This window comes from Psychrobacter sp. JCM 18901 (assembly GCF_000586435.1).
Lineage (GTDB): Bacteria > Pseudomonadota > Gammaproteobacteria > Pseudomonadales > Moraxellaceae > Psychrobacter.
Window position 1 is genome coordinate 1 of record NZ_BAWH01000008.1, and the last position, 115,343, is coordinate 115,343.

At 42.4% G+C, this 115,343-nt stretch carries 67 protein-coding genes, 2 tRNA genes, 46 pseudogenes and 1 riboswitch (1 of these 116 running past the window's edge); of the genes and pseudogenes, 67 read left to right on the plus strand and 48 right to left on the minus strand.

Going from position 1 to position 115,343, the window contains the following annotated elements; all coding sequences use genetic code 11:
* Window positions 1–48: 48 nt before the first annotated feature.
* From TT11_RS07475 to TT11_RS07490, 4 genes and pseudogenes are all read right to left on the minus strand, one after another.
* Window positions 49–425: pseudogene (locus tag TT11_RS07475) on the minus strand (DsrE family protein).
* Window positions 426–602: 177 nt separating this feature from the next.
* Entirely contained in the window at window positions 603–1,016 is a 414-nt protein-coding gene (locus TT11_RS07480; RefSeq protein ID WP_261869869.1) for an acyl-CoA thioesterase, read from the minus strand.
* Between the two features lie 197 nt (window positions 1,017–1,213).
* Window positions 1,214–2,312 (minus strand): annotated as a pseudogene (locus TT11_RS07485) (YheT family hydrolase).
* A 202-nt stretch (window positions 2,313–2,514) separates the two neighbouring features.
* Window positions 2,515–3,116, minus strand: a pseudogene (locus tag TT11_RS07490) (YigZ family protein).
* Window positions 3,117–3,312: 196 nt separating this feature from the next.
* Here TT11_RS07490 and TT11_RS07495 point away from each other — a divergent pair.
* Window positions 3,313–4,018: pseudogene (locus tag TT11_RS07495) on the plus strand (pseudouridine synthase).
* Between the two features lie 519 nt (window positions 4,019–4,537).
* On the plus strand, window positions 4,538–5,461 hold the full coding sequence (locus TT11_RS07500; protein WP_261869870.1) for a disulfide isomerase DsbC N-terminal domain-containing protein: 924 nt from the start codon (window positions 4,538–4,540) through the stop codon (window positions 5,459–5,461).
* A 155-nt stretch (window positions 5,462–5,616) separates the two neighbouring features.
* Here TT11_RS07500 and TT11_RS07505 read toward each other — a convergent pair whose 3' ends face one another.
* On the minus strand, window positions 5,617–6,432 hold the full coding sequence (locus TT11_RS07505) for a DUF2939 domain-containing protein (RefSeq protein WP_261869872.1): 816 nt from the start codon (window positions 6,430–6,432) through the stop codon (window positions 5,617–5,619).
* 257 nt (window positions 6,433–6,689) lie between these two features.
* On the opposite strand from TT11_RS07505, the pseudogene dnaJ reads away from it, so the two are divergent.
* The 3 genes and pseudogenes from dnaJ to TT11_RS07520 all read left to right on the plus strand — a co-directional run bounded on the left by dnaJ (window position 6,690) and on the right by TT11_RS07520 (window position 9,829).
* Window positions 6,690–7,826: pseudogene (gene dnaJ / locus TT11_RS07510) on the plus strand (molecular chaperone DnaJ).
* 172 nt (window positions 7,827–7,998) lie between these two features.
* Window positions 7,999–8,829 (plus strand): 4-hydroxy-tetrahydrodipicolinate reductase, encoded by an 831-nt coding sequence (dapB, locus tag TT11_RS07515; RefSeq protein WP_261869874.1) that lies wholly within the window; start codon window positions 7,999–8,001, stop codon window positions 8,827–8,829.
* Window positions 8,830–8,905: 76 nt separating this feature from the next.
* Window positions 8,906–9,829 carry a hypothetical protein gene (locus TT11_RS07520; protein WP_261869876.1) on the plus strand — a complete coding sequence of 308 codons (924 nt, stop codon included), beginning with the start codon at window positions 8,906–8,908 and terminating at the stop codon, window positions 9,827–9,829.
* Between the two features lie 80 nt (window positions 9,830–9,909).
* Here the strand turns inward: TT11_RS07520 and TT11_RS07525 are convergent, their stop codons facing one another.
* From TT11_RS07525 to erpA, 9 genes and pseudogenes are all read right to left on the minus strand, one after another.
* The gene (locus tag TT11_RS07525) at window positions 9,910–11,091 is read right to left on the minus strand and encodes a type III PLP-dependent enzyme (protein ID WP_261869878.1); all 1,182 of its coding nucleotides are present in this window, start codon (window positions 11,089–11,091) and stop codon (window positions 9,910–9,912) included.
* A gap of 141 nt (window positions 11,092–11,232) precedes the next feature.
* On the minus strand, window positions 11,233–11,787 hold the full coding sequence (gene def / locus TT11_RS07530) for a peptide deformylase (RefSeq protein ID WP_057757649.1): 555 nt from the start codon (window positions 11,785–11,787) through the stop codon (window positions 11,233–11,235).
* 206 nt (window positions 11,788–11,993) lie between these two features.
* Entirely contained in the window at window positions 11,994–12,248 is a 255-nt protein-coding gene (locus TT11_RS07535; protein ID WP_261869879.1) for a GlsB/YeaQ/YmgE family stress response membrane protein, read from the minus strand.
* Window positions 12,249–12,591: 343 nt separating this feature from the next.
* Window positions 12,592–14,073: a UDP-N-acetylmuramate:L-alanyl-gamma-D-glutamyl-meso-diaminopimelate ligase gene (gene mpl / locus TT11_RS07540; RefSeq protein ID WP_261869881.1), complete on the minus strand. Its 1,482-nt coding sequence runs from the start codon at window positions 14,071–14,073 to the stop codon at window positions 12,592–12,594.
* 262 nt (window positions 14,074–14,335) lie between these two features.
* On the minus strand, window positions 14,336–14,980 hold the full coding sequence (locus tag TT11_RS07545) for a copper resistance protein NlpE (RefSeq protein WP_261869883.1): 645 nt from the start codon (window positions 14,978–14,980) through the stop codon (window positions 14,336–14,338).
* A 449-nt stretch (window positions 14,981–15,429) separates the two neighbouring features.
* A pseudogene (locus TT11_RS07550) lies at window positions 15,430–15,941 on the minus strand (disulfide bond formation protein B).
* 105 nt (window positions 15,942–16,046) lie between these two features.
* A pseudogene (gshA, locus tag TT11_RS07555) lies at window positions 16,047–17,314 on the minus strand (glutamate--cysteine ligase).
* A complete protein-coding gene (locus tag TT11_RS17190) occupies window positions 17,314–17,619 on the minus strand; it encodes a hypothetical protein (RefSeq protein ID WP_370587819.1) in 306 nt (101 codons plus the stop codon). The pseudogene gshA and the gene TT11_RS17190 overlap by 1 nt, the downstream one beginning before the upstream one ends.
* A gap of 353 nt (window positions 17,620–17,972) precedes the next feature.
* Window positions 17,973–18,353 (minus strand): iron-sulfur cluster insertion protein ErpA, encoded by a 381-nt coding sequence (gene erpA / locus TT11_RS07560; protein ID WP_057757666.1) that lies wholly within the window; start codon window positions 18,351–18,353, stop codon window positions 17,973–17,975.
* 678 nt (window positions 18,354–19,031) lie between these two features.
* Between erpA and TT11_RS07565 the strand changes: the two are divergent.
* Window positions 19,032–21,056: pseudogene (locus tag TT11_RS07565) on the plus strand (ATP-binding cassette domain-containing protein).
* Between the two features lie 71 nt (window positions 21,057–21,127).
* Here the strand turns inward: TT11_RS07565 and TT11_RS07575 are convergent.
* Window positions 21,128–21,490 carry a septal ring lytic transglycosylase RlpA family protein gene (locus tag TT11_RS07575; protein WP_057757673.1) on the minus strand — a complete coding sequence of 121 codons (363 nt, stop codon included), beginning with the start codon at window positions 21,488–21,490 and terminating at the stop codon, window positions 21,128–21,130.
* A 540-nt stretch (window positions 21,491–22,030) separates the two neighbouring features.
* Here TT11_RS07575 and TT11_RS07580 point away from each other — a divergent pair.
* The 7 genes and pseudogenes from TT11_RS07580 to TT11_RS07610 all read left to right on the plus strand — a co-directional run bounded on the left by TT11_RS07580 (window position 22,031) and on the right by TT11_RS07610 (window position 26,263).
* Entirely contained in the window at window positions 22,031–22,489 is a 459-nt protein-coding gene (locus TT11_RS07580) for a DUF3015 family protein (protein ID WP_261869887.1), read from the plus strand.
* Window positions 22,490–22,619: 130 nt separating this feature from the next.
* Window positions 22,620–23,255 carry a hypothetical protein gene (locus tag TT11_RS07585; protein WP_261869889.1) on the plus strand — a complete coding sequence of 212 codons (636 nt, stop codon included), beginning with the start codon at window positions 22,620–22,622 and terminating at the stop codon, window positions 23,253–23,255.
* On the plus strand, window positions 23,248–23,787 hold the full coding sequence (locus TT11_RS07590) for a DUF4105 domain-containing protein (RefSeq protein WP_261869949.1): 540 nt from the start codon (window positions 23,248–23,250) through the stop codon (window positions 23,785–23,787). The genes TT11_RS07585 and TT11_RS07590 overlap by 8 nt, the downstream gene beginning before the upstream one ends.
* 146 nt (window positions 23,788–23,933) lie before the next feature.
* Window positions 23,934–24,443, plus strand: coding sequence for a hypothetical protein (locus TT11_RS07595; RefSeq protein ID WP_261869891.1), 510 nt, complete (start codon window positions 23,934–23,936; stop codon window positions 24,441–24,443).
* Entirely contained in the window at window positions 24,440–24,664 is a 225-nt protein-coding gene (locus TT11_RS07600; RefSeq protein WP_261869893.1) for a hypothetical protein, read from the plus strand. The genes TT11_RS07595 and TT11_RS07600 overlap by 4 nt, the downstream gene beginning before the upstream one ends.
* 151 nt (window positions 24,665–24,815) lie before the next feature.
* Window positions 24,816–25,839, plus strand: a pseudogene (locus TT11_RS07605) (DnaJ C-terminal domain-containing protein).
* A gap of 100 nt (window positions 25,840–25,939) precedes the next feature.
* Window positions 25,940–26,263 (plus strand): chaperone modulator CbpM, encoded by a 324-nt coding sequence (locus TT11_RS07610; RefSeq protein ID WP_102083164.1) that lies wholly within the window; start codon window positions 25,940–25,942, stop codon window positions 26,261–26,263.
* An 80-nt stretch (window positions 26,264–26,343) separates the two neighbouring features.
* On the opposite strand, the pseudogene sstT reads toward TT11_RS07610, so the two are convergent.
* The 5 genes and pseudogenes from sstT to TT11_RS07635 all read right to left on the minus strand — a co-directional run bounded on the left by sstT (window position 26,344) and on the right by TT11_RS07635 (window position 30,786).
* Window positions 26,344–27,547, minus strand: a pseudogene (sstT, locus tag TT11_RS07615) (serine/threonine transporter SstT).
* A 294-nt stretch (window positions 27,548–27,841) separates the two neighbouring features.
* Window positions 27,842–28,201: a DNA polymerase III subunit chi gene (locus TT11_RS07620; RefSeq protein ID WP_370587822.1), complete on the minus strand. Its 360-nt coding sequence runs from the start codon at window positions 28,199–28,201 to the stop codon at window positions 27,842–27,844.
* On the minus strand, window positions 28,146–28,346 hold the full coding sequence (locus TT11_RS07625) for a hypothetical protein (protein WP_261869894.1): 201 nt from the start codon (window positions 28,344–28,346) through the stop codon (window positions 28,146–28,148). The genes TT11_RS07620 and TT11_RS07625 overlap by 56 nt, the downstream gene beginning before the upstream one ends.
* A 7-nt stretch (window positions 28,347–28,353) precedes the next feature.
* A pseudogene (locus TT11_RS07630) lies at window positions 28,354–30,011 on the minus strand (leucyl aminopeptidase).
* Between the two features lie 235 nt (window positions 30,012–30,246).
* Window positions 30,247–30,786, minus strand: a complete 540-nt coding sequence (locus tag TT11_RS07635; protein WP_261869897.1) for a cysteine hydrolase family protein — start codon at window positions 30,784–30,786, stop codon at window positions 30,247–30,249.
* A 569-nt stretch (window positions 30,787–31,355) separates the two neighbouring features.
* Between TT11_RS07635 and lptF the strand changes: the two are divergent.
* Window positions 31,356–32,675, plus strand: a pseudogene (gene lptF, locus TT11_RS07640) (LPS export ABC transporter permease LptF).
* The gene (lptG, locus tag TT11_RS07645; protein WP_261869898.1) at window positions 32,675–33,883 is read left to right on the plus strand and encodes an LPS export ABC transporter permease LptG; all 1,209 of its coding nucleotides are present in this window, start codon (window positions 32,675–32,677) and stop codon (window positions 33,881–33,883) included. The pseudogene lptF and the gene lptG overlap by 1 nt, the downstream one beginning before the upstream one ends.
* Before the next feature lie 120 nt (window positions 33,884–34,003).
* Here the strand turns inward: lptG and TT11_RS07650 are convergent.
* Window positions 34,004–34,615 (minus strand): annotated as a pseudogene (locus TT11_RS07650) (class I SAM-dependent methyltransferase).
* Between the two features lie 497 nt (window positions 34,616–35,112).
* Between TT11_RS07650 and TT11_RS07655 the strand changes: the two are divergent.
* Window positions 35,113–35,304 carry a PH domain-containing protein gene (locus TT11_RS07655; protein ID WP_261869951.1) on the plus strand — a complete coding sequence of 64 codons (192 nt, stop codon included), beginning with the start codon at window positions 35,113–35,115 and terminating at the stop codon, window positions 35,302–35,304.
* A 63-nt stretch (window positions 35,305–35,367) separates the two neighbouring features.
* On the opposite strand, the gene TT11_RS07660 is transcribed toward TT11_RS07655, so the two are convergent.
* From TT11_RS07660 to recN, 7 genes and pseudogenes are all read right to left on the minus strand, one after another.
* Window positions 35,368–35,697, minus strand: coding sequence for a DUF3817 domain-containing protein (locus TT11_RS07660; protein WP_261869900.1), 330 nt, complete (start codon window positions 35,695–35,697; stop codon window positions 35,368–35,370).
* Between the two features lie 69 nt (window positions 35,698–35,766).
* Window positions 35,767–36,636, minus strand: coding sequence for a site-specific tyrosine recombinase XerD (xerD, locus tag TT11_RS07665; protein WP_261869952.1), 870 nt, complete (start codon window positions 36,634–36,636; stop codon window positions 35,767–35,769).
* A gap of 134 nt (window positions 36,637–36,770) precedes the next feature.
* Complete coding sequence (locus TT11_RS07670) at window positions 36,771–37,019, minus strand: sulfurtransferase TusA family protein (RefSeq protein ID WP_261869901.1); 249 nt, start codon at window positions 37,017–37,019, stop codon at window positions 36,771–36,773.
* 221 nt (window positions 37,020–37,240) lie between these two features.
* Window positions 37,241–37,675 carry a hypothetical protein gene (locus TT11_RS07675; protein ID WP_261869902.1) on the minus strand — a complete coding sequence of 145 codons (435 nt, stop codon included), beginning with the start codon at window positions 37,673–37,675 and terminating at the stop codon, window positions 37,241–37,243.
* A gap of 86 nt (window positions 37,676–37,761) precedes the next feature.
* Window positions 37,762–38,344 (minus strand): annotated as a pseudogene (gene ruvX / locus TT11_RS07680) (Holliday junction resolvase RuvX).
* 50 nt (window positions 38,345–38,394) lie between these two features.
* The gene (locus TT11_RS07685; RefSeq protein ID WP_101204671.1) at window positions 38,395–38,958 is read right to left on the minus strand and encodes a YqgE/AlgH family protein; all 564 of its coding nucleotides are present in this window, start codon (window positions 38,956–38,958) and stop codon (window positions 38,395–38,397) included.
* A gap of 165 nt (window positions 38,959–39,123) precedes the next feature.
* Window positions 39,124–40,803, minus strand: coding sequence for a DNA repair protein RecN (gene recN, locus TT11_RS07690; protein ID WP_261869903.1), 1,680 nt, complete (start codon window positions 40,801–40,803; stop codon window positions 39,124–39,126).
* A 765-nt stretch (window positions 40,804–41,568) separates the two neighbouring features.
* On the opposite strand from recN, the gene TT11_RS07695 reads away from it, so the two are divergent.
* Both TT11_RS07695 and rlmB read left to right on the plus strand, forming a co-directional pair.
* Window positions 41,569–41,904: a pyrimidine/purine nucleoside phosphorylase gene (locus TT11_RS07695; RefSeq protein WP_057757729.1), complete on the plus strand. Its 336-nt coding sequence runs from the start codon at window positions 41,569–41,571 to the stop codon at window positions 41,902–41,904.
* Between the two features lie 222 nt (window positions 41,905–42,126).
* Window positions 42,127–42,896: pseudogene (gene rlmB, locus TT11_RS07700) on the plus strand (23S rRNA (guanosine(2251)-2'-O)-methyltransferase RlmB).
* Here rlmB and coaE read toward each other — a convergent pair.
* The 4 pseudogenes from coaE to pilB form a co-directional block, all read right to left on the minus strand.
* Window positions 42,859–43,479 (minus strand): annotated as a pseudogene (coaE, locus tag TT11_RS07705) (dephospho-CoA kinase). The pseudogenes rlmB and coaE overlap by 38 nt on opposite strands.
* A 212-nt stretch (window positions 43,480–43,691) precedes the next feature.
* Window positions 43,692–44,593: pseudogene (locus TT11_RS07710) on the minus strand (A24 family peptidase).
* Between the two features lie 7 nt (window positions 44,594–44,600).
* Window positions 44,601–45,828, minus strand: a pseudogene (locus TT11_RS07715) (type II secretion system F family protein).
* Window positions 45,829–46,050: 222 nt separating this feature from the next.
* Window positions 46,051–47,766: pseudogene (pilB, locus tag TT11_RS07720) on the minus strand (type IV-A pilus assembly ATPase PilB).
* Between the two features lie 401 nt (window positions 47,767–48,167).
* Between pilB and tpiA the strand changes: the two are divergent.
* The 15 genes and pseudogenes from tpiA to pnp all read left to right on the plus strand — a co-directional run bounded on the left by tpiA (window position 48,168) and on the right by pnp (window position 61,987).
* Window positions 48,168–48,981 (plus strand): annotated as a pseudogene (gene tpiA, locus TT11_RS07730) (triose-phosphate isomerase).
* Window positions 48,982–49,195: 214 nt separating this feature from the next.
* Window positions 49,196–49,504: pseudogene (secG, locus tag TT11_RS07735) on the plus strand (preprotein translocase subunit SecG).
* Between the two features lie 141 nt (window positions 49,505–49,645).
* A tRNA-Leu gene (locus TT11_RS07740) sits at window positions 49,646–49,729 on the plus strand.
* Between the two features lie 123 nt (window positions 49,730–49,852).
* A tRNA-Met gene (locus tag TT11_RS07745) sits at window positions 49,853–49,929 on the plus strand.
* Between the two features lie 452 nt (window positions 49,930–50,381).
* The gene (rimP, locus tag TT11_RS07750; protein ID WP_057757748.1) at window positions 50,382–50,882 is read left to right on the plus strand and encodes a ribosome maturation factor RimP; all 501 of its coding nucleotides are present in this window, start codon (window positions 50,382–50,384) and stop codon (window positions 50,880–50,882) included.
* Window positions 50,883–51,017: 135 nt separating this feature from the next.
* A pseudogene (gene nusA / locus TT11_RS07755) lies at window positions 51,018–52,501 on the plus strand (transcription termination factor NusA).
* A 148-nt stretch (window positions 52,502–52,649) separates the two neighbouring features.
* Window positions 52,650–55,381: pseudogene (gene infB / locus TT11_RS07760) on the plus strand (translation initiation factor IF-2).
* Between the two features lie 201 nt (window positions 55,382–55,582).
* The gene (locus TT11_RS07765; protein WP_102078739.1) at window positions 55,583–55,972 is read left to right on the plus strand and encodes a ribosome-binding factor A; all 390 of its coding nucleotides are present in this window, start codon (window positions 55,583–55,585) and stop codon (window positions 55,970–55,972) included.
* 106 nt (window positions 55,973–56,078) lie between these two features.
* Window positions 56,079–57,079, plus strand: a pseudogene (truB, locus tag TT11_RS07770) (tRNA pseudouridine(55) synthase TruB).
* 389 nt (window positions 57,080–57,468) lie between these two features.
* On the plus strand, window positions 57,469–57,621 hold the full coding sequence (locus TT11_RS07775; RefSeq protein WP_261869905.1) for a hypothetical protein: 153 nt from the start codon (window positions 57,469–57,471) through the stop codon (window positions 57,619–57,621).
* Window positions 57,602–57,994, plus strand: a complete 393-nt coding sequence (locus tag TT11_RS07780; RefSeq protein WP_261869906.1) for a DJ-1/PfpI family protein — start codon at window positions 57,602–57,604, stop codon at window positions 57,992–57,994. Before TT11_RS07775 ends, TT11_RS07780 begins: the two co-directional genes overlap by 20 nt.
* A gap of 97 nt (window positions 57,995–58,091) precedes the next feature.
* Window positions 58,092–58,253, plus strand: coding sequence for a hypothetical protein (locus tag TT11_RS07785; protein ID WP_180952660.1), 162 nt, complete (start codon window positions 58,092–58,094; stop codon window positions 58,251–58,253).
* A 114-nt stretch (window positions 58,254–58,367) separates the two neighbouring features.
* On the plus strand, window positions 58,368–58,544 hold the full coding sequence (locus TT11_RS07790) for a hypothetical protein (protein ID WP_261869908.1): 177 nt from the start codon (window positions 58,368–58,370) through the stop codon (window positions 58,542–58,544).
* Between the two features lie 382 nt (window positions 58,545–58,926).
* Window positions 58,927–59,193, plus strand: a complete 267-nt coding sequence (gene rpsO / locus TT11_RS07795) for a 30S ribosomal protein S15 (RefSeq protein WP_045443035.1) — start codon at window positions 58,927–58,929, stop codon at window positions 59,191–59,193.
* 690 nt (window positions 59,194–59,883) lie between these two features.
* Window positions 59,884–61,987, plus strand: a pseudogene (gene pnp, locus TT11_RS07800) (polyribonucleotide nucleotidyltransferase).
* Window positions 61,988–62,103: 116 nt separating this feature from the next.
* Here pnp and TT11_RS07805 read toward each other — a convergent pair.
* The 4 genes and pseudogenes from TT11_RS07805 to TT11_RS07820 all read right to left on the minus strand — a co-directional run bounded on the left by TT11_RS07805 (window position 62,104) and on the right by TT11_RS07820 (window position 65,864).
* A complete protein-coding gene (locus tag TT11_RS07805) occupies window positions 62,104–62,670 on the minus strand; it encodes a hypothetical protein (RefSeq protein ID WP_261869909.1) in 567 nt (188 codons plus the stop codon).
* Between the two features lie 34 nt (window positions 62,671–62,704).
* A complete protein-coding gene (locus tag TT11_RS07810) occupies window positions 62,705–63,157 on the minus strand; it encodes a hypothetical protein (RefSeq protein ID WP_261869910.1) in 453 nt (150 codons plus the stop codon).
* Window positions 63,158–63,396: 239 nt separating this feature from the next.
* Window positions 63,397–63,653, minus strand: a pseudogene (locus TT11_RS07815) (YheV family putative metal-binding protein).
* Window positions 63,654–65,864: pseudogene (locus TT11_RS07820) on the minus strand (M3 family metallopeptidase). It lies immediately after the preceding pseudogene.
* Window positions 65,865–66,475: 611 nt separating this feature from the next.
* On the opposite strand from TT11_RS07820, the gene TT11_RS07825 reads away from it, so the two are divergent.
* The 5 genes and pseudogenes from TT11_RS07825 (at window position 66,476) to TT11_RS07845 (ending at window position 70,780) form a co-directional block, all read left to right on the plus strand.
* Window positions 66,476–67,447: a hypothetical protein gene (locus tag TT11_RS07825; RefSeq protein ID WP_261869911.1), complete on the plus strand. Its 972-nt coding sequence runs from the start codon at window positions 66,476–66,478 to the stop codon at window positions 67,445–67,447.
* Between the two features lie 227 nt (window positions 67,448–67,674).
* Entirely contained in the window at window positions 67,675–68,436 is a 762-nt protein-coding gene (locus tag TT11_RS07830; RefSeq protein ID WP_261869912.1) for an endonuclease/exonuclease/phosphatase family protein, read from the plus strand.
* 281 nt (window positions 68,437–68,717) lie between these two features.
* Window positions 68,718–69,491 (plus strand): annotated as a pseudogene (locus TT11_RS17195) (NADP-dependent oxidoreductase); the annotation flags it as partial.
* A gap of 97 nt (window positions 69,492–69,588) precedes the next feature.
* Window positions 69,589–69,648: pseudogene (locus TT11_RS07840) on the plus strand (hypothetical protein); the annotation flags it as partial.
* A gap of 235 nt (window positions 69,649–69,883) precedes the next feature.
* On the plus strand, window positions 69,884–70,780 hold the full coding sequence (locus TT11_RS07845) for an EcsC family protein (RefSeq protein WP_261869914.1): 897 nt from the start codon (window positions 69,884–69,886) through the stop codon (window positions 70,778–70,780).
* On the opposite strand, the pseudogene TT11_RS07850 reads toward TT11_RS07845, so the two are convergent.
* From TT11_RS07850 to TT11_RS07865, 4 genes and pseudogenes are all read right to left on the minus strand, one after another.
* Window positions 70,751–71,369: pseudogene (locus tag TT11_RS07850) on the minus strand (alpha-ketoglutarate-dependent dioxygenase AlkB). The gene TT11_RS07845 and the pseudogene TT11_RS07850 sit on opposite strands and share 30 nt — an antisense overlap.
* A 20-nt stretch (window positions 71,370–71,389) precedes the next feature.
* Window positions 71,390–71,599: an alpha/beta fold hydrolase gene (locus tag TT11_RS07855; RefSeq protein ID WP_261869957.1), complete on the minus strand. Its 210-nt coding sequence runs from the start codon at window positions 71,597–71,599 to the stop codon at window positions 71,390–71,392.
* Window positions 71,529–72,281: an alpha/beta fold hydrolase gene (locus TT11_RS07860; protein ID WP_261869915.1), complete on the minus strand. Its 753-nt coding sequence runs from the start codon at window positions 72,279–72,281 to the stop codon at window positions 71,529–71,531. The genes TT11_RS07855 and TT11_RS07860 overlap by 71 nt, the downstream gene beginning before the upstream one ends.
* 85 nt (window positions 72,282–72,366) lie before the next feature.
* Window positions 72,367–74,282, minus strand: a pseudogene (locus tag TT11_RS07865) (ABC transporter ATP-binding protein).
* Between the two features lie 369 nt (window positions 74,283–74,651).
* Between TT11_RS07865 and TT11_RS07870 the strand changes: the two are divergent.
* Window positions 74,652–75,500: an EamA/RhaT family transporter gene (locus TT11_RS07870; protein WP_261869917.1), complete on the plus strand. Its 849-nt coding sequence runs from the start codon at window positions 74,652–74,654 to the stop codon at window positions 75,498–75,500.
* A gap of 177 nt (window positions 75,501–75,677) precedes the next feature.
* Window positions 75,678–76,568, plus strand: a pseudogene (locus TT11_RS17200) (fructose bisphosphate aldolase).
* A gap of 123 nt (window positions 76,569–76,691) precedes the next feature.
* On the opposite strand, the pseudogene thiC reads toward TT11_RS17200, so the two are convergent.
* From thiC to TT11_RS17215, 3 genes and pseudogenes are all read right to left on the minus strand, one after another.
* Window positions 76,692–77,743: pseudogene (gene thiC, locus TT11_RS17205) on the minus strand (phosphomethylpyrimidine synthase).
* On the minus strand, window positions 77,740–77,931 hold the full coding sequence (locus tag TT11_RS17210; RefSeq protein ID WP_370587820.1) for a phosphomethylpyrimidine synthase ThiC: 192 nt from the start codon (window positions 77,929–77,931) through the stop codon (window positions 77,740–77,742). The pseudogene thiC and the gene TT11_RS17210 overlap by 4 nt, the downstream one beginning before the upstream one ends.
* Entirely contained in the window at window positions 77,928–78,803 is an 876-nt protein-coding gene (locus TT11_RS17215) for a phosphomethylpyrimidine synthase ThiC (RefSeq protein WP_370587821.1), read from the minus strand. Before TT11_RS17215 ends, TT11_RS17210 begins: the two co-directional genes overlap by 4 nt.
* 249 nt (window positions 78,804–79,052) lie before the next feature.
* Window positions 79,053–79,197: riboswitch (TPP riboswitch) on the minus strand.
* A 337-nt stretch (window positions 79,198–79,534) separates the two neighbouring features.
* On the opposite strand from TT11_RS17215, the pseudogene pstS reads away from it, so the two are divergent.
* From pstS to phoU, 5 genes and pseudogenes are all read left to right on the plus strand, one after another.
* Window positions 79,535–80,657, plus strand: a pseudogene (gene pstS / locus TT11_RS17220) (phosphate ABC transporter substrate-binding protein PstS).
* A 209-nt stretch (window positions 80,658–80,866) separates the two neighbouring features.
* A pseudogene (pstC, locus tag TT11_RS07900) lies at window positions 80,867–81,819 on the plus strand (phosphate ABC transporter permease subunit PstC).
* A 61-nt stretch (window positions 81,820–81,880) separates the two neighbouring features.
* Window positions 81,881–82,786 (plus strand): phosphate ABC transporter permease PstA, encoded by a 906-nt coding sequence (pstA, locus tag TT11_RS07905; protein WP_101204644.1) that lies wholly within the window; start codon window positions 81,881–81,883, stop codon window positions 82,784–82,786.
* Window positions 82,787–82,951: 165 nt separating this feature from the next.
* A pseudogene (gene pstB, locus TT11_RS07910) lies at window positions 82,952–83,790 on the plus strand (phosphate ABC transporter ATP-binding protein PstB).
* A gap of 119 nt (window positions 83,791–83,909) precedes the next feature.
* Complete coding sequence (gene phoU / locus TT11_RS07915; protein WP_102078266.1) at window positions 83,910–84,692, plus strand: phosphate signaling complex protein PhoU; 783 nt, start codon at window positions 83,910–83,912, stop codon at window positions 84,690–84,692.
* A gap of 98 nt (window positions 84,693–84,790) precedes the next feature.
* Here the strand turns inward: phoU and TT11_RS07920 are convergent, their stop codons facing one another.
* Both TT11_RS07920 and argH read right to left on the minus strand, forming a co-directional pair.
* A complete protein-coding gene (locus tag TT11_RS07920) occupies window positions 84,791–85,081 on the minus strand; it encodes an oxidative damage protection protein (RefSeq protein WP_057757820.1) in 291 nt (96 codons plus the stop codon).
* Between the two features lie 317 nt (window positions 85,082–85,398).
* The gene (gene argH, locus TT11_RS07925; protein ID WP_261869955.1) at window positions 85,399–86,772 is read right to left on the minus strand and encodes an argininosuccinate lyase; all 1,374 of its coding nucleotides are present in this window, start codon (window positions 86,770–86,772) and stop codon (window positions 85,399–85,401) included.
* A 330-nt stretch (window positions 86,773–87,102) separates the two neighbouring features.
* Between argH and TT11_RS07930 the strand changes: the two genes are divergently transcribed.
* The 8 genes and pseudogenes from TT11_RS07930 to TT11_RS07965 all read left to right on the plus strand — a co-directional run bounded on the left by TT11_RS07930 (window position 87,103) and on the right by TT11_RS07965 (window position 93,115).
* Window positions 87,103–87,396, plus strand: a complete 294-nt coding sequence (locus TT11_RS07930; RefSeq protein WP_261869928.1) for a hypothetical protein — start codon at window positions 87,103–87,105, stop codon at window positions 87,394–87,396.
* A 25-nt stretch (window positions 87,397–87,421) separates the two neighbouring features.
* Window positions 87,422–88,036, plus strand: a complete 615-nt coding sequence (locus tag TT11_RS07935) for a histidine kinase (RefSeq protein ID WP_261869929.1) — start codon at window positions 87,422–87,424, stop codon at window positions 88,034–88,036.
* A 330-nt stretch (window positions 88,037–88,366) separates the two neighbouring features.
* Window positions 88,367–89,102, plus strand: a pseudogene (locus tag TT11_RS07940) (LytR/AlgR family response regulator transcription factor).
* A gap of 227 nt (window positions 89,103–89,329) precedes the next feature.
* A complete protein-coding gene (hemC, locus tag TT11_RS07945) occupies window positions 89,330–90,409 on the plus strand; it encodes a hydroxymethylbilane synthase (RefSeq protein ID WP_261869931.1) in 1,080 nt (359 codons plus the stop codon).
* Window positions 90,410–90,545: 136 nt separating this feature from the next.
* Entirely contained in the window at window positions 90,546–91,307 is a 762-nt protein-coding gene (locus TT11_RS07950; RefSeq protein ID WP_261869932.1) for a uroporphyrinogen-III synthase, read from the plus strand.
* Window positions 91,308–91,311: 4 nt separating this feature from the next.
* Entirely contained in the window at window positions 91,312–91,476 is a 165-nt protein-coding gene (locus TT11_RS07955) for a hypothetical protein (protein ID WP_261869933.1), read from the plus strand.
* A 60-nt stretch (window positions 91,477–91,536) separates the two neighbouring features.
* Entirely contained in the window at window positions 91,537–92,571 is a 1,035-nt protein-coding gene (locus tag TT11_RS07960) for a hypothetical protein (RefSeq protein WP_261869934.1), read from the plus strand.
* A gap of 52 nt (window positions 92,572–92,623) precedes the next feature.
* Entirely contained in the window at window positions 92,624–93,115 is a 492-nt protein-coding gene (locus tag TT11_RS07965; RefSeq protein WP_261869935.1) for a thioesterase family protein, read from the plus strand.
* A gap of 142 nt (window positions 93,116–93,257) precedes the next feature.
* Here the strand turns inward: TT11_RS07965 and ribBA are convergent.
* Together ribBA and TT11_RS07975 are read right to left on the minus strand one after the other, a co-directional pair.
* A pseudogene (gene ribBA / locus TT11_RS07970) lies at window positions 93,258–94,372 on the minus strand (bifunctional 3,4-dihydroxy-2-butanone-4-phosphate synthase/GTP cyclohydrolase II).
* Window positions 94,373–94,744: 372 nt separating this feature from the next.
* Window positions 94,745–96,034, minus strand: a complete 1,290-nt coding sequence (locus tag TT11_RS07975; RefSeq protein ID WP_261869937.1) for a replication-associated recombination protein A — start codon at window positions 96,032–96,034, stop codon at window positions 94,745–94,747.
* A 450-nt stretch (window positions 96,035–96,484) separates the two neighbouring features.
* On the opposite strand from TT11_RS07975, the pseudogene TT11_RS07980 reads away from it, so the two are divergent.
* The 3 genes and pseudogenes from TT11_RS07980 (at window position 96,485) to TT11_RS07990 (ending at window position 98,167) form a co-directional block, all read left to right on the plus strand.
* A pseudogene (locus TT11_RS07980) lies at window positions 96,485–96,996 on the plus strand (type IV secretion protein Rhs).
* Between the two features lie 237 nt (window positions 96,997–97,233).
* Window positions 97,234–97,422 (plus strand): hypothetical protein, encoded by a 189-nt coding sequence (locus TT11_RS07985; protein ID WP_261869938.1) that lies wholly within the window; start codon window positions 97,234–97,236, stop codon window positions 97,420–97,422.
* Window positions 97,409–98,167, plus strand: coding sequence for a hypothetical protein (locus TT11_RS07990; protein WP_261869940.1), 759 nt, complete (start codon window positions 97,409–97,411; stop codon window positions 98,165–98,167). The genes TT11_RS07985 and TT11_RS07990 overlap by 14 nt, the downstream gene beginning before the upstream one ends.
* A 133-nt stretch (window positions 98,168–98,300) precedes the next feature.
* On the opposite strand, the pseudogene gltA reads toward TT11_RS07990, so the two are convergent.
* Window positions 98,301–99,580, minus strand: a pseudogene (gene gltA / locus TT11_RS07995) (citrate synthase).
* 1,019 nt (window positions 99,581–100,599) lie between these two features.
* On the opposite strand from gltA, the pseudogene sdhC reads away from it, so the two are divergent.
* The 11 genes and pseudogenes from sdhC to TT11_RS08050 form a co-directional block, all read left to right on the plus strand.
* Window positions 100,600–100,985: pseudogene (gene sdhC, locus TT11_RS08000) on the plus strand (succinate dehydrogenase, cytochrome b556 subunit).
* A gap of 2 nt (window positions 100,986–100,987) precedes the next feature.
* Window positions 100,988–101,368, plus strand: a complete 381-nt coding sequence (gene sdhD / locus TT11_RS08005) for a succinate dehydrogenase, hydrophobic membrane anchor protein (protein WP_261869956.1) — start codon at window positions 100,988–100,990, stop codon at window positions 101,366–101,368.
* Window positions 101,369–101,723: 355 nt separating this feature from the next.
* Window positions 101,724–103,575: pseudogene (sdhA, locus tag TT11_RS08010) on the plus strand (succinate dehydrogenase flavoprotein subunit).
* Window positions 103,576–103,798: 223 nt separating this feature from the next.
* A complete protein-coding gene (locus TT11_RS08015) occupies window positions 103,799–104,509 on the plus strand; it encodes a succinate dehydrogenase iron-sulfur subunit (protein ID WP_055123743.1) in 711 nt (236 codons plus the stop codon).
* Window positions 104,510–105,423: 914 nt separating this feature from the next.
* Window positions 105,424–108,299 (plus strand): annotated as a pseudogene (locus tag TT11_RS08020) (2-oxoglutarate dehydrogenase E1 component).
* 155 nt (window positions 108,300–108,454) lie between these two features.
* Window positions 108,455–109,702, plus strand: a complete 1,248-nt coding sequence (odhB, locus tag TT11_RS08025) for a 2-oxoglutarate dehydrogenase complex dihydrolipoyllysine-residue succinyltransferase (RefSeq protein ID WP_101204629.1) — start codon at window positions 108,455–108,457, stop codon at window positions 109,700–109,702.
* Window positions 109,703–109,963: 261 nt separating this feature from the next.
* Window positions 109,964–111,419, plus strand: a pseudogene (lpdA, locus tag TT11_RS08030) (dihydrolipoyl dehydrogenase).
* 159 nt (window positions 111,420–111,578) lie between these two features.
* Window positions 111,579–112,747: pseudogene (sucC, locus tag TT11_RS08035) on the plus strand (ADP-forming succinate--CoA ligase subunit beta).
* Window positions 112,748–112,896: 149 nt separating this feature from the next.
* Window positions 112,897–113,771, plus strand: a pseudogene (gene sucD / locus TT11_RS08040) (succinate--CoA ligase subunit alpha).
* Window positions 113,772–113,867: 96 nt separating this feature from the next.
* The gene (galE, locus tag TT11_RS08045; RefSeq protein WP_261869942.1) at window positions 113,868–114,923 is read left to right on the plus strand and encodes a UDP-glucose 4-epimerase GalE; all 1,056 of its coding nucleotides are present in this window, start codon (window positions 113,868–113,870) and stop codon (window positions 114,921–114,923) included.
* 253 nt (window positions 114,924–115,176) lie between these two features.
* Window positions 115,177–115,343 carry the beginning of a hypothetical protein gene (locus TT11_RS08050; RefSeq protein ID WP_261869944.1) on the plus strand. 391 nt of this gene lie beyond the right edge of the window, so 167 of the gene's 558 nt are visible here — the first part of the coding sequence; it begins with the start codon at window positions 115,177–115,179; the stop codon falls past the right edge of the window.

Consider the following 115,343-nt stretch of genomic DNA (forward strand, 5'->3'; position numbering starts at 1 on the left):
AGAAACTGACTCACTTCTATAGCTTGATTAACTGAATTTGCTTATGTCCTAATTCAACTGCAACGACCCTTTCGCATTCATCAACAGCTCAACCACATCATCACCGCTAATCACTTCAAAGCGCTTGTCGATATCTGACTCTTCTACACCGTTGTGTTTCATACAAGCGCCGCAGACCAATACTTGGCCACCTTTTTCGATAAAGCTTCTAGTAACTCACCAGCTGGCTCGAACGGATCGCCGATATCTACATTGTCTAGCGCGTTTGGTTTTGCCAGATGCACCGCATCCACCATTAATATCACAGTAGCAGAATGGCTTTTTTTCAGTGCCACGCCTGCCATGGTAAATGCTAAAGTAATTTTGCTTGGGTTTGATTCGCTATTATCAAATAACGTGCCGACAAAATCCGTCGTGTTAGCCATATTATTCTCCTTATAGGACTATATTTGTTTTGTCTGAGTATGTACTCTCCACTATCCTAACATTTATTATATTTATTTATATAATGAGTTGTTATGAAATAGTAGCTATAAGGTTTCTTGCTTGTACTATCTGTTAGATAAATCAAAAGTGATGGATTTCTAGCTTATAAAGTTAAGTTAGTCAGCTGTATCGACAGGCGGCCACGGACGATCAGCATCACTTTTGATCCACTCAGCCACGTAACCCGTTGGCGGTAGATCCCAGTCAGATTGGCCAAGTGCAGCCAGTACTTGTGCCGTGTCGATCACTCTGCCACCTTTGGTCACACCGGTACGCAGTAGTCCAGATGAGCAGGGCTGGCCCTTGACCCACATTGATTGTTCGATATAGAGCCAGCGCGCATCGATACCGACGATTTTAGTTTTGAGTGTGACTTTTTGAAAGGCGCGAATACGCTTACGGTATTGAATAGTGCTGCCAGCGATGACCAAACCCCAGCGTTGTTTTAACAACTGCTTGCCAAGACCAGTCCGTACTGCAAAGTCCATACGACCCAAATCATAAAGCGTAAATACGCGGCCGTTATTCATCTCCAAAAAAATTATCTATATCGGATAAGCGGCAGCGAAACTGAATCTCACTGGTATCTTTAAATGTCAGTGTGTCGCCCTTTTTGCTTTTAAGGCAGCATGAGCAATGGTGCTAGCATAACGGATAAATGGGTACATAAAACACTCTCAAAAGGTTATAAACATTGGCGTTATTATTTTTTCATTGATGACAGTAATTATTTATTGTTAGAGACTACATCTTGAGATGTTTCGCTAGTAGAAGCCACACCAATCCAATTAAAATAAGCGCTGACCGTCTCAGGTATCCAGTTAATATCGAATTTTGAAGTCTTCGACTCTTTATCATTGGTGACAGACGATTTGCTTTTGGACTGCCCATTGTCTGAGCGATAACGTAGATAACCGATGTGCCACCGTGCTCAGTATCTAAGATAGTGACACTCTCAGAGACATCATTTGGGGTAGCAGTGAAGCCAATAAAAGGATCGTCTTTTGCACTGATTAATAGCAGAGGGTGAGTAACGTTGCGCAAATACGGCATGGCGGACGCGGTATGGTAATAGTCGTTTTTTTGAGCGATATCCGTGACGCGGCGCAGTAAAGATATCATCGAAATCACTGATACGATTGGCAGCTTTGATAGAATTGATCTCATCTTGCGTGAGATCGTTTGCCAATGCTTTTTTGATAATTGGGTTAAGCAGATAAGGCGTATAGATACGATGACTCAAAAAGCTGTGCATAGTAATGGCAGCTGAAGACATATCGACTGGCGCGGAGATGACAACAGCACCTTTACATAGGACTTTGTCCTCATATTCGCCCATGTATTTGGCCAGTGCATTGCCACCTAATGAGACACCAACCGCATAGATATTGGCATACTGCGCACGTAAGTTCTGTAGCGCGTGATGCACCTCGGCAGTATCACCCGCATTATAAAAAAACTCGACCATTAGCTGGAATACCGCCACAACTACGAAAGTGTACCACCACAAAATGCCAGCCTTGCGCATGCATTTGATATGCGAGTGCGCGAGCATAATGGCTATCGCTACTGCCTTCCATACCATGAAATAGCACAATCAATGGGGTTTGCTCAAGCTCGCCATCTTTTGATGCTTCTACAGGATGCGCATCATAAAAGTCATAGGCAATATCGCTCTCGTCCAGTGAGTCTTTTTCGACCACACGGCGGTAGGTCGGTGCCTTTGGCGCAAAAAACTTGGGTAAGATGCTTTGTAGATGGGGATTGATCAGCCAAAATGGCGGCTTAAAAGGTGCTGGAGAAAAAGGTTTGGTTGAAGTTGACATATATTGGTCTTATTTAATAATCGTGGAAAAACAAATAGAGTAGTGTGATAAGGGTTTTTTATCATAACGTCAGTACCTGTGAAAACCAATAATTTTCAGTGAACGCATGATTACTGAAAACAGCTACTGAAAAATCTAACAAATAAATATATTGAAAAGAGAACTATCTGAAACGGCCGATAAGTAGTTAGTCAGAATTTTTTTAGTCTTCTGAATTGTTCAATACTCGACCATCCATCGCAAGTCGCTCTTTTAGGTTTTGGACATCTGCTTTAGCGAGTGTGGCGGTTAAGGTCACTTGTTTGCTATAGGAGACATCGTCGATATGACCGCCAAGGCTCTCTATCATATAGCGGCATTGGGCTTCGGTGGCAAACTCTGCCAGTATCTGAATCTGGGTCATCGGTACATAAGGTTTAGTATCATCTCGTCGACGGCCGCTTGAGCAGAGCCGCATAAGCACGGGTGAGACCGCCAGCACCCAATTTGATACCACCGAAGTAACGCACCACGATGACAATTACGTTGCCGATCGACTTATGCTGCAGTACATTCAATATCGGCCTGCCTGCCGTACCGCTTGGCTCACCATCATCATCGAAACCAGCACTAGTGGTATTATCTGGATCACCGATGATGTATGCCCAGCAGAAATGCCGTGCATCGGGATATTGCTCGCGTAGTTGTTCCACGTGAAACATTGCTTGCCCGCGAGAGGTCACCGGATAGGCATAAGCAATAAACTCAGATTTTTTTAATTTCGAGTCGCGTGGTAACGGCACGTTTTAACGTTTGATAGCTCATATTTCATCAGGCTTAGGTTGGATATGTTAAACTGGTCTGACTTTCACTGGCTTTGTATTGGGCACAGTGTTCATTTAATTTTTCATTATAGTACCATTTCTAACCATCGAAGATAATGAGCCGCTCACGGCTGAGTGCTGGCGTCGTTAATTTCTGATTTAGGGCTGGTATAATAAAACCGATGGTAGTAAATAGTATGCGTTTAGATAAATTCATTAGTAAAGCCACCGAGCTGTCGCGTAAAGAGTCAAAAAAAGATCATGCACGCCGGCGAAATCACCGTAAACGATCAAGTAGTCAAAGATCCTGGCCTACATGTCGATGTGGTCAATGATGATGTGATGTGGGCAGGCGAGCCGTTGTCGGTCGCTGCGGGTAATCGCTATATCTTATTGTATAAGCCTGAAGGCTTCGAGTGCACGCTAAAAGTTAAAGAATATCCAATCGTCACTGAACTGATTGCTGTACCAGAATTGGGCAGCTTGCGTATCGCTGGGCGTCTCGATGTCGATACCACTGGCGCATTGCTGATGAGTGATGATGGCGGCTGGCTGCACCGTGTCACTAGTCCTAAGCACGAGCATGCAAAGGTGTACGAGCTGACTTTGGCAGATGCAATGGATAGTGATGCACAAGAAAAAGCCGTTAAGAAAGTGGCTGAAGGCATCTTGCTTGAAGGGGATTACGAGCCAACCAAGCCTGCTGTTCTTGAGTTCATTGATGAAAAACATGCACGTCTGACATTAGAGCAGGGCAAATACCATCAGGTCAAACGTATGATGGGTTACTTCGGTAATCGAGTCACTGAGCTGCACCGCGCTAGTATCGGTCATATCAATCTAGAAGGCCTAGAAAAAGGCGATAGCCGTTTCTTAACGCCAGAAGAAGTTGCCAAGTTTTAAGAAGTAAGCACTGAAATTATTAAGCCTTTGCATTGATACTCGTATTAAAATTATCGTTTTAAACCCATTAGCAGCCGCTACCCAGTGTGCTGCTTTTTGCGGTCTGCTATATTGTATTTATGTCTACTATCTACTGTGTTGCCTATCTCTTAAAGCCAAGTAGCAGTTTTGCGATATTAGCCATTTTTTTACTTTGCAAAACTATCCCATATGCTACAGTCTTTTTTTATCTATATTTTTATGACAGACAACCCTTAAACCAATTCCAGAAATCTGACTAATCAGAAAATGGATTGCTACCTTTCAGTGAGTGGTAGCTTTGGAATTGGTCTTAATATCGAAAATCGTCATGATTAAAAACCAGATAGGAATCTCTCTGTGACATTACCTGTATTAAAGTCCGCTAGCCTAATCAGCGTCATACTATTAGCAACCACTGCTTGCGCTCAGCCAAGTTCAGCGGATGCTAATAGCAATAACGTAACGCAAAACACTACAAATTTTTAAGTAGCTCAAACAGTGAATGCGACTGTCGATAAGCGTTTGCGTCAAATATTGACCCAAGCAGGCATCAAAACACAGATTACTTCTATTTTGCCGTCCAAACTGCCCAATATGTATCAAGTCAATTTGGCTGGCCAGTTGCCGCTGCACATCACCGAAGATGGTCGCTACGTCATTCAGGGTGAGCTACAGAAGAATCCAAGTAAGCAAGTTGTCACCAAAACACCATTACGTAGCACGAGTGCGCAGGTAGGCGAACCTGTCATTGCCTCAGTCAAATCAAATATGCTAGAAAATATGGCTGCGCTTAAGAACATGAGTGCTAAAACCCCCTTCTTTTATACCGCAGTACCGGGTGTCATCTGGGGCGCAACGCTAGAAGGGGTGCCGTTTTTACTATCGGACGATGCGCAGTATATTACCGATGGCGAAATATCAGTCATCGAAAATGGTCAGTTTATCGGCCTTGATGAGAACTTTGAAAAACATAAAAACCAGTCTGTGTTTGCGTCATTGGACAAAAGCCAACTGATTACTTATCCAGCAACCACTACTGAAAGAGCCGTTATCTATGTGGCGGATGATGTGAATTGCCCTTACTGCCGCCGACTGCATCAGAAAGTGCCCTCGCTCAATGCAAAAGGCGTGACGGTCAATGTCATCGGCTATCCGATATATGAGGCGTCACCGAAGCAGATGCGTGGTATCTGGTGCCAAGCGGATGAAGACAGTCGTCGACAGGCATTTGATAAGGCGATGCTACAGGGTGAAATGACATCTGCATCAGCAAGTTGTACAGTTGACCATGTGATACCCAATCGTGAAAAAGCCGCTGGACTCGCGGTGATGGCGACACCTGCAATCTACCGTGAAGATGGCGTGCTATATCAGGCGAGTTTTGAGAGTCCAGAATTTCTAGAATTCTTGGGCGTTGAATAATCGACTGGTATGGTTAAATGTTTCAATAATTCAAAACTTTAAGGTATTGGACTGCTAAACAACGTAAAAAAAACCGCCTTATGAATCAGTTCATAAGGCGGTTTTTTATGGTTCTATTCAGACATTTTTGCATCTCAAAAGCTGTCTTAAATAATTTATGGTAAGACGATATCAACGATTTTCCAATTGATAAGCCCTTCACGCTGCATCTCGATAGTGAGAGGGTAGCCTTTTACCTGACCACTAATACTAAAGCAATTAATACCGCAGTAGCTAAGCGTTGGCTTTTCACTGTCATTGCCTTGGGCTACTTGCTGCTCAAGTTCTGCCGCTTGTTTTTTCATGACTTGCTGTATTTGGCTTTTGACCACGGCATCGACATCACCGCGCTGAATGATTAAGCTTTGAATTAGGTTTTTCAAGTCAACTTGATCGCTAGCGATGGCCCATGCTGCGGCTAGCTCTTTGGTTGCTGTATTGGCTTGACCTTGGGTATTAATCACTTTTTCGATATTTTGCGGCGTGATGGCCCCTTCAACTGCCTGCGCGATAAAACCATTCGCGGCTTGGGTCAACGGCTCACCACCCAATTCAGAAATTAGTGGGTACTTAGTCATTGTCGTCGCAAATTGGCTGGTTAGCTGATTTTGGACGCTTGGTCGCACTTGCTCATAATCAATAGCCGCTGCGATAGTGGCACCGTCTTTATCATCATAAGCGTTTTTGAGCTGATAAGCGCTGTAATAAGGCGAGCCTGCATACACTGCTACCGCAATGATGATTAATAGAATAACCAGCTTTTTCATAAGACTTGATACCTTGTCGCAATCGTCATCACTATGAGTATAAATGACCGTAGATGTGGCGGTAAATATTAGCACGACTGGGCACCGCTCAGGTACGAAAAGCTTTGCAGTAACCTTAATAAATCGTTTGGCTTTTGCCGCAGCAATGCCAACTGCTAATTTCATTATTTAAGAGCTTGATAAATCAGCAGACCATCTCCATAAATAGCGCAAACTTTTTATAATTGATTTGGCTAAGTAGCCTTCACCGTATTTGTTGGTTAAGTTTAAGCATCATGGTTCTATAGCATGTGAGTTGTAATGTTTCATGTGAAACGCTATACGTATCCGTTAGCTAAGAGTCATGAATAAGATTAAGACAATTATCAATTGAGCTGATGATTTGACGAACCGGTGTGGCTGTAAAGACGATAGGAGAGAGCATGAGTAAGCGCGATTTTTATGAAATATTAGGTGTCAGCAAGACCGCTGACAGCAAAGAAATTAAGCGAGCCTACCGTAAGCTTGCCATGAAATACCATCCAGATCGCAACTCTGATGATCCTGATTCGGAAGACAAATTCAAAGAAGCTTCAATGGCTTATGAAGTATTGAGCGATGAAGAGAAACGTTCGGCCTACGACCGTATGGGCCATGCAGCCTTTGAAAACGGCATGGGTGGCGGCGGCTTCGGCGGCGCAGGTGGCGGTAACTTCCAAGATATCTTCGGCGATATCTTTGGTAACTTCGGTGATATTTTCGGTCAGCAGCGTGGTGGCGGCGGTGGGCGTTCGCGTCGCGGCTCTGACTTGCGTTATGTGATTGAGCTGACATTAGAAGAAGCTGTACGTGGCTGCAAAAAAAGAAATCAGTTTCACGGCTCCTGCGCCTTGTGATACTTGTGATGGTAAAGGGGCAAAAAAATGCTTCTGATGTGGTCACCTGTCAGACTTGTCATGGTCAAGGCCAAGTACGTATGCAGCAAGGTTTCTTTGCGGTACAGCAAGCTTGTCCTCATTGCGGCGGTACTGGTAAACAGATCAAAAACCTTGTTCGGACTGTCATGGCAATGGCGTAAAAGACAAATCACGCACGTTAGAAGTCTCTATCCCTGCAGCGTCGATGATGGTGATCGCGTTCGTCTAGCAGGCGAGGGCGAAGCGGGCGGCGCTGGCGTACAAAACGGCGATCTATATGTCGAAGTACGCGTCAAACAGCACAATGTATTCACCCGTCAAGGTGCTGACCTATATATGGATGTACCGGTAAGTATCACTGATGCAGCATTGGGTAAAGAAGTCGAAATCCCAACCTTAGATGGCAAAGTGAAAATCAAAGTGGCAGAAGGTACGCAAAGCGGTAAATTACTGCGTGTACGCGGCAAAGGCGTAACGCCAGTCCGTACTACCATGAAAGGTGACTTGATTTGCCGTGTGGTTATCGAAACGCCAGTGAATCTGACTCGTGAGCAAAAAGACTTGCTACGCCAATTCCAAGACACTTTGGATGACGATAGCAAGCATCAACAGTCGCCACATAAAAAGTCATTCTTCAAGAAAATCGGCGACTTGTTCGATTAAGAAACAGTCTAACTAAGTAGCTAGTATTAAACTAAGCCCAAAGGTTTCACATGAAACCTTTGGGCTTTTTATTGATGGTATAAAAAGCCATTCATGTGATGATATTTGCTAAACTTACGATAAATATGGTCAAAAATAATTTCACCAAATATAAAACATCTAAGGTAAAAACATGAGCGAACAATCGAATAATAAATCTATCAACGTTGGGGTAATCGGTGCAGGCGGGCGTATGGGTCGTATGCTTATTGAGGCAGTACAGAATAACCCGCAAACTACATTAAAAGCAGCGATTGAGCGTCAAGGCTCTAGCCTAGTCGGTGCTGATGCCGGCGAAGTTGCTGCTATCGGCCATTTAAATGTGCAAATCGTTGATGACTTAGCCGCTGTGATTGATGATATTGATGTACTGATTGATTTTAGCTTGCCTGACGCCACTGAAAAAAACATGCAAGTTTGTGCTGAGCATAATGTAGCTATGGTCATCGGTACCACAGGATTCAATGAACAGCAAGAACAAGTACTGGCAAAAGCAAGTGAGAAAATAACTATCGTATATGCGGGCAACTATTCGACAGGCGTTAATTTATCATTGAAGCTACTCGGTATGGCTGCCAAAGCGTTTGGTAATGATGCTGATGTAGAAATCATTGAGGCACATCATAAGCATAAAATTGATGCGCCTTCTGGTACGGCGTATATGATGGCCGAAGCCGTCGCGGAAGCGCGCGGACAGAACCTAAAAGACGTCGCTATTTATGGCCGCGAAGGACAAACTGGCGAGCGCAAATCTGGAACAATTGGTATTCATGCAGTACGTGGTGGCGAAATCGTAGGCGACCATACTGTGATGTTCATCGCAGATGGTGAAGTGGTTGAGATTACCCATCGTGCACGTGCGCGCATGACATTTGCCGCTGGTGCAGTGCGTGCCGCAACTTGGGTCGTTGAGCAGGAAGTAGGTCAGTACAACATGCAAGATGTACTTGGATTAAGTGACTAACGACTATTTATAGTTAATGGTTGATGATTGACTATAGCGTGATGACTGATGACTTAATAGCAGCAAGGGAGCAGGTATGAATAGTATCAAACGTTATGTTAGGCATAAACTGATAAATACTTTTTGTACCACCAACCTTGCAAGCCTATCAGCCTTTGCACTGAGTCTAGCGGTTCTACCAGTAACCGTACAAGCCAGTACTTCTCAAACCTATGTTATCCATACTTATGGTGGGGCTAATCTGTTACCTGCAGTAAGGCAGCAATTAAATAGTAGCGCAGACGGTGGTACGGTGACTACCTATCAAGATAAACTGGTACTGCGGACGACCGCACGTAATTATCAGGTAGTACAGCAGTTATTGTCTCAGATTGACCGTCAGCCACAGGCATTGACGGTCGCCGTACGTGTTGGCAATAGTAGTAGCGAGCAAGGTAATATTCACCAAAGTCAGGTCATTATTACCAATCGCGGTATCCAAGGTGCAGGGGTTATTAGTCAGCGTAGCAGCCAGCAGCAGAGTAGTAATCTATATCAAGTACAAACACTATCTGGCAGTGCGGCGAGTATCAGCACAGGTACGCTCTACTCACTGACTCAAACCTATAATACTAATAATCATTCAACTTATCATCGTTCAGCTAGTCACGACTTCAAACCACAGATCGTGATTCAGCAGCAAATACTACTGCCAACGACACAAGGGATTGCCGTCACACCAAGACTGTTGCCTAGCGGGCAGGTGGAAATACAACTCTCCCAAGTAGAAGAAAGGTTAGTGCAGCTGAATTCACCTTATAATCAAATGAGTTCTACTAATAATACTAACAGTGCTAGCAATGCTATTCGAGGTCAAAGATTGAACAGTACGATGATCGTGCCACGTGGACAATGGGTAACGATTGGACAGATTTCACAAAACTCAAGCAGTAGTACCAGTAACGGTAGCCGAACTATTAATAACAACAATAGCGTGCCTATTTCCTTACGAGTTGACTAGTTATGAAATCGTTACGTACAAAAAAAAGCGCGATACGGGTATTAACCGTGCCGCGCTTTTTTGTGGAGTAGCATTAAGTACTAGTCAATATAAACCACTTCTAGCGGTGGGAAACCATTGAACTCTACCGATGAGTACGAATTGGTATAAGCACCAGTAGTGAGCCAGTAGATTTTATCACCAATCTCAAGCTCTTCTGGTAGCTGATAACCTGCTTCTTCATACATAATATCAGTTGAATCACAGGTTGGGCCTGCCAGTACTACTGTACCTTCGCTGGTAGACGTCTCCATCTTAGGCGTATAGACAGGGTACTTGATAGCTTCACCTAGCGTCTCGATTAAGCCTTGGAATAGACCAACGTCGGTATATACCCAACGAGTCAAATCGGTATCAGACTTACGAGAGATCAGTACCACATCACTGACCAAAACGCCTGAACCACCAACCAACGAACGACCCGGCTCTAAAATAATCTCCGGCATGTCGTCATCATTATAGTCGTCAGTCAGATAGCTGGTAATCTCTTCCGCATAGACTTTGATAGGGTTGACTTCGCTGATGTAATTAGTCGGGAAGCCGCCGCCCAAATTAATCATTTGTAGCTTGATGCCTTCTTCGTTCTTCATCCAGTCAAACATATATTTAACTTTGGATAATGCATCATCCCATGCAGCGACGTCTTTTTGCTGGCTACCGACGTGGAACGAGATACCATAAGGAACCAAGCCCAACTCACGTGCTTGAACCAGTAGGTCGATTGCCATATTAGGGTGGCAACCAAACTTACGTGATAATGGCCACTCTGCTGTCTCTGAGCCTTGAACCAAGATACGAACAAATATTTTAGAACCTGGAGCGTGTTTGGCAATGTTTTTTAGATCCGCTTCTGAGTCAGTCGCATATAGATCGATGCCTTTCTCAAAAGCATATTTGACATGCTCAGCTTTTTTTGATGGTGTTGCCATATGAGATACGAGATGCTCAACGCCGCAACCAAGCACGCGATCAAGCTCATAGATAGAGGCGCAGTCAAAGTTTGAACCAAGGTTTGCCAATAGGTCGATTACTTCCACCGCAGGGCTAGCTTTCATTGCATAATGCAGTTTTGCATTAGGAAACAGGCTTACCATTTCATGGTATTTGGTTTCGATACGACTAAGGTCAACTACTAAAAAAAGGCGTCTCGCGACCTTCAGCAGCTTGGTAAATTTCTGCCAGCTGGCAGGTTCAAAATATTGGTCAATTTTGATCATTGTCATAGTAGTAAACCTTTTGTGGAAACTGTATCGGTTAGAAAAATTATCGCCAAACAGTGAATGCTAAATATTAACACCCACTGTAGACGTAACTATGTGAACGATAAAGACGAAATAAAAAAGATAAGAATAAAGAGTAGGGCTTTAAGAATTGACGGCTTGTGTCTGTTTTTCTGCTGATTGAGCTTCTTGCTTTTCGCGTATTTTAAGAACTTTGCGAACTTTATCACGAGCACGAGTCTGTTTAAGACGAGACAAGTAGTCAACGAAGATTACGCCATTTAGGTGATCCATTTCATGCTGGATACAAACAGCAAGCAGTCCTTCAACGACTTCGTCGATGACCTCACCGTTACCGTCTAACGCTTCAATACGGACTTTATTAGGACGCTCGACCTTGTCATAGACATCAGGTACAGATAAGCAGCCTTCTTCATACGGTTGCTTTTCTTCTACCAGTGGCGTGACTTTTGGATTGATAAAAACTCTAGGAGAGCTTTTGTCTTCAGACAAATCCATAACGATAAGCTGAATATGATGATCCACTTGACTGGCTGCAAGCCCAATGCCTTGAGCATCATACATCGTCTCGATCATGTCTGCGATTAAGGTTTTGATTTCAGCAGTCACTTCCTTGACAGGCTTGGCGATAGTACGCAAGCGAGGATCTGGGTAACTTAAGATAGGGAGTAGTGCCATAACGCTCACCTCAATGATAGGGACAAAATAGGGTTGGTATTATAAGATAAATGGGGACAAAAGTAATGCTTATCAATACTTTCCTGTTCATATCAGGTTTTATAAGTCTGTAGAATAGAGAGGCTTATGTTTATTGATACAAAAAAAACTCGCTTAGTGCGAGGCTTCTTTGATTGTTTTGTGTGACTGCTAACTATATGCGGTCATTAGGCACGGCGTTTGCTTACAATCATTTCATATAAGAACAGTAGGATAATTGCACCAATTACTGAGAATATAAGACCAGTGAAACCGCCATCAGCGTTAATACCAATTAGGCCAGCTAGGAAACCACCTAGCATTGCACCAACGATACCCAATACGATAGTCATAATCCAACCCATAGGGTCGTTACCTGGTTTGATGGCACGTGCTAATAAACCTGCGACTAAACCTACAATAATCATCCAAATAAAGCTCATGTTATTCTCCTAATATTATTAATATTTATAATGTGTTACAAGTTTTGATAAGCCTATTGTAAACACTCCCCGGACGCAAAAGTAAACATAAAATGTTACTACTGTAGGGGCTATGTGAGGAAAAAGTCCGATTTGCTATTGAGTAAGAGCAATAAGTAAACGAAAGGTTACAAAGGTAGCAGTGGTGCTAACAGCGTTTATCAACGTGGTACTTGTAAGGCTGAATCCATATAATGAAGATATGTAAATATTAGAAATAAAAAAAACGCAGCCATCTATTAGATGAGCTGCGTTTGTATAGAGAAAAATAAGAAAAGCTATTTCTTGATTCTAGCTAAAAGCGTTAGCCATTATGCAATGCGGTTAATAAACGCTGATGAATCCCTTCAAAACCGCCATTTGACATAACCACAATCGCATCACCTGCTTTTGCATGACCGCTGATATGCTCAATGATAGCATCAATGCTTGATAGCACTTGTTGGTTGCCGATAGAGTCGCTAGTAGATTTAGCTTGTTCGATGACCTCTTTTAAGCCCCATTCCAGACCAGTAGGCTCGTACCATAACGTGTAGTCAGCAAGTGCCGCTGATTGAGCCAAGCTGTCTTGATGAATACCCATTTTCATGGTGTTACTACGCGGCTCAATGATAGCCCAAATGCGTCTATCAGACAGCTTCTTTTTGGTACCATCCAATGTGGTCGTAATAGCCGTTGGATGATGGGCAAAATCATCAAAGACTAAGATATCATTGACGTCGCCGATCAGCTCCATCCGACGCTTGATACCAGCGAAATCTGATAAAGCAGCACAAGCAGTCTCAACACTGACACCAACATCATAGGCCGCAGCCACAGCAACTAACGCGTTATTGACGTTATGGATGCCGCTCATTGACCAGTTTACGATAGCAGTTGCCTCTCCATTAGCGGCAAAATTAACTTTAAACTGGCTGCCGTCTTCTTGAATTAGCTCAGCTTGCCAATCGCTACTATCTTTCAGAGCACGCGCGTTTTCACTGGTATCAGCTAAAGTAGAGTCGATGACGGCAGTACGCCAGATAGGTGTCCAAACCCCTTTTGCTAGCGTATCTTCTAGACTAATGGTCGCGGCTGGCATGATGATTTTGCCAGTGCTTGGAATCATACGCACCATATGGTGGAACTGAGTTTGTATCGCATTAAGATCTGCGAAGATATCTGCATGATCAAACTCAAGGTTATTCAAAATAGCAGTGCGTGGACGATAGTGAACGAACTTCGAACGCTTATCAAAGAAGGCAGAATCGTACTCATCTGCTTCAATCACAAAGTAACCAGATTTATCATCAGCGCTTTTATCAGCACCCAAATAGCTGCTGTGGGCAAACACTTGCTGTAGCTGCTCGTCAGTCGTATCAACTAGTGGTACACCGCCAATTAAAAACCCTGCATCAATACCAGCATAATGTAATATCCACGCAAGCATAGTCGTGGTTGTGGTCTTACCATGCGTACCTGCAACGGCGATTACGTGACGTGACTGTAATACTTGCTCAGATAAAAACTGCGGACCTGAGGTATAGCGCAAGCCATTATCTAGCATGTACTCAATCACATCCATGCCACGCTTCATCGCGTTCCCAACGACGACTAAGTCTGGCGTTGGTTGCAAATGTTCTACCAGATAGCCTTCTTCGATAGTCACGCCAGCATTTTCGAGTTGAGTGGACATAGGAGGATAGACATTGGCATCTGAACCTGTGACCGTATGCCCAAGCGCACGTGCTAGCAATGCCAGTGAGCCCATAAAAGTACCACAAATACCAAGGATATGAATATGCATAGACGTTCCGTACGCGCTTGAATGAAAAGAATAGAGAGCTGATAAAATAAAGTATGAGGTGCCTAGCTGTTATCAGTAAAAATAACCACTTTGATTAACAACGACCAATATATCAGCTTGGCAAACAAGCAATCATTGTAAAGTAAAGCCTGTTCGATGACCAATAAAAAAACGCCTAACAAGTAGGCGCTATGTAGCTAATGTAATTTAGTCATTTTAGTATGCAGCGATACGCCAACTAACAGTCAGCATGATGACGCTTTTATTTTCGTGATAACGTATAGTCATCCTCTAAATTATCGTGCTCATCGATCCGTATCAAATGATTGTCTTGGATATGATAGGTCTCGATATTTTTCCCTTCATAGACAATGGTGATTTTATCATTGTCTTGTCGGTAGATGCCCGATTCGAGTAGAGGTGTTTTTGGTTTTTCAGGATTATGATAATAACTTGATTTTAGTACGGAACCATCAGCGAATAGGTTCAATGTAACGTCGATACTATCGCAATCTGTACAAGAGACCATGCCGCCATAATCGCCCATCAATGTCGCTTGCAGCATACTGCTTTTCGCTTCTGATCGCTCCATAGAGCTGTCTGCATAGGTATTTTTATTTGATTGAGCAGCAGCAATTAATGATTGCCCTTCCACCATTTCGCCTGTCTCATCATTATTCGCTAGCTCAGCACTCTCAATATTGTCATCTTGAAAAGATTGTGAAGCACCCTGTGGTTCAGAGTTAGTAGTAGCGAACGTAGATACCATGTCTTTTTCGGTGTTAGATGAGGCACTATCACAGCCTACGAGTAGCACGCATAGTGACGCTACAAGTAACGATGGACGCCACCGTTTTACGATAGCAAGCGTAGTAGAGCGAACGGGAGCAAAATATATCATGGTCATACCAAAAACAGTTTTTAACAAGTATTTTTCAAGCTCATCTATACTATCGACAACGTAAAGCCATTGTCAAAGATAAGGATAATAAGGCATGGGCGCGTAGTAATAATATAAATTAAGAACTTGACAGCATTATCTTATATTCAAAATACAGATAGCTTATGAGTAGAAAGCGACAAATATCTAATGCTTATCCGTTTATAAGGTAAGCTGACTAAAGATATCAAAGGCTTGAAAATATCTCTGTGGGCTTTTTGTTGTTGGCCTTATATCTAAAAGGCATAAGTCGACATTAGCGATACCTGTTGGTAACGCTAATATGGTTTATAAGGGCGGGTTTATAAGGGCGGGTTAATAGTAGACAAAAAACAGACATCGTATCGAAGATAGCAATGTCTGTTTTAAAAGCAGAACTAGGAAAGAAACCTAACGTCTTATTGAGTCATAAGATACTACTTGGAAGATTTTACGATACGCATTAATATCAAGACATGTACGATCAGCAGCACACTAAATAGAATCAACGACTGCTCAGGAATACTTAATCCCATAAGCATCCAATCAACAGAGGCGCATTCGCCAGATCCTGCAAATACTTCTTTGAATACTTGTAGGATAGGGAGGGTATCAAGCCAATAGTTCAGTCCTGGACCACAAGAAGGTACTTGGTCAGCAGGCAAGTGTTGCAGCCATACATGGCGTGCTGCTACTGCGGTTGCCCAGCCGATACCTAATAGCTACCAAGCCATAATAGTAGTCTTATCACTTTAGACTTAGGATTAAACAACGCTGATATCAGGGCAAAACCGCCCATGACGATCAAGCCAACACGCTGAAAAATACAGAGCGGGCAAGGTGAAAGCCCTAAATGACGCTGTAAATAAAACAGCGCAAAGCTCATGCCTATCACGGCCATTATCACCAAAAATACTTGCAGGTTACGGTAAGTGGTTAGCTGTCGCATTGTGCGGTTACTCTTATGGGTTTATCTATAATAGATGTGGGGTAGCAATCCAGATTAAACAGTCAAAATTGCACAGTCAGGACTTAGTAATTAATAACTAGCAACTTAGCGATACTGCTGTAAAAATTCCGCAAAGTCTTCTGTTTCAGACTGCTCAATCTCAGCTTGCTGCAAGATAGATTTTTCTGCCAATACCTCGTATTTCGCTTGAGTGTTTGGACTAAGTGTCTGCTGTAGTAAAGACTCGCGATGCTGCTGAGCCAACGTAAATCCAAGCTGCCATAAGCTGCCTAAGCGTTTGCTGTCGGAATTTACTTGTGCAGAGATAGTCGACTCAGAGTGTCCTGCTTTGCCCTGCATCAATGCTACGGCTGCGCGGTAATCGTTACCACCGTAATGAGCATCAAGCAGTGCAGCAAGCGGCTGCATACGCTTTAGATGCGCGAGCATCCAGCTTTCGAGTGACTGCTCTTGGCCATTATTGATAATGTGCAAATCATCACGGCGACCTTCATTGACCACACGTTCAAGATTAATAGCGAGCGTGTCTTCTTCTTCAGGTAGCAGGTCTGGTGAGTCACTAAACAGACAATACAGCGCCATTACTTCCAAGAAGCAAGCACTAGAGAGGCGAATACCTACGTCACTATATGGATCAAGATCGATAGCGCGGAACTCAACATAAGCGATACCGCGACGCTCAAGCGCTTCGGTTGGTGTTTCACGCTCATTGCGATTTGTTTAGGACGAATAGGGCTGTAGTACTCGTTTTCTATTTGTAGAATATGATTGTTAATTTGGATCGGGTTACCATCTTCGTCTTCTAAGCCAAGCTTAGCAAAGCTCTCGTGCGGCGTTTGAATGGCACGGCGTAGACCATCGACATACTCTGGCAGATAGTTGTAACGGATATCAAGCTGCTCTTGCACGCTATTTGTATAGCCAAGCTTGCCCATACGCAGGCTAGTCGCAGCAGGTTTGTAATAGGTCGAATCATTGAGCAATTCTAAATCGTGCTCACGCCCTGCCAAGAAACAAGGACATACGCTCGGACTGGCACCCAGTAAATATAAAACAAGGCTGGTTAGACGTTTAAAGTTACGAATCAACCCTAAGTATTTCTCGTTTTTGAACTCTGTCAATGTCTGGTTTTGGGCAGTCGATGTTTGGGCTTGCCATGTCTCAAACAACGTATCACCAAAAGACAAGTTGTAATGTAGACCAGCAATCGTCTGCATGCGGCGACCATAGCGGATACCAAGGCCACTACGATATAGGGTTTTTAGCTTACCCGTATTAGAGCTACCATAATCAGCTAGTGGAATATCTTCATCTTTAGAAGACAACATACAAGGCATCGATAATGGCCACATCAGCTCACCTTCAGGTATGCCTGATAGACCAATACGTGCAATTGGCGCAGCATATTGAGGGTCTCTTTTGGTGAGGATTTTGGTTCAGTGATGAGCTCAAGCAGACTTTCTGAGTAATCGGTAGTAATAAAAGGATGGGTAAGTTTTGATCCAAGTTTGGCTGGATGCGGGGTCTGTGCCAAGAAACCATCAGGCTTTACGCGCAGGCCCTCTTTTTCAATACCGCGGAGCATACCCGTTAAGTGTTGGCTATCAAACCAATTAGGGATCTCGAAATTAACAAAGCTACTCGCAAAATTACTCATAATAGTCATCTATTGTTATTTATTATGGCGGATCAAAACACGATAAGCGTTTGTCCATAAAATAGGTAAATGTTAGGTCAATAATTCCGTCAGTTTAGCTCAAAGCTGTCTTGAAAACCACGGACAATTACAAATACGATAAGCTTTAGGCAAAGCGATTTGTGAGGATTTTGACCCTGTTTTTAATACAAATTCATCTCGAATATAGCGTTATTCTAGCCAGACAGTTTGATAAAAAAAGCATCTACCTGAGAGATAGATGCTTTGTTCATTATGCCTACAAGCCATTTGACATAGTGTTCGCACACTATCGCATTATCTGAATAATCATAGCGCGACCGCGTCTATTTGGCTTATATAGAGAATGACGAACCGCAGCCGCACGTGGTCGTGGCATTTGGATTGGTCACCACAAAACGTGCCCCTTCCAGTCCTTCAGTATAGTCAACGGTCGAGCCTTGCAAGTATTGATAGCTTAGCGAATCGACGACTAACGTCACATCACCATTATCAAAATTGGCATCGTCTTCGTTTAGATCATTGGCAAAGTTAAACCCGTAAGAGAAACCAGAACAACCGCCACCTGTCACATAGACACGTAACATAAGATCGCTATCGCCTTCTTCTTCGCGTAGACGGCGTACTTTTTGCGCCGCACTATCAGTTAGGCTTAATACGGTTGGGTCTACTGGTTGGCTTGAGCTTGGACTAAATTGGTTGGCTGATTCGTTCATATCTACCTCAGTTGCTAGGATCAAATGCGGTCGTCGTCCTGTTTGGGTTTGCAATAGGGTACTTGCAAATAAAGATACGCACGGCGTTTGATTTAATTGGGTGCTGTCATTATGGCAAAGCTATTGGTGCATTATAAACTGTTTGTGCAATTTCAAAATAGTATTTGTGCCACTACAATATTTTATTGGCTCTATTGATGGTGGGTACTTATCTTTTAGCAGTATATCATAATGGGGGTGCTGATTCGTTTGTCAAGAGTGATGTAACTACTGAATTTTACTAATGAATAGCAGTGATCTAATTTTGATATTGTATTTTTTTCAAACAATTGCGTCAATGGGCTAAACCAATAACCAGACTAAAAAAATAATAGCGTGTGACTAAATAGCGTATGACTATATAAAACACTACTTAATAATATTAGACAGTCTTAAAGCTTATTAGTCATATTACGGTATTTTACGGCCATAACCTTTATAATAGTAACAACCATGTATGAGCTCAAGAGTCGCTTGTGCAACTTAAGGGATTTAGCGTAATAAATACTTAGTTTTGAAATAGTTATTTAATTGTTTGCCTATGGGGCGAGCGTTTGAAATAATAGCCGCCAGTTGGCATACCCTATGTGTGTTTCTTATTGCCCTATATCTATATTATTGTTGAGATGAAGAAATTATATGATCGAATTTAAAGACGTTGGTGTTCGCCGTGATGGTCGTGAATTGTTTGCAGGTGCAAGCTTTCAGCTCCATCCAGGTCACAAAGTTGGACTGACGGGCAACAACGGCACAGGCAAATCTACTTTATTTGCGCTATTACTGACGCAGATGGGTACAGGCGATACAGAGGTCACCCTTGATAAAGGTGAAGTCAGTATTCCTGATAGCTGGCATGTGGCGCACATGGCACAGGAAGTTGGTGCTACGACGCAGTCTGCAATCGATTATGTATTGAGCGGTGATGAGCAGTGGTATGAAATTAATGCTGCGCTAAATGATTTGAGCAGTGTCAGTGATGAGCAAATTGGTGTGCTACACCAGCAGTTCGATGAAATCGACGGATATCGTACGCCGACCAAAGCAGCACAAATTATGGCAGGTCTTGGTTTTAAGACTAGCCAGCATGAACTGCCAGTAGAAGGGTTTTCTGGTGGTTGGCGTATGCGCTTAAACCTCGCCAAAACCTTGATGAGCCGTGCTGATTTGATGTTACTCGATGAGCCAACCAACCATTTGGACTTGGACGCTATCTTGTGGCTTGAAACATGGATCAATGCCTATATGGGCCTGGTTATCGTCATCTCGCATGATCAGGCATTTCTAGATGCAACCGTCGGTCATATCCTGCATGTAGAGCAACAAAAAAATCACTCTATATACTGGTAACTATCAGCAGTTTATTCGTACCCGTCACGAGCGTATGGCGCAGCAGCAGCAAGCGTTTGAGAAGCAAGAAGCGACCAAGGCTCATTTGGATGACTTTATTCGTCGTTTCCGTGCTAAAGCCAGTAAAGCTAAGCAAGCACAGAGCCGTATTAAGCAGTTAGAGCGCATGGCAGAGCTGTCACCAATGATGGCTGACAATCCGTTCTCGTTCCAGTTTTACGAGCCAGCAAACATGAGCTCACCGCTAATTGAGCTAACCAACGCAGATATTGGCTATAGTGAGACACCGCTTCTACACAATGCCAATGTACAGGTAACCCCTGACACCCGTCTTGGCTTACTAGGTATGAACGGCGCTGGTAAATCAACGTTGATTAAAGCATTAGTCGGTGAACTTGGCGTACTAACAGGGAAATATCGTGTTTCGGATACCCTAAAGCTAGGCTATTTCAATCAGCATCAAATGGACATCTTAGATGCCAAAGCAACGCCTATAGAGATGTTACGTCGCCTAGCGGGCAAAACCTCTGATGCGATGCTACGCTCGTTTTTGGGTAGCTTTGACTTCCGCGGTGAGCGTATTGACACCCCAAGCGAGCTATTTTCAGGTGGTGAGCGTGCGCGTTTGACCTTGGCACTGATCGTTTGGCAACGTCCAAACGTCCTTGTACTCGATGAGCCAACCAACCATTTAGACTTACAAATGCGTCAAGCATTGACTATCGCCTTGCAAGGTTTCAAAGGTGCAGTGGTATTGGTCTCGCATGATCGAGAGTTGATTGCCAATGTCTGTGATGAGCTATATCTGGTACATGATGGTATCATCGAAGAGTTCGATGGTGACATTGGCGACTATGGTAAATGGCTAGCAGAGAAGCGCAAGCAAGAGAACGCATCAGATAAAAATACAGGTAAGAAAAAAAAGTAAAAAAAGAGAGTAAGAAGTTTGTTTCACGTGAAACAGATAATAGCCAATTAAATAATAAAGCATCTGATAACTCATCAAACAGTAAAGCTGCGACGCCTGCGCTTAGTAAAGAAGAGCAGCGTAAACTAGCCGCTGAACAGCGTAAAATGACAGCACCTATCCGCCGCGAGATAGAAGAAACAGAAAAGACACTGGCTAAGATTGATAAGCAGCTTGTAACGCTTGAAGAAAAACTGGCTGATACAGATCTGTATGAAGAGAGCCGTAAGTCTGACTTGCTTGTATTGCTCAATGAGCAAACAGCGCTACAGCAGCAGCATAGTGATAATGAGGAAAAGTTACTACTATCAATGACGACTTTAGAAGAGATGGAGGCTAAGTTCGCATAAAGCGTTCTAGATAGTTAGTTATATAAGCAGACATAAAAAGGGATGGCATCAGCCATCCCTTTTTTATTACATTATTCCTTACGATATTTGCCATCACCGTACGACAGTATTTCCATCGTGGTCGTACAAAGCTGACAGTTTATTTCACCAGCAGCGGCTTTTGATAAATCAAGGATACGACCTCTAATAAAAGGTCCTCTGTCCGTGATTTTTACAACGACGCTCTGCTTTGTCTTTTGATTGGTTACTTGTACCTTCGTGCCGAACGGTAACGTGCGATGTGCAGCGGTTAGAGAGTTCATGTTGAAGATGCTGCCACTCGCTGTGCGCTTGCCATGAAACTTACTACCGTAGTAACTGGTATTGGCAGCGAAAACTGTGGTGCTAAGTAGTAGCGATAAAGTGACAACCAAAGACTTGATTAAATAAGACATTTAATACCTTTAAGCAATTAATAAAATAGACAGATGCTCTTGCCTACGTTATCTATACTCCCTATGAGTATGAATAATAGGGGATTCTACAAGAGCTAGCTTGTCATATTATTACTGCTGTGTAAAAAAACTCATGAGGTCAAATAGCTGTTTTTTAAGGAAAAATAGCTATTTTTAGCAAAAATAATGATGACGTAGATACTAAAATTAGACTTATAAAGAGTGATTCTCATAAAGAAGCCGACAAAATACTGGAAAGCTATTAATACAATATAAATAGGTAATATATAAAGACCAAATCTATCGATATAGCATAATTATCGTTATGAAAGCTCAAGTAGAAATAGATAATATAATGTAAAAAAAACCTTGCTATATTCTTACTATTTTGTAGAATGGATAAGGTTAGACATTATTCTAGAGTATCTATCAAATATACTCATAATAAGTTTGATTTTTTATCAAATAATCTATTTTTTATCGTCTTTCGAGGAAGTTTTATGTTGAAAAAAAATTGCGATTGCTTCAGTTGTTGCTGCTATGATTCCATTTAGCGCAGCTAATGCCGATCTTGGTTCTAAATTTAAAACGGCAGAAACTGGTCGCACTATCGAGCAGATTTATAAGCAGTGTGGTATTGGTGGTGCTTTGTTTGGTAATTCTAGCCCTATCTTAGCTATTATCTCTAACGTGACTTGGGATTTAGGTACTACGGCTGCTACTTCTGACTCTATGTCTCCTGAAACTTGCCAAGGTGGTAACGTTAGAGCTGCGGTTTTGATTAAAGAAGCCTTCCCAAGTGTTGAAAAAGATCTAGCTTCAGGCCAAGGTGCTCATTTATCTGCCTACAAAGTGTTGCTAACTGTGATTCAGCCGCTAGCGTACGCGCACAGTATGGTCAATATACTCAGACTTCTGCCTATCGTACTGCTACGCAAGATCAAAATGCTGAGACGCTATTTAGCATCGTTAAGCAAAGCTGTGCTATCTAAATATTGAAAGTGCTAGGTATTAAGTTTTTAGTTTAATACTCAAACTTTTGATGATTTAATGATAAAAACACGTAAACCTAGTGCTTACGTGTTTTTTATTGCTCATGTATTTATGGTATCTAAATAAAATGCAAAAGATGTTTTTATGGGTGGCCTGTTTGGCTGCAACGACTATTTGCAATGCGGAAGTTGATGAAACGAATGCCTATGCTTCAGATCCAGTAATAGTAGATAACGAAAATAAGTTCTCTTCTAGTAATGATTCGGCTATCGCAGCAGACATGACTTTAAGTGATCGCGAGAACTTGTCAGATATTGAGCCAAGCGTACAACGACTCACTGAATCGCAGATACAAGAGCAAAACCGGAACTCTCAAAAAAATACCGCTATTGATCCCATAAAACTAAAATCATTGGCTAAGCACTCCCAATGGCAACATTTATTGTTTTATAAAAATGGCAAGGCTGAAGTCATCTCACCAGATTTTTATTTAACCAATCCTAAGCCTCGTTCGAAACGTAATTTTGATCCCTATGCAGAGCTTATAGCAACGATAGAGCAAATAAATAATGAGGGCGTAGCTTGTAAGTATCCAGCCAGATATTTATGGCTTAATCATCATCTACCAGAGCTGAACGTCGATCTCAAAAACTGCTCAAAATTACCCGATGCGAATCAAGAAATAAGCTTGATCCTAGTAAGCAGCTATCTAAAAAAACCCAGTTTCTTCATTTGGTCATGTACTGGTCAAAACCAACACGCCTATAGATAATGCCAATAATACGAACAGTGATGTCAGAGAGCTATCTAGCGAGGACTTACTTAATAATTCATACAACTTCGGCGCTCGTATTCCAGAAAATGAGAACGGTGCAATGTACGCGCTAAAAGGACTATTTGGGTTTTATGATGCTGGGTTTTCAGAGACGGAATTCTTCAAACAAGACGCGGTATATTCCAAGAACGAGCAACGTGATATGTGGGAGTACGTGCTCAATCTAGATACCTTTGAAACACAATTATTGAACTATCATTTGTACGAAGCAAAGTCTGCTCGATTTGACTACTATTTTATCAAACAAAATTGTGGTTATCGCTCAGGAGAGATACTTGAGCTGATAAGCGACATAAAAACGACTGAGCGAGTAGGTCCTTGGTATGCGCCAGACTATGTATTCGATCAGCTATTAGAACACGACAACGGCGCTGATTCCTTAGTTTCTTCAGTACGCTATTTGCCCTCTGAACAAACGCAGCTGCGCGAGAAGTTTGTACAATTATCTAGCCAATACAAGCCATCATAAACTCTGTCATTCGTACAGAAGACACTGCCCCACTTGCTACTTTAAACGCGGACGATAAGTCAGTTGCGCTTGATTTTCTGATCTTACATCGTACTTATAAAATCACGCAAGACGATACACCGAAGCAGAGAGCTCTCAAAAGCGAATTGCTCAGTCAGCGTTTTGCGCTACCAGCTAGCAATGGTTTGGCTCAGCTGCCTGTACCAAACAAACCCTCTCCAGCATTGAGTAACAAAACCACGCAGACTACCGTCGTTTTATCTGAGGAGAGGGCAGAAGTTGGTTTATCGTTATTTGTAAAAGACCCACTGAACGCTCATACAGATATTGATAAACGTTTTGAAGCCGTAAAAGCGTCACTGGGTTATAGCTTTGATATGCATCAATGGACATTGACGGATTTCGTATTTTTAGACATGCAGCAGATTGAAGATCTTAGACAACCGTTATTAGGCGAACCTAAACTGTCTTGGCAACTAAAAACAGGCGCTCGTACAGACATGTTTACTGGCAATCGGCATAGCCTTACGCACAAGCTGGCGTTGGCGCAGGCGCTAAGTTTGGTAAACATATACTTGGCTATGGTATGGTCAATGCGACGGTCCATGATCAAGATAGACACGCAGATATCGGTATTGAGCTTGGCTTACGTATGAAACGTAATAACCAAAGTGCTGAATTGTCTTACGTAACTTCAAAGCGAGAAGGGCGCGCTGCTATTGATGTTGCCAAATTAACATTACGCCAGCAGCTATCAAAGAATAACGATGCTAGGCTTATAATGACATATTCAGACACTGTGATGGCCGATAATAGCGTAGTGTTAGGTGATTCAGATAAGATCGATGCTGCAGTTGCTTGGCATCATTACTGGTAATATTTATATAACGGTGTTTGTGGTAATTATTGCTATTATGATAAGTAGGCTACAAAAATTGCTATAGCAGAATCTAATAGCTATCTATACTGTATCGTTTGAACTTGGCAGACTGATACCACTAATATGTTTTTATTTTAGGGAAAATCACATGGCAGAGAAAAACTACTATGACATTTTAGGGGTCAAAAAAGACGCCTCAGACGCTGATATCAAAAAAAATACCGCAAGCTTGTTCGTCAGTATCATCCCGATGTCAGTGATCATCCAGACGCTGATAATAAAATTGCAGAAATAAATAACGCTTACGAAACGATTAGAGATAAAGACAAGCGCGCCGAATATGACGCTATGCTCAATAATCCGTTTGCTGGTCAAAGTAGATCAAGTGGGTTTGGTGGCAATGGGCAAACTGGTGCGGGTCAAGGTGGGTTTCGCTGGGAAGATATCAAAGATCAGTTTGGTGACGGTGAGGCCTTTGGTGATGGTGGTTTTCGCTTCGATGACATTTTTTCAGCATTTGGTCGCGGCGCACGTGGGTCAACTGGTGGACAAACGGGCAGTCGCTCTCAAAGCAGCGGATTCGATCAATTTGGTGGTGGCTTTGGGACGCAAGACAGCAAAGGTCAAGATCAGCATGCCGAGATTACCGTTGATTTGTCTTCAGTATATAGTGGCGACGACTATAGTATTAAGCTAAACGTCCCTGTTCGTCAGCCGAATGGTAATGTCGACTACGATAATAAAACCCTTAAGATAAAAATTCCTAAAGGTATCACTGATGGTAAGCAAATTCGTTTAGCAGGGCAAGGTGCTGCTGGTAGCAGTAATGGCAAAAATGGCGATTTGTTTTTGAAGGTTAAAATTCGTCATGATGCAATATTCGTATAGAAGGCGCAGACATTTATCAAACTGTGAATATTACACCGTGGGAAGCGGCACTGGGTGAGAAAATCAACGTCAGTACGCCAGCGGGTACGCTTGGTGTGACCATTCCTAAGAACAGCAAGTCCGGTAGCAATTTACGTCTCAAAGGCAAAGGTATTCCTGCCAAGCAAGCAGGTGACTTGTATCTAACTCTAAATATTGTCAATCCTGATGTCAGTAACGATGCGTCGATACAGGCTTATGAGCAGCTAAAACAAGCCTTTGCTGATACCAATATTAGTCGTTAAACAAGATTATGAACAACCATTACTTATTACTGAAGTAACGAACAAATAGCAGAGATGAACACGATACCGATGAAATAAAGAGAAAACGAGGATAATAGCTATGAACCACTCGACTGAATTTACAGACATCATCATGAGCTTAGATGAACTGGTCTCTGCCTGTGGCCAAGAGCGCCAATGGGTCATCGAATTAATCGAAGAAAATATCATTGAGTATGATGTACCAGAGCATGAAAAATTTACTGGTTATCAGCTAACGACAGTGCGCCGTGCATCGCGACTGAGTCGTGATTTTGAAGCCAGCGTACCAGCAATTGGTTTGATACTTGAGCTGTTAGATGAGGTTGAGCAACTGCGCCAACTTAAACGTCAAATAGAGCAGCAAACACCAGTCATCGAAGTCGACATAGACAACCTAAAGTAATCAAACAATCAAAATACCGCATAAAAAGGGCCCTATAAAGGCCCTTTTTTTTATGTCTATATAAAATACTACAGCAGAAATTAACGCGAATACGTCGGATCCGCTGCTGCTGTAAATAATACATCAGTAGAAGAGTTCAAAGCAGTCTCAGCTGAGTCCTGAATCACACCGATGATAAAGCCAATCGCAACTACTTGCATCGCGATATCATTTGGAATGCTAAATAAGCTAGCAGCGAGTGGAATCAATAGCAATGAACCACCAGCAACACCAGAAGCACCGCAAGCACTAATCGTAGCAACCAGACTGAGTAGCAGCGCTGATGCAAACGTCACTTCGATACCCAACGTATGAGCAGCAGCAAGCGTTAAGACGTTAATCGTAATCGCAGCACCCGCCATGTTAATGGTGGCCCCTAGTGGGATGGTCACCGAATAAGTGTCTTCATGCAATCCAAGCTTACGGGCAAGGTTCATGTTGACTGGGATATTGGCCGCTGAACTACGTGTAAAGAAGGCAGTAATTCCTGATTCGCGCAGACATCTGAACACGAGTGGATAAGGGTTCTTGCCAGTTTTGATAAGGACGATAAGCGGATTGGCAACCAACGCAATGAACAACATACAGCTGATTAATACCATTAAGATACGTGCGTAGCCTGCCAAAGAAGCAAATCCTGTTTCAGCAACCGTGCTAGCGACTAGGCCTAAGATACCAAATGGGGCTAAAGCAATAATCCATTTAACCACTTGTGAGATGGCATCAGCGAAATCACCGACAACATTACGAGCAGTATCACTGGCTTGGCGCAATGCAAAACCAATAATAATTGCCCATGCTAAGATACCAATATAGTTGGCTTCAGCGATTGCATTGATCGGGTTAGCGACCAAGTTCATGAGCAAGTTCGTCAAGACTTCTTTTAGGTCAGCAGGTGGTACTTGTGCGATATCGGCGTTGATCAAGACCAGCTCAGTCGGGAATAAAAAGCTGGCACCGACTGCTGTTAGCGCTGCCAAAAAAAGTGCCGAACATGTACATAATAAGCACCGGCTTTACGTAGACTTCATTGCCACTGCGATGTTGACTAATTGCTGCCATAACCAGAATAAATACTAGGATGGGAGCGACTGCTTTTAGTGCGCCGACAAAGAGTGTACCAAGCAACCCTATGGCGGTGCCGATACTTGGCGCCAGCCAACCAATCAATACCCCTAAAACCAAGCCAATAATAATAAGCGACACCAGCCCTATACGCTGATACATCGCAATTAATGAACGCATCTGTACACCCTCAAGTCCGTTAAAAGTAAGTGAATTGTCACAACAGAAAATCTATCGAAGGATGGTAGCATTTTTTTGACATATTCGCATACCGCTCATAGCAGTAGCTGTTGCATGCAAATAGAGGAATAGTAGAGTTATACAACTAGTACAAAAAGAATGCAGCACTTATAGGCAAGGGCTAGCTACTCAGAATACCTCATTTATAGGAGAGTAAAAGCAGCGATATAGGCAGTGATATATAGGTAGGAAGACATGTCGCTGTAAGAGATGAAGGGAAAATAAACGGCAGAGCTACACCTTAAAGTGGGTCAGATCGTAACCTAATTGCTGGTAGGCTTTATATTTATTGCGACCTTCTTGGGTACTTGTAGCATCAGGTCGGATCAACTCAAGGACTCGGGAGGGTTTTGAATTATTAGTAGCGGCCATAAAATCGTTGACCGGACGTGTTGTCGTATTGAGCACGATACCATTAAAATCTGCTGGCATATGATTGCCTAGTAGTACAGGCGCTAATGATTTATGAGTAGCGATGTTGCTATCATCAGTACCTCTATCATCAGTACCTCTATCATCGGTACTTTTATTGTCATTATCAGAAAGACATTGATGCGGTATAAAACTCGTAGAATCTTGTGCAAAGTGCCGTATCTAGATTTGCTAGTAATGTCTCATCTTCAATTAAAATCAGCAAAGACTGAGCGCTTTTGTTAAGCGCCGTCTGAGTCAGCTGACAAATAAAGCCCAAGAAATCTTGGGCCTTACTCTCACTTAATACATAAAAACTAATTTTCATAAATGGATTAAGCCATCTCTGCGCTGTTTTTTAGATATTGCATAAACAATGGCACAGGACGACCAGTGGCTGCTTTGTCTTTACCTGAGTTCCATGCAGTACCAGCGATGTCTAAATGCGCCCATGCTTGACCTTCTTCAATGAAACGCGATAAGAAGCAGGCGGCAGTTACGGCACCAGCACCTTTACCACCAATGTTTTGCATATCGGCAATTGGTGAATCAAGCTGAGCTTGATACTCATCATCTAAAGGCATATGCCAAATTAGGTCACCTGATAAGTTGCTAGCATTTTCTAAATCAAACAGGACATCTTCATCATTACTAAATACGGCTGAACGCACATGGCCTAGTGCAACTACACAAGCGCCAGTCAAGGTGGCAACATCGATAATGGCTTTTGGCTGATAACGCTGCACGTAGCACAAGGTATCTGCTAGTACCAAGCGACCTTCAGCATCAGTGTTCAAGATTTCAACTGATTTACCATTCATTGCTTTAACGATATCGCCTGGACGCGTGGCATCACCTGATGGCATGTTTTCAGCACAGGCTAGCGCACCAACGACGTTGATTGGTAGACGTGCTTCACATAAGGCTTTGATTGTACCAAGTACTGACGCCGAACCACCCATGTCAAACTTCATCTCGTCCATCGCCGCACCTGGCTTGATTGAAATACCGCCTGAATCAAAGGTCACGCCTTTACCGACTAATACGATAGGTGCGTCGTCATTGGTCACTTGTGCATTATCATTGCTATTTTTGCTTGCATTTTTAGCTGACTTTTTGGTTGGTAGTTTATCGGCTAATGCCTTTAGACCACTTACTTTTGCGTTGCTAGTGGTTTGCTCGGTAGTGCATGCATCTGAACTAAATTCTGATTTGCCACGGTATTCCATGAGAACCAGCTTACCTTCTTTAGTAGAGCCTTGTGCAACGGCCAAGAAGCAATGCATACCTAGCGCTGACATCTCGTCTTCACCTAGTACTTTCACGGTTAATAGGTCAGGATACGTTTTCGCAAGCTCTTGAGCTTGTTCAGCCATATAAGCTGGGAAGCAGATGTTACCTGGTTCATTTGCTACATCGCGAGTCAGGCTCTGACCAGCAAATACTGACTGAGCAAATGCTAGCGCAGGCTGTAGTGACTCATCAGCTAACAGGTAAACATCAGTCAATACAGGACTCGCTTGCTCAGATTTATATTTATCAAAGCGGTAGCTCGCTGCCAACAGATTAAGCGCAAATTGACCAAAGTGATTTTCTTCCAGTGCATCACCCAAAGCAACAGTGATAGAAGATACACGCTTTTGTGTGCTGCTATAGATAGTATTGGCGATTTTTTGCAGCACTGTGTTATTGAACTTATCAGTGTTACCCACACCGACCAACAGCAGTTGTACAGGGTTTTGCTTAGTGGTTTTTTTATCACCTGCCAGCGCATAGTCAGCAACAGTCTCACAGGTAGTACCCTTGAAATGTGATACTTCAATCAACTGCTCAATACGAGTGGTATATTCGGTCAGTACAGATTCAGCGAGAATGTTTTTCTTGTCATCGACCAATACAACCAGACAAGCATCGTCTTTACTTTTGGCTTCTTTTTTTCAGGATTTTTTTGTGTATGGGTCTTTGGTAAATGCTGAGATAATTTGATATTCATATAGTTATCCTTATTAGAGTTATGAAAATTGCAGGATTTGTATGACTGCTTATACCTGTCAGATTATTAGATTATTTGGTCTGTTGAGCAATCACAGTAGTGTAGCATATTGCGATAATCGTGCGCAGTTAGCAAGCCTTAGGTAATACGTTTGAATTATTATGCTGTACTAACTTACGTTATGGTTTAGCGGTTACATTATCATTTTTCGATGATGCCAACAGATGCCAACATACTAGCCATTGACCAATTCATCGGTCGTTACCATCGCGGCAAATCTGTCTTGTAGTGCGGCCATGGCAGTATCATGCATGATTTCAGCGCTTATCGGATCTCTTGTAGCGCTAGGTAAGTCGCGAGTGGCACAGGCATCGTGACAGACAAAACTATCGAAACCTAAATCAAATGCGGCGCGGACGCTTGAGCTGACGCACATATGACTCATAAAACCTGCAAAAATAATCTGCTTTTTTTCTGTTGCTGAGATCAATGATTGTAATTGCGTATCATAAAAGGCATTCGGATGCTTTTTGGCAATTACTGTTTCGCCATCTTGCGGCTGCAACTGTTCGACTATCTCAACGTTAGCTGATAGAGGGTCAAAGACATTGCCATTCTCTGCACCATGATGGGTAATGTGGAAGATAGGTAGATCTTGCTGACGCGCTCTATCGAGTAGTAGGCGCGCATTGGCGATAGCTTTTGCCCCAGCATCCCCTAAGGCATAGCGCCATCGACATATTCGTTTTGATAGTCGATAAGAACAAGCGCGCAATTTGACCAGTCAAGCGCATTGAATGTGCCGCCAGCGAGTTCGAGTAGGGTGGAGGGTGTAGAGGTCGTTTTATTCATTAGTATTATTCTCCGTTTGACGATATAAGTATATTTTTCTATCAGTCAGTCTAGCAATTAATAACAGAGATAAATGTTCGATGATACGAATGACAAACAAACCTTTCCAAAATAAATAAAGCAAAAACTTAACGCCATAAATACTATCAATTCGATGCAATTTAAGGTTTTAGCAATTATTCATCCAATAATTGCTATATTTGTTACTTACTGTCAATAATGCGCTCTCAGCAAGGTGTAGGTAATGTTTTCAAACACATTTCACAGCAATTTTTGGGCAAAACATGCTAGCATTAGCGGTTATATCTGTCGCTTGTGTTTATTGAGTATGACTAACCAGTCGCTTAGTAACGTTTACCGTTATTTGAGTATTTAGATGACCCATATCATGCTGATGATATGACGTCTACGACCTAAACATTCAATAAGCTCATCATCAATCGCGCGCATACCAACCGTTTAAGAGTACCCATTGTGATATTACGCCGCTACATGACACAACAAGTTGCCTCGACACTGCCTTAGTGTTGGGGTTTTTGGTAGTGATGATGCTCGGCGGTCGTTTGATACGCTACTTTGGCATCGCTGCTGAAGGTCGTTTGGACGTCAGCCTACTGTTTACGATCATTGGGTATAACCTGCCGTATTTTTTTAGAGCTCATTTTACCGTTAGCATTCTTTATCGCTTTGATGCTGGTATTTGGTCGCTTATATGTCGATCAAGAAATGGCAGTGATTAATGCTAGTGGCGTGTCTCGAGGTAAGCTTGCTCGATTGATGACACCATTAATATTGGCATTGTTCGTCGGCGAGGCGGCACTATCTGTCGTTGGTAAACCTTGGGGTGTCCGCTCGTCTGAGGCTGTGTGGCAGCAGCAAGCATTGACCAGTGCGTTTGATTTGATCCGTCCGAACGAGTTTATCAGTAGCGGTAATTATCATTTATATGTGGGTAGTCTCAGCGATGATAAGAAAAAAATTGCAAGATGTGATATTAATCCAATCTGAACCTGCGAAAAAAAGGTAGTGCTGCTGAAAGTGTTAATGCTACTGCCACTGCTACTGATATGAATAATACGATTGACAGTGAAACAGCCGAACAGATTGGCATCTCAGATATCCCTAAAGATATTATAAATAGTGGTGCAAAGGACATCAGCAAAGACACGATCACGTTGGCTAAGCGTGCTGAGCAAGTAGATACTGGCAATAGCGGCGTGACTCAGTTGGATCTGTTTCAAGGACGTCGTTACGAAGTTGGCGCAGGCAGTCTGAAATATAATCAAGTCGCTTTTGATCGTTATCGCATCACCTTGACTGAATCTTCACAGGAAGTTATCACCGAAGACAATATTGAAACGCAAAAGATTGGACCATTGTGGCAAGCTGCCACGAGTAGCTCACCATCAGGTACGAATAGTGCAATGCGTGCTGCACAAGGTGAGCTTGGCTATCGTTTGGCGCTACCATGCTGATGATTATCGCGCCTATGTTGGCCGTACCACTGGCGCAAGTGCGTCCGCGTCAAGGACGTTGGCTACGCTTGTTTCCTTCTATCTTATTATTTGTCAGCTGTGTATTAGGTATCATCTCGCTAAAAAAAATGCAGTGAGCAAAGACAGCATCAGTGTATGGGCGTATGCATGGCTCATCTTAGGATTTATGGCATTGGCGCTTTATATGAATTGGGGTAGCCGTGTGCAACATCGATTGCGCTTTCGCAAACAAGAAAATAGACTAGCCGCTGCCGCAACTGGTTCAGTTAGCGACATAGACAATCAGAACAACAGCTCACAAGGAGGGCAGTTTTAATGCGCTCTTTATTTGCTAAGTCAGCCAAGTCTAATCAATTGGCTAAAAAACCTGCCAATCTAAAAGTCCTCAGTCGCTATGTCAAACTCAACGCTCTATTGGCTATTATCGCTGCCGTCATTGGTTTATGGGCCTTGCAGCTGATTTTCTCTTACTTATCAGAGCTTGACTCGTTAGATGATAATTACACCATGGGCGAGGCGCTCAAATATATCTTTTATCGTTCGCCATACTTTTTAGAGCAGTTTATCCCAACAGGTGCGCTACTGGGTGCTGTGATAGGGTTGGGCTTACTGGCCAACAAAAGCGAGCTGGTCGTTATGCGCGCGGCTGGGGTCAGTATCTATCGCATCGTCGGCTGGGTATTGCAGCCTGCTTTGATATTTGTGCTATTGGCCTTGGCTATCAATCAATTTGTTTTACCATCTTCTAATCAATTGGCAAAACAGATTAACGATGAAGAAAGCGCCTCGCTAGTTACCTCGGTACGCGGATACTGGACAATTCAGCCACGATTTGATAGTGAAGAAGATGGTAGCGCGTCACCTGATGGTAGCGATATTTTATATATTGATTATGCTGATGTCGCAGGTAATATTGGCGAAATTAAGCGCTGGCATTTGGATAACGATGGTAACTTGCAAACTGCTGTCCATGCGGAAGGTGGGAAGTATACTGGCCGTGAACCAATCGATGTGAACAGTGAAAAGCCAAGCGAGCAGTATCGTTACGAGTGGCAGCTAGACGATATGGTTAAGCTTTCTATCAATCAGGGCTTCGAGAGTAGCCAAGCCGTTTCACTATCAGATACGCTAAGTCTGCCCTTTGCCCCAGAGTCTGTGTATCTGCTAACGCGTAAGGCAGAGGATTTGTCATTGACGCAGCTGTATGAGCATCGTACGTTTATGCGTCAACAGGGCAGTCGTTCGTTAGATCATGAGGTTGCCTTTTGGCAAAAGCTACTATCACCATTATCGATATTGTCGTTAGTGATTGTCGCTTGCTCGTTTGTCTTTGGTTCGCTACGGACGCACAGCTTAGGCTTGCGTATCGTCGTGGCGTTGTTGTTTGGTCTACTATTTAGCTATATACAAGACTTAGTTGGTTTTGTATCGCTAGCCACAGGCTTTTCACCAATGCTCATGGTGCTATTACCGATTATTGGCAGCGCGCTATTAGGCGGATATCTAATAAAACGCCAGATGTAAAAAGACAATTGGCCATACAAAATAAAAAGCACGCTAAAATTAATTTAGCGTGCTTTTTTATGTCGATTTCAATTTAAGCTTCAGTTTAAATGGCCGAAACTCAATCATGGAAAGCTAAAACTAGTCTTTGGTCGCCATCGTAATCGTATAGGTTTTACCTTGTTTGATTTTATCGCTATTACCAAACACTTCGGTAAACGAGCGTTTCACAAATTGGCGCAGACCATTGATGGTGACGACATAAAAACGGCCACCTTTACGCATGCGTGCATAAGCATCGAGGAAGTATAAGTAATGCTGCTCTTTACCGACTTTGGCTGGCAAGTTTGACATCACAAGGCTAAAGTCTTTGTCTTTTGCCACATGATTAAAGCCATTTGATAAATGTACATCAACATTGTTTAGACCATTTTTTTCACAGTTACGGCGTGCATATTCTACTGCCATAAAGTCTTTATCAATCAGTGTATGCTGACCATTTGGACATTCACGTGCTGCCGTCATACCAAGTACACCATAACCACAGCCTAAATCGATCGAATCATCATCTTGCTCAAAATCCACATAATCAAGAAGCATCAAGCTACCGTCATCGAGCTTTTGCGGTGAAAAAAATACCCCACGTGGTCGCAAAATCAAACGGCTTACCCAGCACTTCTTGGCGAAAATTGATATCTTCGCGCCAGTGTTCGGCGTTTTTTTTAATAGGTCAGCAGGTGGTCTATGGTTCATGGGATTCTCGGATAATAGATAGGAAAAAGGTAGTGCGCAGCCCAGTTAGGCAGCGTGTATATCATGACGCACTTTAATAAGAGTATTGTAACGAGAAAAGGGTAGGTTTGCAGCTATCTATTTCTAGAACTGCATTTTGCTATATCGCAAAAAACTTTTAAGAAAAAAAATGTTAGAGACATTAGATAAGAGGTAACGCTTAATATAGAATCAAATTTAACCTGATAGTTGCTAAGTATTATTTATGCCAGACATTACATTCGTATCTAAAGTAGACTTCTGGCTCGCACTGTTACTTTGGAGTTTGAGTTTATTTACTGTGTCTGTTCCATTATGGCAGTGGAAGCGAGGTGCTCACAAATCCCTCATACAAACCATATTAATGACGGTTATTCTCATACCTTTTGCAGCACTAATGCTTATCCCTTTTTTTCGGTACTCAGTACATATTAACGAATGACCAGCTACAAGTAGATAGTGGGTTTTCTGTTCAAAAAATTGAGATTACAGATATCATCTATATTACGCCGACTCGAAGTATGAGTTCTGCGCCAGCACTATCACTGGATAGGATTAAAATAGTATATAAAAATGAAGAAATACTAATCTCACCAAAAGACAAGTTACGTTTTTATCGGGAGATACAGGCACGTAATCCAAGTATAGCGATAGATGAAGCAGGCGAATAGAATAGCATTATAGTTAGCCGCGTTGAGCCATATATCGTTCCTGATAGTGAATTTCTCTTGAAATTATTTCCTCAAACTCTTATTTAATAAGTGATCAAATATAAATGGTCCGAATGGCAAAAACGAGCCGAGCACACCAGCAGGTAGCGCCCAAAGCGGCATTTTTATTCTGCTCGCGGTGATGATTAATACCATGACATAAGCAACGAATAATACCCCATGCACTGGACCGACATAGCTTACCGCTTCTGGAATATCGAACATATATTTGAGTGGCATCGCGATACCAAGTAACAATAAAAAAGAAGTGCCTTCTAAATAACCCATGATAGTAAGATTTCGGAGTGCAGAGTTTTGACTCTTTGTTAAGGCAGACGGTTGAGCTTGCGACACAATATATTCCTTTTACAATCATCAATAAATATTAGATTTCAATGCTGCCCATATGACAATATGGCAAGGCTACCCACGTGGATGATGCTCCGCATGCAATTTCTGCAATCTCGCTGTTGCAACATGAGTATAGATTTGCGTGGTGGATAAATCGCTATGTCCTAGCAATAATTGCACACTACGCAAGTCTGCACCATGATTGAGCAAATGTGTGGCAAAGGCGTGACGTAGCGTATGCGGGGATAACTCTTTATCGATACTGGCAACTTTGGCGTACTTCTTAAGTAGATACCAAAAGTTCTGCCGCGTCATATAACCACCTTGCGCCGTCAAAAATACCGCTTGGCAATTGCCCGATTTTAAATGAGCAATCAAGTCGCCACGCCCATGAGACAGATAATCTTCCAATGCATCCGCTGCATATTCGCCGAGGGGCACCAGTCGCGTTTTATTCCCTTTCCCCGTGATTTGTAGCCAACCTGAGTTTAGATTCACTTGCTCTAATGAGAGGTTAATCAACTCACTCACCCGCAGACCGCAGGCGTATAAAACTTCTAGCATGGCTTTATCACGCAGTCCAAGTGCCGTGCTGGTATCAGGTGCGGCAAGTAGATTATCGACATCCGCCTCGGCTAAGTCTTTTGGTAACGGTCGTCCGAGTTTTGGGCTTTTGATACGTTCACAAGGATTGTCTTCACGCAGATTACTGGCAATCATCCATAGATAAAACTGGCGCAAGCTTGAGAGCATGCGTGCTTGTGTACGTGGGGTTTTGCCATCTTGAGCAAGGAGCGACAGACAATGCAGCACATCATTAGGCTGCCAGCGTGTCAGGGCGATAGGATTGGTCAGCTCACAAGAGCGCAGGTCACGGACGTACGCATTACGAGTACGCGTCGCTAGACCGCGCGCCAGCATGGCTTGACGAAATTCAGTCATATAAGCTGGCTCATCATCGACCGCCAATGCTTTAGGCTGTCGTTGTTGCACGGCACGATCACGCTCATAGGATGATACTCAGGTAGGGGTTAAGTTAGCAATAACAGACAGTTATTAAAATAATGCCAAACTTATCATGCCATTTTTTTCTTAACCAGATAGCGATATAGCGTTACGCTTGCAGGCGTATCCTCATCGCTATCGATGGTAATTTCATCAGGATCAGCGTCTAAGCTCACGTTCTCAGCCAGTGTTTCTTGGCCTACTAGTTCATGACCTAAATGACGACAGAAATTTGGAATATCGCGCGTGGTAGCCGGATCTGTCGCCAATATTTCAATCACTTCACCGCCATCTGCTTTGCGAATGACGCGGTGTAGCATCATGACGGGTTCAGGACAAATGAGCCTTGAGTATCTAAGTGATGGTGGATAAGCGTGTCTGGTATCGAAGTGGTCATAGTCATTATCGTAAAGCTAAATAAGTGAATTTGAGGGTAAGTAGTTTGCTTAAGTGCTTATCATGGCGTACTTTGTAGATCGTCTATGCTTTAGTACTTTCAGCCTCTTCGTCGGCATCAGGCGTATCAGCTACTTCTAAAAAGTTAAAAAAACCGCTTAAAACTTACTTTAAATAAAAATGCCACACCTAGCCAACAAGATAGTCCCAACCATGCAGTATCGGCAAAAATTAATCCACCAACCAATATAATAGTCGATACGCCAATACTCATGGCAATCATCGACGGTTGGTTTAAGCGATAACGATAAACGACCAATGCATCATAAATAGTAATGGGTATCGTGAGGGCTACCAGGGCGTAGGGCAAATTGTAAAATAACTGATAAAGCAGCTGGTTGTCATGGAAAGCTTTGATACTAGCAATCGTGCCAAAGACCACAAATGCAAAAATAGCCGCATAAATGAGATAAATCGCTATTTGGTTGGCACGTTGGGCGCCTTTAATACGGGCAATAGCAAGTGGAGCAAAACCATGCTGTGACTTATGTTGCGAGGGTTGGTCTGAGACAGTGGTCATAGTAATCAGTCATTTATCCGTTAAGAGGTACGATGTATCGAAGTGACATTATAGCCGCACACGTGTCTTTTACCTATTTGGCTGCTTTATTCTGCTTTGATTGCATCGATAGCGATACTGCTATTAGGATCAGCAAAATAGGTCGACATTAGGATACAAGCGGAGATATCATCGATTGGGTCGCGTTCGTTTTTGATCCAACCGTTATCCCATGCGATTTCTCTTGCTTCGATTGAAGTCAGACGCTCATCACACAGTGATACGGTCACTGGCAAATGTTGCTCCATTACTCTATGGGCCAGACGACGAGCGAATTTGTGCGCTCGTTTTGAAAGCATAGAGCTAGTGCCATCCATATTAAGCGGTAGACCAACCACGACTTGCGCCACGCCCCAGACTTTGATGATACCAATTAAGTTGTCCCAATCTGGCTGACCGTTATTCATTGCCAAAATGTCAAAGGCACGCGCCGTCTGCGTAATGGTATTACCGAGCGCCATACCCATTTTTTTTGACGCCGTAGTCTAGCGCCAAGATAAGATGCGGCTTTACTTCTGGCTCAATAGTTTCAGCAATGATATTGCTATCGTTATCGAGAGTATCAAGACCAATATCACTGTCATTATCTATAGCGTCTGTGCTATTAGCCGTAAAAGTGCTAGCTACCATAGTAACGGGTGTCCTTTATGTCTTTATCTAAATTCGCAGAGCGTATGATATTACGCATGACCTATGTCACTACTAAGATAGTCGAAATTGACTCCGATTTTGTCGGCTGCAATTTGCCAGCGTTCTTCAAACGGTGTATCAAATAATAAATTCAGATCGGCAGGGCAGACTAACCAATCACCATTACTCAGCTCTTGGTCTAGCTGTTTTTTGCCCCAACTGGCATGACCTAGGCATAGCTGATAATGACCGACGCCTTGCCCTGCGGCAATACGCTTCAGAATATCTTGGCTAGTTGTGATGCAAACGTTCTCTGAAATAGCAAAAGAAGACGCCCATTCCGGCTGACCAGTATGCAGCACAAAGCCGACCTCAGGATACATAGGGCCGCCCTCTAATGCCACATCTTCCATCACCTGCGGATTGGTCACTTCAATGTCTAAATCTTCTAGCAGCTTACCTACGCGAGATTGCTCAAGCGGACGATTGACCATCAGACCTAGGGCGCCGTGCTTGTCATGACGGCAAATATATATAAGTGCCTGCTCAAACCTTGGGTCTGACAGCTCTGGTGCTGCAATCAAAAAATGATGGGTCAAATTGGTTTTAGACATAGAAATAAATGCAACCTAATAATAAGGGTGAAAGACTACTATATGGTGATAATCAACAGAAAAGCAAGATTCGCACTAATTGCTACTGACCATCATACAGACTCAGATAACCATCCGTTTGATGAAACGAACGGTTATTTAACGTTAGATAGGTCAGGTAGAGCGTTATTTAACATCGGATAATAAGCTGCGGGCATGATCGCGCGTGACATCAGTGATAATGACACCACCAGACATACGCGCCAACTCGTCTACTTGCGCACTGTTGGTCAGTATGAGTAGCTCGCTTTCGGTCTGTTCTTGATGGTGCTTTTGTACCAAGATATGTTGATGCGCTTGCGCTGCGACTTGCGCTTGGTGTGTGATGGCCAGTAATTGCTGTGTTTGCCCAAGCGAGCGTAGCAGTTCGCCAACCACTTGCGCAGTACCGCCACTGATACCGACATCGACCTCATCAAATACCAGCATAGGCTTGGCAGCATTATTATCGGCATTGGTCGCTTGTAAGACTTGCATCACGAGCGCCATACGTGACAGTTCACCACCTGAGGCGATTTTGTGTAGAGGCTGCATTGGCATACCGACATTGGCGCTGAATAATAAATCAATATCGAAACAACCTTGGGCATTGTACTGACTAGGTTCGGCTTTCTTAGTAAAAACAAATTCACAGCGAGCATTAGGTAGCGCAAGTGGTTGTAGCTGTTTGATGAGTTGCTTACTAATTATCGGAGCAGCTTTTGTGCGCTCTTTATTCAACTGTGTCGCCAGAGCGAGATAGTCTTGCCAAGCCTGATCAATTTGCGCTGCCATTGCATCACTGCTTGGCTCGTTCTCTAGCTGCTCTAATTGCGCTTCCCAGCCTTTTGCTTCATCAATTAAATCACTCGCTGGCAAGCTATGCTTACGTGACAGACGATGTCCTAAGCTGATTAAATTGTCTAATGTCTGTAAGCGTTCAGGATCAGGTAGCTGCTGTTCGGCATAATCTGATAGCAGGGCAGTCACTTCAGTGATTTGCTGCTGTGCTAGATGGAGCTGTTCAGAAGCTTGTTCAAACGTTTGACTGACACTTACTTGATTGTCACAGAGTTTAATCGCTTGTCCGAGCAAGGTCATGACATCTGGCTCGTCAGTATCATTGTCGAGCAAATGCAGACCATGACTAGCCTCTTGCATTAAGGCTTCAATGTTGGAGAGCTCTTCGTGTTCAGATTCAACTTCGGCGTAGTCCACAGCCAATAATGGCGCAATATCTGCTAATTGGCTCTGCAACAACTGAATACGATCTTGACGCTGGGCTTCGCGGCTCGCGATGTCATCTGCGCGACGTTTTAGCTGCTGATAGGCTTGATAGCTACTGGCAGTTTGGATGGCTAGCGGTGTTATCTGGGCCATCTCATCAAGCCATTGCACCACAAATTGCGGCTTGAGCAATGCTTGCTGAGCATGTTGGCTATGTATATTGACCAATAAAGTGCCTAAACTCTTTAGCTCCGCTAAGCTAACCGGTGAACCATTTAGCCATGCTTTTGAGCGGCCAGTATTGCTTAATTGTCGACGAATAAGTACTTCAGGCTCTTCTAGCGGTCGATCATTTTTGGCAAACCAGTCAGCGACGACGCTGTTATTTTCTACATCAAATTGAGCGTAGATATCTGCATGCGCAGCGCCATGCCTGACCATTGCACTGTCTGCTCGCTCACCGACACATAGTGATAGTGCATCTAGCAATAACGACTTGCCAGCACCTGTTTCACCAGTGATGACATTAAAACCTTCAGCCACGCTCAGCTCATGCTGAGCAATCAACGCAAACTGATGTAAAGTTAACGATACTAGCATCAACGCCTCTCAGGACAGACAATGGACATCATATAAATCTTAGGAAGCCATCTATAAATAGGGTAAATAAGGAATTGAAAATATCTATTTAAACTTGCTAATTAGATAAATATTGTAGGCAAATAGTATGGTGTTAAATGTGCGTAAATACAAACTTTAAGACGAGGTATAACAGAATTTATTATTGGGAGATTACCATAAAACTATTAAAAACTGACAATAAATCATCGACATAATACCTATGACATTAATCATTAGGGTCATTGGATATCCAAAGATAAGCATAGTATGAGAAGAAGTATTTTGACTGATAATGATAAAAAGATACCTAAAATGATGGTCTAGCATCCGCCTAGAAAAATACCAAATGAATATTAAATGAGTGAGTGGATACTTTCCATCAAATAGCATTTTCCTAGCCGCTTTAACAAACTTTATAGATATAATGTGGTAGCATAATCTCACATAATGATAAACTCTTCTTATGAGTTTGATGCGCTATGCAACCTAATAACGAGTCATAATTTTGTAAAATTGTAGGCGTATAGTGGTGAAAAATATGCCACTCGATCATTATTCAAAAGCGTTTTCATAGAACCTGTGGCTACCTTTAGCGCGCAGATATCTACTATAGAGGGATAAGGTGCCTAAAGCAGGCGTGTTTGCTTACTGGTCGCGTATTTAAAGCCCAGTACAACTCTGTCAGTACTTTAACCCGTTACTTATTCTTTAGTTTTGCCATAATTATTTGATAAGGAAGCCACTATGACAGCGGCGCAATTTACTAACGTAACAGTTAATGCCCAAGCGACAGTATCTTATGATGGTCGCTGCTCAAGCCATACCATTATGTTTGAGGATGGTCGCCATAAAACGCTAGGCGTGATCTTACCTTGTGACAACTTGGTTGAGCATTATCACTTTAGCACTAATACCTCTGAGCGTATCGAAATCACCAGTGGTGAGTGTGAAGTGAAGATCAATGGTGATGATGAATTCAGCTACTACCGTGCAGGTCAATCATTTGTCGTTGAAGGCAATAGCGGTTTTAACCTACGTACTGAAGAAATTGTTCAATATGTCTGTCATCTAGAAGGCTGATACTATTAATAGGGCGCTTGAGCTTTCATTCTAGCGCCTGTTCTATCACACGTTAGTGTTTCGAGAAAATAAACAATATCGGATTGGTATTGTTTATTTCTTTTTTTGACGTTTGGTTTACTGTTCTCTCATCATCAATGAGCTATGACATTTAAAGCCGACGTTATCCTCTTTTATCCCGTCGCCTAGTGCGATATCCACTTTATATTTAGTAGGCCTATTATGGCAAAACCCATTTATTTTTACGGCATTCATGCCGTTGATGCGTTACTTGAACATCGTCCTCTTGATGGTCTTAGCTTGTTTGTGCAGCAAGGGCGTGAGAGTGACAGTCATGTACAAGCTATCATGGCCGAAGCGGAAGCAAACGGCATTAGCATTCAACCAACCCAAAAAGACAAGCTAACGCAATTATGTGGCAGTCCGCAGCATCAAGGCGTGGTACTTAATGCTCGTCCGTTAGGTTTTGCGGATGAAGGTTTGCTTGATACTATTATTGGTCGTGAACAGTGCTTATTATTGGTACTAGATCAAATTACTGATGCACATAACTTTGGCGCTTGCTACGTACCGCAGTAGCTATGGGTGTGGATGCAGTGGTTTGTCCAAAACACCATGCAGCGAGCCTAACGCCAACAGTCGCTAAAGTATCAGTTGGCGCAGCAGAGATGATGCCGATCGTCAGCGTGACGAACTTAGCTCGTACATTATCGCAAATCAAAAATGCAGGCGTTTTCGTATTTGGTACGGCACTTAGTGAAGAGGCTAAGCCAATACATGCCGCTGACCTAACTGGCAAGACCGCTATTATTATGGGTTCAGAAGGAGAGGGGATGCGCCGCCTGACAATGGAGAGCTGCGATGAGCTGGTTTATATTCCAATGTCAGGAAACGAGCATGGTAATCTACAGAGCCTAAACGTGAGTGTTGCTACTGGCATGGCATTGTACGAGGTTAATCGCCAGCGAACTTTAGCTGCTGGGCAAGCGTAAGATACTCTTGGTGCAAGGGTTCTAACTGTAGATATAGAGAGGCAAGGTCGCTTTCATTGAGTATGACATTGTCTGCATGACGATTACGCTCTTCACGACTCAGCTGATTGGTCATAATGGCCTTAATTTTTTTTGTATGCTTTGATCATCACGCTGACTGGCACGTGCAAGCTGCGTGTCTTCGGTCGCATCCATGACTAAAATACGTTGACATAAATTGGCCAGTCCTGCCTCTGCCGCCTCTATAAGTAGAGGCGCAGACAAGATTATATACGGTGAAGTACTAGCATCTAGCTGTGCTTTTGCTGTCTCACGTATTGCTGGATGAGTGATAGCCTCAAGCTCAATCAGCGCTTCAGGATTTGCGAATACGTGTGTACGTACAGCAGCCCTATCCATAACACCATCATCCGTCAGTATCCAATCACCAAATTTTTTTCTGGATTTTCTGCAGAGTGGCGCTACCTTTAGCGACAGTCTCATGGGCGATCACGTCTGCATCAATAATATCGATGCCTTGCTCAGCAAACCAAGCACTAGCGGCAGATTTACCGCTACCGATACCACCCGTCAAACCAACCACGAGCTTCTTATTTTTTTGGTTGCGTGGTTTGTGGTTGGTGTGAATAAGAGTGCGATATATTTTTTTGACATAATAATGGCTTATCTGAAAGATAGAACAATGGATGCAGCTTTAAACTCATAATTGGCCTTTTAAGGCTTTATTTATAAGTCACTACCGAAAATTTACTACAATGATATTTACTATAATAATCTAGTGTGCGCTGTCAGCTATTAGACATACATACCAAGATACCAGCTAACGATATCTGAGCCGTATAATAAGGCAACAATACCTGCTATAGCGATATAAGGCCCAAAAGCAAAAGGTCGACTTTCACCTTGTTTTTTCATCAAGATCAGCCCAACGATAGAGCCAAGTAAAGACGATAGTAGGATGATTAAGGGTAACATCATAGGTCCGAGCCAAGCACCTAATACTGCTAGTAGTTTAAAATCCCCTTGACCCATTCCATGTTTTTTTAGTTATTAAGTAAAACACCTTGACTACTATCCATAGCGATAAAAACCCAAGTAGTAATCCCCATATCGACTGTGTTGGTGTGACAAACCAACTTTGTGAATTCACCGCCAATCCTAAGCCTGCCAAAGGAAAAGTTAGACGATCAGGTAGTAGCTGTGTGTCAAAGTCGATACCTGTTAACGCCACTAGTGTCCATACTAAAACCAATGCGAACAAACCTGTAGTATTTACCCCAAACTTATATATTACTAACACAGACAGGAAGGCAGTGACTAGCTCAACGAGAGGATAACGCAGACCAATAGATGCTTTGCAGCTTGAACAGCGTCCACGTAGTAATAGCCAGCTTACTAAAGGAATATTTTCATACCACTTAATTTTATGTGCGCAATGAGGACAGCGCGATGCAGGTCGACTTAAAGTAATCGGTTGGTCAGTAGCGACAATATTTGCTATGGGTAGCGTATGCTCGCGTGGCATATCTGCCTGTTCAGACATAAACTGGCTACACTCCTGTCTCCAACCATACACCATCATCAGCGGTATGCGATGAATCACAACATTTAAAAAAACTACCAACGCAAAGACCTAATAGGCCAAACACGAATAAAGCTAGGGTGATGTTTTCTTGTAGTAACTGTATAAACTGCATCAAATCATTATCCTACTACTGAGCCCATTTGGAAAATTGGCAAGTACATTGCGATGACTAGGCCACCAACTAACACACCTAACACTGCCATAATTAACGGCTCCATCAAGCTGGTCAATCCATCAACCGCATTATCAACTTCGTTTTCGTAGTAGACAGCAACTTTATCTAGCATTTCTTCTAAGCTACCAGACTCTTCGCCAATGCCAACCATTTGAATGACTAGACTCGGAAACAAGTTGGTCGAGCGTATGGAAAACTGTAATTGCTGACCAGTGGATACATCATTCTTAATTTGCTGAGTGGCATTATAAAATACGACATTATTGGTCGCACCAGCAGTAGAGTCTAGGGCATCGATAAGTGGAACACCCGCCGCAAAAGTTGTAGATAGTGTACGAGAGAAACGTGCAATAATCGCTTGATAGGCGATGTTGCCAAATATGGGAGCTTTTAAGACAGCACGGTCTAAAAAGTCACGAAATTTTTTTAGATCGTTTTTTTAGCTTCTGAAAAACCGATAATTGCACCACCGATAGCAATAATTAAGATGAACCACCATGCTTGCATCCATTCAGACATGCTAACTACCATCTGTGTAAAGGCAGGCAGCTCTGCGCCAAATGATTCAAATAAGTCAGAGAACACAGGTACTACTTTTATCAATAGAATCATGGTGACAATGATAGCAACCACGATAACGGCAATAGGGTACTTCATTGCTTTTTTTAATTTTTGCTTTTAGTAGCTCACTTTTTTTCTTTATAAGTAGCGACTCGTTCAAGCATCGTCTCAAGTGCACCGGATTGTTCGCCCGATTCGACGAGAGAGCAGAATAAATCATCAAAGTAACGAGGATGTTTGCGCAAAGAAGAGGCAAAGGTGCCACCTGCTTCAATATCTGCTTTTATTTTCAATACTAAGTCTTTCATACTTGGATTATCGAGCGAGTCGGCGACAATCTCAAATGACTGGGTCAACGGTACACCTGCTTTCATCATTGTTGCCAACTGCCGAGCAAAAATAGCAATATCAATGGCTTTAATAGCTTTTTTGAAGGTATAAAGTGGTTTTGGCTTTTTCTTAATCCCTTTAACCGTAATACCTTGTTTGCGTAGGGTGGCTTTTGCCAGCTCTAAACTACGGCTAGTAGTTTCGCCCTTTACCTTCTGCCCGCGTCGGTTTACACCATCGTAAACAAAATCTAACAACATATCGGTCTTAGCTTTTGCCATATTACTACCCTCAAAATTGTCCAATATATATTGTAAATTTACAATAGAATACCAGACTTAAGATACCAGTCAGGCATACTTTATTTTAGCGTAAAAAAACCAGTGTTTATCTGTTTTATTTTTAAAAGTATCTGATAATGAAAGTTACAGATTTATAAGTTATTTAATGATTAGCAGTTAGAATAAAAAAATGCATCGTACATATTCTATAAATTTTACTTATCATTCAGAAGTTACTCGCATCATTTCCTGAATACTCGTGACACCTTGCAACACCTTTAAAATTCCAGAACGACGTAGGTCGCGGAAACCGTTTTTAATGGCAGCGTCTTTGATATCTATTGCATTTCCATCTTCCATGATAATGCGTGAAATATCAGGGCTGACTTTCATCACCTCATAGATACCTACACGGCCTTTATAACCTTCACGGCATTCATTACAGCGACTGGTTCATAAATGACATTATCAGTGTTATCTAAATCAGTATCGGTAAAACCAATCTCTAACAAGCTCTGACGCGGGATACTAATAGGTTTTTTTACAGTTCTTACAGAGACGTCGTGCCAAACGTTGGGCAATGACTAGGTTGACTGATGTGGCAATATTAAAAGAGGCGACGCCCATATTACGTAGGCGCGTTAGTGTTTCGGGTGCTGAATTGGTATGCAAAGTAGAAAGAACCATATGTCCAGTCTGTGCTGCCTTAATAGCAATCTCAGCAGTTTCAAGGTCACGAATCTCACCGACCATAACAATATCAGGATCTTGACGTAAAAAAGACTTGAGCGCATTGGCAAACGTTAGACCAACTTTGGCATTGACATTGACTTGGTTAATTCCTTCAAGGTTAATTTCGACTGGATCTTCAGCCGTTGAGATATTGGTTGCGCCAGTATTTAAGATATTGATACCAGTATAAAGGGAGACAGTCTTACCAGAACCAGTAGGACCAGTGATAAGCAACATGCCCTGCGGTTTGTGCAATGCTTCTAAAAACATTTCCTGCTGATCTGGTTCATACCCCAATGCATCAATACCTAGCATGGCTGATGATGGATCAAGGATACGCAAAACAAGCTTTTCACCGAATAACGTTGGTAATGAGTTTACCCGGAAATCAATCGCTTTATTTTTAGAAATTTTTAGTTTAATACGCCCATCTTGCGGTACCCGACGTTCTGAGATATCCATTTGCGACATGACTTTGAGACGTGCTGCAATTTTATTTGCAAGTTGAACTGGTGGATTAGCCATTTTCTGCATGACGCCATCGACACGAAATCGTACTCTGAAAGACTTTTCATATGGCTCGAAATGTAAATCAGAAGCACCCATACGGATAGCATCTACCAACATTTTATTGACGAACTTTACAACAGGTGCTTCATCGACGCCGTCATTCAGCTGAGTTTCGCCATCTTCTTTATCTTCATTACCATCTTCAAAGTCTACATTTAAATCACTATTAGAAAAGCTATCAAAGCTTTGCATTGTATCTGCGTATGCACTTTCAATACGCTTTTTGAGCTTATTTTCTTCGACAACAATGGTTTCTATCGACAGTCGAGAATTAAAGGCAATCGCATCAATAGCGTCAACGCGTGTGGGATCACTTAGTGCGACAAATAGACGTTGTCCTCGTTTAAAGAGTGGTAAAGCATTAAACTTGCGAACGATTTTTTCATCCACCAAGTCTTTTGGAATAACATCAACGTTTAATGCATCAAGATCAAATAGAGGGTCACCGAAAGCTTGGGATAGCATTTGGGCAAGTAAATAAGCATCGGCCAGTTTATTGTCTACCAGATAAGGTACCAGTCCTATTTGCTGCTGCTGCGACTCAATTTGTGCCGTCTTCATATTCGCTTCACTAACGACACCGTCGCTAATCAGTTGCTGCGCTAGACCGCCGTACTTACTAGTTGCGATAGACATTGTAACCTCTCCTTTGATACAAAATATTCTGTAGACTTGCTTGGTCTTGCCCGCTATATACTTGTCGTTGCTAGTCGATAACTCGCTATAACTGTCTTGCTTTGTTTATCTTATCTACCTGTATATCTATATATAGAACCAGCAACAATATTTGATTTTATAAACTCTATATTTCATCAACTCTGTAGTATAGAACTTTACTTTAGTTTGAAAAAAATTATATATACCATTAGACGACTAGCTCGTAAAAATAATGGTCTATTGATGCACTATATGTAGATAAGTTTGCAGAAGTGATTCTGTGCATGGTGGCACGCTACTATAGCACTTACGAATTATTTGTTATACTGACGCGCATATTAGCCGAATTGGCATGAATACATGAGACAAGGTAAATAAGTATGCAAGCTTGGGTAATTGGCAATTGGAAACAGAATCCTGCGACTAACAGTGCTGTCAATGCACTATTGGACGACTTATTGACTAAAGTTAATACTGAAGAACAAGCCAACTCGCAGGCATCAAAAAAACCGCTGTAAATTAATGGTAGCACCAAGTTGTGTTCATTTAAGTACAGTGAGTACGCGTCTAGCAGATAGCTCAATACTCTGTGCAGCACAGGACGTTAGTACTTATAGTGCAAGTACAGGAGCCTATACGGGTGACTGCTCAGCGCAGCAGGTAGCAGATGCAGGTGCCACTTGGACGCTACTTGGCCACTCTGAGCGTCGCCAATATCACAAAGAGTCTCATGATTGCCTGATAAGCAAATTGTCTCATGCGTTTTCTCAGAAATTAGGCGTGGTGTTTTGTATCGGCGAAACGCAAGAGCAGTATGACAATGATCAAACACTCGACGTTATCAATGAGCAACTTTCGGTTATTAAGGATTTACTGACTCAACAGCCAGAGTTAGCATCATCGTTATCTGAAAGGCTGCTCATCGCTTACGAACCTATATGGGCGATTGGTACAGGTAAAGTGCCTACTGTGGCAGAAGTGAGTGAGACTCATCAGTATATTAAGCAAACGGTTGCAAGCTTTGCTGATACAACAGATACGATTACCGTGCTGTATGGCGGTAGTGTTAATGCTGATAATGCCAATAGCTTTGCTTCCGACGCTATGATTGATGGTGCATTAGTGGGCGGTGCTTCATTAAAAGCAGAGAGCTTTCTAGCGATTGCCGATGCCTTCAACCAAACCAATGCTTAAATGAATAAATAACGCTCAGATATCAAGATCATAGCTTATAGAGAGTATGGTTTTATCGGTTAGTAAAAGTAGGTTTAACACTGCCCTTGCAATCGTGTACAATGCGCCTTATTTATATAGTCGATTTGGCATTTGATCATGCCGATTGTCATTCTATTAACCTTACGTTTTATTTTCCGTTATCAGTCGTCATTACACGGCAAAAGAGGCCACCATGTTTACGTTTATATTAGCCCTGCATATTATTGTGGCCATTGCCATGATCGGCTTGATTCTGATACAGCATGGTAAAGGGGCAGACGCTGGAGCTTCTTTTGGTGCCGGTTCATCAGGTACCGTGTTTGGCGCAGCAGGTACTGCTAACTTTTTGACGCGTGCTACGGCAGTACTAACGGTCATATTTTTTTATTACTAGTATGACGCTTGCTGTTCATGCGCGTAAGCAAGCAGAAGATCAGTTCGTCTAGATGCGCCAGTTTCAGCACCGCAAACGCCGCGTCCATTGACTCAAAATCCTGAGTAAGCCTCTTTTAAGTAGGCAGCGCTTGCTATTTTGGTAGGTTAGATTTACAATGCTTTCCTGTTTTCGCAACTCCTGTTCTATAGATGCCTACCTTAAGCATTATTGATTATAGACTGGATGATAGAAGCAGAGCAGTACAATGCGATTGTGGTGGAATGGTAGACACGCCATCTTGAGGGGGTGGTGGCGAAAGCTGTGGGGGTTCAAGTCCCCCCAATCGCACCAAGTTTTACAGACGTAGCATAGCGTCAGGTTGGATTTTTAGCAGATAATACTTATTTTATAATTAATTTAAAAAAAGTATTGACACTTCTACAGAACCTCCCTATAATATGCGTTCTAGATTGATGCGGGGTGGAGCAGTCTGGTAGCTCGTCGGGCTCATAACCCGAAGGTCGTTGGTTCAAATCCAGCCCCCGCTACCACTTTTTATACTGATGTTTTGTACACTAAATTTGTCAGTACCGATTAGCCCACCATTATGTTTGTGGGTTTTTTTGTATCTGAAGGTCAGTGTTATCGCGGTATCTATCCTACTTATGCTAAGCTCTAAGTCTATAGAGTACGATATTACTCGTCACTGGTCATCATCGGCCGCTACCGGCACGATGCTTCTTAAGCAACACTATCTTTTATTCCTCATACTTTTATCGATAGTAGTGCTTTATAAATAATAAAAGCATTGTTTGGCCGAGCTTGATATTTTTTACGCTCGTCCCTACATAAATGCACAATATGTATCATATATTTGTGATTTAAAATTATATACTGACCGTGATTCTGATCATTATAAGATTGCTATATATAGATAAGAGTTCATCTTTAATACGGTTTACTAAGTACGATAGATAAGTGAATAGGAAAATACAAAGAGATTATGAAGCTTTCGACTAAAGTTGCAGAACTGACTAATATTATTGCCCCTGCCGTGGCCGCTTGTGATGTGTCATTATGGGGCATCGAGTTTGCGCCACAAGGTCGTCGCTCTTTACTACGTATCTATATTGAGGCATTGCCAGAAGAGCAAGCCCAAGATAAACAAGTAACGATTGAAGACTGTGCGGCAGTAAACCATCAAGTAAGCGGTATCTTAGAAGTTCATGATCCTATCGCTGGTGAGTACATTTTAGAAGTATCTTCACCTGGTTTTGATCGTGCGTTTTTCTCAGATGAGCAGATGCATGCGTATGTTGGTCAAACTGTGAGCTTGCGTCTGATTCAAGCTATCGGTACAGGCGATCAAAAACGTCGTAAAGCCACAGGTACTTTAGATAGCATTGATGAAAACTCTTTAAAACTGACGTCAAGCGATGGCGAGCAGTTTGAGATTGCATTAAGTAATATTGATAAAGCCAATTTGATTTATGAAGATGCCTAGGTTTTTACTAGGGTAACTGTTTATAGATAGACAGTTTTATCTTCCAATAGCTTATGTGGCTTATAGCAACTATATAATAGCAGCACCCAAATTATAAAATTTAAGTCAATTAAAAAATGATAGGACAGGTATAGCATGAGTCGTGAAATCTTAACGGTAGTAGAAACTGTCAGTAATGAAAAGGGCTTAAATCCTGAAGATATCTTTGAAGCAATTGAAGACGCTTTAGTGGTATCGACTAAGAAAAAAGTATATACGAGCAGCCAGAAGTGGCTGTACGGGTAGCAATCGACCGTGCAACTGGCGATTACGATACTTATCGTTACTGGACAGTGGTTGCAGATGAAGACCATGAAATGCCAGCTTGTCAGCTTGCTATCACAGATCTTGATCAAGAAGAATGGTCAATTGGTGATATTAAAGAAGAGCAAATTGAATCAATCGAATTTGGTCGTATTGCTGCTACTCAAGCCAAACAAGTCATTATCCAAAAGATTCGTGAAGCTGAGCGTGCATTAGTTGCAGATGCTTTCGAGCCGCGTGTTGGTGAGATGATGTATGGCGAAGTCAAAAAACAGACTCGTGATGGCTATATCATAGATTTGGGTGACAATGCCGAAGGTTACTTGTCACGTGATCAGATGTTGCCACGCGAACAACTCCGTGCAAAATCGCGTATCAACGCTATCTTGTACCATGTGAACCGTGAAAACCGCGGTGCACAGTTACTGTTATCTCGCACACATCCTGAAATGCTATCAGCACTGATGCAAAAAGAAGTGCCTGAGATTGCAGAACAAATTATCGAAATTCGTAACGTCGCTCGTCTGCCAGGTACTCGTGCTAAAATAGCCGTGAAGACTAACGATCATCGTATTGATCCTGTTGGGGCTTGTATTGGTATGCGTGGTACACGTATCCAAGCAGTACAGCAAGAGCTAGATGGTGAGCGTATCGATGTTGTGGTTTGGTCAGATGATCCAGCTCAGTTCATCATCAGCTCTTTAGAACCAGCTGATGTCAGCAGCATCATCTTAGATGAAGACACGCAAACAGCAGATATTATCTTTAGCACCAATGATCAGTTGGCGCGCGCTATTGGCTCACAAGGTCAAAACGTACGTCTAGCGTCTGAACTGACGGGCTATAAGCTGAATATGATGCTCGAAGAAGAGTATCAACAACGTCAACAAAACGAATCAAAAGCGTTTATTGAATTATTCTATGAGCGCCTAGAAGTAGATAAAGATTTAGCACAGGCATTGGTTGATATTGGTTTTACCAGTATCGAAGAAGTGGCCTATGTACCAGTTGAGACTTTCTATGATATCGAAGGTCTAGACGATGAAGCGATTGATATGATTCAAGAGCGTGCTAAAGAAGTTGTCATCGCTGATGAACTGGTCAAACAACAGAACATGAAAGAGCCAAGTCAAGAGCTTCAAGAGCTTGAAGGTATGACAGTCAGTTGGGCTTATAAAATGGCGCAAAAAGACATCATTACTGTTGATGACTTGGCAGAACAAGCCGTCTTCGATCTAGAAGATATCGAAGGATTAGACTCTGAAACTGCAGGAAAACTCATCATGAAAGCTCGGGAATCTTGGTTCGATGAATAAGCGGTAACTGCATATCGCTGTCTTTTGGTGATATGCTATTGAGAATAAAGCGCTGATATTTATTTATAAGTATCAGCCTTAACCCAATCATTTGTAGCCAACAACTGAATTGAACATATAGCAAATAATAGACAGTAGGTGATAATAAATGGCAGATAAGACCGTCAAAGAACTGGCAGAAATGGTAGGCAAAACTACAGATGCTGTAAAGCAGCAATTAGTAGATGCTGGCCTGCCTGCTCGCGCAGAGGATGACCTAGTCACCGAGCTTGAGCAAGAAAAGCTGGTGACGTATTTAAAGCAAAGTCATGGTCAACAAGAAAAGCGTCGTATTAGTCTTAAATCTAAGACGACCAGTACTGCACGTGTGACCGGCTCTTCTGGTAAATCTAAGAGCGTTAACGTCGAAGTGCGTAAAAAGAAAGTATTCGAAAAGCCTGATCCAGAAAAGATGGCTGAAGAACTAGCTGCTCGTGAGCAGGCTCTGGTTGAGTCTCAAGAACGTGCAGCAAAAGAAGCTGAAGAACGCGCCGCTACTAAGAAAAAAAGCGGAAGAGCGTCAAGCAGCAACGCTAGCAGCAATGCGTGCAAGCTTAGGCTCTAGCAAAAAATCAGACGACAAAAACGATGATATTTCTACATCAGTTGTCGTCAAAAAAAGGCGGTAAAGCGACTGCTGAAGTTAAGCCTAAAGAACAGCCGAAGAAGAAAGTTGCTGCAACCAAGCCTAAAGTTGAAACCGCTGCTGAACGTAAAGCTCGCGAGACTCGTGAAAAAGAAGAAGCGCGTCTGCGTGAAATCGAACTAGAAACCCGCCGCACACAAGCTGAAGAAGCGCAAAAGCGTACACTTGAGCAGATGCGCAAAATGGCTGGTAAATATACAGATCGTGAGCCTGTTACTGAAGTACGTAAAGATGAGCCATTGGCTGAAGGTTTGGTCGGTGATGCACTAGAAGAGTCTTTCGAAAAAGAGCGTCGCGAAATCAAACGTGGTTCGAACAGTACTGGTACTCGTGGTCGTCGTCGTAAGAACCAAGATGAACGCGAAATCAAAAACCGCAAAAACGGTTTGCGTTCAACTCAAGCATCACAGCATAAGTTTGAAAAACCTGTCGAAAAAATCGTCTATGATGTCGAGATTAGTGAGCAAATTTCAGTTGCCGATCTTGCGCAGCGCATGGCGGTTAAAGCTCGCGAAGTAACTAAATTACTTATGAAAATGGGTGAAATGGCTCGTGAGTCAGATACGATTGATCAAGCAACCGCAAGCTTGCTTGTTGAAGAAATGGGCCACAACCCAGTACCAGTTAGTGATACTAAAGTTGAAGATGACTTACAATACGCAGTTGATGAGCGTAGTAGTAACGTTCAGACTCGTCCACCAGTAGTGACTATCATGGGTCACGTCGATCATGGTAAGACTTCACTACTAGATAAAATTCGTGAAACGAAAGTTGCGAATGGCGAAGCGGGCGGCATTACCCAGCATATCGGTGCTTATCATGTAAAAACTGATCGCGGTGTTATTACTTTCCTTGATACTCCAGGTCACGCAGCGTTTAGCGCAATGCGTTCACGTGGTGCTCAAGCGACTGATATCGTTGTATTGGTGGTTGCAGCTGATGATGGCATGATGCCACAAACAGCAGAAGCGATTGATCATGCACGTGCAGCTGGTACGCCGATTATTGTTGCTATCAACAAAATGGATAAGCCAGGCGCTGATCCTGACCGTGTTCTTAATGAATTAACGACGAAAGAAGTTATTTCAGAAGAATGGGGCGGCGATACACCAATGGCTCGTATCTCAGCCAAAACTGGTGAAGGTATTGAAGACCTACTAGAATTCATTAGCTTACAAGCTGAGCTAATGGAGCTAGAAGCGCCATTAGACGGTGCTGCTCAGGGTGTGGTTATTGAGTCAAGACTGGAAAAAGGTCGTGGTCCTGTCGTTAGTGTCCTAGTTAAAAAAAGGCACATTAAAGCAAGGCGACTTGGTTCTAGCTGGTGAGCACTATGGTAAAGTTCGTGCATTGACCGACGAGCATGGCCAACGTATTAAATCAGCTGGTCCTTCTATTCCTGTAGAGATTTTGGGTCTGCCTGAAACACCTGCTGCTGGTAGTGAGTTCCTAGTTGTAACGGATGAGAAAAAAAAGCTCGTGAAGTTGCGGACTTTAGAACCAACCGTGAGCGTGAGCGTCAACTTGAGCGTCAAAATGCCATGCGTTTAGAAAGCATGTTTGATCAGATGGGCCAAGGCGATGTGTCATTCTTGAATATCGTACTAAAAACAGACGTACGTGGTTCACTTGAAGCACTACTAGCTGCCCTAAACGAATTGTCTACTGACGAAGTAAAAGTCAGAGTGATCAGTTCAGGCGTTGGTCCTATCTCTGAGTCTGACGTAACCCTTGCAGAATCGAGTGAAGCGGTACTGTTAGGCTTTAACGTTCGTGCAGACGCTACTGCACGCCGTAAAGCAGATACTGCTAACATGGATATTCGCTACTATAGCGTAATCTATGGTTTGATCGATGATGTTAAATCAGCAATGAGCGGTATGCTTGCTCCTGAACATCGTGAGAAAATCCTTGGTGTTGCAGATGTTCGTGAAGTATTCCGTTCTAGTAAGTTCGGTGCTGCTGCTGGTTGTATGGTGGTCGAAGGTACAATCTATCGCAACAAACCTATCCGCGTATTGCGTGATGACCAAGTTATCTTTACTGGTCAATTGCAATCATTACGTCGCTATAAAGAAGACGTTAATGAAGTACGTACTGGTATGGAATGTGGTCTGGCCGTTCGCGGTTATGATGTTGAAGCTGGCGATAAGATCGAAGTCTTCGAAATCCAAGAGTTCGCACGTACTATCTAAAGCTGCTGTTCGATAGCAGAGTATGTATCAATGCAATATGCGTAATCCGCTGAGCTATTTAGATACTTTGCTAATATTCAGCTGTACTTAGGCCTAACAGGTACATCCTGCTAGGCCTTTTTTAGCACATATCAGTGCAACATCTATTAATCAGCAGACTTATACAGTAATAAAATAAGCCCATTAAAGTAAGGTAACAACATGAACCAACGTTTACAAAGATTGTCGGATCAGATTCAGCGTGAGCTTGCTGTTCTTATTCGCGATGAAGTCAATGACCCTCGTCTAACGGGTTTTGTCACGATCTCTAGTGTCAAAGTTAGCCCAGATTTAGGTTATGCGGACGTCTATGTCACTATCATGGAGCCTGAGCTCAATGATGCTATGAACAAGACCAACCATGAAGAAAGCATCAAAGTATTGAATAAAGCGGCAGGGTTCTTGCGTACAGAATTAAGCCATAGCTTAAAGACACGTACTACGCCGCGCCTACGTTTTCATTATGATGAAGTGACTGCTCGTGGTAACTACATGATGGACTTGATTAGTAAGGCCGTGACTAAAACTGAGCAAAACGAGAATGACGAGTAAATTATTATTATGTCTATAGCGTCTAAGCAAGTTGATAAACAAGCCAATAAAGTACCTGAAAAAAATAAAAGTTTCAGGTGTCATACTGGTGGATAAACCCAAAGGTATGACGTCGCAGCAAGTCGTGTCAAAAGTGAAGTATTTATTTAAATCACCGATACACGATAGTAAAAAGGCGGGGCATACAGGAACGCTTGATCCAATGGCAACTGGCTTACTGCCTATTTGCTTGGGTGAAGCTACCAAGTTTAGCCATTATCAACTGGATGCTGATAAATCTTATCAAGCGACTATCTTGCTAGGTAGCCAAACCGATACTGGTGATGCTGATGGCCAAATTGTAACGCAGGCTTCTATCCCAGTATTCGACGAAGCATCATTGGCAACTATTGCCCAGCAGTTTTTGGGTGCTCAGCAGCAGATACCACCGATGTATTCAGCGCTAAAAAAAGATGGTAAAAAAAACTGTATGAATATGCTCGCGCTGGTATTGAGGTTGATAGGCCGCCCAGAGATATTACAATTAAAGCAATCAATCTACAGATGATAGATGATACCCAGATTAATCTCACGGTTACTTGTACTAAAGGTACTTACGTACGTGTATTAGCGGAAGATATTGCAAAGCAGCTAGGTACACTAGGACATTTGACGGCATTACGTCGTACACAAGTAGGGAACTTCAGCATTGATGATGCTATCGCTTTATCTTCATTAGAAGAGCATGGTCTAGAGGAGCGTCAGTCTTGGCTACTGCCTATCGATGCTTGTATTGATATCAATGCTGAACTGATGCTGACAGATGAGCAATGCGCCCGCGTACATATGGGGCAGCGCCTAAACGTATTTGATGCGCTAACAGGTAAGCTCAAGGATTATGTTGCTAGAATGGTTTCTGACCAACTAGCTAATAATAACTCTGTCGATATTAATGATGACGCTAGTCCCAATGGTAAAGCTGATACTGGACTTGATGATGCGCCTCAGCTCCTAGAGCACGAAATACCTGTTGATATACGTTTACTCAATGAGCAGGGAGAATTTCTCGGTTTGGGGTCTGTGAGCTTAAACGGACGTCTACAACCTAAGAAATTGATTCAGCGTTAATAGTAACGTTTTCACCAATGTTACTTAAATAGAGAAATTACCACCTAACATTGACCTGATTTACTAATAGTTTACACTAATCACATACCGTCACATTTTATTGCAGGTTTCGCCTATGGTGAAACCTGTTTTTTTTGTACTCTAGATTCATCAGATAGGGAATGCTGAGTTAAAAAAAATAAAACGGACAAATATTATAAAAATAAAAAAATTGCCATAAGGTTAATAACTAAAACGATAAACAATTAAAAGTAAAAACCAATGCAGAAAGGACGCATTTGAACAAAAATAAAATAGTTCAAAGGAGAATGTACTGCCAAACAATAATAAAACTAACTTATAAAAATATACTGGCTCACAAAAACTAATAGATAAGAAGAAGGAAAGTTATGAAAACGATCGCTTTTTTACTACATAACCACTTTGAACAAGCAGAGTATGAAGACGTCAATAATCAGCTAAAAGACAAAGGCTATAAAACACTTCTCATAACAACAAATGATAAAAAAAGAAGTGCAAGCCATGCAGCAAGACGTAGATAAGAGTGATACTTTTACTGCTGATATCTTTGTAGAAGATGCTAACGTTTCTGACTATGATGCATTGGTGTTACCAGGTGGTACTGTCAACGCTGATACTATTCGTGGTAACGAAAAGGCTCATCAAATGATCAATGCTATAAATGAAGCAGGAAAGCCACTAGCTGTTATTTGTCATGCTCCTTGGGCTCTCATCAATACAGGTATTGCTAAAGGCAAAACACTCACCGCTTATCCTACTTTGCGACTAGATTTAGAAAATGCTGGAGCAAACTACGTAGATAAGACAGTACAAGTAGATGGCAATCTTATTACCTCGCGTAACCCAGACGATATTCCTAATTTTGTTGATGCCATAGATAAAGCATTATCTTAGAATTTTGACTTCTAATTAAACAAGTCTAATCAACTAAGTACTATTAAATTTCAACTCTGTACAACTAATATTCATAATCATAACTAAGGAAGATACTATGTCAAACTCTAACCCAAATGATACTAAACTTGAGCAACAACGTTCTGATTCAGCAGAAGCAGCACTTAAAGGTCAAACTGAAGACAATCACAATGAAAATAGCGAAGCAGCAGCAGAACGTATCGCAGCTAATTTAGAAAGCGCGAAAGAAGATAAGTAGGTTTTTAATATGCCACCTGTAGTAGGGTGGCATTAATACGTTTATAGTTTGCACGTCTTATGCTCGATGAGTGCAACTACCGTTAGTCCACAAAATAATAATTCAGGAGCTAATATGAGTAATTCACCGAACAATATGGACGAGCAGGAAAAAGAGATTGAAAAGCTTGCAGAAGAAATCAATCCAAGTGAGCATACCGTCCCAGATAGTCTAGCGGAAGTTACTACTGCTGCGCCTCTTGAAGATGATGAACTAGGCGGCAATGCAAAAGAATCTGATGTTAATAAGTAGTCTGCTTAGGTAGGATGTTAATAGCTAGTTATCTGTAGGATATTAGTTACTAGAAATTAAATGTCGCTTTACAAGTATTATGAAAAACTGCTGCTAGTTCAGCAGTTTTTTGTTATAATTACCCCCACATTTAAATTAGGTTTTGAATGATGTACTGTAACTAGCCCATTACTTTGATTAAGTAGTGCTATAGCTAAATGCAATGTACGATTCAAAATATATTAAATGGTTGTTAACTGAGCTTGTCGTACACTAGGTCAACTCTAGTAATGCAGGGTTGTCCTGAATGGCGTACAGGTTATTTTATTTATTATTCTATTGCTTTAATACTGACTCAAATTGCAGCCTGTATTTAAAGTTTTTAGCATTGCCGGAGATATTTATGCTAACTAATACCGATCGTGAACAAATCATCGCTCAATACCAACGTGGCGAAAATGACACTGGTTCTCCAGAAGTTCAAGTAGCTTTGTTGAGTGCTCGTATCAATGATTTGCAGAACCACTTTAAAGCACACAAAGCTGACCATCATAGCCGTCGCGGTCTTATCCGTATGGTTAACACGCGTCGTAAACTGCTTGATTACTTAAAAGGTAAAGACCTTGGTCGTTACACTACTCTAATCAGCCAGTTGGGTCTACGTCGTTAATCTAACGACAATAGTACGAGTGGATGCTGAATTTTTTTGCTAAGTCGCTTGGAAATTGTTTGTTATTATCGATAAAATAGATTTTTCTAAAAACGGTGTGGAATAGTTTCACGCCGTTTTTTTATGCTTATTCGTTTTAGATACCGTGCTCAAATAGTAAGAGCTATAACTCCTTCTATAGAATAGTTAAGAGGAATATAGGTATAAACTGTACTAACCAAGCCTCAAATACGGTATTTTCTGACGATAATTGCGCTACTGTGCAATTAATTGGTCAATGGCTATAAATCACTGTAAAATAATGCCTTGTGAGTTTGATAGCGCATCTGCTACAGATATGGTGATTATTGATAGAATACTTATTATTTGGCTTGGTAATCAGCGCAGATAGCTGATATTTGAAAGTTCAGAAAATAGCCTGTAGGGTTTTTAGCATCGAAGTCTTTTGACTTAATGTCTTTTTGATAGTATTTATAGTAAAGCCAAAATTGCACGACCGAATATACATAATAGTACGATGTCTAACTCAGATAAATATATGAGATAACCAAGTAACGTTATTGGCATTGGTTGCGATGCTTTCTGATAGAAAGCATCGCAACTGATAGCATATACACAGAATTTTAATGACAGATATCAGCTTTTTTTGACGCTGATATCAGTTTTGTCAGTCAACATTAGGAAGATTATATGACAATGTTCAACACCATTAAGCGTGAATTTCAGTATGGCAACCAGCAGGTTGTTATTGAGACAGGCCGTATTGCCCGTCAAGCAAACTCTATTTTAGTACACATGGGCGGTGTAACCGTATTAGTTGCAGCAGTCGTAAAATCAGAAGCTAAAGAAGGCCAAAACTTCTTTCCGCTAACGGTTAATTATCAAGAAAAAAATGTATGCAGCGGGTAAAATCCCAGGTGCTTACGGCAAACGTGAAGGCCGTGCGAGCGAATTTGAAACCTTAACTTCACGCTTGATTGACCGTCCGATTCGTCCGCTATTCCCAGAAGGCTACGTAAACGAAATCCAAATCACCGCTACAGTTGTATCATCAGATAAAACTCAGTCTGCAGATATCGCTGCACTAATCGGTGCTTCAGCAGCATTGGCTATTTCTGATGCACCATTTAATGGTCCTGTTGCTGCCGCTCGTGTTGGTTTCATTAACGGTGAATACGTTCTAAACCCAACATCTGAGCAGCTTGAAACTAGTGATCTAGATTTGGTTGTGGCTGGTACTAAGTCTGCAGTATTGATGGTTGAATCTGAAGCGGCAGAGCTGTCAGAAGACCAGATGTTAGGTGCAGTATTGTACGGCCATCAGCAACAACAAATCGTTATTGATAACATTGCTTCAATGGCTGAAGAGATCGGTACTGCTAAGCAGCAATATTCTGCTCCTGAGCGTGACCAAGCCCTTACCAGCAGCATGAAAGAGCAGTTCGGCGAGCAAGTTGCTGACGCTTATACCATTACTGATAAGCAAGCACGTTACACGAAGCTTGATGAAATTAAGCAGTCAATTATTGATGCACTTGCTGGTGATGCTGAGTCAGAAACTTATGCTGATACCGTATCTGAGCTTAAAGAAATCTATAACGACCTTAAATATCGTACTGTTCGTGACAACATCTTGTCAGGTAAGCCGCGTATCGATGGTCGTGACCCTGAGACAGTTCGTGCGCTTGACGTACAAGTTGGTGTATTGCCATATACGCATGGTTCAGCATTGTTCACACGTGGTGAGACGCAGGCATTGGTTACTACCACACTTGGTAACAGCCGTGACGTCAACATGATTGACTCACTAGGTGGCACGATTCGTGACCATTTCATGCTGCATTATAACTTCCCACATTTCTCAGTTGGTGAAACGGGCCGTGAAGGTATTCCAAAACGTCGTGAAATCGGTCATGGTCGTCTAGCACGCCGCGGTGTACAAGCGATGTTGCCAGATAGTGAGCGTTTCCCGTATGTGATTCGTGTGGTATCAGAAATCACTGAATCTAACGGTTCATCTTCTATGGCTTCTGTTTGTGGTGCAAGTCTGGCATTGATGGACGCAGGCGTACCATTAAAAGCACCAGTGGCTGGTATCGCGATGGGTTTGGTTAAAGAAGGCGATCGTTTTGCTGTATTGTCAGACATCTTGGGTGATGAAGATCATCTAGGTGATATGGACTTTAAAGTGGCTGGTTCTAAAAATGGTATCACTGCACTTCAGATGGATATCAAAATCGAAGGTATTACCCCTGACATCATGGAGCAAGCGCTTAAACAAGCTCATGCAGGTCGTATCCATATCCTAGAAGCAATGAACCAAGTATTGCCTGAGAGCCGTACTGAAATCAATGCTCATGCACCAAACTACGCGGTTATCGAAATCAACCCAGACAAGATTCGTGACGTTATCGGTAAAGGCGGCGCAACTATCCGTCAGCTAACGGAAGAAACTGGCGCGGTTATTGATATCGATGATGCAGGTACTATCCGTATCTTTGGTGAAAACAAAGCAGCGACCAAGGCAGCTATCGGCAAAATCGAAGCACTAACTGCTGAAGTTGAAGTTGGTAAAACTTATGAAGGTACCGTTGCTCGTATCGTCGACTTCGGCGCATTTGTAAATGTCTTGCCAAATACGGATGGCCTAGTACATATTTCACAAATCGCAGAAGAGCGCGTAGAGAATGTATCAGACTACCTAAAAGAAGGTCAGATCGTTAAAGTACTCGTCCAAGACGTTGATAACCGTGGTCGTATCAAACTGACTATGAAAGGTGTTGAGCAGAACTAATACTCAATATCTGATGTGGTTTAAGTAATAAAAAACCGCTTTGAAATGCTCGTTATGAGTATTCAAGGCGGTTTTTTTTATGTTCTCGAAAGGACGATGACTGGCTAGCTAAAAGGTCATTTATAACTCAATGCTTTTAGGCAGATGTATATCGATACGAAGTTTGGTAGGTCTTGTAAGTACTCAGTTAGTAATGGCAAAGTATCAGCATGCCAGTCTAAAGGCAGGGTATCTACTGTAGTGCTTTCACTGGATACGATATCACGTGGTCTGCCTGAGATAAGTGGCCGCGCAAGCAATGCAACTCTGCGTATGCCTTGGTAACGTATAAGCGGCATTATTTGCTGTTGCAAATCAATCAAGGCAGCAGTCAGCCAACGTGTGCGCGCTGGATGATAAGGATGGTTTGATATCACAAGGTTGGCAATATAGTTTGGCTGGTTACCGTTACTACTGATACCAAGTCCGACCTGCTCACGTGTACGCTTATTAATTAAGCAGCTACCAACATTCAGACTACCATCGCGGCACGCACGATGATAGCGACTATAATTATCAGGGAATAGAGTTTTTGCTCGTGTGAGTACAGGATCTAAAACGACACCAGCATTGTTGACAGGTAAAATAAGCAACTGTGCATTGCTATTTAAAATAGAGGCATGTGTGAATTGCAAAATCGCCATCGTAAGCCTCTCCATAACCAAATCAAGTATACGGTTATTGAACCGTCGCTTTATTAGAGTCGTTCGCTTCTAACTGAGCAATTTGTTGTTCAAGTAGTGCAATTTGTTCTGCCTTCATATCAGTCAACTGCTTATTCATAGCCACTTGTTCAGCGGCTAACTTTTCTTGTTCGGCCAGTCGCTGACGCTCATCTTCTAAACGATCAATCTCTTCTTTAGCCAAGCTGTCATTTTCTGGTAGAGGCGCATCTAATATAGCAGTAGGATTTGGTATCGCGTTATTGTCATTATTGGCTGCTTCAGAGTTTTCATCCATGAGCACACCATCGTTAATCACAGAGTCATCTATTAATTCCGAAGTGCTGTCTTTGGCTAATTCTGTCTGTGCTTGGTCAGTTACTGGTGCTGAAGTGGCGTTATCTACAGGGAGTGTGGATTGAGTGCCAGTCCTTCCTACGATAAGGTAGACAATGATAATAAGTAGCAATATGGAGATAAGTACTGCCAGAATTTTCTGACGTGTTTTAGTCTGTTTTTTTCTTGGAAGCGCGGGTTGATGAAGGCCGGATGTTGTCTGGTTTCATATTATGATCGATTCATGTCAAGAATATAAGTAGCCATACTATAGCAAACTCAAAATAAAAAGCCTATCTATTGATAGATAGGCTTAATAGACCATTAAATAATAAAGGATTTAATCTGTTTTTAGATATGAAAACTAAATAACTAAGGCTTAAATTTTACAGTGCCGCTGGTGCCAGTCGCCATCGCATCACGAGCCATTTGATCTTCTAAATGGTTCTTAGCACTAATGGCATCAGGGTCAGGACGGTGCTCTGTGTGTCCGCACTGAGTACATTCAATATACTCATCTGGGCAGGAGTCACGATATTAACTTGCACCACAGCGTCCATCTCCTGACATTTCGGACAACGTACCCCTGCTAAAAATCGGCGCTTAGGACTAGATGACTGATAACGCATTTAAATGACCTCGCGAGTCGTTTGAGTATTTGCCGCATCAATATTTTTAGCATCAGTGAAACCATTATGGCGTAGCAAGGCATCGATACTGGCGCTACGACCACGGAAGTTTTCGAAATTGGTCTTGGCCGGGAAACTGCCGCCAACAGATAAGATAGATTCACGGAACGCTTTGCCTGTCGCTGGGTTGAAAATACCGTCTTCTTCAAACTTGCTAAACGCATCAGCTGATAGCAGTTCCGCCCATTTATATGAGTAATAGCCTGCAGCATAACCACCCGCGAATATATGACTAAAACCATTAGCAAAGCGGTTATAGTCAGGTGTTTGCATAACGGAGATATCATGACGAACAGTATTGAGCGTCTCTAAAATACCATCATAACTAAGTGCTGGCGTATGAGCATGAATGAGTAGGTCAAATAGGGCAAACTCAATCTGACGCAGTGTTTGCATGCCGCTTTGGAAGTTTTTTTACTGCTAATAGTGCATCGAGCTTGTCTTTAGGTAATGGCTCACCAGTCTCAACGTGACTACTGATAAGGGCAATGCCTTCAGCGTCCCAAGCCCAATTTTCCATAAACTGACTAGGAAGCTCGACCGCATCCCACTCGACGCCATTGACACCAGCGACATCACCGACCGTCACTTGGGTTAATAAATGATGCAAGCCATGACCAAACTCGTGGAATAAGGTTAATACTTCATCATGGGTCAATAAACTAGGCTTGCCATCAAGTGCTGGCGTGAAATTACCAACCATAAAGCAAACGGGCAGCTGCTGATGGTTCTGTTCTTCATAGCTATAGCGAGATTGGAAACCACTCATCCATGCACCGCCACGCTTACCACTACGTGCAAATAAGTCAAAGTAGAAGCCACCGAGCAAGCGATCATCAGCGTCGAATAATTGATAAAAACTCACATCGTCATGCCAGCGAGAGACTGAGTCACTTTCTGCATCCTTATGACCTTGCTCTTGTACTTTGATACCGTATAGACGCTCAACGATAGTGAACAAGCCATTAATCACTTTGGGTAATGGGAAATATGGACGAATTTCCTCTTGCGATAAGCTGAACTCACTTTGTTTTACCTTTTCAGCGATGTAAGCGCTATCCCATGGTTGCAACTCGTCAATGCCATAATCACTAGCGTATTTTTGTAGCTGTGCCAAATCCGCTTTGGCAGCAGGGGTCGCTTGCGTTGCTAAGTCACGTAAGAATGTTTCAACTTCTAAGACGCTGTCTGCCATCTTGGTCGATAGCGATACTTCAGCATAATTTGCAAAACCAAGTAGCTTGGCTTTTTGCTCACGTAATGAGAGTATTTGACTCATATTGTCAGCATTATTTAATGAATTACCTTTTGCATTGGTATGCGTATCAAATTCAGAAGCACGCGTGACATAAGCATGATAAAGCGTCTCACGCAGGCTACGATCGTCCGCATGAGTCATGATCGCTAGATATACAGGAATATTTAAACTGGCCACATAGTAAGGAGTAGGAAGTGCATCTATATCGGCTTGGCTAAGAGCACCGCTAGCAAGCTCACGCGCTTTGTATTGCTCGCCTGCATCTGCCAATAGTGCCAGACCGCTCTCTGTTAGACCTTTAATTGGGAGTCTTCTAAAGGCAGAGCAAATGCTTGCGTCGCATCCAAGATATTGTCCGAAAAGGTTGCAGACAGGGTAGATAACTCGCTTTGGATAGCAGCAAATTTTTCTTGCTCAGCTTGAGGTAATGCAACGCCTGATAACTCAAAACTACGTAATGCCAGTTCGATTGCACGTGCACGAGCAGGCTCTAACGTAGCAAAGAAATCTGTGTCATTGACGATAGTTTGATAGCGATTAAACAAAGGCTGATGTTGTCCAACTCGTGTACCGTAGGCAGACAGCTTTGGTAGCAGTTCATGGTGAACATGTCGAATCTCATCGTTGCTCATCACACTATTGAGATGCGACAAAATACCCCAGCTACGATCTAATGCCAAATTTATATGATCAAAGCTCATCACATCTGCCAAAGCGTGTTCAGCGCTTATTTCTTCAGCACTTGTTTTTTCAGCACTATCGCTTTCTATCACGGTTAAGGTATCTAAAAAAGCATTGGCAGCATCAATAGCGTCAATCACTTGGTTTTGTAACGTATGTGGAGCAGTGTCGGCAAAATCGACAAGGCGTAAATCTAAAGGAGAAGGTGTCATATAGGTATCCGATATCAATGAATTATTATTAATCAAAATGAGATAAGTCTGGCTACTATTGAAATATACAGTGTGTTCTTATTTTATATATAGATTATATAAAAGATGGGTTCGTTTGGTAAAAATACAACCTAAGCACTTTTATACGATTCAAGTAATTAGGACAGTGCTAGCAATCTGAAAGTAAATGTTGAGATTCTGGTATTTAGATTCAACTTTTCAAGATAATTGTCCGAATATATAGTTATGCTCGTTAAGGCAGTCCTTTAACAATATAGAGTGCTCTACTTACAAAGCGCTATCATTTGCTTGCAAATTAATCCTACAGGGAGTGGGGTATAGCTGTTAGCATCAAGATAATGGAATTTAAATATTATGCGTCAATGAGATGCAAGAAAAACACGGATAGAAATTTCTACACTTATAAAAGTACATGAGTAAAGAAACATATAAAGTTAAAAATGAACGATAATAAAACAAGGAGCAATATATGAAAGCGACTCTTAAAAGTTTACGTGAAACTAAAGCTAACCCTGCAGTAAGTATCTTTGTTAAAACGCATCGTGAACATCCAGCTAATGAGCAAGATCCTATCGCTCTAAAAAAACCAATTGAAAGTTGCCGAAGATCGTCTGACAAAAGAGTACGATAAACGCACAGCGACTACCATTCTAGATAACATTCAAAATAAAATCAGTGAGCTCAATCATAATTATAATCTTGATACGTTGGCTATATTTGCTAGTACAGATGATGTGCAATTTATTCGTATGCCAATTGATACGACAGAACGTGTTGTAATTTCAGATAGATTTGCGACGCGTGACTTGGTCCGTGATATGGCAAGTGCAGTTCATTATTATACTGTGGTCTTAACCCGTGACAATGCTCGTTTGATCGAAGCCTCTAATGACCGCGTTGTGAGAGAGTTCGATAAAGATGATGATGCACAAAACAACATGGAGAACATTCAGTTCCCTGTTGAAAACAACGGACTATACACAACAGGTGACGGTGGCTCAGATCGTTCATCAAATAATGAAAGCAGTCACTTAAAAGAATTCTTTAACCAAGTTGATAAAAGCGTCCAAGAACTATGGGGCGAGCATAAAATGCCTCTTGTTATAGTTGGTGATGCAAAAAATATTGGCTACTATAAAGAAATCTGTGATCGTCCAGACAATATCATCGCTACAGTATCGAATGCGACCAATCTAGAAGATGGTAGTGCTCAGCATATCGTAGATAGTGTGCAAGAAGCTGTAGAAGAGTATCGCACATCGCTGCACAAAGCTGCCTTAGGTGAAATTGATAAAGCTCGCGGTGCGAATATGTTGCAGACGGATTTGCAGGAAGTATATCGCAGCGCCTTCCAAGGGGCTGGCGAGACGCTTTATGTACGCCGTGGCTATATACAATCCGCTAAAATTGACGAAAAAGCACAAACGTTAAGCCTGCCAATGATGCGACTACGGAAGGCATCACAGATGATGCAATCGGTGAAATCATCGAACACGTCATTCATAATGGTGGCGAAGCTGTATTTATGCCACAAGATATCATGGATGAAGATCAACCAATAGCGTTAGTAACTCGCTACTAATCTGACGATGACACCTATACGCGATGTTCATTTAGAATCAGCCATTTATGAATTAGCCATTAATAATACATAGGTGTAATATGAGAGCATTGGTTCAATACGAGCCAGTGCTCTTTTTATGTCTGTCATTACCATCACTATGGGTGTTATCGTAGCTGAGCTATTGATCTTTACTCCATAAATAATGAGCGTACAACTAACCAAACTATGACTACCACCTCTTTTGTTTTAACCAGCTACAACATTCACAAAGGCATGTCACCGCTGAATCGCCAAGTGAAAATGCAAGGTATTGCTCAGGCGCTAGAGTCTGTAGGTTCAGACGTCTTGTGTTTGCAAGAAGTGCAAGGCCAAAACCTCAAACGTAATATGCAATATAACGAGTATCCAGATCAGTCGCAACATGAATGGTTTGGCGAATTTTTAGATTTGCAAAACAGTTACGGTAAAAACTCAGAGTACGAAAACGGCCACCACGGCAATGCAGTATTGAGCCGCTTCCCGCTAGATCCTAAACACAATGTAAATATTACGGTTAATAAGCTTGAGCAGCGCGGTGTCTTGCACTGTGAGGTACAGCCTATCGGTTGGGAGATGCCAGTTGTCGTATTGTGTGCACATTTAAACTTATTTGAGCGTGATCGTATCAAGCAGTATCAAGCGATTAGTGACTATGTTCGTAATGAGATTGCGCCGAATCAACCGCTTATCTTGGCAGGCGATTTTAACGATTGGAAAAAGATGTCTTGTGACAAACTGGCATCAGATCTCGGTATGATAGAAGCGTTCAAACATTGTCATGGCAAGCTGTTGCCAACCTTTCCAGCAAAGCTACCAGTACTCAGCTTGGATCGTATCTACGTGCGCAATTTGCTTGTGAAGGATGCTTGGGTACATACTGGGAAACCTTGGTCCTCGCTATCAGATCACCTGCCCATTAGTGCAGAACTGATGTTGCCTAATACCTAACTATAATAATTCGTCTAAATGTATTATATTGGCAATCTATCGATATATGAACAATTGTCTTTATTGATCATATTATTAATTAACTATGTTCTCGATTGAAAGTGCTATTAACAGCACAACGTTTCAATAAAATGAATAACAAGTACAGCCTAATAAACAAAATATAAGGATATTCTACGATGGCAACAACGTCTACTACTGATAATAATCAACAAGCTAACCACAATATACCTAAGACACAGCACGCCGTACTCATACGCGAGTTCGGTGAGCCCGAAGTAATGAAATATCAAGATGGTGCTGATGTCCCTGAGCTACAGGACGACCAAGTGCTAGTAAAAATCGCCTATGCTGGAATTAACCCTGTCGATTATAAGACCCGCCAAGGTAAAGGCTGGGGTGCAGAGAACATTCGTAAAGACAAGTTTGAGAATGATCAGCCGGCTATTTTGGGATTCGATGTATCAGGCGAAGTAGTCAGTAGTAATAGCGACGAGTTTGCTGTCGGCGATAGAGTAGCGGCTTTGACCTTTAGCGGTGGTGGCTACGCGCAATATGTGGCAGTAGATGCCAAGTTACTTGCGAAAGTACCAGATAATGTCACTTTAGAGCAGGCAGGTGCTTTGCCTTGTATCGGACAAACGGCGCTACAGTTTGTAGATTTTGCTGATATAAAAACAGAAGAGCATGTGGTGATTAATGCACCAGCAGGCGGTGTCGGTCATTTGTTAATCCAATTGCTTATGAATATAGTGGCGCAAGATAACATCAAGGTGACGGTAATTTGCTCGCCAGAAAAGTACGCCAAGCTTGATGAGTTGATAGACGTATCTAAGCTGGCGGGTTGGATAGATTATACCAAAGATGAAGATTTCCCTGACCTACAAGCCGACGTGCTACTTGATTTAGTCGGCGATGAAGCAGGTGTCCGTGCGCTTAGCGTGCTCAAATCAGGCGCCCGCGTGAATGTGTTACCAACTATCTGGGTTGATAAGCTCAAAGAAGCCGGTCAGCAAAAAGACTTGGCAGTAGCAGGCTATAAAGCGCAGCGTAGTGGTCAAGATATGGCGCGTGTTTTACAGGAAGTGGCCGATGGCAAGCTGACTTTAAAAATTCAAAAAAACCTATCCGCTCTCAGAAGTTGTTGCAGCGCATCACGAGCTACAAAAAGGCGATGCTTTTGGCAAGATTGTCTTGGCCGCTGCTGAGTGACTGTCAAGATTGTCCAAGTATGAGGTAGTGTTTGGTAGGATTTATTAGTAAGGGGATGTCTTTTGAAACCCAGTAAACTTAACTGATGACTTAACAAATCATACAAAAGTTTTATTTTGAACAACAGAACGTCCCTGTAGTCTTTGCTTATTTATCATAGGATAGAAAGCGAACGATACTAATAAAGGAAATAATATGACTACCAACAACAAGACTATCAATAATAAGACCAGTAATGAAAAAAATAACTGACCACATTGCTTATGAATCTAAAGCCCGTGAAGAAATAGAAGCATGGAAGAACCCCGAGAAAGGGATTTTGGATAAGACGCTCGCAGTGCTTAATACCCCTGTGGTAGCCGCCGGTGATGCTTTGATGGAGGCTCCACAATTTGGCGATTCTCTAAAAAAAGCAACTGAGGAAACGATTACTGCTTTAAGTGATGCGGCCAACTGGACATTGGACACTCAAGACGTCATTGATAGCTATCAAGAGGCAGCAGATATTAACGACTTCTCTATCAAAACGCTGTCTGACATCAAAAGTCTACCCATTGCTGTTATAGATAAACAAGTTAAGCTTTTTAAGAGCAAATATGTAGCGCTAACCAGTGCGCAAGGGGTGACTACGGGGGTTGTAGGCTGGGCAGGTATCCCTGCTGATGTCGTTGGGCTTATTACAGCTAACCTACGAGCGATTGGAGAATATGCAACGTACTATGGCTTTGATATCAATGATGAAGGCGAACAGTTATTTGCGATGTCTTTGTTGGCTGTAGCAACTTCTGCCTCTGTTGAAGAGCGTAAAGCGGCGTTAGATGAAACTCATGCGATGATTAAAGATACAGAAACTCAAGCATTCAATCAGATTAATGAAGAAGTTATGTCTCGTGTACTGCGTCAGACAGCGACTAAAGTAGCCACTAACATCACTAAGACAAAAGCGGCGCAAATCATTCCAGCGGTGGGTGCAGTAGTCGCAGGTGGTGTTAATGCTAGCTACACTGCCAATGTTTGTGAAGCTGCTTATCAGTGTTACCGTGAGCGTTTTTTTGGACCGTCTCGTATAAACACTCAATGGCTCGTTAAGTCAGCGATAGTATCAAGATGTAAGCATATGCCGAAACGTTAGACTGATTCGCCCAGCATCGACCATCTTTGTCTTGGTGATCGTATGTTTCCAAAAGGTTTGTGTGTCACCATGCATCACAACGAGCTGACCAGACTCAAGATAAAGTTCAACTTTGTCTTGAGTTTTTTTTATGCTTAAAAACAAATTTGCGTGTGGCACCAAGCGATAAGGAGGCGATGACTGGTTGCTGACCGAGCTCTTTTTCGTCATCAGCATGGTAGCCCATACCATCAGCGCCAGAAGGATAGTAGTTAAGCAGGCAGGTGTTGAAACTAGCGATGACACCAACCTCTGCTAAAGCTTGTTCGATATTCTGTTTCACGTGAAACACTATGTCTGACCATGGAACGGTTTGCCGCACGTGTCCCGAGTATTGATAATTGACATCTTTGTCTCCCATCCAGACAATTTGACGAGTAGTTATATGGGTCTTACCAAATAACGTTACGATGTCTGGCTGCCAAGGTAGCTCATTTAGTAGAGTGTTATAAAGGGCAGTGGCATCGTCGATAATTACGCCTAAATCATTTACCTTACCCTCATAGGGTAGTAAGTTATCCGTGGGTGCAGGGGCAAAGAGGTCAGTCATAATTCAGTCGTTGTAAATCCTTATTTACTGCTTTGGTAGTGCTCGTTGATGATTTGAGCGCATAGTTCAGGTGCTTCCATTGGCAATAGATGCCCATAATCTGACAGCGAAATAAGACTGCTATCTGGGACAAACTTTTTCCATTGCTTGCGTACTTTGTCATTGATGAACAGGGTAGGCTTGCCTGTAATCAAGGTGTAGGGACAGCGTAGTTTTTTTGAGTGCGGCATCGATATGAGGTGCGCCAAAATAATTGGCCAGCTCTTGTTCTGGTGCAAACATAAGCGTATAGCTACCATCTGTGTTTTTGCTCAGACTTTGTTCAGCAAACACTTGCAAGTGCTCATCGCTGATACGCTTATACGCACGCTGCGCACGTAGGCTCTCGTAATAACTATGGATACTTGGCCAAGTAGGTTGCTTGGTTAACGTGCTTTTGAAAGGCTCGCGACTCAGTAGGACAGAGCGTGGCAACAGGTTATATAAGGTAGCTTGGTGTTTGGTAAATGTGACAGGCTCGATCAGGTACAACTGCGAAAACAACTCTGGACGTTTGGCAGCTGCCATCGCTGTAGCCGTAGCCCCTTGCGAATGACCAATACCTATGACAGGCTTATCTTGGGTCTTTTCCAAAAACTCAATCAGCATATCAGCATCTTGCTCACGCGTAAGACGACGGCTTTGCGGCTTATCATACCAGTAGCCACGCAGAGCAAGTGAGCTAATATCAAATTTAGTGGCTAGCTTGCTTAATAGTGGTGTATAAGTGCCAACGGTAAAACTATTACCACTATAAAAATGTGCTGGCGCACGGGGAGTAGAGCTTGAATCTAGCGGCTGATTAAACTGGCTAAGGTCATAGTAGCGTGCCTGTTTTCCGCCAAGGTCAATGCGGTTTGTGAATGCTTCCATAAAATAAACACTTCCTTGTGACTTATTTTGAGTGATTTGTTTTCTTGTAGTTTTGCTTTTTATGATTGAGCTGACTTAATGAATCCTAGTTGTCTTCACCTAAGAAGCCACCGCTTTGACGTTGCCACAGTCGAGCGTAGACACCGTTTAATGCTAATAGTTCATCATGACTACCTTGCTCAATGATGCGCCTTGATGCATAACGACCAGTCTATCCAATGCGGCAATAGTAGATAGGCGATGGGCAATAGCAATAACGGTCTTGCCGGTCATGATGTCATTTAAGCTCTCGGTAATAGCATATTCTATCTCAGAATCTAGCGCACTGGTTGCTTCATCTAAGAGTAAAATCGGCGCGTTTTTTAGCATAACACGTGAGATAGCGATACGCTGACGTTGACCGCCAGATAGTTTGACTCCGCGTTCACCCACTTGGGTATCAAGTCCTGTATTGCCTTTATCATCGTACAAATCTTTGATGAAGTCCCATGCCTGAGCTTGTTTGGCAGCGATCATAATCTCTTCGTCAGTAGCATCAGGACGACCATAGGCGATGTTTTCACGCACGGTACGATGTAGCAATGACGTATCTTGAGTCACCATACCAATCTGTTGACGCAACGATTCTTGCGTAACTGCATCAATAGCCTGACCATCAATCAGGATTTTACCGCTATCGACATCAAAAAAGCGCAGTAGCAAATTAACCAAGGTCGATTTACCAGCACCTGAACGCCCAACCAAACCAATCTTTTCACCTGGCTTAATATCTAAGTGGAAGTTGTCCAACAGTTTGATATATGAGTTAGGAGCGCGTTTAGCAATGCTGGTACTATCAACAGTCTCGCCAGTTTGTCCATTGTCTTCTTCGTCATTCTCATAACTGAAGTCAACATGGTCGAACACAATGCGACCGTCCGTAACGGCTAGCGCTGGTGCATCAGGTTTATCAATGATCGTTTGCGGTGCTGACAACGTACGCATACCGTCTTGAACTGTACCGATACTCTCAAACAAACTGGCCGTCTGCCACATAATCCAACGCGTCAAACCATTTAGACGTAATGCCATAGCAGTCGCAGCAGCAATGGCACCAACACCAACTGCGCCTTGTTGCCACAAGTACAATCCAATACCCGCGGTACTACTGACCAAGATCACACTGATAAGATGGGTCGATACTTCTAAATAGCTGACCCAGCGCATCTGCGCATGTACCGTACCTAAGAATTGTCCCATGGCATTTTTGGCATAGCCTAGCTCACGACGAGAATGGCTAAATAGCTTAACGGTCATGATATTGGCATAAGCATCAGTGATTCGTCCTGTCATCAAGGCACGGGCATCCGCTTGCACAATCGCTGTTTGTTTAAGCTTAGGGATAAAGTACCAAATGGTAATGGCAACCAAGACCAGCCAAATGACAAATGGAATGAGTAGTAAGCTGTCTAAATTAAACAAAATCACCCCTGAGGTGATAAAGTAGACAGAGACATACATAAACATATCGGTGACGGTCATTACGGTATCGCGTACTGCTAGGGCTGTCTGCATTACCTTAGCTGAGACACGACCCGAAAACTCATCCTGATAAAACTGCATGGATTGCCCAAGCATTCGCTGATGAAACCGCCAGCGCATCTGCATAGGAAACACGCCTTGCAAGGTCTGAAAGTGGATAAACGATGACAGGGCAATCCATAATGGGCTTACTATCATGACAGCGAGCATGATGAGTAGCATGTCGCCTTTTTCTACCCACAAGTTTTGCGGCGTATAAACGCCCAACCAATCAACGATATTACCTATCCAAGCAAACAGCATGGCCTCGTAGATACCGATACCAGCGGACAAAATCATAAAGATTAGTAGCCAGCCGCGTAGGCCATTGGTACATGCCCACAAAAACTTCAGCATACCATCGCCAGGTGATGGCAATGGCATAGGGGTGTCTGGAAAGGCGGGTAGGCGGTTTTCGAAAAAGCGAAATAAAGCATTCATAGGCAGTAATAAAACATCAATAGCAGTACGTCAAGATGAACGAGAGGACTCGTTATCTAGAATCTTTACTTTTGTGATTGGGATTAGATGCTATTTTAGCAAAATTACTAATCATAGCTGCATGCTAATTGTAATTTACTTAAGAATAGCTGTGTTTTGAAAGCTTCAGTTATAACCGTAATAAATAGATTGCTGTAGAAAAAATATTTTGTTACATTCTACATCCAAACTTATGCATGGTTTAAATATTGCTTTTATAAGTATGATTTCATTGCAAAAATCAGCTGATTAGCAGGTATTTTATTTAATGGTTTTTATAAATATACGAACAGTAATAACTCAACATTGAAGTTCAAAAGGTAGCAGCAAATGATGTATTTAATAATAGCGGTGCTATGTAGCGTCGCCGTCTCAGTACTTTTGAAAATATTGCGCCAGAAAAATATAGATATTCGTCAGACCATCGTGGCAGGCTACCCTGTGGCTTTTTTACTGACTTGGGTATTACTAAAACCTGATGTAGGTGCCATTCATGCGCTTGATAGCGCTTGGGGCATCATTATCGCGCTTGGGATACTATTGCCTGCCGTATTTATCATTTTGGGACGAGCCATTGAAGCGGTGGGGATGGTAGCAACCGACGCGTCTCAGCGTTTATCACTCATTATTCCTATCGTAGCGGCTTTTTTGCTATTCGGTGAGGTGCTGACTGGTACACGTATACTTGGACTGGCGTTAGGTTTTCTTGCATTAGGTGCGCTTGTCTATCGACCACAGCATAACGATATTACTCGGCGAGCAAAGCATACGCCACTGTGGTTATTCGGGGTATGGGCAGGCTACGGCATTATTGATATTTTGTTCAAACAAGTTGCCAAACAAGGGGCAGCTTTTCCATTGACTCTACTGGTTATCTTCGGGGTAGCAGGTGTATTACTTCTAATCTATTTGCTTGCCACACGGGTACGTTGGCAAAAACAAGCGCTTATGACAGGTCTACTGCTCGGCGCATTAAACATGGGCAATATTTATGCTTATGTGCGGGCACACCAAGTGCTGCATGATTCTCCCAGTATTGTTTTTACTGGTATGAATGTCGGTGTTATTGCCGTAGCGACATTGATCGGCGTAGGTGTGTTTAAAGAGCAGCTGAACCGTATCAATATAATAGGATTAGTATTGGCAGTCTGCTGTGTAGGGGTACTGTTTTTGGCATAATGCACTCTGTCCAAAAGTATTGGTTTCATAATTTTTTTAGCTATATTGTCACGTATCCTATATAGGCATACAAATCATCCTATGATAAGGTTATCTACAAATAACACGGCTTGTATGGAATAAAAAAGCTTAGTTTATGATATTTAACTTAACCAATAAAAATAGGATGCAGGCTCAATGGAATACGATAAGCAATTACAGCGTATAAAAAAATGGTTCAGGTTTTATTGCTGCTCTTGATCAAAGTGGCGGCAGCACACCGAAAGCGTTAGAGACTTATGGTGTCAACAGCGACGACTATGATAACGATGAAGCCATGTTTGATTTGGTTCATGAAATGCGTGCTCGTATCATGACGTGCGACTGTTTTGATAGCGAGCGTGTACTTGGTGCAATTTTATTTGAAGATACCATGGAGCGCGAAGTCAATGGTAAGTCGACAGCTAATTACCTATGGGAAGATAAAAATATCGTACCATTTTTAAAGGTAGACAAAGGTTTGGCTGAGCAAATGAGCGGCGTACAAGTTATGAAGCCAATCCCGAATCTAGATCTATTATTGGATAAAGCAAAAAACTATCCCGTATTCGGTACTAAAATGCGCTCAGTCATCTATGAGCCAAATGTCGATGGTATCGAGCTTGTGGTACAGCAGCAGTTCGATGTGGCTAAGCAGATTATTTCAAAAGGCCTGATGCTATCGTCGAGCCAGAGGTCAATATTGATAGCACTCAAAAGCATGAATGTGAGCTACTGTTAAAAGCAGATATTTTGCGCAATCTAGAACGCTTAAGTGACGAACATCAAGTGATGCTTAAGCTGACGTTACCTGAAGAGGCAGGGTTTTATCAGGAGCTGATTGATCATCCTAAAGTGCTCAAAGTAGTGGCGCTATCTGGTGGTTATAGTCGTAGCGATGCTTGTGCCAAGCTCAAACAAAACCCAGGTATGATTGCGAGCTTCTCGCGTGCCTTTACTGAAGGCTTGAGTAAGCAACAAAGCGATAGCGAGTTTGCTGAAACCATTAATGCCTCAATTGAAGAGATTTATGAAGCGTCGAAAATGTAAACTTAGTAAATAAAAACTCGTACATAAATCATGAGTAAATAAGCCAAAAAAATCCCTACTAGATAAGTATGCAAATACTTAAATAGTAGGGCTTTTCTTATTCACAAGTATAGATTATTAACCCTACACCTCTTTATATAACTGGCGTCCTTCATTGTTATATTTCTTAGTCATCTCCGCCATGCCTTGGCGAATTTCCTCAGCAGTGGCCTCACCAACTTGTCCGACGAGCTCTGTATCTACCTCTTTAATTAGGTGACCAGCATCGGTTAGGTCGCCTGTTTGCGGCGTTACTTTTTGGTTAGCGGCATCTTTATTCAGCCCTGCTGCATATTCACGCACGTTTTGAGTGATTTTCATTGAACAAAACTTAGGGCCACACATGGAGCAAAAGTGTGCCGATTTGTGTGCGTCTTTTGGCAACGTCTCGTCATGATATTCGCGTGCAGTATCAGGATCGAGCGCTAGATTGAACTGATCATCCCAGCGGAATTCGAAACGTGCTTTAGACAGTGCATTGTCACGTGCCTGTGCTCCTGGATGACCTTTAGCAAGGTCAGCAGCGTGTGCAGCGATTTTATAAGTAATAATGCCGTCTTTGACGTCTTTTTTATTTGGCAGACCCAAGTGTTCTTTTGGCGTGACATAGCATAGCATCGCTGTACCAAACCAACCAATCATCGCAGCTCCGATGGCGCTGGTGATGTGGTCATAGCCTGGAGCGATGTCTGTCGTTAATGGCCCTAAAGTATAGAAAGGCGCGTCAGCACATAGCTCAAGCTGCAAGTCCATGTTTTCTTTGATCCGGTTCATCGCGACGTGTCCAGGGCCTTCGATCATCACCTGTACATCATGCTCCCATGCGACTTTGGTCAATTCACCAAGCGTACGTAGCTCACCGAACTGCGCTTCATCATTGGCATCTTGCAAGCAGCCAGGACGTAGGCCATCACCTAGACTAAATGCCACATCGTACTGCTTCATAATCTCGCAGATGTCTTCGAAATGCGTGTATAAAAAGCTTTCTTTGTGATGGCTAGACACCACTGCGCCATGATAGAACCACCACGTGAGACGATACCTGTCAGACGTTTTGCGGTGAGCGGTACATAGCGTAATAGTACGCCGGCGTGAATAGTAAAGTAATCGACTCCTTGCTCTGCTTGCTCGATCAACGTATCACGGAATATCTCCCATGTAAGTCTTCAGCGACGCCATCGACTTTTTCTAGTGCTTGATAAATCGGTACCGTACCAATCGGTACAGGAGAGTTACGGATTAGCCATTCACGGGTTTCATGAATATGATTGCCCGTTGATAGATCCATAATAGTATCCGCACCCCAACGTGTTGCCCACGTCATTTTAGATACTTCTTCATCGATAGACGAGCCAGCGCTGAGTTACCGATATTGGCATTGATTTTCACCAAGAAATTGCGCCCGATGATCATCGGCTCAGACTCAGGGTGATTGATGTTGTTTGGAATAATTGCACGTCCAGCTGCCACTTCATCACGAACAAACTCAGGAGTGATGATTTGAGGAGTATTGGCACCGAAGCTCTCGCCATCGTGTTGACGCATATCAGTCAGTTCATGCTGCTTTTGCGTCTCACGAATAGCGATATATTCCATCTCAGGGGTGATGATGCCGCGACGCGCATAGTACATTTGCGTAACGTTCTGTCCTGCTTTGGCGCGACGCGGTTTATCGATATGAGCAAATCTAAGGTTAGCAGTGCTGATGTCGCGAGCACGCGCTTGTCCGTATGAGCTAGATAGGCCACTTAGTTGCTCTGTATCATTGCGTTCTGCGATCCAGTTCTCACGCAATTTTGGCAATCCACGTGTGAGGTCGATATCGACATTAGGGTCGGTATATACACCTGAGGTGTCATACACATAAAACGGTGGATTATGCTCACCGTCTTTATCTCCAGTGCCACCTACAGGCGTATCCGCCAAGCTGATTTCACGCATCGGTACTTGGATGTCAGGTCTTGAGCCTTCGAGATAGACTTTTCTTGAGGCGGGTAAAATACGGTGCAAGTCGCGCGCATCTTCTTCGAAACGGGCATCACTTGAGGCACGGTGAGCAGGGGTTTTTAGCGCATCTGCTTTCTTATCTGCTTTGACGTTATTCGTGTCAGCAGCATTAGAAGCAAGCGTTGAGTTGTCGGCTGGGTTATGCGTTTGGGCTTTCGGTGCAATTGAGGTGGTGTCTGCAGTAGTCATATGCTGTCCTAGCGTGTTGGTTTTTGAATAAAATCAACACCGCCAGTATCTGCGGGGGTAGGCATCCATCATCTAGACAAATTTATATCATGAACCCACAACTTCGAACAAAAAAATATCGTCGCGCATGGTGGTCATCAAATATTGGACGCAGCTTTATATCCTCTCTTCTTATCTGGCTATGCATCACGCATATTAAGACAGTAGTGACGATAAAAATGTATTTCTACGCGCCCTTTGTCATAAATAACAAAGTGCTTAAGACTTCCCTGCGTCGGTACTAACCGCATCAGGTTCGGCGGGTGATCTCTCAGCGAATGTATCAAGGCGACTACTTTAATAAAGCAAGTTTAATAAAGTGAGCCAAAAATACACCGCACCCCGAGTCTGTCAGTGTTGTAAATCAGCCTTCATACTAACAAAATTCTGTACCAACGGCTAATAGTATTTGGATACAAATATTCTGTGTCAAACACACGGTTCAATATTTTCGTGAATAATTTTTTTTGAGTGTTGATAGATGAGGGTACTTAGTATTACTAGGTTGTAGACAAATTGTTCAAATATTATGTAAAGCGAATGAAGGATTCTAGAAGTTGTCATTAAACTGTCATAAAGATTTGGCAAGATAACACGCATATCACAAGCAATGCTTTTTTTATACCGTTGTTAAACTTCAGGAGTCCTACATGCGTTATTCGTTATTAGCAGTGGCCGTCAGTTGTACATTAATGCTTACGGCGTGTAATAAGTCAACAGATACGGCGGAGCAGCTGCTGATACTAGCAGTAGCGCTGTGACAACAGCTGAAACAACCTCTCAGACAGCATCTTCTGCTACGTCAGATTTTAAATCTGCTGAAAATATCGCTATGAATATTACAGGTGCAGGTGCGTCATTCCCGCAGCCTATCTATGCGAAATGGTCATATGATTACAATGCTGCGACTGGTGGCCAAGTCAACTATCAGTCGATTGGCTCATCTGGTGGTATCAAACAAATTCAGTCAAAAACAGTAGACTTTGGTGCTTCTGATGCCCCGATGACACCTGAAGAGTTAGATGAAGCAGGTTTGATTCAGTTCCCAACAGTCATCGGTGGTGTTGTACCAATCGTCAACATTGATGGCGTTGAGCTGGTGCACTGAAGCTAGACGGTACGACTTTAGCTGATATCTATTTGGGTAAGATTAGCAACTGGAATGACCCTGCGATTAAGGCGATGAACCCAGATTTGACCTTACCAGATGCCCCAATCACAACAGTATTCCGCTCAGATGGTTCAGGTACGACGTTTAACTTTACTGACTATCTTGCCAAGGTTTCACCAGACTGGAAAGACACTGTTGGCGTTGATAAAACCGTCAAATGGCCGACTTCTGCTACTGGTGCAGGCGGTAAAGGTAACGAAGGCGTTTCAAGCTACGTAAACCGCATGAAAAACTCTATCGGTTATGTTGAGTATGCTTACGCTAAGCAAAATAAGATGTCACATACTGCGCTGAAAAACGCAGCTGGTAACATCGTACAGCCATCTGCTGAGACGTTTGCAGCAGCAGGTGATATCGATTGGTCACAACAAGAAGGCTTTTATAAAGTCATCACCAACTCTGAAACTGACCAAGCATGGCCTATCGCTGCTGCGACCTTTATCTTGGTACATAAGCAACCAGAAAATCCTCAGCAAGTCGCTGGCGTGTTGAACTTCTTTGACTGGGCTTATACCCAAGGTGATGACAGCGCCATGGAACTAGACTACGTACCATTCTCTGACACGGCAGTGGCCTTGTTCAAAGAGAAGTGGAACGAAGTAAAAGGTAGTGATGGACAGCCTGTCTACAAGCCAGCTCAGTAATTTGTTTCTGCTAAATACTATTTAGCATCCTACAAGTTATCCTCTCGAATAACTATTCTCCGGTAGTTGTTTGAGAGGTTTTAACACAGCAAATTTGATGAATACATCTCGATAGATATGTTTACTCATACCGTTTAAGTTTGTTGTGTTAAAACCTAAGATACATCTTTTTAATATTTCGATTCATCCCATTAAATGCTGAGACACTTATGACAGACTTAAGGTCCCAACTGGCTAAACAAAAACGTTACGACGCTTTGTTTGTTAACTCTACCAAAGCGTTTGCCATACTCGTCCTCCTATCTTTAGGGGGCATTTTGGTGTCTCTAATTGTTGGAGCATGGCCGAGTATTCAAGAGTTTGGTTTGGGATTTTATACCAGCAATAACTGGGATACAGTCGCCAATGAATACGGTGCATTAGCGCCTATTTACGGCACCTTAGTCACGTCATTTATCGCTATTGTTATCGCGGTTCCAGTCAGTTTCGGTATTGCGATATTTTTAACCGAAATGTGCCCTAAGTTCCTAAAAAAACCACTTGGTATCGCTATTGAGTTGTTGGCTGGTATCCCATCTATCATTTATGGCATGTGGGGACTGTTCGTATTTGCGCCATTCTTTGGTGATCACATTCAGCCATGGTTCATTGAGCACGTCGGCCCTTTGCCTATTATCGGTAAGCTGTTTGCAGGTGCGCCTATGGGACTGGGTATGTTTACCGCCTCCCTAGTGCTTGCCATTATGATCATACCGTTCATCGCCGCTACCATGCGCGATGTTTTCTCTGTCGTACCAGATTTACTGAAAGAGTCAGCCTATGGCATGGGCGCGACGACTTGGGAAGTCATGTTCAAGATTATCCTGCCTTATACCAAAGCTGGTGTCGTTGGTGGCGTAATTTTGGGTCTTGGTCGTGCATTGGGTGAGACGATGGCAGTTACTTTCTTAATTGGTAATGCGTTTAATATCAGTCCAAGCCTATTCACGTCTGGTGTGACGATTACCTCGGCCTTGGCCAATGAGTTTGCTGAAGCGTCAAGTGAGCTACATCTTGCGTCTCTACTACATCTAGCTTAATCTTATTTGTCATCACCTTCATTGTGCTGTCTTTAGCAAAACTGATGCTCATGCGCATGGATCACAAAGCAGGTAACCGATAAATCTGTTACCGATTTATTGAACCTTGATAGATATTGATAAAAGATATGGGAAATAAATATTATGCCTGCTAACAATGCGATCAATGCACCACTACCTACTAAGCCAAACGGCGCTACCCGCTACAATCAAAGCCTTTATAACAAGCGTCGTTTGACCAACAAGTTAGGTCTAGGCTTTGCTATGTCAGCGATGATTTTTGGCTTATTTTGGTTATCATGGATTTTGGTGACTTTGTTTGTTGAAGGCTTCCAAGGTATGGTGCAGTTGCCAATCTTTACCGCTGATACGCCGCCACCGATGAGTGCGGGCGGTTTACGCAATGCTATCGTTGGTTCGGTCATGTTGGCGTTTTCAGGCTTGTTTATCGGTGCACCTATTGGTCTTATGACAGGTATTTATTTATCTGAGTTTTCTAAAGGCAGTATGCTGGGCAAGGTCACTCGCTTCTTAAATGATATTCTATTGTCAGCGCCATCGATTGTCATCGGTCTATTTATCTATGCACTGATGGTAAAAGGTCAAAGTTTCTCTGGTTGGGCAGGCGCGTTGGCATTGGCATTGATTGTTATTCCAGTGGTCGTACGTACGACAGAAAACATGCTGAATCTGGTACCTAATAGTCTACGCGAAGCGGCCTATGCGTTAGGTACTCCTAAATGGAAGTTGGTCACTCAGGTTACGGTAAAAGCTGCACGAGCGGGACTGACCACAGGTGTGCTACTGGCCTTTGCTCGAATCACTGGTGAGACAGCGCCGTTACTATTTACCGCACTTAACAATCAATACTTCAGTACAGATATGGGTCAGCCTATTGCCAACTTACCCAATACCATCTACCAGTTTGCGATGAGTCCTTATGACAACTGGCATACACTGGCTTGGGCGGCAGCACTACTTATCACCGCATCTGTCCTAGTATTGAATATTTTGGCAAGATTTATCGGTGGTAGAGGTCAGCCCAAATAAGCTGAGAGAAGACGGTAGTACGCTGCACGCTAAGCATTTACTTAAACTTATATGAAATTAATTGAGCTAGGTTGAAATATTATGAATGATGTCCTAAGCAACGTCCGTACGAACACGACTGCTGACAACTTTAATACGGCAACAGGCAGCCTATTAAATAGACCCATGTCTACTAGCGCCCAAGCTCAGCAACCAAACACTGCTGATTTTAATAAGCAAACGATTCAAGATATTCCTAAGAATATGCCTGCTGCAAAAATGGAAGTTCGAGATTTAAATTTCTATTACGATGATTTTCAAGCATTAAAAAAACATCAATATCGATATCGCGGATAAAAAAAGTGACCGCTTTTATTGGTCCTTCAGGTTGTGGTAAATCTACGCTACTGCGTACCTTTAACCGCATGTACGATCTATATCCAGGTATGCGCGCAGAGGGCAATATCAATCTAGATGGCAAAAATATCTTGGGTAAAGACATCGATGTGAACTTATTGCGTGCACAAGTTGGTATGGTCTTTCAGAAGCCAACGCCGTTCCCGATGTCAATCTATGACAATGTCGCCTTTGGCGTACGACTGTATGAAAAATTAAGCAAAGATGAGCTGGATCATCGCGTAGAGTGGGCACTGAAAAAATCAGCGCTATGGCCAGAAGTAAAAGACAAGCTAAAAGCATCAGGACTGTCGTTATCAGGCGGTCAGCAGCAGCGTTTATGTATCGCACGTAGCGTCGCGACCAAACCTGAAGTGCTGCTACTCGATGAGCCGACATCAGCACTGGATCCTATCTCGACGGGTGCTATCGAAGATTTGATCGAAGATCTGAAAAACGACTATACCATCGCTATCGTCACTCACAATATGCAGCAAGCAGCACGCGTATCTGACTATACGGTCTATATGTATTTGGGCGACATGATTGAGATGGGTGAGACCGATCAGATATTTACCAAACCTACCCAAACCGCGACAGAAGACTATATTACAGGTCGTTATGGCTAACATTGATTGAGATTGAAATCGGTACAAGCAGACAACGCTGATTAGCATGTCATAAGCCGACTTTCTAACTTCATAGGCACACTGCGCTATTAAAATATAGATTCTAGGGAATACCTCTCATGCAAAGTGATAAGCATATCTCCAAAAGTTTTGACCAAGATCTTGATGAAGCCATCCGTTTATTTTTATACATGGGTGATAGCGCGGCCAACCAAGTGGCCAAAGCCATTCATGCTCTGATCGATAAAGACGAAACACTGGCGCAAGAAGTCATCGATATGGACTTCGATATCAATCGAATGGAAGTCGAGCTCGACGAGCACATTTTATTATTGGTCGCCAAGCGCCAGCCAGCAGCCAGTGATTTGCGCTTAGTCATGTCGATCAGTAAAGGTGTGGTTGATTTGGAACGTATCGGCGATGAAGCGGTAAAAATTGCGCGAATGGCCAGTAAAATAGCGGCAGAAGGCAAATCAGCATACGGCTATGCTGAAGTTCAGCATCTGAGCAATCAAGTCCGTCTGATGCTAAACAACTCGCTAGAAGCTTTTAGTCAATCGAATGCGGAACAAGCGTTTGAAGTGATGCGTAATGATAGCGTGGTCAATACCGAATATCAGTCAGCCATTCGTGCCTTGATGACCTATATTATGGAAGACTCACGTCATGTATCAAAAGTCATCAATATCATGTGGATACTACGATCGCTAGAGCGTATCGGTGACCATGCACAAAATGTCGCAGAGCTAGTGATTAACTATATCAGTGGGCAGGACGTGCGTCATTCAGACTATGCCATGGTCGAAAAAGCGGTGCAAGAAGCCAATGATCGCTTAGCTGCTCGTCAAGTTAGTACATTGTCAGCCAATGAGCTAGAAACGTCAGATAGTGATGAAGGCTGATAGGAAATACATTGATTTTTACCTTATAATAAAAAACGCGCTATAGTGAGCGCGTTTTTTATAACTACTAAATGTAGCTAGTAGAAAGCCAGTAAATACTAACTTTCTGGTGTCCAGCCTTGTGCGCGCTCATAGTCTTCATTGTCTAAGAACTTATCACGCTGCTCTGTTAAAAACTTTTTGGCAGCAGGATCCATCATGCTTAGATGGTTTTCGTTAATAAGCATCGTTTGATGCTCAAGCCACTCTTTCCACGCCTTTTCAGATACGGTCTCTTGCAGCTCTTGACCTTTTTTATTAGGGAAGGGTGGATGCGGCATTTTCGGTAAATCTTGCTTATATTTACGACAAAACACAGTATTTGCTTGAGGATTAAAAGTCTCAGTCATAAGGTATTCCTTATTCATTATATTAAGTGGTTAAATCAAATATCATATGAGTCTATGATAACGGTCTTGGTAGATTTAGCAAAGGGTACTAATGTATATCGTTAGACCTCTATCCATTTGTTATAAAGTCTTTGGTAGTTGGTGTATGACAAATACTATCTACGTTTAACCTTTTTATTTAGGTTTTCAAAGCTAGTGATATTTTGATAATGACATTGGCCAAACCAGTAGAGGTCATAGGACAAATAAAAACACCCGCATAAGTAGCGGGTGTTAAGTTTAAATTAGCAAGTTGGCTATTATTTGCAAATTAATGATTAAGCAAAGGCTTTTAAGCGAGCACGGCCATTGATCACCGCTTGCTTGACTTGGTTTGGTGCAGTGCCACCTAAATGGTCACGAGCTGCTAATGAGCCTTCTAGCGTTAGATAGTCGAAGACATCTTCACCGATAGCATCGCTAAATTGCTGTAGCTGTGCCAATGACAAATCACTTAGATCAACACCCTCTTTGATGCCTAAAGCAACAGCGTTACCAACGACTTCGTGAGCGTCACGGAATGCCACACCTTGACGTACTAGGTAATCTGCCAAGTCAGTCGCAGTCGCATAGCCTTTCATCGTAGCGGCACGCATGGCATCGACGTTTGGCGTGATATTTGGTAGCATATCAGCAAACGCTAATAGTGAACCTGTCAACGTATCAACGCAATCAAACAAAGGCTCTTTGTCTTCTTGATTGTCTTTGTTGTAGGCGAGTGGCTGGCTTTTCATTAGGCTAAGCAAAGTCATCAACTGACCAAAGACACGTGCCGCTTTACCACGTACCAACTCCGGTACGTCAGGGTTCTTCTTTTGCGGCATAATCGATGAGCCAGTACAGAAGCGGTCTGGTATCTGCACAAAATTAAACTGCGCTGACATCCAAAGAATAATCTCTTCGCTCATACGCGACATATGCATCATCAGGATAGATGCTGCTGAAGTAAACTCAATCGCAAAATCACGGTCTGAAACAGCATCGAGCGAATTTTGGCAAATACCTTCAAAACCTAGCAATTCAGCAGTAATGGTACGATCGATTGGGAAAGTTGTACCAGCAAGCGCTGCACTACCAAGTGGCATCTGGTTGATACGGCGGCGTGCATCGACAAGACGCTCAGTATCGCGATACAACATCTCAAACCATGCCATCACGTGATGCCCAAAGCTAACAGGCTGTGCTGTTTGCAAATGAGTAAAGCCTGGCATGATAGTATCAGTATGTTGCTCAGCCAAATCAAGTAAACCACTTTGTAAACGTACTAATAACTCAATAATATTATCAGTCTCTTCGCGCAACCATAGGCGAATGTCTGTGGCTACCTGATCGTTACGGCTACGACCAGTGTGTAGCTTTTTACCAACGGCACCTACAATGTCAGTCAGACGTGACTCGACGTTCATATGCACGTCTTCAAGGGCGATCGACCAGTTAAACTCACCTGCTTCAATCTCGCGCAATACTTGCTGAAGGCCATCGATAATGGTGGCAACTTCATCAGCAGTTAAAATGTTACATTCTTTTAGCATCGTTGCATGAGCAATCGAGCCTTGAATATCGTGACGAGCAAAGCGTTGGTCAAAGCCTACAGAGGCAGTAAAGGCGGCAACGAAGCTATCTGTCGCTTCACTAAAGCGCCCGCCCCACATTTGTTGGCCTTGGCTACTAGCAGGCGCAGTCTGCGTTGTGGTACTTGTTATCGGAGCATCTGTGCTAAAATCAGAGTCAGATGAACTTTTACTTGATTCAGGATTACTAGGTTTTGAAGAATTGGCGTTCATATCGGTACAAGACAAGTCAAGAGAATAAGAACCCGAGTATAGCAAATGATGAGGTTGCCTTACTAGCTACACGCTTAGAGTTTTTTATTCCTAAACTCATGGAGATCATGAGCTTGGCAGTGGCTGACATATATCTTTTTTTGGTCCTTGTTCCTAACGGTAATGGAGCGCCATAGCTTAGCCACTTGGTCAGATTTCATGATTCAGTTTGTACGTAGTTTCACCCAAAACGCTCTGACGATTATCCCCTCACTGTATTTAGTTGACTATCTACGCCCTGCATTTAAAAATGCTAGTATTCTTAGCGTAAGTATGCGGATTGTACTGTTACTGATGTTTGCTGCTGCAGTTTCGACGGCGTTAGTCACATTATCTATGATTAATTTCGGTTGGCTAACATATGATAGTCGCACGTTTGTATTGAATATCGTGCTCAATACAGTATTAGCGGGTGGTTTTACGACTGTATTTTTATTATATTTTTTTGCGTAGCTATCGTGAGCTTAATGCGCTTAAGTTGTCCTTTGAATATAAATTAACCGCACAAAATGATCTAATAAAAGCGCGTACGGCCCCGCACTTTTTCTTTAATACTATCAATACACTCGTATCACTGATTGAATCGAACCCGCCTAAAGCCGCTGACTTACTACAGCACGTTTCTGCATTATTCCGCGCTAGTTTTAGTGGCACACGTGAGATTAGCTTTGAAGAAGAGGTTGATCTTTGTGAGCATTATTTGGCAATCGAATCTAGTCGTTTAGCAGACAAGCTCGAAGTCAATTGGAAGTTACCTGAAGAAGATATCATGTATGACATGGTTATCACTGCACTAACGCTACAAAGCGTGCTAGAGAAAATACTGCTCAATGTGGTAGAGATGACCACAGAAACTATCTGTATTAATATTGAAGTCACGTGGGAACAACACCGAGTTAAAATCATGATTGATGTTGCGCTTCCCAAAAAGACATTAATCATCAATCATGACTTGCGTCAGCATATGAATTTCTATATTCAAGCTGATCGTTTGCGCGCCCATTTTGGACAAAGTGCTGATATCCAAAGCTCGGTAGCCAGTACTCAAATTATCACCATCATCGACTATCCTCTACAAGACGTCGGTTTATAACTTACTGTTCTTTATTAGCTTTCTCCATTTTTTTCAACTCTTAAAAGCCTATTTGGCATACTTATTGCATTGCCATGTATAGACGTCATAATTTATGTTTGATAAATAATGATTACGAATAAGTAATATCATAACTACCGTGAAACACAATTACACCATATAAAATCTACCTATAGCAGGAGTATATTGTCCGCTATAAAAACTGGTAGCTTTCGTCAGAATTTTATTAAATAATTTAGATTTTATATCCTAAGTGATTGATAATGAGTGTTAATATAGCCGTAATATTATTACATAAAATATTAAGTATGTCCTTGGATGGGAGTTTGCATGCGTATCGTAGTTTGTGATGATGAGCCTAGCGCGTGAGCGCTTGGTGAGAATTGTACAGGAGTCAGGTCATGAGGTAGTTGCTCAGGCCACAACAGGTGCAGAAGCCATCGTCGCTGTAAAAACTCAGCAGCCAGATATTATATTATTAGATATCCGAATGCCTGAAATGGACGGAGTGCGCTGTGCTCAAGAGCTTGCCAAACTTGAGCATCCACCAGCGATTATATTTGTGACGGCATACGACCATTATGCGATCGCAGCGTTAAAAGCCAATGCAATTGGCTATTTGTTGAAACCTGCAAATAAAGATGAGCTACTAGAGGCATTAAACAAAGCAAAGAACCTAAATGCTGCTCAACTAAATGAAATTCGCAAGCTTGAAGACCCGACAGCACGTCCGATACGTGAACATATCGCTGCTCGTACGCATCGCGGTGTTGAACTGATTAAGCTAAAAGACATCTACTATTTTGCAGCAGATCAAAAATACGTCAAAGTGCGTCACAAAGATGGCATGGTATTGATTGATGAAACGCTAAAAGAGTTAGAGCAAGAATTTGATGATCGTCTGTTCCGAGTACATCGCAATGCCATCATCAACCTTAGTTATTTGGACTTTTTAGAAACCCTAGACGCAGGCCAGTATCAGATACGTTTTAAAGGTATTGATGAGACGCTAGCGGTCAGTCGTCGTCACTTACCTGCCTTACGTGATAAAATCCAAAGCATGTAATAGGCTGTCCTGATAGCGCCCAATCATCCATATCATCAAACCCTTATTTATGCTTAAATAGGGGTATTTTTTTGCGTCAGCATCTACTATTAATCATTTGAGTCACCTATGCTTTGGCAAATTTGCCCTATCGAGTAATATCGATACTATTCAGTATAAATATGAATGGTACTGACATAGGGACTATAGCCACTATAGTATTAGTATCGAACTTATTGAGGCCCTTTATGAGCAATTCGCAGCAACCTGTTTTGACTACTCTAAATATCGCTACACGTCAAAGTCCTTTAGCCCTATGGCAGGCTGAGCATATTCGTGATCGTTTATTGGCGTTGTATCCTGATCTGACGATTAATTTACTAAAAATTGTCACTAAGGGTGACAAGATTTTGGATACACCTTTGGCCAAAATCGGTGGCAAAGGATTGTTTGTAAAAGAGCTTGAGCAAGCGCTGTATGACAAACAAGCAGATATAGCAGTGCACTCGCTAAAAGATGTACCGATGCAGCTTCCCGAAGGCCTCACATTAGGCGTCTACTGTAAACGCGCCTCACCAACAGATGCCTTTGTATCAAACACTTATAATAGTATTGATGAGCTACCACAAGGTGCAGTCGTTGGGACATCAAGTTTACGTCGTCAATGCCAAATCAAAGCCTATCGTCCTGACCTGCAAATCAAAACGTTGCGCGGCAATGTCGGCACTCGTTTGGGCAAGCTAGATGCTGGTGAATACGATGCCATTATTCTGGCAACGAGTGGCTTGCAACGTATTGAGCTAGACGAGAGAATACGCGGTGAGCTTGATATCGCAGCTTGCTTGCCTGCAGTTGGGCAAGGTGCCTTAGCAATCGAATGCCGTGAAGGCGATCAAGAAGTCCTTAAATTACTTGCACCACTCAATGATGACAAAGCCCGTATTCGACTTATCGCTGAGCGTGCTCTGAACCGTCATTTAGAGGGCGGCTGCCAAGTACCGATCGCCGCTTATGCAGTTCTGCAGACAGCTGAAGAAACCAGCGTTAATAATGATAACAATGGTGATAACGGCAATAACGACAGCGGGAATGTGCTATGGCTACGCGGTCGAGTGGGTCAGGCCGATGGTAGCGAATTGTTGAAGGCAGACAAACGAGCTACGTTGGTTGGGACACAAGCTGAGCAAGAATCCCAAGCCAACCAACTGGGTATCGATGTCGCAGAAATGCTACTTGCCGATGGTGCAGGCGCTATTTTGTCAGCGATCTATCAGCTGAGTAGTAAAAGTACAGTCGCTATAGGCTTGATTAATCGCAAGATAGGCTGATCTAAGCATCAGCCATTTTTGTATACTTAAGCCTTTTTCATTCTTTTTTTGTCATGGTATATCGATGTCATCAATACCAACTCAGTCTACATACACAACTTCTCATAAGAATTGTTCTAATGATAAGTCAAACGTCGTGCCGAAAATTGTCATCAATACTCGCCCAGTAGAGCGAGCAGCACCGTTGACTCAGCATTTACAAGCGGCAGGATTGACAGCGATTGATATACCGATGTTGACGCTACGACCACGTCCAACAACTGATATAGATATTGCATTAATGCATCAGTGGATGGCGGGGGAGTACAAAGCGCTTGTTATCGTCAGTCCAACTGCTGCCGCTTCAGGGCTAGTCGCTTGGCAATCACTTGAACATGAAAAGCGTAAATACAAAGCGAAAGACGGTAATGACAAGTATGTGCAGAGATTCTCAGAAGGCTTGTCATTACCTAGTCCTCTGGTTGCGGTTGGTGAAGCAACAGCGGCAGAGTTCAGTCAGGTGCGTATAGATACAACAAACTATCAAATACTTCAGCCTGAGACGGCCAATAACGAAGGCATGCTAGCAATGCCTGAAATCGATAGCTTACAAGCAGGCGATAAATTGCTGATATGGCGCGGGCTTGGTGGACGACGATTATTGGTTGATACATTGCAGGCGCGCGGTGTACATATCGATAGTATTGCTTGGTACGAGCGTACAATGCCTATCGATGCAATGGCTGAGTACCAGCAGTGGCAACAAGCATTTCTTACTCATAGTACTACGTCAGATATTGCCCTACCAAAGCAGCCAAAGCCAATTGTCGTCATCAGCAGTGCGACAGCTTTTGAGCATTGGTCAAATATCGTCAATGACGAGCAATCGAAGACGTTAAAAAAAAGAGCAAAATTCTGATGCAGTGGCTGATATAGAACAGCGGCTTTCGCTTACGCTAAAAGATTTTTCTTACGTTGTGTTGGGTGAGCGTCTGGCCAATATGGTTGACGCACAGCAGTTGAGCTACTGGCGAGTAGAGGATTTGTCGCCAGATACGATTCTCTCAGCCATTCATTCTAAAATATAATACCTTAAACTTCCCATTTGCTTTAAACATGTTTATCTATACCAATAACGGTACTGCCTTATGTCAATGAATTCTGAGTCCTTATCTAAGGATCCTTCTACTGTTCAGCAGCGCCGGCAAGCAAATATTTTGCTGCTACGGATGCAATGGCTGGTTATCTTGTTACTGATCGCTGCATTATTGTGGCTATATATTAGTCAGCAGCGCTTTCAGCATAGTGTCAACGACCGTTTGCAGAGTAATGAGCAAGTAATCAGTCGACTAAACGAAATGGACGATCGTCTATTTGCTATGAGTCAGCAGACGCTACCGGAACCTAGAGTTAAAACGAGTAGCCAAGCGCAGAATCAGTTGGACCTATTGCGTATCCAAATCAAAGCGGCTGATAGACTGTTGGCGGATAGTAATGACAGTGCGGCGATTGAGTTATTGCGAGGTTTACATTGGCAATTATCGCAAAGCAGTAATGAGATTGCGCCTGCGCTAACTATCGTTATCAAGCAAAGTTTGCTCAAAGATATTGAGCGTCTGCAGGCACAAAGCTCACAGCCAAGCCCGTGGCAAATACAAAATCTGGCGATTCAAAACATTCAGGAATTTTTGCACAGTCATGAGCGTCTTGGCAGCTATGAAGGTACGGATTTACAGCGTCGAGAGCTGGTAGATGCAGCTACTGAAAATAAACAGCAGCCTAAAGTAACCAATGCTACTGATACCTCAGCGACTAGTGGTACAAACTTAACGCGTCGTCAGCTCACTATCCATGAGGTCATCATGACGTTAAATTTAGCAAGCCAAGCCAGCAATATGCGTAAGCAAGATCAACTTGTCAGCTATTTGACGCAGGCACGCAAACAGTTAAAAACGTTGGTACCTAAAGCTTCAACTAGCGACAATAAAAAGTCAGCACAAGCTGGTGCGATTGGCATTGTACAAGCAGATAAAAAACGAATCGATGGTCAAAGTAATCTTGAGACAATGAAAGCACCAAGTGACATACCAGAAGTAATTGTATGGCTAAATCAGTTGATTGCTCATGCACCCAAACCAACGCCATTATTGACGACAGAAATCTTAGACAAGCCGCAACGCTAACGAAAGCTAGTCACAATAGTTAATACAGAAAATATAAAACGTAAGGTAAGCAATGACCCATCCTAATGAAAAGTCAGCATCTATGTCTGATACAGCAAACGAACACCGCCCTGAATTACTAGCTCATTATCCTGTTATTCATCATCAGCCGATACAGTGGGGAGAGATGGATGCCTTCAATCATCTGAACAATGTGGTTTACTATCGTTACGCTGAGTCAGCACGCATTAGTTATTTGCATGCGCTAGGTATGTTTGATGGCAGTATGGTCACTGTTTTAGCCCAGTCTAGCTGCCAGTATTTACGCCCAGTTACTTATCCTGATACGTTATTATTAGGAGTTCGTTGTAAGCGTTTAGGCAATACAAGTATGGCGATGGAATATAGTTACTATAGTATCGTGCAAGAGATCATCGTTGCTACGGCAGAGGCTGTGGTAGTACGTCTGGATAGTGATGGAAAAGGTAAGTTGCCATGGACAGCAGCAGAGCGTCAACAGCTGCTAGCATTGGAAGCCAAGTTTGGTCATACGCCTGAGCTTTAGGGCATGTTCTATATGAACCGATTGTTCATTTCTTCAAAAAAAACTATCCCAAATTAGAATCTAAAAACAAAAAAGGCACACTAACATAATGTCAGCGTGCCTTTTCTATAACTCATTCTTCAACTAATCTCTTAAACAGTTTTTAGTCTTGTTGCGGCGCATGAACAAAATCAACCACATTTAGATCAAAACCTGACAATGCAAAAAAAACTTCATTGGCGATGATAATAAGCGCATATCACGGACACCTAAATGACGTAATATCTGTGCACCAACACCGATGCTACGATATGGCTGTTGCGTGATGGTTGATTGCGACTCGTTGTCCGCGGCTTTATCCAACGCATCTCCCAAATCAACTGGCTGATTGCTACCAATCCATACCAGCACACCACGATCTGAAGCACTGATTTCTTCTAGTGCTGACTGTACGCTCCAGCCACTACGGCCAGTCATATCGTTTTTAGCTGCAAACAAATCGCGTAATGGGTGGAAACCGTGTACACGTACAGTGCTGACACCTTCGCTGACATCACCTTTTACCAAGGCTAAATGTGTTTCTTCAGCCCCAAACTCACGGAAGCGATGTAGCGTAAAAGTACCGTGTTCAGTTTCAAAAGGATGTGACTCAATTTCTTCTACCGTTTGCTCATTAGCGATACGGTAGTTGATAAGGTCAGCAATCGTGCCTATCTTGATGTCATGTTCTTTTGCAAATATTTCAAGGTCGTCACGGCGCGCCATCGTACCATCTGCATTGATAATCTCTACAATCACCGCTGCTGGCTCTAGACCTGCTAAACGTGCTAAATCACACCCTGCTTCTGTATGGCCTGCACGGTGAAGAACACCGCCGTTTTGTGCCATAATTGGAAAAATATGTCCAGGCTGAACGATGTCTTCAGGCTTTGCTGATGAAGATACCGCTGCCTGAATAGTACGTGCACGATCACCAGCAGAAATACCAGTGGTGACGCCTTCAGCTGCTTCAATCGAGACAGTAAAGTTGGTGCTGAATTTAGCTTCATTACGATCTGACATTAGTGGCAGTGCCAATTGCTGGCAACGTGCTTGTGATAAGGTCAAACAAACAAGACCACGCGCGTGAGTAATCATAAAGTTAATATCTTCAGGGCGCACATGCGTCGCTGCCATGATGATATCACCTTCATTTTCGCGGTCTTCATCATCCATCAAGATGACCATTTTTCCAGCACGAATGTCTTCGATAATCTCAGGGATTGCATTTAAACTCATAGTAAATCTCAATATTTTATTATTTATAAATAGGTGTCATTTAGAATATAAAGCTCTATCTGCTTATTGTAGCAGTAGATAATACAAAGCGCTGTTACGGTCAAGCAAAGCGCTACTACGGTCAAGTAAATCGCGCTATAAGCAATATCATTTGATATAAAAGTGACTCGCTTAATTGCCTGTATATATCATTATGAGGTTATTTTAACGCTTTTCAGCGTCACGTGCTGCGCCATCTTCCCACTATATCGTTCAGTATGTCAAAAATAGTCATAAATATTATCAATGAACATTAAAACTGGCTCATAAATCTAGGCGTTATATTTTTATTAATCTATTTAATCTATTTAATCTATTTAATCTATATCGCAGTTAATCATTGCTCGCTGCTTGGTTTTTTAACCAATCCATAAATTGCTTACTGTGCTGCTCACGCTGATTATCTGCAAACTCGTAAAAACTGGTACCAACCAAATTATCTGGTAAGTAGCTTTGAGGATAGTAATGGTTAGGATAATCATGCGGATAAGCATAACCTTGACCGTAGCCTTGACTACGCATCAATTTGGTTACGCCGTTGCGCAAATGTAGCGGTACAGGTGAGGCATCTTTTTCAGCCAACGCCATTGCAGCATTGATCGCTTTATAAGTGCTATTGCTTTTGGCACTGGTCGCTAGATACACCACAACTTGACTTAAAATAATACGCGCCTCTGGCATACCTATGGATTGCACACTACGCAATGCTGCATCAGCTAGGAGTAAGGCATTAGGATTGGCATTACCAATATCTTCACTGGCTAAAATTACCAAGCGGCGCGCAATAAAATCGGCAGGTTCGCCGCCTACGAGCATACGTGCCATCCAATACAATGCCGCATCCGGATCGGAGCCGCGGACTGACTTTATTATTGCTGAGATAATATCGTAATGCTGCTCGCCATCTTTGTCATATCTTACCAAAGCAGTTTGTGCCACTCGGCTGACCAATTCATCATCAATAATCACTGACGACTGTCTGGCATCAGCTGTTTGAATCGCTAACTCTAATAAATTTAGCGCTTTTCGAGCATCACCGTGGGCCAATTGACTAATGGTATATTTTGCTTGTAAATCGACGGTCAACTTTTTGAGTATATGGTCTTCCGAGAGTGCTCGTTGTAGCACGGCACTTATCTGCTCAGGTGTTAACGGCTCTAAACGATATACTTGGCAACGTGATAGTAGAGCGTTGTTGACACTAAATGACGGGTTCTCCGTAGTGGCACCAATCAGAGTAATATCACCAGACTCTACCGCACCCAATAGAGCATCTTGCTGTGCTTTATTAAAGCGATGAATTTCATCAATGAAGACCACAGGTGATTCAAATGCCAACGAATCTTTATTATCTAGGACTTCGCGTAACTGTTTGACTCCAGTATTTAACGCGGAGAGCGCGTGAAAAGGTCTATTCACGGCATCGGCTAACAACATCGCAATGGTTGTTTTGCCAATACCTGCTTCACCGTGCAGGATAATAGATGGCAGATGCCCTTGCTCTACCAAACGTCGTAACGGTGCACCAGTTGCCAGCAAATGCTCTTGACCAATAATATCGGTAAGAGAAGTAGGGCGCATACGCTGAGCAAGTGGGGTATCGGCATGGAAGTTAGGTGGCATAAGACTCTCTATCGAAAAATGAAAAAACTATTTACTAGCTGCAAAAGTAGTAACGGCAAGGTCTCTATAGTTAAATCCAAATAACAGCATACTAGTCTAACTTCATCATTCTTATTGGATGTTGGCACTCATATACGTTTGGCATGATTTTCGCATCAATTTTATAACAGTAATGAGTATTAGACATCAGCAGTAGAAGTAGGCTAGTTTATAAGGATGGTACTTGTTATATGTCATACGCGCTAGGTTAACGCAAAAATATGTTAATGAAAGCTAACTAAGCGTATAGCTTGTGTCCCGAGCACTTTAGTTTTCATCATTCATCTATATTAACGGCTCTACTATTAACAGCTTTACCGTATCGATGGGAAAATTGGCCAATTGCGACTGTTAACTATTAACTATTAAACACTAAAAATGGCTTATCAAATATAAGGTATTGCATTAACGATGTCTGAACCGACTCTTAAACGCTTATTCAATCGTTACTTGCGTAGTGATACAGGCAAGCAGCAATCACGTTATCTGACAGCTGGCGAGATAGCATTGGCACATTCGGTATTTGGTGACAGTATCAAACTCGATGCAGTGCAGTTAAAGACAGCATGGTGGGTACTAAAACATTATGCAGTCAGTCCTAATGGCAATATTTACTTTAATTCAGTCGATTGGATTACGGATTTTAGCGAAGCTCCATTGAGTAAACAAAGCTGGCTTATACATGAGCTAACGCACGTATGGCAGATACAGAAAGGCTTAAAGGTTGTACGCGGAGCGATTATCAACCGAAAATATGACTACGTGTTAGAAACAGGCAAATCATTTTTTAAGTATGGTATTGAGCAGCAGGCACGCATGTTCAAGACTATTTTGTACGTCGTCATCGTGGTCAGAACTGCCAAGAGTGGGAAGCTTGTATTCCATTTTTGACAGAGCAGCCTATTAAGGCAAAAAAATACTGATAATCCATCAATCATCTAATTTTTAAAAGTAACAGTAAGCTTAACTATGATAAGCATAACCGAACTATAGAACAATTAAACTATATAGCAATTGAGATACAGGTCAGTCGGATAAATATTGGATAAGTAAGTTGAACGATTTAACAGTCAACTGTGTCGCTAAAAATCAAAGAATAATGAACCGCAATTGTAACTTACCCTTTTATAATTTTGCTTTACCAAAGGATATATACTCTCATGTTTAAATTTTTGTCAGTAAAGCCTAATGTTGATACTCGATATCCATCGACCTTGCTTGTAGCCGCACTGTCAGGAGTATTGTTTTTGACAGGTTGTCAGCAGTCTGAAACATTGCCTGTAGCTGATGACAGTCAAACCAGTGAAAAAAACAAGCGTAGAAGACAGTCAGCCTATGCCAAAAAGTGACTCAGCTGCTGCGCGCATAAAACAATTTCAGCCGATATATGTCGCACAGGCGCAGAGTTTACAGAGACGATTGCAAGCGGAATATGAGTCATTGCAAGCGGCAGATGCGTCAGACAGTGAGGAGCTTTTATTACTGAATACTAATAATAATGAAAATACAGATAGTAATAACGAAGTAGCGACCGATGATACCGCTCCCATTGCGAATACTACTGCTACCAGTTCTGCAGAAGTGGCGTCATCGAATATCGATATTGACGCGATAGACAGTGATCCAAATGTAAATGCAGAGGTAGATGTCAATACTAGCACTGAAGTTGGTGAGCGTGATTTAAAAGTTTTGAAACGCATCAGTCTTGAGCCGCGTAAACCTGTTATGTTGACCGAGGATCAAATCATAGAGCGCTATCAGCAAACTATGGACGCCTTGTATCAACCGGTGACTACACCGCTGAGCGCAGAGGATTCTGATACATTAATCAATGTGGCGACCTTGGTTCCGCAGTTATTTGAGCATGCAGAGATTGCTGGTAGAGTAAGTGCAAAAAGTCCGGCACTTGCCCGTTTAATCATCCAACATCAGGTATGGGAACAAATAGAAGCCCAGCAAGTGGTTGATATGCAGCAAATTAAACAGAAGCAGCAACAAGAGTTTGAAGCTTTAATGGCTAAATTTAATGAAACTATCGAAGGATACGATGAACAGATTGCCAAATATGAGCAAACGTTGAAAGAGTTTCAGTAACTGACTATAGTTTTATGAACTGATTGAATTAATCATTTCTCATAAAACAATCAATATCAAATAACGAGAGTTAAGACAATAAAAATCCCGTACGATGGCGGGATTTTTTTTATTGGATAACGATTATTTTTGCTTACTTGCGATCTTCAACTTTTACAAAATCACGGCGCGTTTCACCAGTGTATAACTGACGTGGACGACCGATTTTGAACGGTGCACTGTGCATTTCTAACCAATGGCTGATCCAACCTGAAGTACGAGCCAATGCAAAGATTACGGTAAACATAGACGTTGGGATACCGATAGCTTTCAAAATGATACCAGAGTAGAAATCAACGTTTGGATATAGGTTACGCTCGATGAAGAACGGATCTTCTAACGCAATTTTCTCTAGTGCCATCGCCAATTCAAGTTTAGGATCGTTGATACCTAGTGCTTCTAGTACTTCATCACAAGTCTCTTTCATTACTTGAGCGCGTGGATCGAAGTTTTTGTAAACACGGTGACCAAAGCCCATTAGCTTCACTTCACGGCTCTTCACTTTTTCCATGAACTCAGGCACGTTTTCAACAGTACCGATTTCATCTAGCATCTCAAGAACAGCTTCGTTCGCGCCGCCATGTGATGGTCCCCATAGGGCTGCGATACCAGCAGCGATACACGCATAAGGGTTTGCGCCAGTAGAACCAGCTAAACGTACCGTTGACGTAGAAGCGTTTTGCTCATGGTCAGCGTGCAAAGTAAAGATTTTGTCCATTGCGCGAGTGATAACGTCGTTTTTCTCGTAGTCTACATCAGCAGGCGTTGCAAACATCATGTATAAGAAGTTTTCTGCGTAGTTAAAGTCATTACGCGGATACATGAACGGTTCGCCTTGTGAGTATTTATAACTCATCGCAGCAAGCGTAGGCATCTTAGCAATCAGACGAATAGCTGTGATTTCGCGATGTTCTTCATTGCTCACGTCTAGGTCTTCATGATAGAACGCTGATAAGGCACCAACAACACCAACCATAATAGCCATTGGATGCGCGTCGCGGCGGAAGCCTTCAAAGAATTTACGCAATTGATCATGAACAGCAGTATGCTCGCGGATTTTTCGAAAAAGTCTGCTTTTTGCTCAGCAGTAGGTAGGTCACCATGTAGAAGTGCATAAGCAACTTCTAGGTATTCAGCGTTGTTCGCTAGCTCGTCGATAGGGTAGCCGCGGTGTAATAACTCGCCTTTGCCACCATCAATATAAGTAATCTTTGATTCAACAGGAGCGGTTACTTTAAAACCAGGGTCATAAGACCAAAATCCTGATTCTTGTAAAGCAGCAATATCGATAACTGGGCGCCCTAAAGTACCTTTAATAATAGGAAGTTCGTATTCTTCACCATTCACGGTTAGTTTGGCATTAGTATCAGCCATAAATTGCTCTCCATTGGTTTGACTTGTTAGAATAAATTACTACAGACGCATACCCTCGCGTCATTGTCGGTTGAACGGTAAAAGTGCATTCAACTCATTTAGTACGCAGGGTATATTAGCAGCAATTCTTGATGATTTGAAAAAAACTTTTATGGACCATGTGTCCAATTGGCGCGGTGTGGCGGTAGTTATTCGCTGTAATTTTTGTATCAAAATATGTCTGTCAGGTTATTTTGCTTAAAATTCCTCTGTTTTTGAGCAAGTTTATAGCAGCATTATCGAGCCAATATTTTGGGTTTCTAAATATATTTAAGAGACAAAACTCATAAATAATGACACCAAAAACTGGCAGACTATGCCTAGTAAGCGGATTAAAGTTTGTCATAATAATCACTGTTAAAACCAGTATTATCCTTATCCATTCATTTATTGATTAAATATGTATATATTCTTACTGAATGGATAAATTTGTAATTATTGCTCAGGCATTTTATAATTGTAGGAATTAACTGGCATTAGCTTTGCGCGAATTAATAAATGACCATGTTATAGTGTCGTTCAGAGCGTCTTCTATTCATGCTTGTTTACGATTGTCTGATGTTACGATAGACCAAACCGCATTCTATGGTTTGAACTTTCTTCTTAACCAATCTTTTTTTATTTGCTTGGCATAGGATTTCAAGTGCCTAATATAAGGTCTGCTCTGATATAGAAGACATAGTAACGTTGTCTTACTATTCATACGACCTCTAAAATAGACTGGTTAGTCGATGTTACTCATGTTTATTCTCTTTGTTGTATAATAGATAGGTTGTTTGATAGGCCTGTCGATTCGACAAGCGACATTGAACAGTCTATCAATACCTTTATATACATGATCCTTTCTTCATATTTAGCGCAAACTAAACGAAGTCAGCTAGCTCTTCCTTACTTTATTCGTCTCGTGTGTTGCTCAATGCTCAATTGGCACTATTTATGTCAGGCGTTGATAGCAGATACAGGAGTATAACCGCAAAAGGATGCCCGCTGTGAAAAGCAACCGACCTATTGATCTGCCTTTAAGCCAAGTGATTAGCGTTAATCGCTCACCGATCGCGATCGCCTCTATCTTGCATCGTATCTCTGGCATTATTTTATTTTTACTGATTCCTGTCATGTTATGGATACTACAGAACTCATTGGCATCGCCTGAGAGTTTTGCGACCGTATTTGACAACGTACTTGTGCGCTTTTTGGCGTGGATATTTGTTGCCGCCATTGCATATCATTTTGTGATGGGTATCAAACATTTATTTGCTGATATGGGCATGAACGAAGAGCTAAAATCTGGCCGCACTGCTCTATGGTCAGTTTTGTGATTGCAGCGATTTTAGTTGTCGCGTCATTTGTATGGGTGATGTTCTAATGATAAAAAATGATTCAGGAATCAAAAGTGCTACTGGTCTGACAGGTTCAGGCTCACGTGATTGGATTATTCAGCGTATTAGTGCTGTTGTTTTAGCCGTTTATAGTGTGGTGTTGCTGGGCTTCTTTTTGACCCATGGTGATGTCACTTTCGTTGAATGGTCATCATTTATGACCAGCCTACCGATGCGTCTATTCAGCTTGGTTGCAGTACTTGCACTAGCTGGTCATGCTTGGGTTGGGATGTGGACAGTATTTACTGACTATATTACAACAGGCAAACTGGGCTCAAGCGCAGCAGGTTTACGTTTAGTACTACAGTCATTGATGATTATCGCTATTTTAGTATTTCTATTTTGGGGCATCATGATTTTTTTGGGGTAACGGTTTCGGTATCGCTGCCGTTTAACCATCTCATAAAAAGCTCTGATATCTATATATAACGACGGATGCATCCAACTAATACATTAGTTGGCAAAGTATTTTAGAGTCATCCGTTGATAGCCAAGAATAGTCATAGCATTGGACTGGCATTACTGATCAGCTAATCTGATTATAGTTGAGTAGGCTTAGTTCAGTATAACGATAGATATGCAAATTAAGTGGTTAACGATTATTGAGAGTCTTTATTTTATAAGCGTAGAAATGGCCAAATAGTAAGCCTTTATAGCTGTAATAGAGATGTCTCAAAAAGTCTTTGATTTACTTTTACGCATTAACAGGCATTAGGAAAACCGTAATGGCAACTAGACAAGACAATACCATTAGTAATATCAAGACCCTAAACTACGATGCAGTTATCGTTGGTGGCGGCGGCTCAGGTATGCGTGCTTCATTGCATTTAGCGGAAGCGGGCATGAAGGTTGCAGTCCTAACCAAAGTATTCCCAACGCGTTCGCACACGGTTGCCGCTCAGGGTGGTATCGGTGCAAGTTTGGGTAACATGAGCAATGATAACTGGCACTTCCACTTCTATGATACCGTTAAAGGATCAGATTGGTTGGGTGACCAAGACGCTATCGAATATATGTGTCGTGAGGCGCCAAAAGTAGTCTATGAGCTTGAGCACATGGGCATGCCGTTTGACCGTAACGAAGACGGTACGATTTATCAGCGTCCGTTCGGTGGTCACACGTCTAACTATGGCGAAAAAGCAGTACAACGTGCTTGTGCCGCTGCTGACCGTACAGGTCACGCACTATTACATACGCTATATCAGAAAAACCTAGAGCAGGGCACTGAGTTCTTTATCGAGTGGATTGCCCTTGATTTGATCAAAGACGAAGCTGGCAACATCAACGGTGTTGTCGCGCTTGAGCAAGAGACGGGTACGATTGCAGTATTCCAGTCACCAATTACTGTCCTAGCGACAGGTGGTGCTGGTCGTATCTTCGCAGCTTCTACCAATGCTTATATCAATACTGGTGACGGTATTGGCATGGCAGTACGTGCTGGTATTCCATTGCAAGACATGGAGTTCTGGCAGTTCCACCCAACTGGTGTTCATGGTGCAGGTGTACTATTGACTGAAGGTTGCCGTGGTGAAGGCGCTATCTTGCGTAACAAAGATGGCGAAGCGTTCATGGAGCGTTATGCACCAACCGTGAAAGACTTGGCACCACGTGATTTAGTATCGCGCTCAATGGACCAAGAAATCAAAGAAGGCCGTGGTTGTGGTCCTAATGCTGATCATATCGTAATGGATATGACGCATTTAGGTGTTGAAACCATCATGAAGCGTCTACCATCAGTATTTGAGATCGGTAAAAACTTCGCCAACGTTGATATCACTAAAGAGCCAATTCCAGTAATCCCAACCATTCACTACATGATGGGCGGTATTCCAACCACTATTCATGGTCAAGTGATTGTACCGGATCTAGAAGCAGGTACTGATGAGGACGGTTTATATGCTAAAGGCAATGTGGTTAAAGGTCTTTATGCAATCGGTGAGTGTGCTTGTGTAAGTGTACATGGTGCTAACCGTCTAGGTACGAACTCTCTACTAGATCTATTGGTATTTGGCCGTGCAGCTGGTAAGCATATCGTTGATGAGTTCCACCATGCAGATCACAACTACAAGCCGCTTGATCCACGTGTACTTGATTTTACAGTGAAGCGTTTAGACAAACTGCAACAGTCTACTGAAGGCTATAACGCGCAAGACGTGGCTGATGAGATTCGTGCTACGATGCAAAAGCACGCTAGTGTATTCCGTACGCAAGCGATGATGGACGAAGGCGTTGAGAAGATTTTAGCGCTAGGTGAAAAAAATCGACAAGATTCATCTTGGCGATAAATCACAAGTGTTCAATACAGCACGTATTGAGGCATTCGAAGTTGCTAACTTATATGAGGTAGCAAAAGCGACAATGATATCTGCAGCGAAGCGTCATGAAAGCCGCGGCGCACACAGTGTATCTGATTATGATCGTCCAGAAGATGATGATTACGCACCTAACGGCCGTAATGACCACGATTGGATGAAGCATACTTTATGGTACTCTGAAGGCAATCGCATCATTTATAAGCCAGTACGTAAAGTGCCATTAACCGTTGATTATATCGAACCAAAAGTCCGCGTCTACTAATTCTAGACTGCATGCTTTATATATAGTTGATAGATAACAGCAGTGTTAACGTTTTATCCCTTATTAATTTATTAAAAAGGTGACCGCCAGCTACATGCTCATGCCAGCGCTACTACGCTATTAATTGGTACCCGATACTGGTTATCAGTACTGATTAATAGCTAGCGCAAATATGTTGCAATCTTTGTATGCCCGCCATCACCTACGTGTGGAGTTTAGCATTATGAGCCGAGGTACTCGCACCATCGAAATCTATCGCTACGATCCTGATCTGGACGCAGCGCCACGCATGCAAACTTATACGATTGAGCTACTTGATTCAGATCGTATGTTGCTTGACGTACTATTACGCCTAAAGAAAGAAGATGAAACGCTTACTTTCCGTCGCTCTTGCCGTGAAGGTATTTGTGGCTCTGACGGCATGAACATCAATGGTAAGAACGGTTTGGCATGTCTAATCAACATGAACACGCTACCAGAAAAAGTAACGGTTCGTCCGCTACCTGGTTTGCCAGTGGTTCGTGATTTGGTTGTCGATATGAACCAGTTCTATGAGCAGTATGAAAAAGTACACCCGTACTTGATCAATGATCAGCCAGCACCGCCAACTGAGCGTCTACAGTCGCCTGAACAGCGTGAAAAGCTGAACGGCCTATACGAATGTATTCTATGTGCTTGTTGTTCAACCAGTTGCCCATCTTTCTGGTGGAATCCTGATAAGTTCCTAGGTCCATCAGCATTACTGCATGCTTATCGCTTCGTTGCTGATAGTCGTGACGGTGATACTCAAGCACGTTTAGCTCGCTTAGACGATCCGTTTAGCTTGTTCCGTTGCCGCGGTATCATGAACTGTGTATCAGTTTGTCCAAAAGGCTTGAATCCAACCAAAGCAATCGGTCATTTACGTAATATGTTGATTGACCAAGCTGGTTAAGCATAGGTAATTGATATTTATAGTTACTATACGAAAAACACCACCTATTCATTAGGTGGTGTTTTTGTTAGTTAAAAAGCTGATATATAGATTTACTACTTTTATAGCTGACCTGTCATTTAAAAGATATGATGAATTTAGCCTATTGAAAAATAGGTATTAAATGATTTATGAGTAAAACTGTATGGTCAATACGTTGGTCGTATGTAAGAAGAAATAATATATAGACAATCACCCTATATAATCGAATATAGACACAGTCGAATTTTGGTATAATTGTATTTGGTATTTAATGAGATGATCAAAGCGTCTTTTTTAGCGCTTAATATGTATCGTTTGAGCAGATTATGACATTATCAGGCTAAAATACTATGCGCACAATGATTATGCGTTTATAATTGATGATAGATATTCATTACATAAATACCTAGTATTGAACAAACAAACTATGTCGCAAAAAATGGGCATGATAATCTATACAGCAATGTATGTCTGTCTGAAAAGGCAGGATTCATCAGCAAATTTAGGGTAACTCAGCATCAATAACCAGTTTATAGGTTAGCTGAAAATATAATTATCTATTAATAGCTTATCATTAATGGATTGGTTATGACTCAAAGAAGTATATATAAATTAATGTTGTGAAACGAGCTAGATAAGAAAACTGAGCGTTCACAAATAGTTTTATTTTTAGACGGGTATTGCAATAAGACTTGTTACCACTATTTAGCATCACTTGCTCTTGTAGACAATGACAGCAATATTCTATGGTGATGGCAATACTTAGGGATAAAAGTGTTTTATCGAATAGTATTTAACAGGATATGACACATTGTCTAACTACCTGAGCATACAACGACTGACACAATAATAAGCACGATTCCATTCATTTATCTATCAAATAGACGATTATTATGAATAGTATAACCAAAGAAAAATCTGGCCAAGTACATACCGAACTGGCTGCCGATAACGCCAACTATATAGAAGCTCTCTACGAGCAATACCTAACAGACCCTGATAGTGTTGATACCGACTGGCAAACGTACTTTGAACAGTATAAGTCGCAGAACGATGCTCAGCACAATGCTATCAAAGATCAGTTCTTACTACTTGCTCGTAATCAAACGGCAAATAAGAGTAGCAGTACTGATACCGGCTCTAGCAGCTCTGCCAACTGTGATCCTAAGCAGATGGGCGTACAGCAACTAATCTCAGCATATCGTCGTCGCGGTCATCGCCGTGCCAAGCTTGATCCTTTAGATTTGCACCCACGTGCAGCAGTAGAAGATTTGACGCTTGCTTATCATAATTTGTCAGAAGCTGATCTCGATACCGTATTCCCAACCAATGATTTAGTTATTGGTAAAGATGAAGCGACATTGCGCGAAATCATTGAAATCATGGAACGTGTTTACTGTGGCCATATCGGTGTCGAGTACATGCATGTTACCACCAGTACCGAAAAACGCTGGATGGAAGAATACCTAGAGACCAATCTAGGCTATATCAAATTCGATAAAGAAAAACGTTTATCTATTCTTGAGCGCTTAACGGCTGCTGAAGGTCTAGAAAAATACCTTGCTCGTAAATACACGGGTGTTAAGCGTTTTGGTTTGGAAGGGGGCGAGAGCTTCATTCCTGCTATCAATGAAATCATTCAACGTGCTGGTGGTTATGGCACAAAAGAAATGGTCATTGGTATGGCTCACCGTGGCCGTCTAAACCTACTAGTCAACATCTTAGGTAAAAATCCTGCAGATTTGTTTGATGAGTTTGATGGTAAAGTACAGCCAGAAAAAGGCTCAGGTGACGTTAAATACCACAATGGTTTTTCATCTAATGTGATGACACCGGGCGGTGAAGCGCATTTGGCTTTAGCATTTAACCCATCGCATCTTGAAATTGTCGCGCCAGTACTACAAGGCTCAGTACGTGCCCGTCAAGTACGTCGTAACGATCAGCCACTACTAGATAATACTGGTGGTAATTCAGTATTACCTATCGTGATTCATGGTGATGCTGCTTTCGCTGGTCAAGGTGTGGTTCAAGAAACTTTCCAAATGTCACAGACCCGTGCTTATACCACTGGCGGTACTGTGCATATCGTGATTAATAACCAAGTTGGCTTTACTACTAGTCGTCAAGAAGATGTTCGTTCAACTGAATATTGTACTGACGTTGCAAGATGGTTCATGCTCCTATCCTACATGTAAACGGTGATGATCCTGAAGCAGTCGTATTTGCTGCTCAGTTAGCATTAGATTATCGTCATAAGTTTGACAAAGACATCATCATCGATTTGTTCTGCTATCGCCGTAATGGCCATAATGAAGCAGATGAGCCATCTGCAACTCAGCCATTGATGTATGCTGTTATTAAGAAGCTTCCGACTACTCGTACTCTTTATGCGCAGAAGCTTATCGCAGAAGGTATCTTGAATGCCGAAGAAGAGAAACAGTACGAAGATGACTATCGTGAGTCGTTAGACCGTGGTGATTATGTTGTTAGCTCATTGGTTCAAGAGCCTAACGAGCAGCTGTTCGTAGATTGGAAACCTTATCTAGGTCATGACTTGGTTGATGACTGGGATACCAGTGTTGATATCGAAAAGCTCAAAGGTTATGGACGCCGTATGGCCGAAATGCCAGAAGGCTACAAGTTACAACGTCAGGTTCAAAAAGTCGTTGAGCAGCGTCTAGCGATGCAAACTGGCGAAGAGCCTCTTAACTGGGGTGCAGCTGAGACATTGGCTTATGCATCATTGGTTGATAACGATGGCGTACTAGTACGTATTACTGGTGAAGATGTAGGCCGTGGTACTTTCTCACATCGTCACAGTGAAATATATAATGTCAATGATGGTAGCATGTATGTACCATTGTCACATTTGAGCGAAAATCAAGCGCGCTTTGCTACTTATAACTCATTGTTGTCAGAAGAAGCGGTACTAGCCTTTGAATATGGTTACGCGACCACTGTACCGAACGCATTGATCGTTTGGGAAGCACAGTTTGGTGATTTCGTTAACGGTGCTCAGGTTGTGATTGACCAATTCATCTCAAGCGGCGAGACTAAATGGCAGCGTGTTTGTGGTTTGACTATGTTGTTACCACATGGCTTTGAAGGTCAAGGCCCTGAGCATTCATCTGCACGTCTAGAGCGTTTCTTACAGCTATGTGCTGAAGACAATATGCAGGTCATTACGCCAACGACTCCTGCGCAAATTTATCATGCATTACGTCGTCAGGCTGTACGTCCTATTCGTAAGCCATTGATCGTTATGTCACCAAAGAGCTTATTACGTCATAAGCTAGCGACTTCTAACCTAGAAGAGCTTGCTAACGGTAAGTTTGAGACGGTATTGCCAGAGATGGACGATCACAACGCAGATAAAGTGACTCGTATGGTTCTGTGTGGTGGTAAGGTTTATTATGATTTGTTAGAGCAACGCCGCGCATTAGGTCTTGATCATGTGGCTATCGTTCGTATTGAGCAATTGTATCCATTACCAGAGACTCGCTTAATCGCTGAAATCGAAAAGTACAGCAACCTAGCTGAAATCGTATGGACGCAAGAAGAGCCATTGAACCAAGGCGCTTGGTACTATTTAGCACCGCATATGTTCCGTATTGTCGTACCGCATCCAACCAAAGCAAAAGTCATGGAGCCAGTAGCGCGTCCTCCTAGTGCAGCCCCTGCAACAGGATCACCGAAACTGCACGCTCAACAACAGCAAGCACTCATTGCTGGTGGCCTTGGCATAAGTGTTGATGAATTAGCTCAGTAACACCTTGTCTAATCAAAAGATTATAGAAGATAGATGAATCAGGCGATGACAGTCAGTGCTTTTTAATAAAATATAAGCAAAGTTATTAGAAAATTACTGACTGCCTATCACGACTTAATAATAAGTATGAATATCCAAATCTAAGGAGTATATCGATGGCTGACATCAAAGCCCCCGTTTTTCCAGAATCGGTTGCCGATGGCACAATCGTTGAGTGGCACGTCACTGAAGGTCAACAAGTTAATCGTGATGACCTATTGGCTGAAATTGAAACTGATAAAGTTGTATTAGAAGTTGTAGCACCTGATGATGGTGTATTGACCAAAATCGTAAAGCAAGTTGACGATACTGTATTGTCTGATGAGCTTATCGCTCAGTTTGAAGCCGGTGCAAGTGCTGGTGCTAGCGCAGAAGAAGCGCCAGCAGTAGATCCAGACCAACCAGCTGCGCCAGTTCAAGCAAAACAAGCTGCTGATGGTGGCGAGCCTGTTCAAGCAACAGATAAGAAAGGCGAAGCTGATCATAAAGATCAAAGCCCAGCAGTTCGTAAAGCAGCAAAAGAGTCAGGCGTAGATCCTAAAGAAGTTGAAGGTAGTGGCCGCGGTGGTCGTGTAACCAAAACTGATATGGCTAACCCGACATTGAAATCAGACAGCAGCATCAAGTCTGATAGCGGCCGTCCTGTTGCTGAGTCAATGGGTGAGCGTACTGAAAAACGTGTTCCAATGACTCGTCTTCGTAAGCGTGTTGCTGAGCGTCTACTATCAGCATCACAAGATACTGCGATGTTGACGACGTTTAACGAAGTGAACATGAAGCCATTGATGGACATGCGCGCTAAGTACAAAGAGAAGTTTGAAAAGCGTCATGGCGTACGTTTAGGCTTTATGTCGTTATTCGTAAAAGCAGCGACAGAAGCGCTAAAACGCTTCCCAGCAGTAAACGCTTCACTAGATGGCGATGACATTGTTTATCATGGTTTTTATGATATCGGTGTAGCAGTATCTTCAGATCGCGGCTTGGTTGTTCCAGTATTACGTGATACTGATCGCATGAGCATGGCTGACGTTGAAAGCACAATCCGTGAGTTTGGCGGTAAAGCACAGCAAGGTAAACTTGGCCTAGAAGATATGACTGGCGGTACTTTCACTATCTCTAACGGTGGTGTATTTGGTTCATTGATGTCAACACCTATCTTGAACCCACCACAAACTGCTATCCTAGGTATGCACGCTATCAATGACCGCCCAATGGCTGTCGATGGCAAAGTTGAAATCTTACCAATGATGTACTTAGCATTATCTTATGACCATCGTATGATCGATGGTAAAGAAGCCGTACAGTTCTTGGTAACTATCAAAGAGTTGGTCGAAGACCCTGCAATGCTACTACTAGACCTGTAAGCTTTTAAGCTTGTATTGGCAACCGCTGATACAAGCTTTTTAACTTTGGTATAGATAATGATTTTTATAAATCAGTGATCACTTGATGCGCTGATAACTGTATTTAAATAAATTTAATAATGGTGACTCGCTATCGATTATCGATGAGTGAGTCTATCTCATTGATATAGTGTATTAACTGTTCAGTGTAGATAACGCTGATCTATCAGCGAGATAACAACCAGTTTAAATGACACATACAATTAAAAATAGGAACGTACTATGAAAGACAATTATGATTTAGTCGTCATCGGCGGCGGTCCTGGTGGTTACGAAGCAGCTATTCGTGCAGGCCAGCTCGGTATGAGTGTTGCTTGTATCGAAAAGCGTGTTTATAAAGGCGAGCCAGCACTTGGCGGTACTTGCTTAAACGTTGGTTGTATCCCATCAAAAGCCCTACTTGACAGCTCACATCGTTACGAAGCTACTAAGCATGACCTTGACGAGCACGGTATCAGTACTGGTGACGTTGCTATCAATATCGAAAAAAATGATAGAGCGTAAAGAAGGCATTGTTAAGCAGTTGACTGGCGGTGTTGCAGCGTTGCTAAAAGGCAATGGTGTTGACTGGCTACAAGGCTGGGGTACTTTAGTTGATGGTACGGGCACTGACAAAAAAGTCAAATTTACTGCTCTAGAAGACGAAAGCGAAGCGACGATCATTGCTAAGAATGTTATTCTTGCGGCAGGTTCTGTGCCTATCGAGATTCCTGTTGCCAAAACTGACGGCGACCGTATTGTTGACTCAACTGGCGCACTTGATTTCACTGAAGTACCTAAGCGTCTAGGCGTTATTGGTGCTGGTGTTATCGGTCTTGAGCTTGGTTCAGTATGGCGTCGTCTAGGTGCAGAAGTAGTCGTATATGAAGCACTTCCTAGCTTCTTAGCTGCTGCTGACAAAGACATCTCAAAAGAAGCTGGCAAAATGCTGAAGAAGCAAGGTCTTGATATCCGTGTCGATACCAAAGTAACCAATGCTGAAGTACAAGGTGACCAAGTTGTCGTCACTAGTGAAAGCAAAGGCGAATCGAGCGAGGAGAGCTTTGATAAGCTAATCGTTTGTGTTGGTCGTCGCGCTTATTCTGAAAAACTGCTTGGCGAAGACAGCGGTATCACGTTGACTGAACGTGGCCTTATCGATGTTAATGACCAGTGCAAAACCAATCTTGATGGCGTTTATGCTATCGGTGATTTGGTCCGTGGTCCTATGCTTGCGCATAAAGCTATGGAAGAAGGCATGATGGCTGTTGAGCGTATTCATGGCGAAAAACCTCAAGTTAACTATGACACTATCATCAATGTCATTTATACTCATCCAGAAATCGCATGGGTAGGTTTGACTGAGCAAGAAGCTGAAGAAGCTGGCTATGAAGTTAAAACAGGTTCTTTCAACTTAGCTGCTAACGGTCGTGCATTAGCGCAAAGCGAAGCGCAAGGTTCTGTGAAAGTAGTTGCTGATGCGAAAACAGATCGTCTATTAGGTATGCATGCTATCGCTGCTGGTGCTGGTGATATCGTCCATCAAGGTATGATCGCGATGGAATTTGTTTCTAGCATTGAAGACTTGCAGTTGATGACGTTTGCTCATCCAACTATTTCAGAAGCAGTACATGAAGCTGCTCTATCTGCAGATGGTCGTGCTATTCACGCTATCCAGCGCAAAAAGCGTAAGAAATAAGTAGTTGCTCGTTTAGTTATTATCGATTTACAACCTGATTGGGGTATCGCTATCTTGGTGATACCACAATCATGAGTGCGTCAGACGTATGATTAATATGTGTATGTACGCACTTGATTTCACTTTTTATTAATTGTAAAAAAATAAAGGATACAATCAATGAATTTACATGAGTATCAAGCAAAAGAGCTATTAAAAAGCTACGGTTTGCCAATTCAAGAAGGCATTATCGCTCATAACGGCGAAGAAGCTGCTGCAGCTTTTGATAAAACCCCAACTGACATTGCGGTAATTAAAGCGCAAGTACATGCTGGTGGTCGCGGTAAAGCTGGTGGTGTAAAGCTAGTTAAAACTCGTGAAGAAGCTAAGCAAGTTGCTGAAGAGCTGATCGGTACTAACCTAGTAACGTTCCAGACTGATGCTGATGGCCAGCCAGTAAACTTCGTATTAGTTGCAGAAGATATGTATCCAGTACAAACTGAGCTATATCTTGGCGCAGTCGTTGATCGTGCAACTCGTCGTGTAACTTTCATGGCATCTACCGAAGGTGGTGTAGATATCGAAGAAGTAGCACACAGCACTCCAGAAAAAAATCTTCAAAGTAAATGTTGATCCTTTAGTTGGCTTGATGCCTTTCCAAGCGCGCGACGTTGCGTTCAAACTTGGTCTAGAAGGCAAGCAAATCAACCAGTTCGTTAAATTGATGACTGGCGCTTATAAAGCATTCGTTGAAAACGACTTTGCTTTAATGGAAATCAACCCATTAGCTGTTCGTGAAAATGGCGAAATCGTTTGTGTTGATGGCAAAATCGGTATCGATTCAAACGCACTATATCGTCTGCCAAAAATCGCAGCACTACAAGACAAGACTCAAGAAAATGAGCGTGAGCTTAAAGCTGCTGAATTTGACCTAAACTATGTTGCTCTAGAAGGCAACATCGGTTGTATGGTTAACGGTGCTGGTCTTGCAATGGCGACCATGGACATCATCAAATTGTATGGCGGCAAGCCTGCTAACTTCTTGGACGTTGGCGGTGGCGCAACTAAAGATCGCGTTGTTGAAGCGTTCAAAATTATCCTAGAAGACAGCAGTGTTGAAGGCGTTCTAATCAACATCTTCGGCGGTATCGTACGTTGTGACATGATTGCAGAAGCTATCATCGCTGCTATCAAAGAAGTTGACGTACAAGTACCAGTTGTTGTTCGTTTAGAAGGTAACAACGCTGAGCTAGGTGCACAAATCCTAGAAGAGTCTGGTCTGAAATTGATTTCAGCTCAAGGTTTATCTGACGCGGCTCAAAAAAATTGTCGATGCTGTTAAAGCGTAAGTCTTTAAACATAAGTGTTTAGAGATAAACGCTTAAGCATAGTAGTCAAATCGTAGTGGTGGTTTTATAGCAAAGATTGGTTATCAAAATCCGATAACAATAGCTATAAAGGCCACTGTTACAAGACAACCGAATACAAGGAAAATATAATGAGTGTATTAATCGATAAAGATACCAAAGTATTGGTACAAGGTTTTACTGGTAAAAATGGTACGTTCCATTCTGAACAAGCCATCGAATATGGTACAAAAGTAGTTGGTGGTGTGACGCCAGGTAAAGGCGGTCAAACGCACCTAGCCTACCAGTATTTAACACTATGGCGGAAGCCATGGAAGCGACTCAAGCTGACGCTTCTGTTATCTATGTACCAGCACCATTTGTACTAGACTCTATCGTTGAAGCAATCGATGCTGGTGTTAAGTTGATCGTTGTGATCACTGAAGGCGTACCGACTATCGATATGCTAAAAGCAAAACGCTATCTTGAAGAAGCTGGCGACGTGCGTCTAGTTGGTCCTAACTGCCCAGGCGTTATCACTCCAGGTCAGTGCAAAATCGGTATCATGCCAGGCCATATCCATCAGCCAGGTAAAGTGGGCATCATCTCACGTTCTGGTACATTGACTTACGAAGCTGTAGCTCAAACTACTAAGCTTGGTTTTGGTCAGTCAACTTGTATCGGTATCGGTGGTGATCCTATCCCTGGTATGAACCAGATTGACGCACTGAAGCTATTTGAAGCTGATCCACAAACTGAAGCTATCATCCTAATCGGTGAGATCGGTGGTACTGCTGAAGAAGAAGCTGCTGCTTATATCAAAGACCATGTAACTAAGCCAGTTGTTGGTTATATCGCTGGTGTTACTGCTCCAGAAGGCAAGCGTATGGGCCATGCTGGTGCTATCATCTCTGGTGGTCAAGGTACTGCTGAAGAGAAATTCAAAGCGTTTGAAGATGCTGGTATCGCGTATACACGTGACCCCTCTAAACTTGGCGACAAGCTAAAAGAAGTTACTGGTTGGTAAGATAGGCATTAGTCTACAGTTAAACTACTAAATCTATATTGAAATATGATAAAGACACCCCTACAATGGGGTGTCTTTTTTATATCTGAAACTCTTATGAAAAACAAGGTACTAATTACTGGTGGTGCAGGGTATATCGGCTCTCATACATGTATTGCTTTACATGAAGCAGACTATGATATTGTCGTGTATGACAACTTATCTAATAGTAGCCGTGAAGCGATCAATCGTATCTCTACTCTAATTGGTCAAAATATTGAGTTTGTCGAAGGTGATATTCGAGATACTGAGTTACTTAGAAAAATTTTTGCTTCGCATGAATTCTTTGGCGTTATTCATTTTGCGGGGTTAAAAGCAGTTGGAGAGTCAGTAGCAAAGCCATTACTGTATTATAATAATAATGTCAGTGGCACTATAAACTTGTTAGAAGTTATGACAGAGTATAACGTGAAGAATTTAGTCTTTTCATCATCAGCCACTGTCTATGGTGATCCTGAATCCTTACCCATCGATGAAAGCTCGAAGCGTTCCTGTACCAACCCTTATGGACAAAGCAAACTTATGGTCGAGCATATCTTAGAAGACCTAGCTATATCGGATACTGGTTGGAACATGATTGCTTTGAGATATTTTAATCCAGTAGGCGCTCATACTTCAGGGAAAATTGGTGAAGACCCTAAGGACATACCAAATAATTTAATGCCTTATATCTCGCAGGTGGCTATCGGCAAACTCGACAAACTTAATATTTTTGGTAATGATTATCCTACAGTAGATGGAACAGGCGTTCGTGACTTCATTCATGTCACTGATTTGGCTCAAGGTCATGTGGCTGCACTAAACTACCTAGATAAACAGATTAATCTAAACGAAAGTCGCACGATACAAAAAAACTTAGTAGGCTTTTTGCCCATCAACTTAGGAACTGGCAAAGGCACTTCTGTATTGGAATTAATATCTGCATTTTCTGATGTATCTGGAAAGACTATTCCCTATCAGTTTACTTCCCGCCGTAGTGGTGATATTTCTAGTTGCTATGCCAGTGCTGATAAAGCGAAATCGCTATTAGAATGGCAAGCAAAGCTATCTATTACTGACATGTGTAAAGACACATGGCATTGGCAAAGTATGAATCCGAATGGTTATGAATAGTTTTATATACTGTATCTAATTTCTTAATTTAACTGCTTATCAAGAGGATCTTATGAGTATTCTTATTCAAGCTGGGCATTACTCTTCCCATTCAAAAAAAACTAATGCAAAAAAATGTATGAAAGAGGATTAAGCAAACCTGAAAAAAAGTTATACTCATAAGCTAAGCCCTCAGCAAGTAACAGATACTATTTATAAGATATTGTCTCGTACAGATCTATCAGTAGCGAATATTAAATTAGCCGATAGCATTATGGTCGATTTTTTGTTATCTAATTTAGATGCTGAAAACTGGGGTTGGGCTCACGAAAAAAATCTTCCAGCATTAGATTATTGGCAACAGCTTGAACCTAACGTTAGATTTATATTAGTATTTGACCATCCGAACCAGTTATTATTTAAGTTAGATAACGCTAACCT

Excerpts from the sequence above, each read along its gene's own strand:
- TT11_RS07805 (WP_261869909.1), bottom strand. The coding sequence starts at position 62,670 with ATGGCGATTTTGCAATTCACACATGCCTCTATTTTAAATAGCAATGCA.
- TT11_RS07965 (WP_261869935.1), top strand. The coding sequence starts at position 92,624 with ATGACCCATCCTAATGAAAAGTCAGCATCTATGTCTGATACAGCAAAC.
- TT11_RS07600 (WP_261869893.1), top strand. The coding sequence starts at position 24,440 with ATGAAACGTAATAACCAAAGTGCTGAATTGTCTTACGTAACTTCAAAG.
- TT11_RS07985 (WP_261869938.1), top strand. The coding sequence starts at position 97,234 with ATGTTTAAATTTTTGTCAGTAAAGCCTAATGTTGATACTCGATATCCA.
- TT11_RS17190 (WP_370587819.1), bottom strand. The coding sequence starts at position 17,619 with ATGAGTAATTTTGCGAGTAGCTTTGTTAATTTCGAGATCCCTAATTGG.
- phoU (WP_102078266.1), top strand. The coding sequence starts at position 83,910 with ATGCAAAGTGATAAGCATATCTCCAAAAGTTTTGACCAAGATCTTGAT.
- TT11_RS07480 (WP_261869869.1), bottom strand. The coding sequence starts at position 1,016 with ATGAATAACGGCCGCGTATTTACGCTTTATGATTTGGGTCGTATGGAC.
- TT11_RS07920 (WP_057757820.1), bottom strand. The coding sequence starts at position 85,081 with ATGACTGAGACTTTTAATCCTCAAGCAAATACTGTGTTTTGTCGTAAA.
- TT11_RS07685 (WP_101204671.1), bottom strand. The coding sequence starts at position 38,958 with ATGTCTAAAACCAATTTGACCCATCATTTTTTGATTGCAGCACCAGAG.
- odhB (WP_101204629.1), top strand. The coding sequence starts at position 108,455 with ATGGCTGACATCAAAGCCCCCGTTTTTCCAGAATCGGTTGCCGATGGC.
- TT11_RS07785 (WP_180952660.1), top strand. The coding sequence starts at position 58,092 with ATGTCAAACTCTAACCCAAATGATACTAAACTTGAGCAACAACGTTCT.
- TT11_RS07535 (WP_261869879.1), bottom strand. The coding sequence starts at position 12,248 with ATGAGCTTTATTTGGATGATTATTGTAGGTTTAGTCGCAGGTTTATTA.
- TT11_RS07790 (WP_261869908.1), top strand. The coding sequence starts at position 58,368 with ATGAGTAATTCACCGAACAATATGGACGAGCAGGAAAAAGAGATTGAA.
- TT11_RS07545 (WP_261869883.1), bottom strand. The coding sequence starts at position 14,980 with ATGACCATGATATATTTTGCTCCCGTTCGCTCTACTACGCTTGCTATC.
- TT11_RS07675 (WP_261869902.1), bottom strand. The coding sequence starts at position 37,675 with ATGACCACTGTCTCAGACCAACCCTCGCAACATAAGTCACAGCATGGT.
- TT11_RS07670 (WP_261869901.1), bottom strand. The coding sequence starts at position 37,019 with ATGCTACACCGCGTCATTCGCAAAGCAGATGGCGGTGAAGTGATTGAA.
- def (WP_057757649.1), bottom strand. The coding sequence starts at position 11,787 with ATGGCACTACTCCCTATCTTAAGTTACCCAGATCCTCGCTTGCGTACT.
- TT11_RS07520 (WP_261869876.1), top strand. The coding sequence starts at position 8,906 with ATGAATAGTATCAAACGTTATGTTAGGCATAAACTGATAAATACTTTT.
- TT11_RS07975 (WP_261869937.1), bottom strand. The coding sequence starts at position 96,034 with ATGCCACCTAACTTCCATGCCGATACCCCACTTGCTCAGCGTATGCGC.
- TT11_RS07695 (WP_057757729.1), top strand. The coding sequence starts at position 41,569 with ATGACAGCGGCGCAATTTACTAACGTAACAGTTAATGCCCAAGCGACA.
- TT11_RS07930 (WP_261869928.1), top strand. The coding sequence starts at position 87,103 with ATGATTCAGTTTGTACGTAGTTTCACCCAAAACGCTCTGACGATTATC.
- TT11_RS07830 (WP_261869912.1), top strand. The coding sequence starts at position 67,675 with ATGACTACCACCTCTTTTGTTTTAACCAGCTACAACATTCACAAAGGC.
- TT11_RS07505 (WP_261869872.1), bottom strand. The coding sequence starts at position 6,432 with ATGAAATTAGCAGTTGGCATTGCTGCGGCAAAAGCCAAACGATTTATT.
- dapB (WP_261869874.1), top strand. The coding sequence starts at position 7,999 with ATGAGCGAACAATCGAATAATAAATCTATCAACGTTGGGGTAATCGGT.
- hemC (WP_261869931.1), top strand. The coding sequence starts at position 89,330 with ATGAGCAATTCGCAGCAACCTGTTTTGACTACTCTAAATATCGCTACA.
- galE (WP_261869942.1), top strand. The coding sequence starts at position 113,868 with ATGAAAAACAAGGTACTAATTACTGGTGGTGCAGGGTATATCGGCTCT.
- TT11_RS07990 (WP_261869940.1), top strand. The coding sequence starts at position 97,409 with ATGCCAAAAAGTGACTCAGCTGCTGCGCGCATAAAACAATTTCAGCCG.
- TT11_RS07610 (WP_102083164.1), top strand. The coding sequence starts at position 25,940 with ATGAACCACTCGACTGAATTTACAGACATCATCATGAGCTTAGATGAA.
- TT11_RS07780 (WP_261869906.1), top strand. The coding sequence starts at position 57,602 with ATGCAGCAAGACGTAGATAAGAGTGATACTTTTACTGCTGATATCTTT.
- xerD (WP_261869952.1), bottom strand. The coding sequence starts at position 36,636 with ATGACTGAATTTCGTCAAGCCATGCTGGCGCGCGGTCTAGCGACGCGT.
- TT11_RS07575 (WP_057757673.1), bottom strand. The coding sequence starts at position 21,490 with ATGTCTTATTTAATCAAGTCTTTGGTTGTCACTTTATCGCTACTACTT.
- pstA (WP_101204644.1), top strand. The coding sequence starts at position 81,881 with ATGCCTGCTAACAATGCGATCAATGCACCACTACCTACTAAGCCAAAC.
- recN (WP_261869903.1), bottom strand. The coding sequence starts at position 40,803 with ATGCTAGTATCGTTAACTTTACATCAGTTTGCGTTGATTGCTCAGCAT.
- TT11_RS07855 (WP_261869957.1), bottom strand. The coding sequence starts at position 71,599 with ATGCCGCACTCAAAAAAACTACGCTGTCCCTACACCTTGATTACAGGC.
- argH (WP_261869955.1), bottom strand. The coding sequence starts at position 86,772 with ATGTGGGGCGGGCGCTTTAGTGAAGCGACAGATAGCTTCGTTGCCGCC.
- TT11_RS17215 (WP_370587821.1), bottom strand. The coding sequence starts at position 78,803 with ATGACTACTGCAGACACCACCTCAATTGCACCGAAAGCCCAAACGCAT.
- TT11_RS07775 (WP_261869905.1), top strand. The coding sequence starts at position 57,469 with ATGAAAACGATCGCTTTTTTACTACATAACCACTTTGAACAAGCAGAG.
- TT11_RS07960 (WP_261869934.1), top strand. The coding sequence starts at position 91,537 with ATGTCAATGAATTCTGAGTCCTTATCTAAGGATCCTTCTACTGTTCAG.
- TT11_RS07580 (WP_261869887.1), top strand. The coding sequence starts at position 22,031 with ATGATTCCATTTAGCGCAGCTAATGCCGATCTTGGTTCTAAATTTAAA.
- erpA (WP_057757666.1), bottom strand. The coding sequence starts at position 18,353 with ATGAACGAATCAGCCAACCAATTTAGTCCAAGCTCAAGCCAACCAGTA.
- TT11_RS07525 (WP_261869878.1), bottom strand. The coding sequence starts at position 11,091 with ATGACAATGATCAAAATTGACCAATATTTTGAACCTGCCAGCTGGCAG.
- TT11_RS07870 (WP_261869917.1), top strand. The coding sequence starts at position 74,652 with ATGATGTATTTAATAATAGCGGTGCTATGTAGCGTCGCCGTCTCAGTA.
- TT11_RS07765 (WP_102078739.1), top strand. The coding sequence starts at position 55,583 with ATGAACCAACGTTTACAAAGATTGTCGGATCAGATTCAGCGTGAGCTT.
- TT11_RS07625 (WP_261869894.1), bottom strand. The coding sequence starts at position 28,346 with ATGAAAATTAGTTTTTATGTATTAAGTGAGAGTAAGGCCCAAGATTTC.
- mpl (WP_261869881.1), bottom strand. The coding sequence starts at position 14,073 with ATGCATATTCATATCCTTGGTATTTGTGGTACTTTTATGGGCTCACTG.
- rimP (WP_057757748.1), top strand. The coding sequence starts at position 50,382 with ATGAAGCTTTCGACTAAAGTTGCAGAACTGACTAATATTATTGCCCCT.
- lptG (WP_261869898.1), top strand. The coding sequence starts at position 32,675 with ATGCGCTCTTTATTTGCTAAGTCAGCCAAGTCTAATCAATTGGCTAAA.
- TT11_RS08015 (WP_055123743.1), top strand. The coding sequence starts at position 103,799 with ATGAGCCGAGGTACTCGCACCATCGAAATCTATCGCTACGATCCTGAT.
- TT11_RS17210 (WP_370587820.1), bottom strand. The coding sequence starts at position 77,931 with ATGACGTGGGCAACACGTTGGGGTGCGGATACTATTATGGATCTATCA.
- TT11_RS07860 (WP_261869915.1), bottom strand. The coding sequence starts at position 72,281 with ATGGAAGCATTCACAAACCGCATTGACCTTGGCGGAAAACAGGCACGC.
- TT11_RS07585 (WP_261869889.1), top strand. The coding sequence starts at position 22,620 with ATGTTTTTATGGGTGGCCTGTTTGGCTGCAACGACTATTTGCAATGCG.
- TT11_RS07845 (WP_261869914.1), top strand. The coding sequence starts at position 69,884 with ATGAAAAAAATAACTGACCACATTGCTTATGAATCTAAAGCCCGTGAA.
- rpsO (WP_045443035.1), top strand. The coding sequence starts at position 58,927 with ATGCTAACTAATACCGATCGTGAACAAATCATCGCTCAATACCAACGT.